This window comes from Kitasatospora sp. NPDC090091, assembly GCF_044747365.1.
GTDB lineage: Bacteria > Actinomycetota > Actinomycetes > Streptomycetales > Streptomycetaceae > Kitasatospora.
Map to the genome: position 1 here is coordinate 57,672 of NZ_JBIVDY010000021.1, position 93,550 is coordinate 151,221.

Genomic DNA, 93,550 nt, shown 5'->3' on the forward strand with positions numbered 1-93,550 from the left:
CCGACGCTGCGCCCGATCAAGGAGGCCGCGGACCTGCTCGCCGCCCGCACCGACTGGGCCGACCTCTACGACCCGGCGCGGCTGGCCGCCAACGAGGTGCCGGTGGTGGCGGCCGTCTACCACGACGACATGTACGTGGACACGGCCGATTCCCTGCAGACCGCCCGCGCGGTGCGCGGCCTGCGGACGTGGATCACCAACGAGTGGGAGCACGACGGCCTGCGGGTGAGCGGGGGCAAGGTGCTCGACCGGCTGATCGCCATGATGCGCGGCGAGGTGTAGCGGGCGGGAGCGCCCCAGGACGTCACCCCGCCCGGATCGGCGGGCCCGCCGATCCGGGCGGGGTGACCGCCCGGCCCGGCCGGCACGGGCACTCCGGCCGGCACCGGCGCCTCGGGGCTCACTGCGCATGCCGGGGTCCGATCGCCGGGCCCCGGACGCCGTGGCAGCGGCCCCGCCGGCCAGTCTGAAGGGTGGGCGCGAGCAGGCCGGCCACCCAGGGCGACGGGCGGCCGAGCCGCAGCCCGCGGCCGGGGTTCGCCGGGGAGGGCGGGCGGCGCCCCGGCAGCGCGCCTCGGCGCGACGGCGGCCCGGCGGCCGGGCCGCCTCCGGCGTGGCCGTGGCTCCTCCCGTGATCGGGCCCCGCCGTACGGCCGAACCCCTGCTCCTGGATCAGCCGCTTCTTCGCGGATCCGCCGTCGGCGGGTGCGCTCCCGGCCGGGCGGCGGGAGGGCGGGAGGCCCGGCCCGGGTGCCGGTCCGGGATCGGGGGCTCCGGGACCCCCGGGGGCGGGCGGTGCCGTCGTCTCCCGCCGGGCACGCCGCCGGCGGGCGCGGGCGGCGCCCGAGCCTCGCGGCCCGTCCGGCCCACGTGCCGGATCGGGCTCCGGCCCGGCCGCAGGCCCTTCGTCCCGTTCCGGCTCGGCCGCCCCGGCCGCCGAACCGGGCCCCGCCGCTCCGGGCCCCGGCCCGTCGGCCGGTACCGGCGCCGCCGCCGGCGCCGGATCCGCGTCCGGCCCACCGCCCTCGGCCACGCCGGCTTCCTCCCCCGCCGCGGCGGCCGCGACCCCGGAGGCTCCCGCCCCGCCCCCGGCCGGGCTGCTCCGGCGACGCCGCTCGGCGTCGGCGCGGGCTAGGAGCGGGGCCGGCGAGAGGCCGGCGTTCAGCGACTCGTAGAGCAGCTGGGCCAGCAGGTACGAGGGGTCGAGGCGCAGCGTGTGGGCGAGCACCACCCGGGCCGTCGCGGTGTCCCCGGCCACCCAGGACACCCAGGCGAGCAGGGTGAGCGGCGGCGAGGCGTAGCCCGTGTACGGGGGCACGCAGCGCCGGGCGAGGAAGCGCCAGAGCCGCTGGGCGGGCGCGAGCTCGGACGGCCTCGCGTACTCGGCGGCGCGGTCCCGCACGCGGCGGTCCTGGAGGGCGACGAGCAGGCGGGCCGCCCGGAGCTCGTCGAGCTCGCCGGCGCCGGTGGCGAACTCGGCGACGGCCTGGTCGAGCAGCGCGGCGCCCCGCTGCTCGGCCCGCGGCCGCCCGCGCCCGGCGCCCATGGCGCGCTCCGCCCGGGCGAGCGCGCGCCGCTGGGCGTCCGCGCCGGGCGGGCCGATCGGCGTCAGCCCGGCGACGATCGACTTGCGGCTGCCGCGCGGCGCCAGGCCGGCGACGGTGGCCGCCACGGCGACCGGGCCGGGGCCGGAAGTGATCCGGACCGGGTGACCGGCCGGATCGCAGCACCCCTGGCGGCGGCAGAGGAAGGACCACCAGCGGCCGGCCGAGACGCAGAGCGACTCCTTCACCGCCACTCCCCTGCTCTCGAAGGCTGTCTGCAGCTCCGCCGCGAGCGGGCCGAGCCGCTCACGGACGGGCGGACCGTGCGTGGCGCCCGGATCGGGGCCGGGATCCTGGCAGAGGTAGAGGAGCACCTGGGCCGGGCGGTGGTCGCGCCGCTCGGACAGGCCGACCAGCAGGGCGGCCGTCTCGGCGGCGGCGGCCGGCCACTCCCCGGGCGAGTCCGGGAGATCGAGCCGGATCACCCCGCCCTGGTGGAGATCCGGCCCCTGGAGGCCGACGGCGACGATGCTGTCGTCGGGGTGGAACCCCAGCAGGTAGGGCAGCAGCTCGGCCATGTCGGCCGGGCCGCGCATGGTGACCGTTCGCGGACCGGCGGGGCCGAAGGGCAGCGGAATGCGTGCGTTGTTCATGGCGGGAAGAGTGCCGCCATTTAGCGAACCGTCCCGAATCTTTCGGATTCCCTGTGGACAACTCCCGCCTGTGGATAAAACCTCCCCCTTTCGAGTCATCCTTCGTCACTCTCCCGAGGGATATCTGACGGCCGTTCAGCTGGAGAGCGGATGAAATGATGCGGCTCTCCGCCCGGTCGCGCGCGGCCGCGAACCCCCGCCGTTCGCCCGTTGTCGGCACCTCGGGGTTACATGGACGGCATGCAGCAGCCGCAGACCCACAGCACCGACAGCGACGCCCCCGCCACGGCCGGTACCGGTCCGACCGGCGCCGGGGGCGCGACGGCCGCCGACCGCGCCGAGGTCCGAGGACGGGCCGAGGCCGTCCTGCGCGAGCTCGCCGGCCCCTCCGCCACGCTCCGCGAGGACCAGTGGACGGCGATCGAGGCCCTGGTCGTCGACCACCGCCGCGCCCTCGTGGTGCAGCGCACCGGGTGGGGGAAGTCCGCCGTCTACTTCATCGCGACCGCCCTGCTGCGCGCCCGCGGGGCCGGGCCGACGGTGATCGTCTCGCCGCTGCTTGCCCTCATGCGCAACCAGGTGGAGTCGGCGGCCCGGGCCGGCATCCACGCCCGCACCATCAACTCGGCCAACACCGACGAGTGGGACGCGATCCAGGCCGAGGTGGCGGCCGGCGCGGTGGACATCCTGCTGGTCAGCCCCGAGCGGCTGAACAACCCCGACTTCCGCGACCAGGTTCTGCCCAAGCTCGCCGCCTCCACCGGCCTGCTGGTGGTCGACGAGGCCCACTGCATCTCGGACTGGGGCCACGACTTCCGCCCCGACTACCGCCGGCTGCGGACCATGCTCGCCGACCTCTCGCCGGGCGTCCCGGTGCTGGCCACCACCGCCACGGCGAACGCCCGGGTCACCGCCGACGTGGCCGAGCAGCTCGGCACGGGCGGCACCGACGAGCGCGCCCTGGTGCTGCGCGGCCCGCTGGACCGGGAGAGCCTCACCCTCGGCGTCCTCGGCCTGCCCGATCCGGCCCACCGGCTGGCCTGGCTGGCCGACCACCTCGACCGGCTGCCCGGCTCCGGCATCGTCTACACCCTGACGGTCGCCGCGGCCGACGAGGTGACGGCCTTCCTGCGCGAGCGCGGCTTCGCGGTGGCCTCCTACTCGGGCCGCACCGAGGACGCCGAGCGCCGGACGGCCGAGGCCGACCTGCTGGCCAACCGGGTCAAGGCGCTGGTCGCGACGTCCGCGCTCGGCATGGGCTTCGACAAGCCCGACCTCGGCTTCGTGGTCCACCTGGGCTCGCCCAGCTCGCCGATCGCCTACTACCAGCAGGTGGGCCGGGCCGGCCGCGGCGTCGACCGGGCCGAGGTCCTGCTGCTCCCCGGCCGGGAGGACGAGGCGATCTGGCGCTACTTCGCCTCGCTGGCCTTCCCCCCGGAGGAGCAGGTGCGCCGCACCATCGACGCGCTCGCCGAGGCCGGCCGGCCGCTCTCCACGGCCGCCCTGGAGCCCCGGGTGGATCTGCGCCGCGCCCGGCTGGAGACCATGCTCAAGGTGCTCGACGTGGACGGGGCGGTCCGCCGGGTGAAGGGCGGCTGGACGGCCACCGGGCAGAGCTGGGAGTACGACACCGCGCGCTACGCCAAGGTCGCCGCCTCCCGCGAGGCGGAGCAGCGCGCCATGCGCGAGTACGCGGCGGCCACCGGCTGCCGGATGGAGTTCCTGCGGCGGCAGCTCGACGACGAGCAGGCCGCGCCCTGCGGCCGCTGCGACAACTGCGCCGGGCCGCTGCACACCCCGGACGTCTCCACCGAGGCCCTGGAGGCGGCCCGGGCGGCGCTCGGCCGGCCGGGGGTGAGCTTCGAGCCGCGCCGGCTCTGGCCCACCGGCATGGACGCGCTCGGGGTGCCGCTCAAGGGCCGCATCCCGGCCGGCGAGCAGGCCGAGACCGGCCGCGCCCTCGGCCGGCTCTCCGACATCGGCTGGGGCAACCGGCTGCGCACCCTGCTGGCCGAGCAGGCCCCCGACGTGCCCGTACCGGGCGAGGCCGTGGACGCGCTGGTGGCCGTGCTGGCCGACTGGGCGCGCGGCCCCGGCGGCTGGGCCGGGTCCGCGACGGCCGAGGGCACCCGGCTGGACCGGCCGGTCGGCGTGGTGACCATGGCCTCGTCCACCCGGCCCCAGCTGGTCGGCAGCCTCGGCGCCCGGATCGCCGAGATCGGCCGCCTGCCGCTGCTCGGGCGGATCGAGTACGCCACCGGGCAGCCCCCGCACGGCGCGCGCAGCAACAGCGCCCAGCGCCTGCACTCGCTGGCCGGCACGCTCGCGCTGCCCCCGGAGCTGGCGGACGCGGTGGCGGCGGCGGGCGGGCCCGTGCTGCTGGTGGACGACCTGGTCGACTCGGGGTGGACGGTCACCGTGGCCGCACGGCTGCTGCGCAAGGCCGGGGCGAGCGCCGTCCTGCCGCTGGTGCTGGCTGTGCAGGGCTGAGGGGCCGGCGCCGAGGGGAAGGCGCCGAGGGGAAGGGCGGGCGGCACGGTCCGGCGGAAAGATCTGAAGGTACCGCCATCACCCGAATGGAGTAATGGCGCCCGGCGCGGAACCGCGGCGGCCACACGGCCGGACGGAACGCACGACGATCCACGAATGGAGGAAGAGTCCGTGCTCCAGGCACTTCGCGGCGCTCTTCGGTTCGCCGAGATCACAATCCCGCGCCACCCGAGTAGCTCCCGCCCGATCGTGGAATATATCCGGCAGAACGACGACTTTCGGGCGGCGTTCATCATTTCATCGTTGCCGCTCCGCCCCATCTGCCCTGAGAATTGGACCGTACCCGCAACCCGGTCCGACGGACCAGGCCTTTGGCGTACGTGCGCATCCGCGCGCCCGTGGGTCGGGAAGGAGGATCGTGATCAACGGTATCGACCGAGGTCAGTATCCCCTCGCCCGGAGCTCGTCGCCCAGACGGGTGCTGGATCTGGAGGCGTGGGCGACCGCGGGGATCCCGTTGCTCCGCGATCCGCGCGAGTTCGTCCTGGAGCTCCACCAGCGGCACCTGCCGCAACCGGGCACGGTCGTGATCGCCGTCCTGGGCGCCTCGCACCGGCTGACCGCCTCGGCCTCGTTCACGCCCTGGCCCCACGACACCGACGGCTGGCAGCACCGCAACGCGCTCCTCGGCCACCTGCGCCAGGTCACCCCGCACGACCTGCGGCAGCCCGCACCGAGCCGGACGGCCGTACTGCTGCGCTGCCGGGAGGGTTCGGCCGGCTGGACGGAGCAGGACGGCGCCTGGATGTGGGCGCTGCAGGACGCGGCCGTCCTGCACGGCCTGCGCTGCGGCTCCTACATCACGCTGACGCCGGCAGGCTGGCAGATCCTCGGCGACGGGCGGAGCGGGCGCAACCCGCACGCGGGCTCCTGGGCGGACGGGCCGGTCCACACCGTGACGGAGCTGGCGCCGCGCTCGGCGCTGCGCCAGACCTCGGAGCGGGCGGCCCAGCACGGGGACCGCTCGCAGCGCTCCCGGCCGGCCGAGCTGCCCTGGGCGCCCGCCCGGGTCGCGGCGATCGAGCCGGCCCGGCGCACCGGCACCCGCTGACCCGACCGGCGGGTACACCCGGCACGGCGCCGCGGTCCGCACGGCAGAGCACCACGACCTCGCCGGCCGCGGCACCGCCCGAGACGGCCGGCCCGCAACCGGGCCGCGCACCGTCCGGGCCCGGTGCCGAGTGGCACCGGGCCCGGACGGCCGGCAGGACGCAGATGGCCGGCAGCACGCAAGCGCTCGACAACCGGTGCTCGGCCGGTCCCCGGCGCCTGCCGTCAGGCGAGCACCGGACGGCCGGCGGACGCGTCGGCGGCAGCCACGGCGGCCGGGCCGGCGTCGCCGCAGACCACCAGGAGGCCGGCGGCGAGGCCGAGCGCCTTCGTGAACGCCTCGGCGGCACGGTCGGCGGTACCGCCGTTGACGGCCAGCACGACCACCTCGCGGCGGGCCGGGCGGGTCAGCGCGGCGTCGGTGTAGAACACGTCAGCGCCCTCGGCGAGCTGCGCCCAGTAGCGCTCCTCACCGAAGGTGAGCTCGTGCTGCTGCCAGGGGTGCACCTCACCCACGGTCAGAACCAGGATGTCCCCCGGCTCGCGGCCGGCGTCCAGCAACTGGTCGACCGTGTCGTCGGCGCGTTCCACGGCCTCGGCCGCGGTGGCGGCCACGAGCTGGACCGCGACCTGCGGAGCGGCGGGCGCCGGACGGCGCGGGCCGGGCCTGGGGATCTGGCCCGGACGCGGCGGCGAAGCGGATCGGGCGGCACGCGGCGGAGCCGGCCGGGGAGCCCCGGGACGGGGGCCCGGCACCGGGACGGGCGCGGCCGCGACGGCCGACGGTACGGAAGTGGTCGAGCTGCCGGCGGCAGCCGTAGGGAGGGCTTGTGCGTCCGACTCTCGGGGGAAGGGAACGCCGGGGCCCGGGAGGCTCTCGTGAATCTCCGGCTCCTCGGGGAAGACAGGCATACCCGGATATCTATCAAATGCCGGTCGGACGCGCACGGGCGCCCCACCTGTTGGGCCCCACGGACCTTCCTCCCCCACCCCGGCAATTCCCGACGGAACGTCAGAAACCGAGCGCCAGCTGCTCGCCCGCCGGAGCCTCCGAACCGGCACCGCCGACCCCCTCGACGACCCGGATCCGCTTCAGGTGGCGCCACTTGGGGAGGCCGTCCATGAAGGCCCAGGAGACCCGGTGCTGCTCGGTGGGCCCGAACTCGTCCAGTGCCGCCCGGTGGACCGGGGACGGGTAGCCGGCGTTGTCGGCGAAGCCGTACTCGGGGTTGGCCTCGCCCAGATCGGCCATCAGGCCGTCGCGGTGCACCTTGGCGAGCACCGAGGCGGCGGAGACGCAGATGCAGGACTGGTCGCCCTTGATCACGGTGCGCACCCGCCAGGGACCGCCCAGGTAGTCGTGCTTACCGTCGAGTATCACCGCGTCGGGCTCGACCGGCAGCGCCTCCAGGGCGCGGACGGCGGCCAGCCGGAGGGCCGCGGTCATCCCCAGCTCGTCGCACTCCAGGGCCGAGGCGTGACCGAGCGCGTACGCGGTGACCCAGTCGGCGAGCACCGGGGCCAGCGCCTCGCGGCGCAGCTCGGTGAGCAGCTTGGAGTCGGTCAGGCCCTCCGGGGGCCGGCGGAGCCCCGTGACGGCCGCCCCGACGGTGACGGGGCCGGCCCAGGCTCCGCGCCCGACCTCGTCCAGGCCGACGACGATCTTGGCGCCGGCCCGGCGGAGCGAGCGTTCGACGGAGTGGGTCGGCGGGACGATGGGCATCTCGGTGTCCGTTCAGCGGGGGGCAACACCAGCCTAAGCCCCGCCCGAGGCCGCCCCGACCGCCCTCCGGCGGCGGAGGCGGCCCGAGCGGCCCGGGCGGCCCGGGTGACCGACAACGCCCGCCCCGCGAACCCCCGGCACCCACCGCCACTCCGCCGGCGCGGCCCCTCAGCCCCCAGGGCCGAAGATCCCCTCAGGCCCGGAAATCCCCTCAGGGCCGGAGATGCCCTCAGGGCCGGAGATGCCCTCAGGGCCGGATCATCGGGACCAGCACGTCGTCCACCAGCTCCACCGCGAACTCCGGGCCGAACTGCCGCCCGCAGGTCTTCACCCGGTACATCAGCATCGCCGGGGCCACGTCGACGGCCATCGAGGTGTCCGCGCCGGCCCGGACCTCCCCGCGTTCGATGCCCCGCCGGAGGATGTCCACGATGGTGCTCCGGGTCGGCACGATCACCCGCTGGATGATGAAGTCCTTGAACAGCTCGGCCTGTTCGTGGTCCAGCTCACCCATCAACGCCTGCATCGCACCGCCCGCCCGGGAGTTGATCGCCCCGGCGAAACCCTCGATGAGCAGCAGCAATTCACGACGGGTGGACCCGAGGTCGGGGGTGTCCGTAGGGCGTGGGAGAGTGGAGTCCAGGGCGTCGATGACCAGTTCGACCTTGGACGCCCAACGCCGGTACAGCGCGGCCTTCCCGGTCCGCGCGGCAGCGGCGACGCCTTCCATCGTCAGCCGTGCAAATCCGCCGGAGGTGAGCTGGTCGAGCGCGGCCTCGAAGATCGCCCGCTCCAACTCCTTCCCCCGGCGGCGCACCGGCCGGGACAGCACCTCGGCGGCCTTCTGCACCGCGCAGCACGCGGCGGGCACGGCGGCAGGTACGGCGGCGGCCGCGGCGGGCTCCGCCCCGGACCCGTCGGCCTTCGGCCCGGGTGCGGACACGGGTCCGGCCGGGGACTCCGCGGCTATCCCCGCGGCCTGCTCCGCCGCCCGGCCACCCGTCCGGATCGCCGCCTGGCGCCGCACCAACTGATCCATGCTCACCAACCTTAAGGAACGCTTGCGTTCACAATCTTGCCCAGGATATCGTCCAGCGTAGTGAACGATCCCGTTCCTTCCTAGCTTGCGGGACGCCGCAGGGACCGCGTCGAACCCCGGGTCCGCAGCACACGAAGCAACCCGGGCCGACGGCATACGCAGCACACGTAGCAATAGCCAGCAGGGGGCATCAACTTGGCTATCTCCGACACACTCAGCAAGAACTCTCCACCGCAGGGCAGCCAGGGCCGGAACAAGGGCATCACCCTGGCCGTCATCGCGGCCACGCAGCTGATGGTGGTGCTCGACGCCACCATCGTGAACATCGCGTTGCCGCAGATCAGGGACGCGCTGGAGTTCTCGACCACCAATCTTTCGTGGGTGATCAACGCCTACACACTGACCTTCGGCGGCCTGCTGCTGCTCGGCGGCCGTGCGGGCGACATCCTCGGCCGCCGCCGGGTCTTCATCGCCGGCACGCTGCTCTTCGGTCTGGCCTCGCTGCTGGGCGGTTTCGCGCAGGACGGCGGCATGCTGCTGGCCGCTCGCGCGCTCCAGGGCATCGGCGGTGCGATCTGCTCGCCCACGGCGTTCGCCCTGATCGCGACCAACTTCGACGAGGGCCCCGAACGCAACAGGGCCTTCGGCGTGTTCTCGGCGGTGGCGGGTTCGGGTGCGGCGATCGGCCTGCTGGCCGGCGGTCTGCTCACCGAGTACCTGGACTGGCGCTGGGTGTTCTTCGTCAACGTGCCGATCGCGATCCTGATCGCCGTGGCCGCGCCGCGCTACATCGCCGAGTCGGAGCGCCACCCGGGCCGCTTCGACCTGCCCGGCGCGCTCACCTCCACGCTCGGCCTGGTCGGGCTGGTCTACGGGTTCATCCGGGCGGCTTCGGACGGCTGGACGGACCCCGTGACGCTCGGCTCCTTCGCGGCCGGCGTCGTGCTGGTGGCCGCGTTCGTGGTGATCGAGAACCGCACCGCGCAGCCGATCACTCCGCTCCACCTCTTCGCCGACCGGAACCGCACCGGCGGCCTGGTGATGATGCTCTGCCTGGCCGCGGCCATGTTCGGCATCTTCTTCTACATCACGCTGTTCGTGCAGGGACCGCTCGACTACAGCCCGCTGAAGGCCGGCTTCGCCTTCCTGCCGATCAGCGTCTCGATCATCATCGCCGCGCAGATCGCGTCGACCCTCCAGGCCAAGTACGGCCCCAAGCCGTTCATGGCCGGCGGCTCGGTGCTGGTCACCATCGGTCTGAGCTGGCTGACCCTGATGGACGCCGACAGCGGCTACCTGGACGGGGTCCTCGGCCCCACGGTGGTGTTCGGCTTCGGCATGGGCCTGGTCTTCGTCCCGGTGATGCTCCTCGCCGTCGCGGGCGTCGCCGGCGAGGACACCGGCGCGGCCTCCGGCCTGCTCAACTCGATGCAGCAGATCGGCGGTTCGCTGGGCCTGTCGATCCTGACCACCGTCTTCGCGCACTACGCGACGGCGGAGGCCAAGGTGCAGCTGCCCGGCTTCCTGGCCACGGCCACGCCGGAGCAGAAGGCCGCGTTCCTGGAGAAGCACGAGTTCCCCAAGGGCACCGGAGCGGCGAACGAGGTACTCGCCCAGGGCATCTCGCACGGCTTCATCGTCGGCGCGGTGCTGGCCGCCCTCGCCGCCGTGATCGCGCTCGTCGTGGTGAAGGCGAAGGCCGACGACCTGGCGTCGAACACCTCGGGCATCGCAATGCACTGACCCCGCGTCCCACCCGCAGTGCAGTGCACTGTCCGACCGCGCGTCCCGACCGGCCCGAGCCGGCGCCGGACGCCGGACCGGGGACGGGGGACGACCGGTGAGGGCCGGCCGGGAGCACACGCTCCCGGCCGGCCCTCACGGCTTCCCCCGGCCGGTACCGGCCGGGCGGTACCGGCCGGGCGGTACCGGTCGACCGCCGGTACCGGTGAACCGCCGGACCGGTCGGCCGTCAGTACCGGTCGAAGAACAAGCTCTCCCGCAGCCCCGCCTTGTCGCAGGCGTTGCGCGCCGCGAGCGAACCGACGGGCAGCGGGCGCCCGGCGACGATGTCCCGGGCCTGCGCGGCGGCGCGGCTGGTCGCGTACCACGGGGTCGAGGCGTCGGCGAGCTCGCCCCGCATCAGGTCCAGCGCGCAGGTGCGGTAGTCCTCGGGCAGCCGGTCCAGGGCCGGAACGGCGTCGAGCGAGAGGTCGCGGACGTTGCGCAGGTCGATCTGGTGGGTGCGCTCGAAGCGGGCCACGTTCTGCTCGGCGACGATCGCGTCCGGGCCCATCAGCCCGTAGACGGCGGCGGTGAGCATCCCGCTGAGGACGACGGCGCGCGGCAGCCAGGCCACCGAGCGGACCAGCCCGGCCGTGATCAGCATCAGGAAGACGACGCCCAGCCAGACCTCGACGACCAGCACCCAGAGCCGCAGCCTGGTCAGCCCGGAAGCGTCGACGTAGAACCACATCCGGCCGAGCGCCGAGGCGACCACGACCAGGGTGAGCAGGCAGAGGACACCGAGCAGGATGCGCGCCAGCCGGCGGTCGGCCTCGGAGCTGCGCGGGGCCCAGCGCTTGGCCACGCCGACCACCACCAGGGTCAGCACGGTGACGGCCATCAGCTGCCAGAAGCCCTGCCGGGCGTACTCGGAGCGGCTCATCCCGGTGTTCGCCATGATCGAGTCCCGGCCGCCGAGCACGACCACGGCCTGGACCAGCGCGAAGGCGCCGAACATCAGGTTGAGCGCGCCCAGCGGCAGCGCCCACTCCAGGCGCCCTCGCTCGCGGCCCGGCCGGACGACGGTGCGGTCCCAGCGGCGCGGACCGGCCGCGATGTGGGCGAAGCCCAGGGCGGTGGCCAGGCCCAGCAGGAAGAGCATGAGGCGCAGCGGGAGTTCACCGGCGTCCAGGCTCGGGGCGAGGCTCGTCATGACGTCCGCCATGGCCGCGTCGGCGCTGGCGAAGAGCCACCCGAAGACGGTCAGCAGCACGGCCGCCACCGCCACCGCCCTGAGCACCGGGACCACATTGCCGCGGCCGGGCAGGCTGAGCCGGCGCATGCCGTCGCGGGCCCAGAGCAGGCCGGGGCCGAGCTGCCAGAGGATGCCCGGCAGGGCGAGCAGCACCCCGGCCCAGCGGCGGCCGCCGTGCAGGGCGAGCGAGGCCAGGCCCAGCGCGCAGACGGTGGCGAGGGCGACCGGCCATCCCGCCTCGAAGAGGGCGGGTACGGCGAGCAGGGCCAGTGCGAGGACGCTCCACACCACCGTCCAGGGGCGCGGCTTCCGGCCCGCCGACCGGGCTGCCAGGCCGGCCCCGACGGAGGCGACCGCGCCGCAGATCAGCAGGTTGACGCCGAGGCCGTCGCCCAGCAGCCAGGCCGTCAGCAGTCCGGTCAGCAGGGCAGCGAGCAGGGCGCGGGGCGCGGCCGGGGCCTTGGCGGGCGGGTCGCTCGGGCGCAGCCACCGGTGGGGCTGCGGCGGTGGTCCGGCCGGTGGCCGGTAGGGGTTGGCGGGAGCGGCCGGACCGCGGTACGGGTCGAAGCCGGCGGCCGCTCCGGGCGCGGCGAACGCGTGGCCGCCGGGCGTGCCGGCGGCTCCGGACGGTACGCCTGCACCTCCGGGCCCGGGCACACCCGCCCCCGGCCCGGGAGCAGCCGCCCCGGACGCCCCGGGCCCGGCCGGCGCGGACACCCCGGGAACACCCGCCCCGGGCGCCCCGGTTGCGGCCGGTTCGGACGGCTCGTCGGCCGGAGCGGGCGTGGAGAGGCCGGACATGGGTTCCCCCTCGGAGGTTGGTGGGCATGCGGAAGCGGCCCTGGGGGCAGTCCGCTGCAGGCGCCTCGGGCACCGCGACTGCAGCAGACTGTAGACCATTCTGAACAAGTTCAAAAACACCGGGGCGCCCCCGTCACACGGCTGTGACAGAGGCGCCCCCGCGTCGCCCGCCCAGGTTCTGAGGGCAGGTCAGCGGCTCAGTAGGAGCCGTAGAGCGAGTACAGCAGCGTGTCCTTCACCGCCGGCCCGAAGTCCGTCGGCCAGGTGCCGAACGGCACCACCGCGTTGCTGTAGGCGCCGGAGCCGGCCGGGCCGGTGGAGTAGTTCATGTTGTTGACCGTGGCACCCGTGCCGTTGCTGTTGTAGACGAACCAGTACACGGTGTTGGCGCTCAGCGTGGTGGTGAGCGGCAGCGAGTTCCAGGCGTTGGGGGTGAGCGTGCCGACCGCCGTGGTCGCCACCAGGGTGCCGGGCGAGCCGCCCGCGTCGGTGTAGACGGCCAGTTGGTACTGGTTGTTGGGCGCCGCGCCGACCGGGCCGACGTGCACGCTCAGCGCCGTGAGCGGCACCGGGCCCGACCCCGTGGTGACCCGGCTGCCGTTGAGGTGGTTGGAGTCGGTGTCGTCGATGAGCGAGCCCACCACCGTGCTGCCGAGCGTCCGCGGCGCCGCTCCCCCGGTGGTGAAGGAGAGCGTGAACGGGCTCGCCAGTGCGTTGCCCGAGGTGTCCCGCACGCCCTGAACGGTCGCGGTGTGCCCGGTGGTCAGGGCGAGCGGGGAGCCGGGCGTGAAGACCACGCCGTTGGCGGCCGCGTCGTACGCCACCGTCCCCGCGACGGCGGCGCCGCCCGCGGTGCGCAGGGTGACGGAGGAGGCGGTGACGCTCGCCGGGTCCAGCGGCTCGCTGAACGAGAAGCGCACCGCCGTGCCGGGGGCCACCCCGGTGGCGCCGGCGGCCGGGGTGGTGCCGGTGACGGTCGGCGCGGTGGCGTCCCGGCCGTAGGAGGCGGTGTAGGCACCCACCGCGCCGTCGAAGAAGGCGTAGGACACCCCCTTCACCGTCTCGATCCGGTACGGCACCGCACGGCCGCCCGAGGTGATGCCGGTCAGCGTGCCGGAGGCGGCGGAGACCGGCACCATCGCGCGGAGCCCGGTGGCCCCGCCGGTGATCTCGAAGGTCAGCGAACTCCCGCTCCAGGCCAGCTTGGAGAAGGCCGAGCCGTTGCGCCCGTCCAGCCAGGTGAGCATCTGCCGCCCGGAGACCACCGGGACGCCGCGCGCCTTGGCCGCCGCGACGACGGCGTCCGAGGCGGCGGAGGCGGCGTAGTCGGTGTGGAGGTTGGCGGTCAGCGCCGCGTAGTAGCCCTTGGCGCCGTAGGCGGCGTCGAGCAGCGTGCCGATGGTGCCGGGGTAGGACTGCCCGGACTCGTCGGTCAGCTGCGTGGTGGCCTGGTACTCGTCGATCACGCTGCCGTCGGTGTCGGCGAAGCGCATGATCTGGGCGGTGCCGTTGAAGTAGCCGGGCCGGTCCTTGGTGAAGGTGGACGGGTAGAAGTAGTAGTCGGTGTCCAGCCGGATCCCGTTGGCCAGCTTGGTCTTCGCCTGGGTCGCCCAGTCGTCCCACTCCACGCAGTGCGTGCGGCTGCTCGAAGGGGCGGGCAGCGCCGGGTACTTGGCCCGCCAGTTCGCCAACTGGTCGCGGTAGTAGCCCTGGAGGGCGGCGGTGGTGCCCCACGGGCGGCAGTTGGTGGTGACGTGCACGCCCACCTCGAAGCCCTGGTCGGTGTAGGCCTTGGCCTGCGCCGGGGTCAGCGGATCGTCGGTGTAGATGTACGAGGAGCCGCGCACGCACTCCCAGTTGGCCACGTTGCAGCCGGGCGGGCTCTGCGCGATGTAGCCGTCCCAGCGGCCGGCGGTGCCGCCGATGCCGTGGTCGTCACCGGTCATCACGACGACCGCCTTGACGTCCCGGGGGAAGTACCAGAACCGCGGCAGCGGCTTGTTGGCGGCGTCGACCAGGGTGATCAGGTTGGCCAGCAGCCGCTGCTGCTCGTCGGCGACCGGGATCAGCGCCTTGTCGAGGTTGTTCCAGTCCGGCTGGCCGCCGGTGCCGAAGAACATCTCGCTGGCCTCGTAGCCGTCGGTGCCGTCCCGCTGCTGGCCGGCCCAGGCGGCGTTGCCCTGCCGGGTCTGCACCACCGACTTCGCCAGGTCGTAGCTGAACGCGGCGGCCCGGCCGCTGCCCGCCGTGCGCAGGGTGACCGCCGGGTTGGCGGTGGCCGTGCCGGCGTCGCTGTAGAGGGTGGCGACGGCGGTGGCGCCGCTGAGCGTGTAGAGGTCGGCGGGGCCGTGGTAGCCCATGGTGTCGCCGGTGATCCCGGTGCCGGGGGCGGCGCCGGTGTCCACCTTGAGGTAGGCGTCGGCGCGGGTGCCGCCGGCCGGGGTGAGGCCGAACAGCGGGGCGAGCTGGCGGTCCGGCCGCATCGCCACGAGCCGGCCCCCGCCGTTGGTCCAGGTGGTGAACATCGAGGCCTGCGCGGCGGTCAGCGGCGTCTCGCCGAGCAGCACCACGTCGGCGGAGGCGAGCAGCGAGCCGGTCACCGCCGAGAGGTCCACCGTGCGGTAGTAGTTGAGGCCCTCCGCCTTCAGGATCTCCCCGAGGTAGCGGGTGTACGGGTTGGCCTGGCTGGTGACCAGCAGGATCGGCCCCTCGCCGCCCGGGCCGGAGCCCGGCGGCGGGGGCGGCGGGGTCTCGTCCGCGGTGTACGTCGCGTAGATCGAGAAGCTGAGGCCGCCGGACGTGGCCGCGCCGAAGTCGGCGGGCCAACTGCCGAACGCCCGGCCGCCGTTGCCGTACACGCTGGTGCCGCCGGGGCTGTACCTCAGGTTGTTGACGGCGGCGCTCCCGCCGTTGCTGTTGTAGGCCAGCCAGTACGCGGTGTTGGCGCTCAGCGCGGCCGTCAGCGGCACCGTGTTCCAGCTGTCGGCGGTGAGCGTCGCGGCGGCGCTGGAGGCCAGCAGGGCGCCCGTGCTGCCCGCGTTGTCCCGGTAGACCGCCACCTGGAACTGGTTGTTCGGCGCCGCGTCCACCGCGCCGACGTAGACGCTGACGCTGCTGACCGTGCCGCCCGCCGCGCCGGTCACGTACCGGGAGGCGTTCAGGTAGTTGGAGTCCGCGGTGTCGGTGGACGGACCGACCGCCGTGTTGCCCAGGGTGGCCGTGGCGGCCGCCGCCGTCGCGGCCCCGGGGCCGGCGGTCAGCGCCGCCGCCGTGCCGAGGGCCGCCAGCAGCGCCCCGATTCTCCTCCGCCACCGGCTGCCCGAGCGTACGCCTGCACCTGCCATGACCGCCCCCTTGCGCTTCGGCAACTGCCTTTAACGGTGTACCGGTTGCGCGTCGGCCCTGTCCACGGAACCGCCACAATGCCCCCGCCGGTCCGCCCTACCCCTTGACGGATCCGGCCAGCAGACCGCGGACGAAGTACCGCTGCAGGCCGAAGAAGACCGCCAGCGGGGCGATGATCGAGAGGAACGCCCCCGCCGTCAGCAGCTCCCAGCGTCCGCCGAAGGAGCCGGAGAGCTGCGCCAGCCGGACCGTCATCGGCGCCACCTCGGGGGTGCCGCCGGCGAAGGTGAGCGCCACCAGCAGGTCGTTCCAGACCCAGAGGAACTGGAAGATGGCGAACGAGGCCAGCGCCGGGGTGCAGAGCGGCAGCACGATCGACCGGAAGATCTTGAAGTGCGATGCGCCGTCCACCACCGCCGCCTCCATCAGGTCGCGCGGCAGCTGGGCGATGAAGTTGTGCAGCAGGAAGATCGCCAACGGCAGCGCGAACATGGTGTGCGCCAGCCAGACCGGTGCGTAGGTGCCCTTGAGGTCCACGGCCGGGACCAGCGTCAGCGGGCCCAGGTGGGCACCGCCGGAGAACAGCTGCAGCAGCGGGATCAGCGCCATCTGGATCGGCACCACCTGGAGGGCGAAGACCACGAAGAAGACCGTGTCACTGCCCCGGAACCGCACCCAGGCCAGCCCGTACGAGGCCATCGCCGCCAGCACCAGCGGGAAGAGGGTGGCCGGGATGCTGATCGCCAGCGAGTTCACCAGGAACGGCATCAGCCCGGTGGAGACGCCGGAGCCGCCCTCGAAGAGCACGGTGTGGTAGTTGGAGAGGCCGAGGTCCGGGTGGAGGAGGACGTTCCACCACCCGTCGGCCGTCACGTCCTGCTTGGGGCGCAGCGAGGTGGCCAGCAGGCCGAGGGTGGGGACGGTCCACAGGACGGTCACCGCGATCACGAAGACCGAGGCGAGCGGGCTGCTGAAGGTCTTCCGGACCGGGCTGCGCCCGGTCCGGACGCCCGTCGGGCGGTGCACGCTCATCGGACCCCGCGCTCCTTCCGCAACTGGACGATGTTGTAGGCCACCAGGGGCAGCACCCCGAGGAAGAGGATCACCGCGAGCGCGCTGCCCCGGCCGGTGTTGAACTGCACGAAGGACTGCGAGTACATCTCGTTGGCCAGCACCTGGGTGCCGAAGTTGCCGCCGGTCATGGTGCGGACGATGTCGAAGGCCTTGAGGGTGGTGATCATGACGGTGGTGAGCACCACGACCACCGTGGTGCGGATCATCGGCACGGTGACGTACCAGAACAGCCGCACCCCGCCCGCGCCGTCCAGCCGGGCCGCCTCGGTGACCTCGTCCGGGATCGCCTTGATCGCCGCCGAGAGGACGACCATCGCGAAGCCGGTTTGCACCCAGACCATCACCGCCATCAGCAGGAAGGTGTTGAGCGGCTGGGAGAGCATCCAGTTCGGCGGGTGCTCCCAGCCCAGGGAGATCGCCAGCTGGCTGAGCAGGCCGATCTGCTGCTGGGAGGCGTCCCGGGACTCGTAGACGAACTTGAAGATGATCGAGGCGCCGACCAGCGAGATCGCCATCGGCATGAAGATCAGCGACTTGTAGACCGCCTGGCCGCGCATCCGGTCCACCAGCAGCGCCAGCACCAGGCCGAGGCCGGTCGCGGCCAGCGGGGCGACCACCAGCCAGAGCAGGGTGGTGACCAGGACCTTCTGCACCGAGTCGGTGGTGAACGCCCAGCCGAAGTTCTCGCCGCCGACGAAGCCGGTGCTGTCGTCGTTCTGCAGGCTCAGGTAGACGGTGCGCACCAGCGGCACGACCAGGCCGACCAGCAGCAGCACCACCGCCGGGCCGAGGAAGACGGCGACGGAGAGCGGGCGGGCGAGCCGTCCGGAGGCGCGGCCGGCGACCAGGAAGACCAGCAGCAGGATGCCGAGGAACCCGGCGACGGCGCCGACGGTGTTGCCGAACTTCACGGCCGCGTCGCCCCAGGCCCCGGCGGCCAGGGCGGTGCCGCCGAAGCCCGGTGCGCTGCCGGCGAGGGCGGTGACGTCGCCGAAGGGCGTGGCGGCGCCGACGGGCATGGCGTCACCCAAGGGCGTGGCGGAGCCGAAGGGGGCCGGCGCGCCGAGCGCGGCGGTGCCGGCTGCGGCGAGTGCGGTGCCGGATAGGGACATGGCGGTGCGTCCTCCCGTCCGGGGGAAAGGGGGGCGGGCGGTGCGGGTGGGTGGTCCCGCACCGCCCTCGGCAGGTGGTCCCTGGCGAACCTCGTCGGCGAGCCTCGCGAAGCCGGCGAACCTCGTCGGCGAGCCTCGCGACCGTGGCGAGCCGCGGCCGCGCCGCCGCTACTGCGGCCAGGCGGCGTCGATGTCGGCGGCCGTCTTCTGGATCGACTGGCCCTCGGCGAACCACGCCGTCAGCGACTTCCACTCCTGCCCCGCGCCGACCGCCGCCGGCATCAGGTCCGAGCCGTCGAAGCGGAAGGTCGCCGCCGGGTCGGTGAGCGCGTCGGCGGAGAGCCGGTCGATCGCGTCGGTGTAGAGGCTCTTGTCGACGCCCTGGTTGGCCGAGACCCAGCCGGTGGCGGTCTTCACCCGGCTGCTCGCCCACTCCGGGCTGGACAGGTAGTTCTGCACCGCCTGCACCTCGGGCCGGCTCGCGAACGCCGTCAGGAACTCGCCGCCGCCCTCGACCGGGTTGGGCACGCCCGGGTTCACCGCCGGCAGCTGGAAGGCGAAGATGTCGCCGTCCGGGCCGACCTTGGTGTCCTTGGGCCACTGCGCCTTGTAGAAGGACGCCTGCTGGAGCATGAAGCACTTGCCGGTGAGGATCGGCGCGCCCGCGTCCTGGAAGGTCGTGGTGGCGATCGACTTCACGTCACCGTAACCGCCGTTGACCCAGGCGGGGTTCTGCATCCAGCCCGCGACCGTCTTCATCGCCGTGGTGATCTTCTCGTCCGAGAACTTCACCTTGTGGCTCACCCACTGGTCGTACACCTCGCCGCCGTACGAGCCCAGCACCACCTCCTCCAGCCAGTCGGTGGCCGGCCAGCCGGTGGCCGTCCCGGAGGCGATGCCGCCGCACCACGGCCTGCCGCCGCCCGCCTTGGCGATCCGGTCGCTGAGCTCCATCAGGGCGGCCCAGCTCTTCGGGACTTCGTAGCCGGCCTGCTTGAACGCCTTCGGCGAGTACCAGACCAGCGACTTCATGTTGGCGCTCATCGGCGCCGCGTAGAAGGTGCCGTTCACCGAGCCGTAGGTCTTCCAGACCGGGCTCCACTTGTCCTGGTTGGCCACCGTCTGCGCGGGCGGCTTCACCACCTTGCCGCTCTTCACCATCTGCGCCAGCAGACCGGGCTGCGGGATGATCGCGAAGTCCGGGGCGTTGCCGCCGGTGACCCGGACCGGCAGCTGGGACTCGAAGTCGTTGGAGCCCTCGTAGCTGATCCTGATGCCGGTGCACGAGCTGAACTCGGACCAGGACTTCTCCAGGTTGTCCGACTCGGGACTGAGGATCGAGGCGAAGACGGTCACCGTGGTGCCCGAATGCCCGGCGTACGGCTGGAACTTGGCGCAGTCGCCGGTCAGGGCCCTGCCCCCGCCGTCACCACCGCCCGAGCCGCCGGAGTCCGAACTGTTTGAGCAGGCCGCGGTCAGCGCCAGTGCCGCCAGCAGGGCGGGCACGGCTGCCGAACGGCGGGAACGGGTGGACGGCACGGTCGGAGTCGGGGTCAATGCGGTCCTCCTCGCCAGGGCGCGAACGCCGGCAGTACGACAGAACGACATTGCGCTGTACCGGAGATCGACATGAACGCGGCGACGGGCCGATTTGACGACGTTAACGCAGCCGGCACCCCGCGCCAAGGTCCGCGTTCGACCTTCGTCGGCATGTGCCACAGTCGTGACCCCGTTCGCCGGCGTGGAACGCCACCGGCCCCGTCCGGGAGCGGGAGCGGACGGGGCCGGTGGGGCGCAGGCACGGGACCGGAACCAGGACCGGGCACCGGGTCCGGGCGCAGGCGCGGGCCCGGGCACAGCGCCCGCCGGGGGCGCGCCGCCGGCGAGCACGTGGCGGCGCGGCCGGTCAGTACAGCCGGACCGGCAGCTCCCGCAGCGAGTTGACCACCAGCGACGGGCTCGGCCGCAGCTCCTCGTCCGGCACCGCCAGCTGCAGCTCGGGGAACCGCTCGAACAGCGCGGGCAGCGCGACCCCCGCCTCCAGCCGGGCCAGCGGCGACCCCGGGCAGACGTGCGGGCCGTGGCCGAACGACAGGTGCCGGATCGGGTCCCGGGTGATGTCGAACAGCTCGGCCGTCACGCCGTGCTGGGCGGGGTCCCGCCCGATCGCGTTGTAGGAGATCAGCACCGGCTCGCCCGCGGGGATGACCGTCTCGCCGACCGCGACGTCCTCGGTGGTGAACCGGAACAGGAAGTTGCTGGTCGGCGGCGTCCAGCGGAGCGACTCCTCGACCACCGCGTCCCAGCCGACCTTCCCCGACCGGACCAGCTCCAGCTGGTCCGGGTGGGCCAGCAGCGCCCGGACGGCGTTGCCGATCAGGTTGACCGTGGTCTCGTGGCCCGCCGCGATGATCACCCGCAGGGTGGCCGCCGCCTCCGCGTCACTCAGCGCCCCGCCCTCGGTGTCCGCCGCCAGCAGCACGCTCGCCAGATCGTCGCCCGGCACCGAACGGCGCTGCGCCACCAGGTCGTTGACGAAGGCGTTCAGCCCGGCGATGGTCGCCTGGATGCCCTCCGGATTCGGGCGGATCCCGAAGAACCTCTCGTAGAGGTCGCGCAGGTGGCCGTGGTCGGACTCCGGCACCCCCAGCAGCGAGCAGATCACCGTCATCGGCAGCGGGAAGGCGAAGACCGACTTGAGGTCCACCACCCGCTCCCCCGCCGCCAGCGCGTCCAGCAGGCCGTGGGTGATCTCCTCGACGCGCGGACGCATCAGCTCCACCCGGCGCGGCGTGAACGCCTGCGCCACCAGGGCCCGCAGCCGGCGGTGCTCGGCGCCGTCGGTGGTCACCATGCTCGGCCCGGGCACCGCCAGGCCGATCAGCGGCCAGGTCTTCGGCACCTCGCCGCGCTGGTAGGCCGCCCAGTGCGCGGCGTCCTTCACCAGCCGGGCGTCCGTCAGCAGGTCGCGGGCGGCCCCGTGCTGCGTCACCGCCCAGGCGGCGACGCCGCCGGGCAGCTCCACCGCCACCGCCGGACCGGCGGCGCGCAGCAGCGCACCCTCGGCGGCGTTGTCTCGGGCCAGCGGGTCGAGGGCTATCGGCGCGGTCATCGGCACAACTCTCCTTGGGTTCCTCGATCTTGAACAGTCATGCCCGGACGCGGACGGCGGCGCCGCCGCGGCGACCGCCCCGGACCGGATCAGCCCTGGTAACCCGGCGTGAAGGACACCGGCAGCGCCACCAGCCCGCGCACCCACGCCGACGGCCGCCACACCAGCGCGTGCTCGGCCACCGCCAGCCGCAGGTCCGGCAGCCGGTCCAGCAGCACCTCGATCGCGGTGGTGGCGATCACCTCGGCCGCCTCCTGCGCCGGGAACGGACAGCCGTGCTCGCCGTACGAGTAGCTCATGTGCGCCCGGTTGCCCTCGGCCGGGCGCCCGTCCGGCTGCCGCACCGACGGGTCCGCGTTTGCCCCGGCGAAACCCAGCAGCACCATGTCGCCGGCCGCGATCCGCTGACCGGCCAGCTGGGTGTCCCGGGTCGCCCACCGGCCGGCGAAGATCTGCGTCGGGGTGTCCTCCCAGAGCGCCTCGTTCAGCGCCTGGCTGATGCTGCGCCGGCCGCCGGAGAGCGAGGCGGCGAACCGCTCGTCGGTGAGCATCAGCCGCATCGCGTTCGAGATCCAGTACGAGGTGGGCTGGTGGCCGGCGATCAGCAGCACCCGAAGGTCGCGCATGACCTCCTCGTGGTCCAGGCCCGCCGGGTGCGCCAGCATCCGCGAGGCGATGTCCTCGGTCGGGTGCTCGGCCTTCTCCCGCACCAGGTCGAGCATCACTCCCAGCAGCCGCTGCGCGCCGGCGGGCGCGTCCGGCCCGCCGTCCAGCATCGCCAGCAGACCGTCGATCAGGACCGGTGCCTGCTCCTCGCTCAGCCCGAGCAGCCGGCAGAGCACCAGCAGCGGCATCCGGTGCGCGTACTCGGCCACCAGGTCGGCCTCGCCGCGCCCCGCGAACTCGTCGATCAGCCGGTCGGCGATCTCCTCGGCGTGCTTGCGCAGCTCGTACGGGTCGACGTCGGCGAGCGCGTCGGTGACCGCCCGGGAGCGGCGGACGTGCTCCTCGCCCTCGGCGTAGAGGATCGACGGCACCGGGGTCATCATCGGCCGCAGCGGCCAGTCCTCGGGGATCGACTCCCAGGCGTTCCAGCGGGTGGAGTCACGGCCGAACAGCTGCGGCTGGCCGGTCACCAGCTGCAGCTCGCGGTAGCCGATCACCAGCCAGGCCGGCACGCCGCCGGCCAGCTCGACCGGGGCGACCGGGCCGTGGGCGGCCCGCAGCTCGCGGTAGAGCTGGGCCGGGTCGGTCTGGAAGCGCGGCCCGTACAGCGGGGTGGCGCCGGCGTGCGCCGGGCAGCCCGGCGGCGGGGTGACGGCGGGCTCGGTCACGGGGTGCTCTCCTCGTACGGGGACGGGTCGGTGGTGCCTTCGGCGGTGAGCAGGGCGGCCGGGGCCGCGGCCTGCGCGGCGGCCTCGAACTGCGCGGCCGTGCCGGACTCCGCAGCCGTCCCGGCCTGCGCGGCGGCCTCGACCCGGGCGGCCAGGTGGCGGACCAGCTCGATCAGCACCTGCTTGCTCGACCCGCGGTCCCGCGCGTCGCAGTCCACCAGCGGGACCTCGGCCGGCAGGTCGAGCGCCTCCCGGACCTGCTCCAGGGTGTGGGTCGGCTCACCGAAGTTGTTCCGGGCGACGATGAACGGCGTGCCGTGGTGCTCCAGCCGGTCGATGGCGTACCAGGACTCCTCCAGCCGCCGGGTGTCGACCAGGACGACCGCGCCGAGCGCGCCGCTGAACAGCCGGTCCCAGAGGAACCAGAACCGCTCCTGCCCCGGCGCGCCGAACAGGTAGAGCACCTGGCGCTCGGAGAGTGTGATCCGGCCGAAGTCGAACGCGACCGTGGTGGAGCGCTTGCCCCAGGCGCCCGAGGGGTCGTCGATCCCCTCGCCCGCCTTGGTCATGGTCTCCTCGGTGTTCAGCGGACGGATCTCGCTGACCGCGCCGACCAGGGTGGTCTTCCCCACGCCGAAGCCGCCGACCACGACGATCTTCAGCGCGTTGTCGGCGGTGCCGCGCAGCGGGGTCCGCCCGGTCGGACGGGTGTCCGGCAGCTCAGAGCCGTTGGAGTCCATGCAGCACCTGCTTCAGCGTGTCGAGGTCGGGCAGCCGGGCCTTGTTGGGCGCGAACCGGGGGTGGCGGGCGGTGACCGCCCCGCTCTCCAGCAGGTCGCCGAGCAGGATCTTCACCACCGAGACCGGCAGCGCCAGCTCGGCGGCGACCTCCACGACGGCGGTCGGCGCCTCGCACATCTGCAGGATGCGGACGTGCTCCGACTGCATGCCCGGGGCCGGCTCCCGCTCCGAGACGATCAGGGTGACCAGGTCGAAGGCGTTCTCCGGGGACCGGCTCCGGCCGCGGGTGATGGTGTAGAGGCGGTCCGGGTCGTCGTCACGGCCCGGCATGACCGGCCGGCCGGTCATGCCCGCGCGTCCTCGCGGGCCACCGCGCCGTCGCCCCCACCGGCCGTCGCACCGTCGCCGTCGGCCACGGCGTCCCGGGCCGGGGCGCTCAGGTGGACACCGATCTGCTCGATCAGCCCGTGCATGTTGTGGCCGACCACGCCGACGTCCGCGTCGTCGTCGGTGACCACGGCGAGGTGCGCGCCCTCGCCGGCCGCCACGATGCAGAGGATGCCGCCGTGGAACTCGGTCATCGACTGCCGCACGCCGCCGGTGCCGTCACCGAACTCGATCGAGGCGCCGTGCGCCAGGCTCTGCATCCCGGAGGCGATCGCGGCCAGCTGGTCCGCCTGGTCGGCGCCGAGGCCGGAGGTGTGGCAGAGCTTCAGGCCGTCGGCGGAGAGCACCAGGGCGTGCCGGGTGCCGGGGGTGGCCGTCAGGAGGTTTTCCAACAGCCAGTCGAGGTCACGATCGGTGGCGCTGCTCATCAGGAGTCCTTCACTCGGTGACGGGGGAGGCGTCGGGGGTGGTGGGGGGTGTGGTGGTGGCAGGGGAGGCATCGGTGGCGGCCGGCGCGGGCACCGGGGTGGCGGCCTCGGCCGGCGGCCCGTCCCCGGCCGGGGTGGCGCCGGTCCTGGCCTGCTGGGCGGCACGCCGGAAGGCGCCGAAACGGGCTGCCGCGGCGGTCGCACTGTCGCTGCGCGCCGGCTTGGCGGCGGGGGCCGCGGCCGGGGTGGTGGCGGCCAGCGTCTGGCCGCGGCGACGCTGCGGCAGGCCGCTGTCGGTGACCCGGACGGGCGCCGGGGCGGCGGCCGCGGGGGCGGCCGGGGCCATCGGGGCGACGGGGGCGGCCGGGGTCACGGGGACGGCCGGGGCCACGGGGACGGCCGGGGTCACGGGGCGAGCGGGAGCCAGGGCGGGAGCGGGTGCGGGTCCGAGCGCCGGGCGTGCGGCGGCCTCGACGGCAGCACGGGCCGGCACGGGCGCCGGAGCGGGCTCCGGCGCGGGGTGCGTCACCAGCTGCTGCGGGATCAGCATCACCACCCCGGTGCCGCCGCGCGCCGACGGCCGGAAGGAGACCTGAAGCCCGTGCTTGCGGGCCAGCGAGCCGACCACCGCAAGGCCGAGCCGCGTCCCCGCGGAGAGCGTGGTGAGGTCCAGCGGCTCGGCGGAGACGGCCCGTTCGGCCCGGCGCAGCCAGCTCTCGCCCAGGCCGAGGCCGCTGTCCTCGACGGCGATCGCCAGACCGGCCGGCACCTCTTCGACGTAGACGTGCACCTCGGCCGGCGGGGCGGAGAAGTTGGTGGCGTTGTCGAGGAGCTCGGCAAGCGCGTGCATGACGCCCTCGGCGGCGTACCCGGCCACCGCGGCCGTGCTGGCGTTGTGCAGCCGGACCCGCTGGTACGCGCCGATCCGGCCGAGCGCACCGCGCAGCACCGACTCCACGGCGATCGGCTTGGCCCAGCGGCGGCCGGAGCGGGCACCGGTGAGCACCGCGATGCTGTCGGCCATCCGGCCGGCCTGCGCGGTGGAGTGGTCCAGCCGCAGCAGATCGCCGAGCACCTCCTCGTCGTGCCGGTGCTGCATCTCGCGCAGTTCCGCGTGCATGCTCGTGGCCAGCGCCTGGACCCGCCCGGCGGCCGTCGCGCAGACCGCGAGGGCCGCGGCCCGCAGCCGCTCGCCACGGCCGATCTCCTCGGCGACGGCGCGCAGCAGCGCGTACTGGGGGTGCTTGCGGTGCGCGGCAAGCGCACTGTCGACGGACGCGCCGTCACGCAGCCGCTTCACCACCTCGGGCAGGACGTCCTCGGCCAGCCGGTCGAGCTGGACGCGCTCGGCCCGCTCGGTCTCGGCCTCGGCCCGCGCCCCGGCCAGCTCGGCCCGGGCGTCCGCGGCGTCCGCCTCGGCGCGGACAGCCACGGCCCGGGCGGCGTCGCGCTCGGCCTCCGCGGCTGCGGCCCGCGCCTTCGCGGCCGCCTCCGCCTGCTTCGCGGCGCCGGCCACGACCAGTGCGGTCATCGCATCTTCCTCGCCCATGCCGAGCTCGCTGTCCAGCCGGCGGGCGCGCTCAGTGGCGGTGGCCGCCGTCCAGACCGCGATGAGCCAGAGCGCGGTGACGGCACAGACCGCGACGGCGGTCAGCGGCTGGTGGGCGTCGACCGCCCGGACGACCGCCACCGGTCCGGCGATCGCCGCCAGCAGACAGGCCGCCGCCGTCAGGGCCGCGGTCCGCGGGGCGATCCGTCGCCACGACGGGGCGGCGGGGCTGGTGCGTTCTCTCATCGGTGCGGTCCTCGGCAACAGCGGCGTCCACGGACGGACACCGACAGCGGGGGCGGGCGAACGCGCCACCGCCCGGCCGACGTGGTGAAACGTCTCCGGGCGGGCTGATCGGTTCACACTTTCGGCCGATCATATCCATTCAGCTGTTTGCCTCAACTGGAGAGTTGACGCTCAGTCTCGTTCAGACACGCTCCGCACACACGACCGCCTCCACTCCCCCACGGGGTTCAGCCGGTCTTCGCCTCGATCGCCCGCCGCAGCGCCGCGGAGTCCAGCCCGTGGTCGGCGATGACCTTCGCACCGAGACCCTCACCCTCCCGGATCACACCGAGCAGCAGGTGCCCGACCGCGATGTGACCCGACTTCAGCCGCAGCGACTCCCGCAGCGAGAGCTCCAGCACCTTCCTCGCCCGGGCCGTGAACGGCACCCGCCCGCCCTTGGCGTCGGAGCGGAACCAGCCCCGCCGCCGCGACTCCGGCTCCTCGGCCGGCGCGTCCAGCGCCCCCGCCCCGAACACCGACTCCACCGCGTCCCGGACGGCGTCCAGGTCCACCCCGATCGAGGCGAGCGCCTGCGCGTCGCCGCCCTCCCCCAGCAGCCGCCGCACGGCCTGCCGGGCGGTCGCGTGGTCCAGCCCGGCCTCGACCAGCACCGCGGCCGCCGGGTCCTCCGGCTGGGCGAGGACCGCCAGCAACAGGTGCTCCGTCCCGATGTGCCCGTGCCCGAGCCCCGCCGCCTCCTCCCGCGCCTGCACCACCGCACGCCGCGCACCCTCGGTGAACCGCTCGAACATCGCTCAGCCTCCGTCCTTGTCCCCACCGGATCCCCCGGCACCGCGCCGGGCGTACTTCTTGTGCACCGCCTGCCTGCTCACCCCGAGACAGACCGCGATGTCCTGCCAGGACCACCCCTGGTCGCGCGCGTTCCCGACCTGCAGCCCCTCCAGCCGGTCCGCCAGATCCCGCAACGCCCGGACCGCACGCAGCCCGACCGCCGGATCCCGACTGCCCGCGGCAGCCGCAAGCTCACCGTTCTCGCTCATGCTGTCAACATAGGTTGACACCCGAAGAGTGTCAACCCCGGTTGACACGGAACGCACGAAAGAGGCGGGGCGAGGACACCCGGTCCTCGCCCCGCCTCGGAGCCCCGCCCCCGTCTCCGGAGAGACGTGCGCGGGGGCACCGGGTGGGTACCCGGTGCCCCCGCGTGCGGTGTCAGGTCAGCTGCAGCCGCTGGTGGAGCCGCAGCCCTCGCAGAGGTAGCAGCTGCCGGCGCGGCGCATCTTGGTGCCGCAGGAGAAGCAGAGCGGCGCGTCGGCGTTGAGGCCGAGCTGGATCTCCAGCAGCTCCGTGGAGTTGTGGGCCTGCGCCGGGGCGGCCTTGGGGGCCTCGACCGCCGGGGCCGCCGGAGCGGCCGGCTTGGTCACCGGGGCGGACTGGGCCAGGGTCTCGGTGTCGAGCTCCTCGGCCTCCAGCGGCTCGTAGGAGCCGGTCTCCAGGTGGCGCTGGCGCTCCTCGACGGAGTGGATGCCGAGCGCCGAGCGGGTCTCGAACGGCAGGAAGTCCAGCGCCAGGCGGCGGAAGATGTAGTCGACGATCGACTGCGCCATCCGCACGTCCGGGTCGTCGGTCAGACCGGCCGGCTCGAAGCGCATGTTGGTGAACTTCGAGACGTAGGTCTCCAGCGGCACGCCGTACTGGAGGCCGACCGAGACGGCGATCGAGAAGGCGTCCATCATGCCCGCGAGGGTCGAACCCTGCTTGGACATCTTCAGGAAGACCTCGCCCAGGCCGTCGTCCGGGTAGGAGTTGGCGGTCATGTAGCCCTCGGCGCCACCGACCGTGAAGGAGGTGGTGATGCCCGGGCGGCCCTTGGGCAGGCGCTTGCGGACCGGGCGGTACTCGACGACCTTCTCGACCGCGGCCGGGGCGGCCTCGGTCTTGGCCTCGTCGGCCGCGGGGGTCTTGGTCTTCGCCGAGAGCGGCTGGCCGACCTTGCAGTTGTCGCGATAGATGGCGAGCGCCTTGACCCCGAGCTTCCACGCCTCGAAGTAGATCTCCTCGACCTCTTCGACGGTGGCGCTCTCCGGCATGTTCACCGTCTTCGAGATGGCGCCCGAGATCCACGGCTGGATCGCGGACATCATCCGGACGTGGCCCATCGGCGAGATGGTGCGCTCGCCCATCGCGCAGTCGAAGACCTCGTAGTGCTCGGCCTTCAGGCCGGGCGCGTCGACCACGTTGCCGTGCTCGGCGATGTGGGCGACGACCGCCTCGATCTGCTCGTCCTGGTAGCCGAGGCGCTTGAGGGCGCGCGGGACGGTGCCGTTGACGATCTGCATCGAGCCGCCGCCGACGAGCTTCTTGAACTTGACCAGGGCCAGGTCGGGCTCGACGCCGGTGGTGTCGCAGTCCATCATCAGGCCGATGGTGCCGGTCGGGGCGAGCACCGAGGCCTGGGCGTTGCGGAAGCCGTTCTCCGCACCGATGCGGAGCACGTCCTGCCAGGTGTCGGTCGCCACGGCCCAGACCGGGGCGTCCAGGTCGTCGACCGGGACGGCGGCGACCGAGGCGTCGGCGTGCTGCTTCATGACCCGCTGGTGCGGGGCGGCGTTGCGGGCGTAGCCGTCGTACGGGCCGACGACGCCGGCGAGTTCGGCGCCGCGGCGGTAGGCGGTGCCGGTCATCAGCGAGGTGATGGCGCCGGCCAGGGCGCGGCCGCCCTCGCTGTCGTACGCGTGGCCGGTGGCCATCAGCAGGGCGCCGAGGTTGGCGTAGCCGATGCCCAGCTGGCGGTAGGCGCGGGTGGTCTCGCCGATCTTCTCGGTCGGGAAGTCGGCGAAGCAGATGGAGATGTCCATCGCGGTGATGACCAGCTCGACGACCTTGGCGAAGGTGGCGGCGTCGAACGAGTCGTCGTCGCGCAGGAACTTCATCAGGTTCAGCGAGGCGAGGTTGCAGCTGGAGTTGTCCAGGTGCATGTACTCGGAGCAGGGGTTGGACGCGTTGATGCGGCCGGACTCCGGGCAGGTGTGCCAGTGGTTGATGGTGGAGTCGTACTGGATGCCGGGGTCGGCGCAGGCCCAGGCGGCCTCGGCCATCTTGCGGAAGAGCTTCTTCGCGTCGACGGTCTCGATGACCTCGCCGGTCATCCGGGCGCGCAGGCCGAATTCGGTGCCGTTCTCGACGGCGGTCATGAATTCGTCGTTGACGCGGACGGAGTTGTTGGCGTTCTGGTACTGGACGGAGGTGATGTCGTCCCCGCCGAGGTCCATGTCGAAGCCCGCGTCGCGCAGGGCGCGGATCTTCTCCTCCTCCTTCACCTTGGTGTCGATGAAGGCCTCGACGTCCGGGTGGTCGACGTCCAGGACGACCATCTTGGCCGCGCGGCGGGTGGCGCCGCCGGACTTGATGGTGCCGGCGGAGGCGTCGGCGCCGCGCATGAAGGAGACCGGGCCGGAGGCGTTGCCGCCGGAGGAGAGCAGCTCCTTGGAGGAGCGGATCCGGGAGAGGTTGAGGCCGGCGCCGGAGCCGCCCTTGAAGATCATGCCCTCTTCCTTGTACCAGTCGAGGATCGACTCCATGGAGTCGTCGACGGCCAGGATGAAGCAGGCGCTGACCTGCTGGGGCTGCTTGGTGCCGACGTTGAACCAGACCGGCGAGTTGAAGCTGAACACCTGGTGGAGGAGGGCGTGGGTCAGCTCGTGCTCGAAGATCTCGGCGTCGCCCGGGGTGGCGAAGTAGCCGTTCTTCTCACCGGCGGCGCGGTAGGTGAGCACCACGCGGTCGATGATCTGCTTGAGGCTCCACTCGCGCTGCGGGGTGCCGACGGCGCCGCGGAAGTACTTGGACGTGACGATGTTGACCGCGTTCACCGACCAGAAGTCGGGGAACTCGACGCCGCGCTGCTCGAAGTTGATCGAGCCGTCGCGCCAGTTGGTCATCACGACGTCGCGCCGCTCCCAGCGGACCTCGTCGTAGGGGTGGACGCCAGGGGTGGTGTAGATGCGCTCGATCCGCAGACCGCCCTTGGGGGCCTTGCCGGCGCCCTTGGCCGCGGTCTTGTCGGACTTCGACCCGCGTGCGGAACCGCTCGTGGTGTCTGTCACTTCTCGCTCCTCCTCCTGGGCAAACGCCCAAAGTGCCCCGAAAAGTCCGGGCACCGCTGGTTCGCTCTTCCGGTGTGCGGACAGGCGAGGACCTGCCTGGTTCCGCACGGTTTGTGGTGTTCCGTGCACCGATTCCGGGCACGCGTCGACCCCGGTAGGGGGCCGGTGTGTCGCCGGCCCCGCCAGGGGGCCGGTTGTGGTGATCGGCCCCGGGGGGCCGTGTGCTTCGCCGGGCCGCTAGGGCGCGGCGGCGGGGACGGGCACGGAGGTGCCGTCCGCCGCGGGGGCGGGCCGTTCGCGGCGGAGTTCCGCGATGGCGGCCTCGAAGTCTTCCAGTCCGTCGTACGCCTGGTACACGCTGGCGAACCGCAGGAAGGCGACCACGTCGAGTTCCTTCAGCGGTCCGAGTATGGCCAGCCCGACGTCGTGGGTGGTGAGCTCGGCGTTGCCGGTGGCCCGCACGCACTCCTCGACCCGCTGGCCGAGCTGGGCGAGGGCGTCCTCGGTGACCGGGCGGCCCTGGCAGGCCTTCCGGACTCCGGAGATGACCTTCTCCCGGGAGAACGGCTCGGTGACGCCGCTGCGCTTGATGACCATCAGCGCGGCCGTCTCCACCGTGGTGAAGCGGCGGCCGCAGTCCGGGCACTGCCGGCGACGGCGGATGCAACTGCCGTCCTCGGTGGTCCGGCTGTCGACGACGCGGCTGTCGGAGTGCCGGCAGAAGGGGCAGTGCACCTGAGGATCCCTCCCTGGCGGAACGTGCGGACTTGTCGAGTCTATGCGATGCCGACCCGTCCTCGGCAAGCTGATCATGCGACGTGACCACTAGTACTGGGCACGATGTGGACTGTAGCCACTACATGTAGGTCTTCGGGGGAAGTGACACCCCTGGCGTGTCGGCGCGGATTAGACTGCCGGAGTCGATCCTGGATCGAACATTTAATCGATGTACAACAAAGCCTTGATCGAGTCAGCCAACTCCCGAATAATTCACTCGAACGTGTGTTTGGCGCAACCTTTCGATAGGACGTGCCGTTGGGCTGGAAAAGGGAGAGGACAGCCGTCGAGAGGGGCCGCCGTGAACACCATCGAAAGCAACACCATCCCGGTGCAGGAACACTCCCAGCTCAAGGTGGGCCAGCGCACCACGAACCAGCAGAGTGTGGACGTCAGCATGGACCGTAGCGAACAGCACCGACTCTCCGGCCCGGCCATTCCTCACACGAGCCGCGTTCCCGACCAGCCCATCGAGCACGCCGCCGCGCTCGACGACGCCCATCAGGTGCCGACGCGTTCGATGCCCGGGCGCCCCCCCGGCATCCGCACCGACGAGGCCGGGCTGACCGAGCGGCAGCGCCGGGTGATCGAGGTCATCCGGGACTCCGTCCAGCGCCGCGGCTACCCGCCGTCCATGCGCGAGATCGGCCAGGCCGTCGGCCTGTCCAGCACCTCCTCGGTCGCCCACCAGCTGATGGCCCTGGAGCGCAAGGGCTTCCTCCGGCGCGACCCGCACCGCCCGCGCGCCTACGAGGTCCGCGGCGTCGAGGTCGCCCGGCCCAACACCGCCGAAACGGCCGGTCGCCCGTCCACCTCGTACGTGCCGCTGGTCGGCCGGATCGCCGCAGGCGGGCCGATCCTGGCCGAGCAGACGGTCGAGGACGTCTTCCCGCTGCCGCGCCAACTGGTCGGCGAGGGCGAGCTGTTCGCGCTCACCGTGCGCGGCGACTCGATGATCGAGGCGGCCATCTGCGACGGCGACTGGGTCACCGTCCGGCGCCAGCCGGTCGCCGAGAACGGCGACATCGTGGCCGCGATGATCGACGGCGAGGCCACCGTGAAGCGCCTCAAGCGCGAGGACGGCCGGATCTGGCTGATGCCGCACAACCCGGCGTACGAGCCGATCAACGGCGACAACGCGACCATCCTGGGCAAGGTCGTCGCGGTCCTGCGCCGCCTCTGAGCGGCCCGCCGGGGCGCACACCGGAAAGAGGGGCTCCGCCGCACACTGCGGGGAGCCCCTCCGGCGTTTCCGGGCCGTGCAGCGGCCCCCTCCTCGGGGAGCCTGCCGACCGCTCCCAGGCCCCGCGTCGGCCTGCCCGGCCGGGCGCGGCCCCGGGGCCGCGCCCTCAGCCCCGCCGGACCACCGGCCGGACCGGCGGCGCCGAGGCGTCGATCGCCGCCAGCGAGCGCCGCACCTGGTTCCGGTCGGTGGTGTACCAGAACTCCGGCATCGACGACCGGAAGAAGCCCCCGTAGCGCTTGGTCTCCACCCGCGGGTCCAGCACCGCGACCACACCGCGGTCGTCCGCCGCCCGGACCAGCCGGCCGGCGCCCTGCGCCATCAGCAGCGCCGCGTGCGTCGCCGCGACGGCCATGAAGCCGTTCCCGCCGCGCTGCTCGACGTCCTTCTGCCGGGCGCTCATCAGCGGGTCGTCCGGGCGCGGGAACGGCACCCGGTCCATCACCACCAGCTGGCAGGCCGAGCCGGGCACGTCCACGCCCTGCCAGAGCGAGAGCGTGCCGAACAGGCAGGTGGTGGCGTCCGAGGCGAACTCCCGGATCAGCTCGCCCAGGGTGTCCTCCCCCTGGAGCAGGATCCGGTTGTCCAGCCGCTCGCGCATCGCCTCCGCGGCCGCCTGGGCGCCGCGCATGGAGGAGAACAGGCCGAGCGTCCGCCCGCCGGCCGCGCCGATCAGCTCCGCCAGCTCGTCCAGCATGTCCGGGCGCTCCGGGTCGCGGCCCGGGTCGGCCAGGTGCCTGGCGACGTAGAGGATGCCCTGCTTCGGGTACTTGAACGGCGAGCCGACGTCGATGCCCCGCCAGAACGGCACCGGGTCGTCCCCGAATCCGCCCGTGTCCGGCTCGTCCCCCGGGGTACGCACGTCCGGCAGCCGGGCGTCGGAGGGCAGCCCGACCGAGGCGGCCACGCCGTTGAAGTCCCCGCCGAGCTTGAGGGTGGCCGAGGTGAGCACCACCGAGCGCTCCTTGTAGAGGCCCTCCCGCAGCAGTCCGGAGACGCTCAGCGGGGCGACCCGCAGCGAGGCGGTGCCCATGCCGAACCGGTCGCTGCGCTCGATCCAGACCACGTCGTACTCGGAGTCGGCCAGCAGCCGGTCCGCCGTCTCGTGCAGCGTCTCGGCGGCGGCCATCGCCTGCTTGCGCACCGCGTCCTCGTCGCTGAGGCCCTTGTCCCTGGTCTCGCCCAGCGAGGTGATCACCTGGCGGCTGGCGTCCCGGATCGCGGTGACGGCGTACGCCAGGTACTCGGGCAGCTCCTCCACCCGGCCGGGCTGGGCGGTCTCCATCAGGCCGTGGTAGTTCTCGGCGGCGGCCTGCAGGGCGTCCACGGCCTTCTCGTTGGCCAGCCGGGCGGCCCGCTTGACCGCCCGGTTGACCGCGCCGACGGTCAGCTCGGCGGTGGCCGCGCCGGTGACCCGGTTGACCAGCTCGTGGGCCTCGTCGACGATCAGCAGCCCGTGCTCGGGCAGCACCGGCGCGCCCTCGATGGCGTCGATCGCCAGCATCGCGTGGTTGGTGACCACGACGTCGGCCAGCTTGGCCCGCTCGCGCGCCTTCTCCGCGAAGCACTCCTGCCCGTACGCGCAGCGGGTCGCGCCCAGGCACTCCTTGGAGGTGACCGAGAGCTGGGCCCAGGCCTTGTCCGAGACGCCCGGGGTCATGTCGTCCCGGTCGCCGGTCTCGGTCTCGTCGGCCCACTCGCGCAGCCGCAGCACCTCCTGGCCGAGCTTGCCGGTGGGCCCGCCCATCGCCTCGACCGGGTCGAACAGGCCCTCGCCCTCGTCGCTCGGGGTGCCCTCGTTGGCGCGGTGCAGGCAGAGGTAGTTGGAGCGGCCCTTGAGCATCGCGAAGAGCGGGCGGCGGCGCAGCACCGGGTGCAGGGCCTCCACCGTGCGCGGCAGGTCCCGCTCGACCAGCTGGCGCTGGAGCGCCAGGGTGGCGGTGGCGACCACCACGCGGTCGCCGTGGGCGAGGGCGGGCACCAGGTAGGCCAGGGACTTGCCGGTGCCGGTGCCGGCCTGCACCAGCAGGTGCTCGCCGTGGTCGACGGCGTCGGCGACGGCCTCGGCCATCCGGGCCTGGCCGGGGCGCTCGACGCCGCCGACGGCCGCGACGGCGGCGTGCAGCAGCTCGGGGAGCTGGGCCCGCGGGACGGCGTCGTGGGCGGCCGAATCGTCGGCGGCGTCCTCGGCGGCGTCGGCGGGGAGCTGGGATTCGGAGTCGTTCGTCATGACCCTCCCACCCTACGGGGCGGGGGTGACAATCCGGTCCCGTTGTCCGGGCAGCGCGGCCGTTCCCTCCGGGGTCAGCGCGTTGGGGACGGTGCCGTGCCGGGCGGCGTGCGGGCGGTGCGGGCGGTCGCCGTAGCCGTCGAGCAGCAGCCGGTTGCGGTTGAGGCAGAGCCGGTCGATCCTCGGGCGGAAGAGGTCGAAGAGCGCGAACCGCTCCTTCAGTTCGGGGAAGCGCTCCTGGTGGCGGAGGATCTCGGCGCGCAGCAGGGCCCAGAACTCCGCCTCGGGCAGGCCGGTCTGGGCCTCCAGCAGCGGGGCGAGGTAGCGGTAGACGCCGATGAAGAGGCCGGAGTGGAGGAACTGGCAGAGGCCCTGCGGGTCCTCGCGCAGCAGCACCTCGGCCACCTCGGCGGGCAGGCCGCGCAGTTCGGGCAGGTCCTGGTCGCTGAGGTTGACGTCGTCGACGAAGTCCTTGACGGCCAGCCGGACGGGGGTGTCGGCGGCGTCGAAGACCACGATGGCGTTCTCGCCGTGCGGGGAGAAGACCAGGCCGTAGCGGTAGAGGAAGTGCAGCAGCGGCGGCAGCATGGCGGCAAACAGCCGGGCGGTCCAGGCCGCCGGGGTGAGCCCGGAGCGGGCGATCAGCTCGGCGGCCAGGGCCCGGCCGTCGGAGCCGGTCTGCAGCAGGGCGGCGAGGGTGCGGCCGCGCTCGCCGCGGTCCAGGGCGGGGCCGAGCGGCTCGCGCCAGATCGCGCCCAGCAGCTCCTTGTACTGGTAGGGCGCCTCGGGCAGCTCGCGGTAGAGCGGGTGGTCGACGGTGACGGAGGCGATCTCGCCGAGCAGGACGACCCGGCACTCGTCGCGCAGGAACGGGTCGGCGTCGCGCAGGCCGTGGATCCAGGCGGTGACGGCGGGCGCGGCCAGCGTGCGCTCGGTCGGGAGGCCGCGCCAGACCAGGGTGTTGAGGACGGCGAGCGGCAGCTTGACCGTGCAGCGGTCCGGGCGGCTCCGGTTGAAGAACGAGCGGATGGACTGCTGGGGCAGCCGCAGGTCGCCGTCGGAGGGCAGCGGGACGATCTCGCCGGAGGCGATCCACGGCGCGAACAGCGGGACGACGGTCTCGTCCCACTGCCAGGGGTGGACGGGCAGCAGCAGGTAGTCGTCGGCGTCCGGGCCGAGCACGGCCCGGAGGGCGTCGGGGTCGTCGAGCTCGCGGGCGTAGAGCAGGTCGGGATCGGCGAGGCCGGGGACGCCGCGGTACTCGGCGAGCCGGCGGTGGACGGCGATCCAGGGCAGCGGCCGCGGGGTGCGTGCCTCGGGGGCCCAGCGGGCGGTGTCGAGGGCGGAGAAGCCGAGCCGGCCCTTGTTGGGGACGATCCAGGGGTGGCCGCCCTGGCGGCCCTCCAGCTCGGTGTGGCCGAGGTCGGCCAGCTCGGCGGCGGTGAGGGCGGTGGCGAGCTGGTGGGCGTCGGAGATCAGCGTGGCGGTGAGCTCGCGGACCAGGTGGCCGGTGGTGTCGCCGCGCAGGCCGAGCGCGCGCCGGGCGTACGGGAGGAAGCGCAGCGGGTCGAGGCCGTCGGGCGCCGAGCAGCGGACCGAGTCCTCGTCGACCTGCCAGCTGTCGTAGGCGCCGCGGCGGGCGAGGAACCGGTACTCGGCGCCGTCCAGCCGGAGCAGGTAGGTGCCCTCGGCGGTGCCGGGCTCGGGGGTGATCAGCTCCTCGTAGGCGAACTCGCCGAGCATCTTGGCCAGGAGCGTGCGCCCGGCCCGCTGCCAGTTCCCGGGGGTGAGCTGCGGGGGCAGGTAGAGCGGCGGTTCAGCGGCCGGCGGTTGCGGCACGGGTCGACTCCTGGGGGCGGGGGACGGCAGGGACGGGTTGGGGCGTGGCCGGTTCGGGGGTGGTGGGGGCCGCGGCGCGCGGTGGGGTCTGCGGCTCGGCCCGCTGCTCGGTGCACGGCGCCGCCGGCCGCCCGGGGTGGGGTGCGGCCGGCGGCTCCGTGCGCGGTGGGGCGAAGCCGGTCCAGGCGGTGCGGGTGGGCAGCCGGTGGAGGGTGCGGCCGGTCACGGCGTTGAGGATGACGGCGGCCCGGTGGGCGCCGAGGCCCAGGTCGGGCGTGCCGACGCCGTGGGTGTGCAGTTCGGCGTTCTGGACGTAGAGCCCGCCGGTGAGCTCGGGCCGGGTGGCCACCCGGTGGTCGAGGTCGACCCGGTAGCGCCCGGACCGGTCCCAGTCGATCAGGTGGGCGAGCGGTTCGAGGGCCGCCGGGCGGGCGGCGCGGTAGCCCGTGGCGAGGACCACCGCGTCGGTGCGCAGCAGGTGCCGGGCGCCGGAGTCGGTGTGCCGGCAGTCCAGTTCGAGGCCGCCGCAGGGCCCGGGCCGGGCCTCGGCGACGGCCGTGCCGGGGGTGATCTCGACCGGTGCGGCGTCGATCGGCCGGCCGATCGTCCGCTCGTACAGGTGGTCGTGGATCTCGGCCAGGGTCTCGGCGCTGGCGGCCTTGTGCAGCTGCCACTGGGCGTCGACCAGGGTGTCCCTGACGGGTTCGGGCAGGCCGTGGAAGTAGCGGGTGTAGTCGGGGGTGAAGTGCTCCAGCCCGAGCTTGGAGTACTCCATGGGCGCCAGCGCCCTGGTCCGGGTGAGCCAGCGCAGCCGGACGCCGTCGTCGCCGTGGCGGCGCAGCAGGTCGAGGAAGACCTCCGCACCGGACTGGCCGCTGCCGACCACGGTGATGTCGCGGGCACCGTCGAGGTCTGCGCGGCGGTCCAGGTAGTCGGCCGAGTGGAAGGCGCGCGGGTGGCCGGCGAGGGCGGCGAAGGCCTCGGGCAGGACCGGCCGGGTGCCGACGCCGAGTGCGAGGTTGCGCGCGTGCACCTCCTCGCGCCGCCCCGTGGCGGTGTCCCGCAGTTCGACGCGGTAGCGGTCGCCGGCCCAGTGCAGGGCCGTGACCTCGGTGCCGAAGCGGCAGTTGGCGAGCCGTTCGGCGGCCCACCGGCAGTAGTGGTCGTACTCCCGTCGGGGCAGGTGGAAGCGCTCGGCGAAGTAGAACGGGAAGAGCCGGTCCTGCTCGCGCAGGTAGTTGAGGAAGGACCAGCGGTTGGCGGGGTCGACCAGGGAGACCAGGTCGGCGAGGAACGGCACCTGCATCCGGGCCCCGTCGACCAGCATGCCGGGGTGCCAGCGGAACTCCGGGCGCTGGTCGCAGAAGAGGGTGCGCAGGCCGGGGACGGGGTCGGCGAGCGCGGCGAGCGAGAGGTTGAAGGGGCCGATGCCGACGCCGAGCAGGTCGTACGGCGCCGGCCGGGATGCTGGGGTGTCCATGGGGTGGGCGGTGTCCTAGGCGGGTCGGTTCGGGTCGGGGCGGCCGGGGTGTTCAGGTCGGTCGGGGCGGTCCGGGCGGTCAGGTCGGTCGGTCGCGGGGCCCGGAACACGGCCGCGGTCACGGCCGCGGTCGCGGACCATCAGGGCGGCGCGCTTGCCGGGCAGGTCGAGTTCGGCGGCCGGGGTGAACCCGGCCCGTTCGAAGGCCCGGACGGAGCGCCGGTTCCGGACGTCGGGCTCGGCCACCACGCGCTCGCAGCCCGGCCGTTCACGCAGGATGCGGTCGGCCAGTGCGCCGATCAGGGTGGCGCCGAGGCCCCGGCCCCGCTGGTCGGCGGGGCCGAGGAGCAGGTGCACCCCGGTGTCCTGGGGGCGGGCCGGGTAGTACCCGGCGAGCGGGTCGAGGTCGGCGCGGTAGACCTCCCAGTAGCTCATCGGGGTGCCGTCGAGCAGGCCGAGGCAGGGGGCGCTGCGGCCGTCTCCGTCGAGCTGGGCGCGGACGTGCCGCTCGGTGGCGGCGGCCGGGCCGGCCAGCTCCCAGAACGCGGCGGTCTCGGGGTCGTTCATCCAGCCGGCGAGCAGCTCCAGGTCGGCGGGGAGCCGGACCGGGCGGAGCCGGAACTCGCCGGCGCCGGTGGGCATGGCGCCCCAGCCGGCGACCTCGCCGGCCAGGGTCGTGGGAGCGCTCACGCGCCGGCCACCGGGTTGGGGATGTCGACGTAGACGGACTGGGTGGCGACCGGCCCGACCAGTTCGTCCATGCCGTTGATCCGGGTCAGCAGGTTGGCCTTGCACGGCAGTGTGGCGGCGTCCAGCAGGAGGCCGGGCAGCGCGGAGCCGGTGGCCGCGGCCCGGGGGCCGGTCAGGAAGCCGCGGAGCGCGGCCAGCAGCACCGCCTCGTCGGCCAGGCCCTGCGAGCCGAGGGCGCCGATCAGGCCGAGCACGTGGTTGATGCCGAGGTAGTAGGCGAAGTGGTGGTCGATCACCTCGTCGGCGAGGAAGGTGTCGCTGCGCGCGCCGAGGCCGGGCAGCCGGGCGGTGAGCCGGTCGGCGGCGCTCTGCCGGTAGTAGAAGCCCTGGTTGTCGCGGTAGCGCCCGCCGGTCGGCCAGCCGTCGGCGTCCAGCAGGACGAGGCTGTTCTGCTGGTGGGCCTCCAGCGCGATGCCGGCGCGGCCGTCGAGCCAGAGGACGGGCAGCACGACGGCGTCCAGGTAGCGCAGGAACCATTCGGCGGCCACGGTGCGCAGCGGGCGCCCGCTGCGGGCGGCGAGGGCGTGCAGGGTGTCGCCGAGCCGGGAGGGGACGGTCTCGCCGGTGCCGAGCGGCTGCTCGGCGACCAGTCCGGCGACGCAGAGCGCGCGGTCGGCGGGGGCGAAGGGCTGGGCGCGCAGCACGGTGTCCAGCCCGCCGGGGTCGCCGAGGGCGGGGTGGTCGACGCCGATCCAGGCCGGGTCGCGTACGACGTCGAAGCCGGGGTGGGCGGCCCGCCACTCGTCGGCGAGGCCGCTCTCCAGCAGAAGGTGCATCTCCAGGCCGCGGTGCAGCTCCTTGCGGAGGTTCTCCCGGCGGGAGTTGGTGATCCGCAGGCCGAGCGAGAGCTTCAGCATCCAGGGGGTGCCGGGCCGGTAGACGGTGCGCACCGAGGAGGTCGGGTACCAGGCCTCGCCCGCCGGGCCGAGGTCGTGCAGCAGGCCGTCGGCCAGCAGATCGGCGACGGCCGGACGCAGCGCCAGTTCGCGGGCCTGCCAGGGGTGAAGTGGCAGGGCGGCGGTGCCGGCGGGCAGCGGCGTGCGACCGCCGAGCAGCTCCGCGGTGATCCGGTCGGCGCTCTCGGCCAGTGCGGAGCCGGCGGCGAGCAGTTCGCGGTCGACGGCGTACCAGTGGAGTTGGAAGGAGCCGTGCAGTTCCGGGGAGTACGCGGCGCTCTGGGCCGGGCCGAGGCCGTCGCGGCTCTTGGGCGTGGGGTGGAGCGGGTGGCCGAGCAGCAGCGACTGCTCGGCGGCGAGGAAGTGCGAGGCCTCCGGCCCGCCGGGGGCGGCGGCGGTTCGGTGGTGGGCGAGGATGTCGGCGGTGCGGACGACCGAGTCGGCAACGCGCGCGGCGAGGTCCGCGACCTGGCCGGGGTCGGGCCGGTCGGCGGCCGCGGCGGCGATCAGGGCGGCGGCGGTGACGGCGTCCACCGGGGCGGCGGCGGTGCCCTCGCCGGCCGAGAGGGTGGCCGGGCCGAAGCGGTGCCAGCCGGCCGGCGACCAGTACCGGACCGGTGCGCAGAGCCGGGCCGCGCCGCCGAGAACGGCGATCCGGAGCCGGCCGTCCGGGCCGGGCACGGCGCCGGTCTCCCGGGCCCAGCACCGCAACAGGGCCTCCAGGCCGGCCTGTTCGGCGGCGACGGCCGGGTCCGGGTGCAGCAGCGGGTCGGGGCCGACGGCGGCGGCCGCGGCGGGTCGGGCCGGGGCGGGACGGCGCGCCGGAACGTCGGGCGGGGCTCCGGTGAGGGCGGTGCTCAAGGCTGCTCCTTGGGGCGCGTGGGTGCGGACGCGCACGGGTGGTGGAGGGGTTGGCGGGCGCTCGCACCGTCGCGTCAGGTAAGGGTTACCTATCCCTGACGGGTGATCACAAGAACGACTCACTCGTCCGGGTGAAGACCGGTGATTGTTCACCCGTGGGGTGATCGCCCCTGCCTGTCGCGGCAACGAGACGGCCCGACCTTCGTCACAGATCGATGACCTCCCGCCGGTTCCGGAACCCGGGGGCCGCCCGGTGCCGTCCTGGTGGCCAGTGGGAGACTCCAAGGCGGCCGGCCGGCGCCGCAGCGGAACGGCCGGGAAACAAGGACTAGCTGGGGGAAGCGACACCATGCCATCGATCCACAGGTCAGCCGTGGCCGCGGCCCTCGCCGCCGGAACGCTGTTCGCCGTGAGCGCCTGCGGCCCGGACGGTCCGTCCGGGGACGCCGGCGGCACGAGCGCCGCGCCGCCGCCGGCCTCGGCGAGCGCCACCGGCTCCGCCGCGGGCGGCGGTGGCGTGATCGGCGGCCTCACCCTGCCGACGGGCATTCCGACCAGCCTGCTGGAGGGCCTGCCGAAGAGCTGGGACGACCTGAAGAAGTGGAAGTTCGAGGACTGGGACAACTGGGCCTCCAAGCACGTCTTCAACAACCCGGTCGTCAAGGACTTCTGGAACCCGGACAAGATGGGCGACTCCAAGCCGGCCGACCCGGCGCCGCCCACCGCCAAGCCGGCCGGCGACGCCGGGGTCACCGACCCCGAGCCGCCGGTGGTCAAGGCCGTCCCGATGGCCCGCCCCTACACCAAGCAGCCGTCCGGGAAGGTGTTCTTCAGCGCCGAGGGCGGCCGGGGCAACTGCTCGGCCACCGTGATCGCGGACCCGGCGCACCCCGGCAAGAGCAACCTGGTCTGGACGGCCGGACACTGCGTGCACCAGGGCAAGGGCGGCAACTTCTTCAAGGACCTCGTCTTCGTCCCCGCCTACAACAACTCCGGTGCCTCCAGCGGCGGCAAGAAGGCCCCGCTCGCGGAGCTGGCGCCACTGGGCACCTGGTGGGCCAAGGACGTGGTGACCTCGCCGCAGTGGACGGTCGAGGGCGGCGGCACCGGTGACTCGGCCAGCCAGTACGACTTCGCGGTCATGCGGGTGCAGAACCAGAACGACACCGGCAAGTCGCTGGAGGAGACGGTCGGTTCGGCCGTCCCGGTCTGGTTCGACGCCCCGCGCGACAAGCTCTCCGTCTCGGCCGTCGGCTACCCGCTCTACAAGCCCTTCGACGGGCAGGAGCTGTACAAGTGCGACGGCGGCAAGCCGGTCCGGCTCTCCTTCGACCCGAAGCGGCCGTCGATGCTCACCATCGGCTGCAACATGACCCAGGGCTCCAGCGGCGGCGGCTGGTTCGCCACGATGCCCGACGGCAAGCTCGCCCTGGTCAGCAACACCTCCATCGGCACGCAGGACCACACCTCGCTGAGCGGCCCGTACCTGGAGACGGTCGCCAAGCAGGCGCTGGAGTACATCTCGCGGAAGCAGAAGTAGCGCCGCCCGCGTCCGAACGACCGAACGACCGACGGGGACCGATCACCATGCGACTGACCATCAGGGCACTGACGACCAGGGCACTGGCCACCGGGACGCCGGACGACCGGCCGCGGGGCCGACGCCGGGCCGCGCCGGCGGCGGCGGCCGTGCTGGCCGCGCTCGCGCTCACCGCGACCGCCTGCGGGCCGGACAACGAGAAGAGCACCGACGCCGGGGGGACGGCGGCCGCGACCACCGCAGCCGCGCCCGGGGGCGGCAAGCCCGCGCTTCCGACCAGCCTTCAGGACGTCGCCGGCTGGAAGCTGGACGACTGGGCGCGGTTCATCGGCGACAACGCCTTCGTCAACGAGGTCGCCCAGGGCTTCTGGTCGATCGCCAAGATGGAGGACGCCAAGGGCCGGGCCACCCCGGAGTACTCGCACAAGTCGGCCGGCAGCTCGGTCCAGCGCGACGAGCCGCCGGCCGCGATCCCGGCCAGGCCGCAGCCGCACCCGTACAGCCCGGCGACGGCCGTGGTCGGCAAGATCTTCATGACCGCGCCCGAGGGCGACTCGATGTGCTCGGGCACCGTGGTCTCCGACCCGGCCAACCCGGGCCGCAGCAACCTCGTCTACACCGCCGCGCACTGCCTGCACGACGGCAAGGGCGGCACCTGGCTGAAGAACATCGTCTTCGTCCCCGGCTACAACCGGGACGGCCAGGCCAGCCGGGGCAAGCGGTACACCGAGCAGCAGGTCTCCCCCTACGGCCGGTGGACGGCGGTCAAGGCGCTGGTCTCGCCGAACTGGGTGAAGGAGAGCGGCGTCGGCGCGAACTCCCAGTACGACTACGGGATCATCCGGGTCCGCAACGAGAACGGCTCCGGCCTCTCGCTGGAGGAGGCGGTCGGCGGCTCCATCCCGATCTGGTTCAACGCCCCGCGCGAGCAGATCACCTCGGCGTTCTCCTACGGCTACCCCGCCGAGCGGCCGTTCGACGGCATGGAGCTCAACCACTGCGACTCGACCATCCGGCCGGCCAAGCTCTCCTTCGACCAGACCCGCCCGCCGATGTACGTGATCGGCTGCACGATGACCGGCGGCTCCAGCGGTGGCGGCTGGTTCATCACCAAGGACGGCAAGCCGAACCTGGTCAGCGTCAACTCGATCGGCAACCGCAACCCGTCCGAGTACATGGCCGGCCCCTCCCTCCAGGAGCAGGCCAAGCAGGCCTTCGACTACTTCTCCAAGAACGCGAAGTAGCGCCGGGCGGCCCACGACGCGCGAACGCCGGCGGCCCCGGACCCCTCGTACGGGGGTCCGGGGCCGCCGGCGTTCGACATGGCCCGGGCGTGCGGCCCGGCCCTACGCGGTCGCGACCGCGAAGTGCTCCAGCTCGGCGGCCAGCTCGGCCGGCACCTTGGCGTGCACCAGGGTGCCCTCGGCGGTGTGCTCGGTGGAGAGCAGCTCGCCCTCGGCGTGCACCCGGGAGACCAGGCCGCCCTGGGTGTACGGCACGAGCGCCTGCACCTCGACGGCGGGCCGCGGGAGCTCGTCGTCGATGAGCTTCAGCAGCTCGTCCATGCCCTGGCCGCTGCGGGCCGACACCACGATGGCGTGCGGCTCGCGGCGCAGCAGCCGCTGCAGCACGAGCGGGTCGGCCGCGTCGGCCTTGTTGATCACCACGATCTCCGGCACGTTCTGTGCGTCGACCGAGACGATGACCTCGCGGACGGCCGCCAGCTGCGTCTCCGGCTCGGGGTGCGAGCCGTCCACCACGTGCAGGATCAGGTCGGCGTCGGCGACCTCCTCCATGGTCGAGCGGAACGCCTCGACCAGGTGGTGCGGCAGGTGCCGGACGAATCCGACGGTGTCGGCCAGCGTGTAGAGCCGGCCGCTCGGGGTCTGCGCCCGGCGCACGGTCGGGTCGAGGGTGGCGAACAGCGCGTTCTCCACCAGCACGCCCGCGCCGGTGAGCCGGTTGAGCAGGGAGGACTTGCCGGCGTTGGTGTAGCCGGCGATGGCCACGGACGGCACCTGGTGGCGCTTGCGCTCCTGGCGCTTGGTGTCGCGGCCCTTCTTCATGTCGGCGATCTCCTTGCGGAGCTTCGCCATCTTCTCGCGGATCCGGCGCCGGTCGGTCTCGATCTTGGTCTCACCGGGGCCACGGGTGGCCATGCCGCCGCCGGACGAGCCGGAGCCACCACCACCCATCTGCCGGGAGAGCGACTGACCCCAGCCGCGCAGGCGCGGCAGCATGTACTGCATCTGCGCGAGCGAGACCTGCGCCTTGCCCTCGCGGGACTTGGCGTGCTGGGCGAAGATGTCGAGGATCAGGGCCGTCCGGTCGACGACCTTGACCTTGACCACGTCCTCCAGGTGGATCAGCTGGCCCGGGGTGAGCTCACCGTCGCAGACCACGGTGTCGGCACCGGTCGCCGCGACGATGTCGCGCAGCTCCTTGGCCTTGCCGGAGCCGATGTAGGTGGCCGCGTCGGGCTTGTCACGGCGCTGGATGACGCCGTCCAGCACCTCGGAGCCGGCGGTCTCGGCGAGCGCGGCGAGCTCGGCGAGCGAGTTCTCCGCCTCCTCGACCGTGCCGTCGGTCCAGACGCCGACGAGCACCACGCGCTCCAGACGGAGCTGGCGGTACTCGACCTCGGTGACGTCCTGGAGTTCGGTGGAGAGTCCGGCGACGCGCCGCAGGGCGGCACGCTCGCTGCGGTCGTACTGGTCGCCGTCGTAGTGGTGGCCGAGGTCCTCGTCGATGGCCGCGAGGTCCTCGTCCATGAGGGCGTCCGCTCGCCGGCCGTCGATGCGGCGCGGGGCGTCGGCGTGGTCGCGGGTGTCGAACGTGGAGGTCATTCTGTCCTTTGGCTGCTGGTCGGAAGGCCTGTCTGCGTGACCGTACCCGACGGTCACACCCGGAGTCTGCCCAGCTGCCGCCCCGTCTACCGCTCGGGCGAGGTGTGAGCTACCCCTCGGGACCGCGGACCCGTGCGGGCAGGTTCTCCCATTGCCCGGTGAACGCCGCGGACCGGCCGTGAATTCCCCATGATGGTCGCACGCCCGGCGCGGGCGGGTCATCCCCATTTCCCGCGGCCGCCGCCGCTGCCCCGGGCTCGGCGCCCTCCCCTGACGGCGCCGGGCCCGCGGTGGGCGCCGGGCCCGCGGCAGGGGCCGGATCCGCCTCGCCGTCCGGCGTGCGCGCGGCGGCGCCGCCCTCGGGGGCGTGCGGCCGGCTGACGTCGTACACCCCGGAGACCCGCAGCATCGCCCGCATCACCGCGGCCAGCACCGCCGGGTCGGGCAGCTCCACGGTGTAGGTGTGCCGCACCCGCAGCTCCTGCGGCGGCTCCACCTCGGCCGAGACGATCCCGACGCCCTCGCCCGAGATCGCCGCGGTGAGGTCGGCCAGCAGCCGGGGCCGGTTGAGCGCCTCGGCCCGCAGGGTGGCCCGGTAGCCGGACGGCGGGGCGCCGCCGGGCTGCCAGTGGATCTCCAGGACGCCGCGCCCGTCCGCCCGCATCCGCTCCCCGGCCGGGCAGCCGGTGCGGTGCACGGCGACCGTGCCGCCGCGGATCGCGAAGCCGCTGACCTCGTCCGGCGGCACCGGGGTGCAGCACCGGGCCAGCCTGACCGGCGCCCCGGGCCGGCCGGCCACCGTCACCGGGGCGGCACCGCGCTCGGCGGCCCGGTGCGCGGGCGGCACGGGCTGACCGGCCGAGGGGCCGGTGCGGACCACCGGGACGCGGGCCGGGTGGTCCGCCAGCCACCGCTCGATGGCCAGCCGGGCGGCCGGGGTCCGGGCGTGCGCCAGCCAGTCGGGCGCCGGGCCGGACGGCCGGGCCGCCGGGTCGCCCTGCTCGGTCAGGATGGCGACCAGGTCGCCGTCCTGGAGCACGGTCGAGAGCGCGGTGAGCCGGCCGTTGACCCGGGCGCCGATACATCGGTGGCCGGTCTCCTCGCCGAGCAGGTAGGCGGCGTCGACGCAGCTGGCACCGGCCCTCAGCTGAAGCGTTTCGCCGGTCTCGGTGACGACGGTGATCTCGCGGTCGCCGGCGAGGTCGGCGGTGAGGGCGGACCAGAAGGCGTCCGGGTCCGGCGTCTCCTGCTGCCACTCCAGCAGCCGGCTGAGCCAGCCGGGCCGGGCCGGGTCGGTGCGGTCCAGCTCGTCGCCGCCCTGGTCGGCGCCGGCCCTCGGCTGCCGCGGGTCGCCCAGGGCGACCACGCCGGTCTCGGCGACCTCGTGCATCCGCCGGGTGCGGACCAGCACCTCCACCACCGCGCCGCCCGCCAGCGCCACCGCGGTGTGCAACGACTGGTACAGGTTGAACTTGGGGGCGGCCACGAAGTCCTTGAACTCGCCCGGCAGCGGTGTCCAGCAGGTGTGCAGCTCGCCGAGGACGGCGTAGCAGTCCGCGTTCTCCTCCACCACCACCAGCAGCCGGCCGAAGTCGGCGGGCTGCGGCTCCTGCGGCCGCCCGTCCGGGCCGGGCGCGGCGTCCCGCTTGAGCAGCACCCGGTGCAGCGAGACGCAGTGCCGGGGGCGGACGGTGACCTCGGCGGCCACCCCGGCCTCGGCCAACTGGCGGGCGAGGGTCCGGGCGAAGGGTTCGAGCAGGGTGTCCGGGCCGTCCTCGTGGCCGGCCAGCAGGGCGCGGGTGCGCCGGCACTCCTCCGGGTGCAGGGTGGCGAAGACGATGTCCTCCAGCTCCGCCTTCAGCACCTGGATGCCGAGCCGCTCGGCGAGCGGGATCAGCACGTCCCGGGTGACCTTGGCGATCCGCACCTGGCTGGCCGGCTTCATGTGCCGGATGGTGCGCATGTTGTGCAGCCGGTCGGCGAGCTTGATCACCATCACCCGGACGTCGTCCCCGGTGGCGACCAGCATCTTGCGGAAGGTCTCGGCCTCGGCGGCGGCACCGAAGTCGACCTTCTCCAGCTTCGTCACCCCGTCGACCAGGTAGGCGACTTCGGGGCCGAACTCCTCGGCCACCTGATCCAGCGTCAGATCGGTGTCCTCCACGGTGTCGTGGAGCAGCGAGGCGACCAAGGTGGTCGTCCCGGCGCCGAGTTGGGCCAGGATCATGGTGACGGCCAGCGGGTGGGTGATGTAGGGCTCGCCGCTCTTGCGCTTCTGCCCGCGGTGACTCGCCTCGGCCAGCCGGTAGGCCCGGCCGAGCAGGCCGAGGTCGGCCTGCGGGTGGTGGCGGCGGTGGACCCGGACGAGCGGCTCGATCGCGTCCGGCACCGGCGGGCGGCCGGTGGCCAGCAGGGCGGCGCGCCCGGCCCGCCCCAGCGCGGCCCGGCCGAGCCCGCCGAGGGGGCGCCTGGCCCCGGCCTGCCGTGCGGACGTCGGCTGCCCCGCCAGGGGCTGCCCTGCTTCGATGGTCATCAGCGCCTCCGGCAGCAGTCACCGGTTGCCTGCTACCCCGACGCGGGGTGATCGACCCGGTGGTCCATGCTACCGAGCAGAGCACGTTCCGCGACGCGCTGCTTCCCGTCCGTGAGCCGGATCACCCGAACGGGGGGATTCGCCGCCGCACGAAATGGGCAAACCGCCCGCGGCTCAGCCCTGAAGGGCCGCCAGCCACCCCGCATCGAGCTCGCCGCGGGCCACGATCACCGCCGGACCGGTCTTCTCCACCCGGCCGTCCGGGTACTCGGTGATCACCAGCCGCCCGCCCAGCACGTCCACGGTGTAGCTGACGGCCTCACCGGTGACGGCGGGGTCGAGGCCGTCCCGGCGGATCGCGGCGACCGCGACGGCGCAGGCGCCGGTGCCGCAGGAGAGGGTCTCGCCGGAGCCGCGCTCGTGCACCCGCATCGCGACGTGCCGCGGCCCGCGGTCCACCACGAACTCGACGTTGACGCCGTCCGGGTAGGCCTCGGCGGGGCTGGTGAGCGGCGCGCTGCGCAGTTCGCCGGCGTGGTCCAGGCTCTCCACGAACGCGACCGCGTGCGGGTTGCCCATGTTGACGTTGCGGGCCGGCCAGCGCCGCTCGCCGACCGCGACCTCGATCCCGTCCGGGCCGGGCAGCCGGGCGCGGCCCATCCCGACGGTGACGTCGCCCGGTGTGCCGTCCTCGGCGTCCTCGGCGATCCGCACCGTGCGCACGCCGGCCCGGGTGGCGACGGCCAGCTCGCCCGGCTCGGCCAGCCCGGCGTCGACCAGGTAGCGGGCGAAGACGCGCACGCCGTTGCCGCACATCTCGGCGATCGAGCCGTCGGCGTTGCGGTAGTCCATGAACCACTCGGCCCGGTCGGCCTGGTCGGCCGCCGCCGGGTCGGCGGCCGAGCGCACCACGCGCAGCAGTCCGTCGGCGCCGATGCCGGCCCGGCGGTCGCAGAGCGCGGCGACGGCCTCGGGGCCGATCACCAGCCGGCCGTCCGGGTCGGGCACGATGACGAAGTCGTTCTGGGTGCCGTGACCCTTGAGGAAGGGCAGGCCGGCGGGCTGCTGGGAGGATTCGCTCACCCTCCCGATGGTACTGAGCGGGCGCCCGCACCGGCCCGGCGGACCACCTGTCGGACCGCACACCGGACTGCGCGCCGGACTGCCCGTCGGGCGGGGTCAGCGCAGGTGGACGACGCGCCAGAGCGCCAGCGCGCAGGCGGCCAGCACGATCAGGGTGTAGATCACGATCGCCTTCCAGCCGGCCCGCTGGCCGGAGCCGCGGCGGGGCAGGCCCGGCCACTTGTACCCGGCGTGCCGGGCGGCCATCGCGCCCCAGCCGACCGAGGCGGCGGTGAGCAGCAGACCGAGCATCCCGACCATCGCCGAGCCCGCCCCGGCGGAGCCGAAGGCGAGCGGGAAGGCGAACATCAGCGAGCCGGCGGTGGCCAGCAGCGCGATCGGCAGCGTCTGCCACCAGCGCAGCCGGCGGCGCGGGCGGATCTCCCGCTCGTGCACGGCACCGGAGGAGGCGCCGTCCAGCACGGGCAGCGCGACGGCGTACGAGCTGGGGGCGTCGAGCCCCGGCAGCACGGGAAGGTCCGGCAGGGTGGACGCGTCGAGGTCGTCGGCCTGCGCGGTGGCCCCGCCACTCGTCGGCCTGGCGCTCTGGCCGGCGTCGGGGCCGGTACCCGTGGACACGCGGCCTCCCCTGACAGTTCGACACGAGTGTGCACTCGCGGCCGGGCACGGTCGGCCCATCCGGACCGACCCTTATGACCTCGATGATGGCATGTCCAGGGGTGCGTTCCGGGCCTGACCGGGGTCGTCGGGTGATCCGTGGCCATCACGTGATCGGGCCGTAACCCCCGGTTCGTCCTGCACGGCCACCTGCGCGCGCAGGTGCACCGCCGAATGGCCGGATCCCGTCTACGACGCGGCGGAATCCTGACGGTCGATCAGCTCCAGGGATCGGGCGAGCAGCTCGGCGGGGTCCGCGCCGGCCGGACGGGAGAGCCAGTGGATCCGGTCGTCGCGGCGGAACCAGGACTCCTGACGGCGGGCGAACCGCTTGGTCGCCCGGACGGTCTCGGCCCGCGCCTCCTCCTCGGTGCACTCCCCGGCGAAGTGGTCCAGGACCTGCTGGTAGCCGAGCGCCCGGGACGCCGTCCGGCCCTCGCGCAGCCCGAGCTCCTCCAGCGCCCGCACCTCGTCCAGCAGTCCGGCCTCCCACATCCGGTCGACCCGCAGGGTGATCCGCTCGTCGAGTTCGGGGCGCGGCACCGCGACCCCGATCTGCACCGCGTCGTAGACGGCGGTGTTGCTCGGCAGGTTGGCGGTGAACGGCTGCCCGGTGATCTCGATGACCTCCAGGGCCCGGACGATCCGCCGCCCGTTGCTCGTCAGGATCGCCTCGGCCGCCGCCGGGTCCAGCTCGGCCAGCCGCCGGTGCAGCGCGTACGGGCCGTGCTCCTCCAGCTCGGCCTCCAGCCGGGCCCGGACCGCCGGGTCGGTGCCGGGGAACTCCATCTCGTCGATCGCCGCCCGGACGTACAGCCCGGAGCCGCCGACCAGGACGGGGGTGCGGCCCGCGGCCAGCAGCCGGTCCATCTCGGCGCGGGCGAGCCGCTGGTACTCGGCGACGCTCGCGGCCTCCGTGACGTCCCAGATGTCCAGCAGGTGGTGCGGGACGCCACCGCGCTCGTCGAGGGTGAGCTTGGCGGTGCCGATGTCCATGCCTCGGTAGAGCTGCATCGAGTCGGTGTTGATCACCTCGCCGCCGAGGCTGCGGGCGATGGCGACGGCCAGGTCGGACTTGCCGGCGGCGGTCGCGCCCACGACGGAGACCACGCGGGGCCGGGCGGGGCGGGACGGGACGGTGGTGCGGGAGGTGCTCACCGGACCAGTCTCGCAAAACCGCCGCCGCGCCGGTGACCTCCCCACCGAGCCGGTCCTACTGGGCGACGATATGACTGATTTCAGCCATTTCCGCAGTTGAGAACGGTTCGGCCACGACGGACGTTGAGCAAGAGACAGAGAGGAACGGTGAGAGCGCCATGGGTCTGATGGACAACCTCAAGGGCAAGGCCGGGGAGCTGAAGGAGAAGGCCAGTGAACTGGCCGGCAAGCACAGCGACCAGATCGAGCACGCGGTGGACAAGGCCGGCGGGGCGATCGACAAGGCCACCAAGGGCAAGTACACCGAGAAGATCGAGCACGGCACCACCAAGGCCAAGGATGCGGTCGACGACTTCGCCCACAAGCCCAAGGAGACCGGTGACCCGGGCACCCCCGGCGGCCCGACCGGCCCGGCCCCCGGCGGCGGCGCGCCCGACGGCGGCCGCGGCCCGAACGCCTGACCCGGCGCGGTGGCGTCAGTTCCAGCTGGCGACGACGTACCCGACGCCGTACGGCGCGTCGCGGTAGCCGAGGCGCGCGGTGAGGCCGGCGCCCTCGGCGGCGCCGGCCAGGACCTGCCAGGGGGCGCGGCCCTCCGCCTTCAGCTCCGCGGCCAGGCCCGGCTCCAGCGCCGCCAGCGCGGACAGGTCCGCCGAGCCCAGCGCCTCGGCGAGGGCCGCGTCGAAGCCCTCGGCCCGCTCGTCCAGGTAGCCCGGCGCCTTGAGCGAGCGGCAGGCGCTGCCGTCGCCCATCACCAACAGGGCGACCCGGTCGGCCAGCTGGGCCAGGCCCTGGCCCAGCCCGAGCATCCGGTCGGTGGGCGCGTCCGCGGGGACGGCGCAGGCGTGCGTGGGCAGCTTCACGCCGGCCCGCTCCAGCAGCCAGGCGCCGACGGTCAGCGAGGGTGCCAGCTCCGGCCCCTCGACCCCGCCGACCGGGAGGCGGACCACCAGCGGCACGCCGTAGCGGTGGAAGGAGCCGGCCCCGCCCTCGGTCCACACCTCGGCCTCCGGCCCGGTGCCGACCACCACCACCAGCTCCGGCCGGGCCGCGACCAGCGCGGCCAGCGCCTCGTCGCAGGCCGCGCGCAGCGTCTCCAGCTCGGCGGCCGCACCGGCGGCGACCTCCGGGACGAGCAGCGGCGGGCAGGGGCAGACGGCAGCGGCAACCAGCATGTGGATCACTCTAGGGCCTGTCTCCGGTGCAGGCCGGATCAGACCGGATCGGGCCTGGACCACCGGACGGGCCCCACCGGGAACGGAAGCGGCCCGGCGGGATGCAGGATCCCGCCGGGCCGCCCGGTGTCCGGAGCCGTCAGTCGCCGCAGCAGCCGCCCGCCGGGGCGGCCGGCGGCAGGGCCGCGGGGGCGCCGACGGTCGGCAGGCCGAGCATCACGCCGGCCGGCTTGGCGACGGGCTTGGCCTGGCGCTTCTCCCAGGCGTCGCCGGCCCGGGTGCGGCGCACCGCGAGCGTGGGGCCCTCGGCCAGCAGGTGGTGCGGGGCGGCGTAGGTGATCTCGACGGTCACCATGTCGCCCGGCCGCACCGGCTCGGCGGGCCGGGTGAAGTGCACCAGCCGGTTGTCGGGGGCGCGGCCGGAGAGCCGGTCGGTCCGGTCGTCCTTCTTGCCCTCGCCCTCGGCGACCAGGACCTCCAGGGTGCGGCCGACCTGCTTCTTGTTCTCCTCCCAGGAGATCTCCTCCTGGAGGGCGATCAGCCGGTCGTAGCGGGCCTGGACGACGGCCTTCGGGACCTGGTCCGCCATCTCCGCGGCCGGGGTGCCGGGGCGCTTGGAGTACTGGAAGGTGAAGGCGTTGGTGAAGCGCGCCTCGCGGACCACGTGCATGGTCTGCTCGAAGTCCTCCTCGGTCTCGCCGGGGAAGCCCACGATGATGTCGGTGGAGATCGCGGCGTCCGGCATCGCCTCGCGCACCTTCCGGATGATCCCCAGGAAGCGGTCCTGCCGGTAGGAGCGGCGCATCGCCTTGAGGACGGTGTCGGAGCCCGACTGCAGCGGCATGTGCAGCTGGTGCATCACGTTCGGGGTCTCGGCCATCGCGGCGATCACGTCGTCGGTGAAGTCGCGCGGGTGCGGCGAGGTGAAGCGGATCCGCTCCAGGCCCTCGATCTGCCCGGCGGCGCGCAGCAGCTTGGAGAAGGCCTCGCGGTCGCCCAGGTCGGAGCCGTAGGCGTTGACGTTCTGGCCGAGCAGGGTGACCTCGATGACGCCCTCGTCCACCAGCGCCTCGATCTCGGCGAGGACGTCGCCGGGACGGCGGTCCTCCTCCTTGCCGCGCAGCGCGGGGACGATGCAGAAGGTGCAGGTGTTGTTGCAGCCGACCGAGATGGAGACCCAGGCGGCATAGGCGGACTCGCGGCGGGTCGGCAGGGTGGAGGGGAAGGTCTCCAGCGACTCCAGGATCTCGACCTGGGCCTTCTTCTCGACCGCGGCCCGCTCCAGCAGCGCCGGCAGGTGGCCGATGTTGTGGGTGCCGAACACCACGTCGACCCAGGGGGCCCGCTGGACGATGCTGTCGCGGTCCTTCTGCGCCAGGCAGCCGCCGACGGCGATCTGCATGCCGCGGTTGCGGCTCTTGGCCGGCGCCAGCTGGCCGAGGTTGCCGTACAGCTTGTTGTCGGCGTTCTCCCGCACGGCGCAGGTGTTGAACACCACCAGGTCCGGGTCGCCCTCGGCGCCGGCCTTGACGTAGCCCGCCTCCTCCAGCAGGCCGGCCAGCCGCTCGGAGTCGTGGACGTTCATCTGGCAGCCGTGCGTGACGACCTTGTAGCTCTTCAATCCGCTCTCACCGCTCACCAGACCAGGGTACGGGCACCCGCGAAGCGGATTTCCCCTGGCTTTCCCCGGGCTCCGCTCCGGCGTGAGTGCGCCGCTCGCCCGCGGCCCGCGCCGTCGGCGTGCCCGCACCGCGCGTCCGTCCTGCGGTTCGCCCCTCCCGTTCGCCCGGCGCGCCTGGCACTATCCCTGCATGGCCCCCAGCTCCCACCTCCGACCCGGCGCCCTCCGCGCAGCGGCCCGCAGCCCGCTGTGGCGGGCGGTGCTGGTCCTGGTGCTGGTGCTGGCGGCGTTCGGCGGCTGGTGGCTGTCGGCCGGCCGCTCGCCCGGCTACCCGCGCGGCGAGACCGGCTTCGCCACCGGCGTGCAGCGGGGCGTCTACGACCGGTACGGGCAGCTGCTGGAGTCCCACATCGGCAAGGCGATGCCCGGGGTGCAGCTGCGGCTGGACAACACCCAGGGCTCGATCGACAACCTGGCCCGGGTGACCAGCGGCCAGGACGACTTCGCGATCGCCACCGCCGACGCGGTGGCGCAGTACTCCGGCCCCGGCAAGGACCGGTTGCGGGCGATCGCCCGGCTCTACGACGACTACCTCCAGCTGATCGTCCCGGTCTCCTCGCCGGTGCACCGCACGGCCGACCTCAAGGGCCTGCGGGTGGGCGTGGGCCTGCCGCAGTCCGGGGTGAACCTGGTGACCCGCCGGCTGCTGGCCTCGGCCGGCCTGGACCCGGACCGCGACATCCGGCCGGTGATGCTGGGCGTCGGCGACGCGGCCGACAAGCTGCGGGCCGGCGAGCTGGACGCCTTCTTCTGGTCCGGCGGGCTGCCGACCAGTGCGCTCACCGACCTCTCCGACCACGTCCGGATCCGGCTCGTCCCGCTCGGCGACCTCGCCGAGGCCGTGCACAAGGTCGAGGGCGGCGGCACCGACGCCTACCGGGCGGCCACCATGCCGAAGGGCACCTACCCCAACGCCGAGCCCAAGGAGCCGGTCGCCACCGTGGCCGTGCCCAACCTGCTGATCACCCGCAGCGACGTGGACACCGCCCTGGTCGAGGGCATGACCCGGGTGGTGATAGACAGCCGCGACCAGATCGGCTCCCAGGTGCACGCCGCCCAGCTGGTGGACCTGCGCACCGCGGTCTACACCGACCCGCTCCCGCTGCACGAGGGCGCCATGCGCTACTACCGCTCGGTGAAGCCCTAGAAGCGGCCCGGTTCAGGCCGGCCCGGGCCCGGCTCAGGCGCGGCCCGGGCGCGGATTCAGGCCCGGCCCGGGCCCTCCGCCCGCGGCACCGCCAGGGTCACGGCGAGGCCGGTCGGCTTCACCGGGGCGAAGGTGAGCGAGCCTCCGGCGGCCTGCAGCAGAGTGCGGGCGATCGAGAGGCCGAGGCCGGAGCCGTCCACGTTCTGGTGGCGCGCACTGCGCCAGAAGCGGTCGCCGGCCCGGGCCAGCTCCTCCTCGGTGAGGCCGGGCCCGCCGTCCGAGACGGTCACCGCGACCTCGGTGCTCCGGACGGCGACCAGCACCCGCACCCGGCTGCCGGACGGCCCGAACTTCAGGGCGTTGTCGACCACCGCGTCCAGGGCGCTGCCGAAGCCGATCGGGTCGGCCATCCCGAGCGCCACCGCCGGCCCCTCCCAGGCGAGCTCGATGCCGCGCTGGAGGGCCACCGGCCGCCAGGCGTCCGCCCGGGCCAGGCTGAGCGCCGCCAGGTCGGTCGGCTCGGGCGCCGGGCGGGCGTGCTCGGCGGTGGCCAGGCCGAGCAGGTCGTCCAGCACCCGCGCCAGCCGGGCGCCCTCCTCGCGCACCCCGCCGAGCTCCTCCTCGTGCCCCTCGGGCAGTTCCAGGCCGAGCACCTCGACCCGCAGCAGCAGTGCCGCGAGCGGGTTGCGCAGCTGGTGCGAGGCGTCCGCGACGAAGGCCTTCTGCTGGTCCAGGGCGAGCACCACGTGATCGGCCATGTCGTTGAACGAGCGGGCCAGGCGCTGCAGTTCGGGCGGTCCGCCGCCGGGCGCGACCCGGGCGTTCATCCGGCCGGTGGCGATGTCGTGGGTGGCCCGGTCCAGCGTCCGGACCGGGCGCAGCACCCACTCGGTGAGCCGGACGGCCAGCAGCACCGCGACGATCATCGCGGCCGCCTCGCCGGCGCCGATCACCAGCCAGCTGTGCAGCATCCGGGTGCGCAGCGCACCGGTCGGGGACTCGCTGAGCACCACCGCGACCACGTCGCCGTCACGGACGACCGGGGTGGCGATGGTGAGCGTGCGGTCCGAGGTCCACGGCCAGACCTGCGGCGGATTGTGGCTGCGCCGCCCGTCCAGCGCCTCCTGGAAGGCCTGCTCGCCCCAGCCGCCGGCGGGCACCCGCCAGTCGGCCGGGGCGGTGGCGATCGGGACGCCGTCGCGCTGGAAGATGCCGAGCCGTACGCCGTACAGCTCGTGGTAGCGGGCCACCTCGGCGTCCAGGGCGTGCCGGCGGCTGAGGTCGCCGGGGGCCGGCTCGGGGTCGCCCTTGAGGGCGGACTCCAGGCCGGAGACGCCGGAGGTGGGCAGGTCCTGGGCGAACCGGGCGGCGTCGTCGAGCCGGTCGACCACCACCCGGCTCTGCTCGGCGGCCGCGACCGCCGCGGCGAGCGGCAGCCCGAGGGCGGCCAGGACGCAGAGCATCAGCGCGAGCAGGATGCCGAGCAGGCGGGTGCGCACGTGCGGTCAGTGCTCCGCGCGGGCCTGGGGGGCGTCCGCGGCGGCCGCCGGGGACTCGGGGATCAGCCGGTAGCCGACGCCCCGGACGGCCTCGACCAGGCCGGGCAGGGCGAGCTTGGTGCGCAGCGAGCCGATGTGCACCTCCAGGGTGCGGCCGTTGCCCTCCCAGCCGCTGCGCCAGACCTCGCTGAAGATCTGCTCGCGGCGGTAGACCACGCCGGGGCTCTGGGCGAGCAGCGCCAGCAGGTCGAACTCCTTGCGGGTGAGCGGGACGTCCCGGCCGTCGACGCTGACCCGGCGGCGCTCGCGGTCGATCGTGATGCCGCGGGACTCCAGCGGGCCCCGCTGCTGCGGGACGGCGTCGGGCGTGGGGACCGAGACGGCGGCGGGGGCGGCGCCGCGGCGGGCGACGGCGTGGATCCGGGCGAGCAGCTCGCCCATGTCGTAGGGCTTGGTGACGTAGTCGTCGGCGCCGAGGTTGAGGCCGTGGATCCGGGAACGGATGTCGGCGCGCGCGGTGACCATGATCACGGGCACGCCACTGCCGGCCCGGATCCGGCTGCACACCTCGAAGCCGTCGCGGTCGGGCAGCCCGAGGTCGAGCAGCACCACCCGGTACGGGTCGTTGCCGTCCGGCACCAGCGCGTCGAGCGCCTCGTGCCCGCTGCGGGCGTGCCTGACCTGGAAGCCGTGCCGTCCCAGCACCGCGACCAGTGCGGCGGCCACGCGTTCGTCGTCCTCGACGAGCAGCAGTCGCATCGTTCCTCCTTTCCCCGACGTTCCCCGGGGCGTTGCGTGGTGTTCGCGATCCCCACCGGGCAGGTCCCGGTCCTGCGCAGTATGGGCCAGTGGAGCGCCGGACGCCAGGCTCGGCCACGTCCCGGGACCGGCCGGGACGGCGTGCGCCGGGGCGGACGCCCGCTGTCACCGCGCGACCCAACGGGTGTCACGTGCCCCTGCGGGGGCGGGGTGAACGGCCCGCGCCCGGCGTGTGGCCGGATCGTGATCCTCAAGTTCCGCTCAGATCGGCTGACGTGCCATCGTCATGGCTCCTATGGTCACCCCACCGGGGGCCGAGGCTCCGCCGGCCGAGGCCCCCGGCTCCACCCACCACCATTGCCGCCCACGGGAGTTCAGCTCTCGGGCCGAACCCAGGGAGCAGGCGCGATGACCGAGAGCCTCGTCAAGGACTCCAGCGCTGCGAATGCCCCCCTGGTGGTGCTGAGCGGCGTGAACAAGCACTTCGGCGCACTGCACGTGCTCCAGGACATCAACCTGGAGATCGCGCAGGGCGAGGTGGTCGTGCTGATCGGCCCCTCCGGCTCCGGCAAGTCCACGCTCTGCCGGACGATCAACCGGCTGGAGACCGTCGACTCCGGCACGATCACCATCGACGGCCGGCCGCTGCCCGCCGAGGGCCGCGAACTGGCCCGACTGCGGGCCGAGGTCGGCATGGTCTTCCAGAGCTTCAACCTCTTCGCGCACAAGACCGTGCTGGAGAACGTGGTGCTCGGCCAGGTCAAGGTCCGCAAGATCGGCCGCGACCGGGCGGTGCGGACCGCCCGCGAGCTGCTGGACCGGGTCGGTGTCGGTGCGCAGGCGGACAAGTTCCCGGCCCAGCTCTCCGGCGGCCAGCAGCAGCGCGTCGCGATCGCCCGGGCCCTGGCGATGAACCCCAAGGTGATGCTCTTCGACGAGCCCACCTCGGCGCTGGACCCGGAGATGATCAACGAGGTGCTGGAGGTCATGCGCCAACTGGCCGCCGACGGCATGACGATGGTCGTCGTCACCCACGAGATGGGCTTCGCCCGCTCCGCCGCCAACCGCGTGCTGTTCATGGCCGACGGCCGGATCGTCGAGCAGAACACCCCCGAGGCCTTCTTCACCGCGCCGCGCAGCGACCGCGCGAAGGACTTCCTCTCCAAGATCCTGCACCACTGACCCCGCCGGACCCATCGGGCCGGCCAACGGGCGACGGCGGCGAGAACGCCGCCGCCACCCCGGCCTGCCCGGCCAACTTCCTGTCGCCAGAGCCCGGTCGTTCCGTGGCTTCGCCCGAGGAGAGCTACCCCCATGAGGACTCGTCGCACCTTCGCCGTCGCGCTCTGTGTCATCGCGCTCACCGCCACCGCCGCCTGCGGCAAGGACGGCTCGCCGAGCAGCACCGCGGCCACCGGCACCGGCGGCACGCCCGCTCCGCAGCTGCCCACCTACACCGTCAAGACCGACGTCAAGGTGGACTCGGCCCGGCTCGCCGAGGCCAAGAAGCGCGGCCAGCTGATCATCGGCGCCAAGGCCGACCAGCCGTTCCTCGGCTTCGAGGACGTCGCCACCGGCGACCGCAGCGGCTTCGACATCGAGATCGCCAAGATGATCGCCGCCGACCTCGGCTTCACCCCGCAGCAGATCAAGTGGCAGACCCTGGTCTCCTCGCAGCGCGAGCCCGCCATCGACAAGGGCCAGATCGACTTCTACGTCGGCACCTACAGCATCAACGACGAGCGCAAGAAGACGGTCTCCTTCGCCGGCCCGTACTACATCGCCGGCCAGGACCTGCTGGTGAAGGCCGACAACACCACGATCACCGGCCCGGAGTCGGTGAACGGCAAGAACGTCTGCACCGCGACCGGCTCGACGTCGATCAAGAACATCCAGCAGTACTCGCCGAAGATCACCCAGTTCGACAGCTACTCGGCCTGCGTCGACAAGCTGCTGGCCGGCGAGGTCGACGCGGTCACCACCGACGACTCGATCCTCAAGGGCTACGCCTCCAAGTTCGCGCCCAAGCTCAAGGTGGTCGGCAAGCCGTTCACCAAGGAGAACTACGGCGTCGGCCTGGGCAAGGACGACGCCGCGCTGCGCGCCGCCATCAGCGACGCCCTGAAGGCCCACCAGGACAACGGCGACTGGAAGAAGGCCTACGACGCCACCCTCGGCCTCTCCGGCTCCCCCGCGCCGCAGCCGCCCGCCCTGGAGCGCTACTGATCCCCCATCAGGCCCGACCCACGTCGGACCTGATCCGTTCCTGACCGATTCTGAGAGGAGGGCCGCCAGATGGGCATACTGTTCGAGGACGACAACTTCGCTCTGTTCCGCGACGGTTTCCTGCAGACGATCGAGCTGAGCGCACTCAGCGCGCTGCTCGCCCTGCTGCTGGGCACCCTGCTGGCGGCCTTCCGGGTCTCCCCCGTGCCGGTGCTTCGCGGCTTCGGCACCGCCTGGGTGACGCTGTTCCGCAACACCCCGCTGACCCTGCTGTTCTTCGCCGTCGCGTTCGGACTCCCCCGGCTCGGCGTGCACTTCAGCCACCTCGTCTTCGCGGTGCTGGCGCTCGGCTGCTACACCGCCTCGTTCGTCTGCGAGGTGCTGCGCTCGGGCATCAACACCGTGCCGCTCGGGCAGGCCGAGGCGGCCCGCAGCCTCGGCCTCACCTTCGGCCAGACCCTCACCTCGGTCGTCCTGCCGCAGGCCGCCCGGACCGTGCTGGCCCCGATGAGCAGCGTGTTCATCGCGCTGCCGAGGAACTCGGCGATCGCCGGCGCGTTCAGCGTCCCCGAGCTCTACAGCGTGCAGCAGACGCTCTCCGAGCGCGGCTACTCGATCTTCGCCATCTTCTTCTGGGTGGCCTGCGCCTATCTGGTGATCAGCGCCACCGTCGCCCTCGCGTTCCGCTTCCTGGAAGACCGCCTGGCGGTGGCCCGATGAGCGAGCGAACCATCGAAAGGTGCGCGCCGGTGACTGCCCCTGCCGAACCGAGCGAGGTGACCGCATGAGCTCCCTCTTCACCCGCGCCTCCACGGCCAGCGTCCTCTACGACGCCCCGGGCCCCCGGGCCCGCGCCCGCAACCGGATCCTCGGCGTGCTGGCACTGGCCGGCATCGCCGGGCTGCTCTGGTACGCCTACACCGCGCTCGACGAGAACGGCCAGTTCGACCCCCAGCTCTGGGACGCGTTCCAGTACAACGCCGTCCAGCAGCGGATCGCCGACGGCCTGCTGGCCACCCTGGAGGCCTTCGGGCTGGCAGCGGTGTTCTCGCTCGTGCTGGGCGCGCTGCTCGCCGCCGGGCAGCTCTCCGACCACAAGCCGGTGCGCTGGGCGGCGGTCTCGGTCGTCCAGTTCTTCCGGGCGATGCCGCTGCTGATCCTGATCGTCGCGCTCTACTACGCGTTCTTCGCCAAGGAGCCGATGTGGGCCCTGGTGCTCGGGCTCACCCTCTACAACGGCTCCGTCCAGGCGGAGATCATCCGCAGCGGCGTCAACGCCGTGCCGCGCGGCCAGGGCGAGGCGGCCTACGCGCTCGGCATGGGCAAGACCCAGGTGATGACCCTCATCCTGGTCCCGCAGGCGATCCGCTCGATGCTGCCCTCGATGATCGGCCAGCTGGTCGTCACCCTCAAGGACACCTCGCTCGGCTTCATCATCACCTACCATGAGCTGCTGTTCGTCGGTAAGGCGATCGCCAGCCAGCCGCTGAACGCCGCGGGCTTCCCCTACATCCCGGTGGTCCTGGTGATCGGCCCGATCTACATCGCGATGTGCCTGCTGCTCACGGCGCTCGCCCGGTGGATCGAAGCACGTGGCCGTCGCGGCGCGAACCGGCGCACATCAGCTTCTGCTTGACGGACACGCAGGTGAACTGTTGCATTGCTCTTCGTGACACCATCCGGGACCATCCTCGCGGCATATGACGCCACCCCGTCGGCCCGGTCGTGCCCGGAGGTACGTGAGCACACCGCCCCGGCCCGGCCGCGTCCGGAGGGCCCGGCATGGACCCGGTGATCGTCGTCGGGGCCGGACCGGTCGGTCTGGCCCTGGCGCTCGCCCTCGCCCGGCACGAGGTGCCGACCGTCGTCCTGGACGAGGGCTCCGGGCTCTGCCCCGAAGGCCCGCGCAGCGTCGTCCTCGGGCCCGACACGGCCGGCTTCCTGACCCGGATCGGCTACTCCCGGGCCGTCTCCGACGCCGCCCAGTGGGACGCCTTCGCCGTCTGGCGCCGCCGCCAGGAGGTGCTGCGGATCGACCTCGCCGACAGCCCCGTCCTGCACCTGCCCCAGCACCGGCTCCAGCGCGGCCTGCGCGACGCCCTGACCGGCACCCCGCTGGTCAGACTGGTCCCGCTGAGCCGGGTCGGCAAGCTCGAACAGGACCGCGACGGCGTCAGCGTCCACACCCGCAACCCGCAGGACGGCACCGAGACCTGGTGGCGCGGCAGCCACCTGGTCGCCTGCGACGGCGCCCGCTCCACCGTCCGCAAGCTGCTGAAGATCCGCTTCCCCGGCCGGCCCGCCGTCGACCGCAACGCCGTCGCCACCGTCCGGGTCGACCTGCCCTTCACCGAGGCCCGGCTGCACCGCGAGCCGCCGTGGCGCGGCGACCGCGAGGCCTCCGCCCGCCCGCTGCCGGACGGCGTGTGGCGGATCGACTGGCGGCTGCCCCCGGGCAGACCGGCGCCCAGCGAACCGGTCGACCCGCACGCCACCTGGCCCGGCATCGTCACCGGCGACACCCTGCTCACCCGCGTCACCGCCACCCTCACCGGCTGGTGCGGCGAACTCCCCCGGTACGAACTGCTCGCCGCCGCCGACCACACCGCCCAGCAGCGGCTCGCCGCCCGCTTCCGCGACGGCCGCTGCTTCCTCGCCGGCGACGCCGCCCACCTGCACGGCGCGCTCGGCATGCAGAACCTCGCCGACGGGCTGCGCGACGCCGACAACCTCGCCTGGCGCCTCGCCCTCGCCTGGCACCTCCACACCGGCGGCCCCCAGCCCGGCGGCACCCTGCTGGACGGGTACGAGGCCGAGCGCCGCGGCGCGGTCGGCGCCCGGCTGCGCGCCGTCGACCAGGCCATGCCGCTGCTGCGCCCGCTGCGCGGCTGGCAGGCCACCCGCCGCTCGCTGCTCACCGGCTCGTTCCGCAAGCACGCACCGCTGCTGGCCGACGGCCAGCTCGGCACCGGCCGGTTCGGCGGTCCCCCGGCCTACCCGGCGGCCCCCTCCGGCGTCCCCGGGCGGGTGCCGGTCCAGCGCGGCGGCCGGAGCACCACCTCGCTCACCGAACTGCTGCCCGCCACCGCGCCCGGCGTCCTGGTGCCGGACCTCCCGGTCCTGGCCACCGACGGCACGCCGGACCGGCTGCACGCGCGGCTCGGTTCGACCTTCCTGCTGCTGCTGGTCGCCCCCGGCACCGCCGTCTGGTCCGCCGAGCACTGGCTGGGCGCCGGGCTGATGCCCCGGCTCGCCGAGGTCGCGGCGGCGCTGCCGGTGCCGGCCGAGGTCCTGGTCACCGAGGAGTACCCGGGCGCCGGGCCGCACACCGTGCTGCTGATCCGGCCGGACGGCCACCTGGTGGGCGTCACCCAGGGCGCGGCGGCCGAGGACCTCCAGGCGCTGGCCGACGGGGCCCGCGGCGGGCCGCAGCCGCTGAGCGGCACGGCCGAGGCGACGGCGGACGGCGGCGGTCCCGGTTCGACGGGTGGCTCGGCGGGCGCGGGTCGGGCCGCAGGCGTCGGCGGGGCCGCCGGCGTGGGACGGGCTTCGGGTGCGGGTCGGGTCGCCGGCGTGGGTCGGGCCGCGGGCGGTGCGCCCGGCGGCGCCGTCGCCGAGCCGGCCGCCCCCGCGGTGGACTCCGCTAGCGGGCCACCTCGGTGACCCGGCTCTCCCGGACCACCGTCACCCGGATCTGGCCCGGGTAGGTCAGCTCCTCCGACACCTGCTTGGCGACCTCCCGGGCGATCACCTGTGCCCCGAGGTCGTCCACCACCTCCGGCCGCACCATCACCCGCACCTCACGGCCGGCCTGCATCGCGTACACCGCGGCCACCCCCTCGTGCGCCCGGGCGATCTCCTCCAACCGCTCCAACCGGCGGACGTAGACCTCCAGCGACTCCTTGCGGGCCCCCGGCCGGCCGCCCGAGCAGGCGTCCGCCGCCTGGACCAGCACCGCCTCGACCGTCTGCGGCTCCACCTCGCCGTGGTGCGCGGCGATGGCGTGCACCACGTCCTCCGACTCGCCGAACCGCCGGGCGAGCTCCGCCCCGATCGCCGCGTGGCTGCCGTCGACCTCGTGCGTCACCGCCTTGCCGATGTCGTGCAGCAGCGCCGCGCGCCGCGCCGGCTCCGGGTCCACCCCGAGTTCGGCGGCCATCATCCCGGCCAGGTGCGCCGACTCCACGAGGTGCCCCAGCACGTTCTGCCCGTACGAGGCCCGGTAGCGCAGGGTGCCGAGGGTGCGGACCAGCTCCGGGTGCATCGCACCGACCCGCACCGCCAGCAGCGCGTCCTCACCGGCGCGGACGCACCGCCGCTCGACCTCCTCGCGGCTGCGCTCATGGACGTGTTCGATCCGCTGCGGATGGATCCGGCCGTCCTCGACCAGCTGTTCCAGGGTGAGCCGGGCGGTCTCCCGGCGGACCGGGTCGAAGCAGGACAGCTGCACCGAGGCCGGGGTGTCGTCGATGATCAGGTTGACGCCGGTGACCGCCTCGAAGCTGCGGATGTTGCGGCCCTCGCGGCCGATGATCCGGCCCTTCATCTCCTCGTTGGGCAACCGGAACACCGACACCGCGGTCTCGGCGGTCTGTGCGGCCGCCAGCCGCTGGACCGCCCCGGCGACGATCGCCCGGGCCCGCCCCTCGCCCTCCTCCTTGGCGGTCCGCTCGATCTCCCGGACCGTGACGGCCGCCTCCCGCCGGGCCTCCGCCTCGGCCTCCCGGACGAGTTGGGCCCGTGCCTGGTCGGCCGAGAGCCCGGCGGTGCGCTCCAGCTCCGCCTCCCGGCGCCGCAGCAGTTCGTCGGCCTCGCCCCGGGCCCGCGCCACGTCGGCGGCCCGCTCGGCGAGTTCGCCCTCGCGGAGCTCCAGCCGGCGCAGCTCCTCGGTCAACCGCTCCTCGCACCGGTCGAGTTCGGCCCGCAACTGGGCGGCCTGGCCCTCGGCCCACCGCCTGGCCCGCTCGGTCTCGGCCACGGCGCGGCGCTGAGCGGCCTGGAGGCGCCGGACCATCAGCCAGGCCGTCGTCACGACGGCGATCAACACCACCGCCGACAGCAGGGAGGTGACCGATCCGGTGCTCAGCGCGATCCTCATCCTGGCCACTCCCCGTCCCTGCACGGCACGCCGTGCGGGGCAACCGCGACCGGGTCCGGGCAGGCCTGCCCGAGGCGTGGCCGAGGAGTGATCGACGCGCTCCCGCACTGAGTGCGAGGCTAAGCGCAGGTTACGAAACGGTCAAGACTGGCCCGGGAGTTGGCGAACCCTCGCACCGAGCCGCCGTCAGTCCCACCCGTGGGCGGATGGTCCGTCCACGTCCTCTCCGTCCGGACCGGCCCCGGTCTCCTCAGCGTCCAGTGCCTCGCGCACCACCCGGAAGGCCAGACCCTCGGAGTAGCCGCGACGGGCCAGCATGCCGACCAGCCGGCGCATCCGGGCCTGCCGCTCCAGGCCCCGGGTCGTCCGGAGCCGGCGTTCGACGAGTTCGCGGGCCGCCTCGGTCTCGTCGTCCTGGTCGAGCTGTGCGAGTGCCTGCTCGGCGAGCTCGCCGGCCACGCCCTTGGTCCGCAGCTCCTGGGCCAGCGCCCGCCGGGAGAGCCCGCGGACGGCGTGCCGGGACTCCACCCAGGCCCGGGCGAAGGCCGCGTCGTCGATCAGCCCGACCTCCTCCAGCCGGGTCAGCACTCCGTCGGCGACGTCCTCCGGGATCTCCCGCTTGCGCAGGGCGTCGGCGAGCTGCTTGCGGGTCTTGGCCGCTCCGGTGAGCAGCCGCAGGCAGAGGTCCCGCGCCCGGGCCTCCGGGTCGGCCGACTCCTCCGCGGCGGCCCGGCGGGGCTGGTCCGAGCGGCGGGACCGCTGGGCCCCGCGCCGCCCCGCACGCCCGCGCGAGCCGGCGCCGCCCGGGGCGTCGCCGTCCGAGGCGTCGCCGTCCAGGGTGTCGTCGTCGGGGAAGGCCTCGCCGGCCGGAAACGCGTTGCCGCGGCCGACCCGGCCCGGAGCGCGCCCCCGGCCGGATCCGTACTCCTCGTCGACCGGCTCGGCCCGCTTGCGGGCACGCCGGCCACCCGGCCCACCGGACGCGGGCGGGGCCGAGGCGGTCGCACCCCCGTGACCGGCCGCCTCACCCCCGGCCCGGTCGTCGGCGGTCGTCTCCTCGGCCAGCGCCGACCGGCGCCGTCGGCGCCCACCGGTCAGCTCGGACGCGGACACCAGCCCGAGCCCGCTGCCCAGCAGGCCGGGGCCGTCCTGGACCTCCGGCACGCCCGAACCGCGCCGCGCCGAAGCCCTCGACCGGCCCGGCGCACGAGCGGACTCGGACCGGGACTCCGGCTCAGGCGCGGCTTCCGGCCCGTGCCCGGACCCGCGCCCGCGCGGGGACTTGGGCTCGAACGCCGGCTCCGGCTCCGGCTCGGCCACCGCGGCGAACCAGTCCGGCGGGCCGTAGTCGTCGTCCTCCTCCGGGCCCGCCGGGCCGCCGCCCGCCGCCATGCTGTGCTGCGTCAACGGCTCAGGCCTTGGCGGCCGCCGCCGTCTTCTTCGCCGCGGCCGTCTTGGCGGCGGTCGCGGTGATCGGCTTGGCAGCGGCGTCGGCGGCCGGCGCCGCCTCGCCCTCGGCGGGCTCCTCCGTCTTCGGGCCGATGCCCAGCTTGCCCTTGATCTTGCGCTCGATCTCGTCGGCCAGCTGCGGGTTGTCGCGCAGGAAGTTGCGGGCGTTCTCCTTGCCCTGGCCGAGCTGGTCGCCCTCGTACGTGTACCAGGCACCCGACTTGCGGATGAACCCGTGCTCGACGCCCATGTCGATCAGACCGCCCTCGCGGCTGATACCCACGCCGTAGAGGATGTCGAACTCGGCCTGCTTGAACGGCGCGGCGACCTTGTTCTTGACGACCTTCACCCGGGTGCGGTTACCGACCGCCTCGGTGCCGTCCTTCAGGGTCTCGATCCGGCGGATGTCCAGCCGGACGGAGGCGTAGAACTTCAGCGCCCGGCCACCGGTCGTGGTCTCCGGCGAGCCGAACATGACGCCGATCTTCTCGCGGAGCTGGTTGATGAACACCGCGGTGGTGTTCGACTGGTTCAGCGCACCGGCGATCTTGCGCAGCGCCTGGCTCATGAGCCGGGCCTGCAGACCGACGTGCGAGTCACCCATCTCGCCCTCGATCTCGGCGCGCGGGACGAGCGCCGCCACCGAGTCGATGATCACCAGGTCGATCGCGCCGGAGCGGATCAGCATGTCGGTGATCTCCAGGGCCTGCTCACCGGTGTCCGGCTGGCTGACCAGCAGGGCGTCGGTGTCCACGCCGAGCTTCTTGGCGTACTCCGGGTCGAGCGCGTGCTCCGCGTCGACGAAGGCGACCGTGCCGCCGGCCCGCTGGGCGTTGGCCGCCAGGTGCAGGGTCAGCGTGGTCTTGCCGGAGGACTCGGGGCCGTAGATCTCGATCACTCGGCCGCGCGGAATGCCGCCGACACCGAGGGCGACGTCCAGGGCGGTGGACCCGGTGGAGATCACGTCGATCGGCTCGTTGGCCTTCTCGCCGAGGCGCATCACCGAGCCCTTGCCGAACTGCCGCTCGATCTGGGCGAGTGCGGTCTCAAGGGCCTTCTCGCGGTCCGTACCTGCCATGGCTTCCACCCTCGGGTTCTGTGCTGTGCGCTTCATCGTCCTCGACGCTAGCGCGTCCCACTGACAAACGGCCCCGACCGGGCTCGGCCTGTGGAAAACTCCTCGCCGGAGAGTACAAAGAACATCTGTTCGATTCAAGCCGGAACACGTTCGACCCGGGCCCGTCCGGTCCGGGCCCGTTCGACCCGCACCGGCCGGCACCGGCCCGCCCTACCGATCCCCGCCCCCGCCCTACCGATCCCCGCCCCCGCCCTTCGGCTCCCGCCCCGCACCGGAATCCGAGCCCGCACCGGAGCCCGAGCCGGAGCCGGCACCGTCACCGGAGCCCGCGCCGGCACCGGGCTCCACGCCCGCCCCGACCATCCGCCGCAGCCGGCGCGCCGCCTCCCGGCGCAGCTCCCGCCGGGCCCGCCGCTGCTCCCCGCGGTCGATCCGAGGGTCGGTCGCCACCTCGTAGCGCCGGACGTAGGTGCCGACGAAGCCCTGCAGGGTGGCCGCCGCCGGGATGGCGATCAGCGCGCCCACCGCGCCCAGCAGCGCCGCGCCCGCGATCACCGAGCCGAACGCCACCGCCGGGTGCACGTCCACCGTCCTCGCGGTGATCCGCGGGTGCAGCAGGTAGTTCTCGACCTGCTGGTAGACCACCACGAACACCAGCACCCAGAGCGCGTCCACCGGCTCGACGGTGAGCGCGACCAGCACCGGGAGCGCCCCGGCCAGGTACGTCCCGATGGTGGGCACGAACTGCGACATGACGCCGACCCAGACCGCCAGCGCGGCCGCGTACGGGAGGTCCAGCAGGGCGAACATCACCCAGTGCGCGGCCGCCGAAGCGACCGCGAGCAGCGCCCTGGAGTAGAGGTAGCCGCCGGTCTTGGCCAGCGCGATCTCCCAGGCGCGCAGCACCTCGCCCTGCCTGGCGGGCGGCAGCAGCGAGCAGACGGTCCGCCGCACCCGGGGGCCGTCGGCCGTGAAGTAGAAGGTGAAGAGGCCGACGGTGAAGGCCTGGAAGAGCCCGCCGATCAGGGTGGAGGAGACGCCCCAGACGTTGTCGGCGGCCTGCTGGGCGTAGGACTCGATCGCGCCGGAGTCCTTGAGCAGCTTCTTCTGCAGCTCGTCCAGCGAGAGGTCCTGGTGGAACGTCCGGTTGATCCAGCCGATCAGGTTGTCGAGCAGGTGCGGGAGGTCGCCGGCGATCTTCGCGACCTGGTCGACCAGCAGCGTGCCGAGCGCGGCCAGGAAGCCCGCCACCGCGATCGCCACCGCGACGAAGACCAGGAAGGTGCCGACGCCCCGGCGCACGCCGCGGGCCGCCATCCGGTCCACCGCCGGCTCCAGCGCCAGCGAGAGGAAGAAGGAGACCAGCAGCATCACGAAGAGGTCGATCAGCTGGTGGAAGGCCCAGTCGGCGAGCTTGAACAGCCCGACCATCACCAGCGCCAGCACCATCGCGCGCGGCAGCCAGCGCGGCATCCCGGCGCCCCAGAGCCCGCCGGCCGAGCCGGGAGCGGCGGCCGAGCCGGGAGCGGCTTCCGGAGCGGGCTGCGGGCCCGCGGCCTCGTCGGCGACCCGCGCCGGCCTGTCCGAATTCTGGGGTTCTGCGCTGCTTGTCACCCGAACAGTCTGGCCCATGCCCGCAACCCGCCCGGGCGCCGGGCACCGGCCGCCTCCGGTACCCGAGGGCCGGCCCGGACGCGTCAGCGCAGCAGCGTCGAGACGCCCTGGGTGTCGCAGACCACGCGCCAGACGTCCTTGGCCTCCCAGCCCGCCTCCAGCGCCTGGCGCACCGTCCGCCCACCCAGCTCGGTCATCACGTGGTCGGTGGCGAAGGACTCCGCGTACGCCTCGCCGAAGTGCGCGTGCATCCGTCGCCAGAACTCGGTCAGCCTCATGCCGACCAGTATCCCGGACCGGTCCCCGGCGCGGGCGGCCGCCAGTCCGCCGCCTCCAGGGCGTACTCGACCTCGCCCAGCTCGGTGCCCGGGATCGGCTCCGGGTAGTCCTCGTGGAAGGTCCGGACGTAGCGGAGCCCGGCCTTCTCCATCACCCGGCGCGAGCCGCTGTTGACCGCCATCGTGTACGCCACCACCCGGCGCACGCCGAGCCGGGCGAAGCCCTGGTCGATCAGTGCCCGCGAGCCCTCGGTGGCGTAGCCGCGCCCCCAGGCCGGCCGGCGCAGCCGGTAGCCGAGCTCGATCTCGCCCGGGTCCTCCGGGTCCGGCGGGCGGAACTCGAACCAGCCGAGGAAGGCCCCGCCGTCCCGCTCCTCGGCCGCCCACCAGCCGAGGTCGCCGTAGCGCTCGTAGTGCGCGAGGTAGAGCGGCAGCAGGGTGTTCTCGACCTGCGCCCGCGGGGTGGCCCGGCCGCCGGTCAGGTAGCGCATCACCGCGGGATCGCCGTCCAGCTCGACCAGCCGGTCGGTGTCGGCGGCGGTGAACCGGCGCAGGACCAGCCGTTCGGTGGTGAGGTGGACGTCCATCCCCCGATCCTCGTCCACGGCCCGCCCGCCCGTCACCGGGTTTTCCGCCGCCGCGCGCCCACCCCCGGCGCCCCGCCCCCGGGGCCCGGTCCGCCAACACCCCCGACGCCGCTCAGTGCGGGAGCACCAGCGTGCCCGCCCCGTAGTACTGGCGGTCCCCGCAGGCCTGCGGCCCCGGCGGACAGGAGGCGGCCGCGGTCGTCGCCAGCAGTTCGGCGAGCCGGTCCGAGCCCCAGTCCGGGTGGAGCGCGGCGGCCACCGCGACCGCGCCCGTCACGTGCGCCGCCGCCATCGAGGTGCCGGCCAGGGCGGCGTACTGCCCGCCGGGCCAGTCGGAGACGATCGCGCCCTGCGTGCCGCCGTCCGGGTCCCCGCCGGGCGCGGCCAGCGAGACCCGGCCGCGCCCGTAGTTGGAGTACGCCGAGGGGTGGCCGTCCCGGTTGAGGGCGGTCACCGTGACCACCCCGGGCAGCTCGCCCGGCAGCCGGACGCACTCGGTGCCGAGGTAGCGGGACTGCGCCGGACCGGAGGTGCGGTCGTTGGGGCTGCGGTCGTCGGTGCGCGGGGCGCCGAGGTCCTGCCCGTCGTTGCCGGCCGAGGCCACGACGACGGCGCCCTGCCTCCGGGCGTAGCCGACCGCGCGGTCCACCGCGGCGGTCAGCGCGGCCTGGTCGCGGTCCTGCGGGCAGTTGTACTTCCACGGGTCGGCGAAGTAGCTGTTGTTGATCGCCTTGGCGCCGTGGTCGGCGGCCCAGAGCATGCCGCAGACGATGTTCTCCGCGTAGTACTGGCCGAGCGGGCCGAGCAGCCGGACGGCGGCGATCCGCACGCCCGGCGCGACCCCGCTGACGCCGTGGCCGTCGCGGGCGGCGCCGACGATCCCGGCGACGTGGGTGCCGTGGCCGCTCTCGCCCACCCCGAGGTCGGGCCGCCAGGCGCCGGTCCGGGCGTCGGGTCGGCCGTCGGCGCAGGAGGCGGAGCTCTTCGGGTCGACGGCGGCCCGCAGGTCCGGGTGGGTGTCGTCGACGCCGGAGTCGAGGACGGCGACCAGCACCCGGCGCAGCGCGTCGGCCGCGGGCGCGCCCGGGCCGGCCGAGGGGGTGCGCAGCACCGTGGGAGAGGTGTCGCCGCCCGGGCCGCCGGCGACGCCCAGCATGGCGAGGTTCCAGGCGTCGCGCTCGGCCGGGTCGGCCACGGTCGCGGTGGTGTCGTCCGCGCCGTCGGCCGTGCGGCTGCCGCCGAAGTCCGCGGCCCCATCGGTGCCGTGTCCGGCGAGGACTCCCGGGGGCCCCGCTGCGCCGCCGTTCCCGGCCCCGCCGTCGGTGCTGCGCCCGCCGTCGGCGCGGTCGGCGCCGATCCCCGCGCGGAAGTCCCCCGCGCCGTCGAGCGGACGGGGCGGGCCGGGCACCGGCGCGGTCCGGGTGGCACCGACCATGGCCACCCCGGGCCGGGCCCGGACCTTGTCGGCGAACCCCCCGGTGGCGTACGCGAGCACGACCCCGATCTGCGGGTACTCCTGGACGACCTGGCCCCCGGCCGCCCGGGCCTCGGCGCCGGCCCGGGCCGCCCCGGCGGCGTCCGCCTGCTCGGCCAGCACCAGGTAGCTGAGGTAGGACCGGCCCGGTCCGGCCACGTACGGGACGGCGCCGCCGACCACCAGCGCGGTGAGCAGCATGGCGAGCAACGCCCGGAGGGGCCCCTGGGCCCGGCCCCGGCGGCGCCGGGCGGGACCACTGCCGGACGGGTGCGCCTGCGCCATCGCACGGTCTCCGCTCGTCGGTCCCGGTGGTCAGGGAGGGTCGGGCCACCGGGGAGGCCCGGCGGCCACGGAAGGATCATGTGCCTGAATCATCACCATATGAGCTGTTTGTCCATTCTGCCTTCCCGACTGCTCTGCCCCACCCCCGGCCGGCTCCGGGCCGCCCCCGGCCCGACTCCGGGCCGTCCCTCACCTGCCTCCCGTCCGGCTCCCGGCCCGCCGCCGCGGCCCGGCCGGCCCCCGATGTCAGTGCCACCCGGCACCATGGGGGCATGGCGCCGCAGAACCACACCCAGCCGCCCGCCGACCCGCTGGCCGGCTTCGCCCCGGCCACCCGGGCCTGGTTCACGGGTGCCTTCCACGCGCCGACCACCGCGCAGGCCGAGGCCTGGCAGGCCATCGGCCGGGGGACGGACGTCCTGGTGGTCGCCCCCACCGGCTCCGGCAAGACGCTCGCGGCCTTCCTCTCCGCGCTCGACCGCCTCAGCAGCACCCCGCCGCCCGCCGAGCCCAAGCGCCGCTGCCGGGTGCTCTACATCTCGCCGCTCAAGGCCCTCGCCGTCGACGTCGAGCGGAACCTGCGCGCCCCGCTGGCCGGCCTGCACCAGGCCGCCGTCCGGCTCGGCCTGCCCGAGCCCGAGGTCGAGGTCGGCATCCGCTCCGGCGACACCCCCGCCGCCGACCGCCGCCGCTTCGCCACCCACCCGCCGGACATCCTGATCACCACCCCCGAGTCGCTGTTCCTGCTGCTCACCTCCGCCTCCCGCGAGGCACTGCGCGGCATCGACACGGTGATCCTGGACGAGGTGCACGCCGTCGCCGGCACCAAGCGCGGCGCCCACCTCGCGCTCTCGCTGGAGCGGCTGGACGAACTGCTGGACCGCCCGGCCCGCCGGATCGGCCTCTCCGCCACCGTCCGCCCGGTCGAGGAGGTGGCCCGCTTCCTCAGCCCGCAGCGCGGCGCCACGGTGGTCCAGCCCGCCGCCGCCAAGGAGTTCGAGCTCTCCGTGGTCGTCCCGGTCCCGGACCTCGACGACCTGCCCGCCGCCCCCGCCGGCACGGGCACCGAGACCGACCCGGCCCGGCAAGCGTCGATCTGGCCGCACGTCGAGGAGCGGATCGTCGACCTGGTCTCGGCCCACCGCTCGACCATCGTCTTCGCCAACTCCCGCCGCCTCGCCGAGCGGCTCTGCAACCGGCTCAACGAGATCGCCCACGAACGGGCCACCGGGGCTGCCGCCCCCGAGGCCCACGCCCCCGCCCAGCTGATGGGCGGCTCCGGCGCCGCCAGGGGCGTCCCGGCAGTGATCGCCCGGGCCCACCACGGCTCGGTCTCCAAGGAGCAGCGCGCGCTGGTCGAGGAAGAGCTCAAGGCCGGCCGGCTGCCCGCGGTCGTCGCCACCTCCAGCCTGGAGCTCGGCATCGACATGGGCGCCGTCGAGCTGGTGGTCCAGGTCGAGTCCCCGCCCTCGGTCGCCTCCGGCCTCCAGCGGGTCGGCCGGGCCGGCCACCAGGTCGGCGCCGTCTCCACCGGCGTCTTCTTCCCCAAGTACCGGGGGGACCTCGTCCAGTCGGCCGTCGTCACCGAGCGGATGCGGTCGGGCCGGATCGAGGCGCTGCGCATCCCGCGCAACCCGCTGGACGTGCTCGCCCAGCAGCTGGTGGCGATGACGGCGCTGGACGCCTGGCCGGTCGACGACCTGCTCGCCGTGGTCCGCCGGGCGGCGCCGTTCGCCACCCTGCCGCAGTCCGCCTTCGACGCCGTGCTCGACATGCTGGCCGGCCGCTACCCCTCGGACGCCTTCGCCGAGCTGCGCCCCCGCCTGGTCTGGGACCGGGTGGCCGGCACCGTCACCGGCCGCCCCGGCGCCCAGCGGCTCGCCGTCACCTCCGGCGGGACGATCCCCGACCGCGGCCTGTTCGGCGTCTTCATCGCCGGAGCGGACCCGAAGAAGGGCGGCGGGCGGGTCGGGGAGCTCGACGAGGAGATGGTCTACGAGTCCCGCGTCGGCGACGTCTTCACCCTGGGCACCACCTCCTGGCGGATCGAGGAGATCACCCACGACAAGGTGCTGGTCACCCCGGCCCCCGGCGTCCCCGGCCGGCTCCCGTTCTGGAAGGGCGACACCCTCGGCCGCCCGCTCGAACTGGGGCGGGCCCTCGGCGCCTTCACCCGCGAGCTGGGCGCCCTCGCCCCCGAGGCCGCCACCGCCCGGCTCAAGCAGGCCGGGCTGGACGACTGGGCCGCCGCCAACCTGCTCGACTACCTCGCCGAGCAGCGCACCGCCTGCGGCCACCTCCCGGACGACCGCACCATCGTGGTGGAGCGCTTCCGCGACGAACTCGGCGACTGGCGGATCGTCATCCACTCCCCCTTCGGCGCCCAGGTGCACGCTCCCTGGGCCCTCGCCCTCGGCGCCCGGCTGCGCGAGAAGCACGGTCTCGACCCGCAGGTCATGCACGCCGACGACGGCATCGTGCTCCGCCTCCCGGACGCCGACCTGCTGGCCCCCGACTTCGACTTCGGCCGCCCCGCCGAGAAGCCGGCCGACGACGACGCCCCGGTCGGCGCCGACGCCGCCCTCTTCGACCCGGGCGAGATCGAACAGCTCGTCACCGACCAGGTCGGCGGCTCGGCACTGTTCGCCTCCCGGTTCCGCGAGTGCGCCGGGCGCGCGCTGCTGCTCCCGCGGCGCAACCCCGGCAGGCGCACCCCGCTCTGGCAGCAGCGCCAGCGCGCCGCCCAGCTCCTCGAAGTCGCCTCCGAGTACGGCTCCTTCCCGATCGTCCTGGAGGCGGTCCGGGAGTGCCTCCAGGACGTGTTCGACGTCCCCGGGCTCGTCGAGCTCATGGGGGACCTCGAATCCCGGGCCGTCCGCCTGGTCGAGGTCACCACCCCCGAGCCCTCCCCGTTCGCCCGCTCCCTGCTCTTCGGCTACGTCGCGCAGTTCCTCTACGAGGGCGACTCCCCGCTGGCCGAGCGCCGCGCCGCCGCCCTCTCGCTCGACTCCCGGCTGCTCTCCGAACTGCTCGGCCAGGCCGAGCTCCGCGAACTGCTCGACCCTCAGGTCCTCGCCGAGCTGGAGGCCGAGCTCCAGCGCCTCACCCCCGACCGCCGGATCAAGGACGCCGAGGGCGTCGCCGACGCCCTGCGGCTGCTCGGTCCGCTCACCGAGGCCGAGCTCACCACCCGCGGCGCCGAGCCGCTCTGGGCCCTGGAGCTGGAGGCCACCCGCCGGGTGATCGCGGTCCGGATCGCCGGCGAGCAGCGCTGGGCCGCCGTCGAGGACGCCGGGCGCCTGCGCGACGCCATCGGCACCCCGCTGCCGGTCGGCGTCCCCGAGGCCTTCACCGAGCCGGTCAAGGACCCGCTCGGCGACCTCCTCGCCCGGTACGCCCGCACCCACGGCCCGTTCACCGCCCCCGAAGCCGCCGCCCGCTTCGGCCTGGGCACCGCCGTGGTCACCGGGACCCTGCACCGGCTCACCGCCTCCGGCCGCCTGGTCCAGGGCGAGTTCCGCCCGCCCGGCGCCCACCTCCCCGCCGGGGAAGCCCCGGCCGCGGCCGCCCTCGACGGCCACGCCGCCACCGTCGAGTGGTGCGACGCCGAGGTGCTGCGCCGGCTGCGCCGCCGTTCGCTGGCGGCGCTGCGCCAGGAGGTCGAGGCCGTCCCGCCGCGCGCCCTGGCCGCCTTCCTCCCCCAGTGGCAGCACCTGGCCGGCCACCGGCTGCGCGGCCCCGACGGGCTGCTCCGGGTGGTCGAGCAACTCCAGGGCACCGCCCTGCCCGCCTCCGCGCTGGAGAAGCTGATCCTCCCGGCCCGGCTCGCCGACTACACCCCCGGCCTGCTGGACGAGCTGATGGCGGCCGGCGAGATCGGCTGGTCGGGCGCCGGCGCCCTGCCCGGCAAGGACGGCTGGATCAGCCTGCACCTCGCCGAGAACGCCCACCTGCTGCGCCCCGATCCGGTGCCGCCCGCCGTCACCCCGGTGCACACCGCGCTGATGGAGGCGCTGGCCGGCGGCTACGGCCTGTTCTTCCGCCAGCTGGTCGCCCACCTCCCGGAGACCCCCGAGCCGGAGCTCGTCGAGGCCCTCTGGGACTTGGTCTGGGCCGGCTACGTCAGCAACGACACGCTGGCCCCGCTGCGCGCCCTGCTCGGCTCGGGCCGGACGGCCGGGTCGACCGCCCACCGGGCGCCCCGGGCCACCCCGCGCGGCCGCTACGGCGGGGCGGGCCGTCCGTTCGGCCGGGCCGGCGGCGGCCTGCGCAGCGGCCCGCCGGCGGCGGCCGGTCGCTGGTCGCTGCTGCCGGCGTTCGCCGCCGACCCGACCGTCCGGGCCACCGCCCAGGCGCAGAACCTGCTGGACCGGCACGGCCTGCTCACCCGGGGCACGGTGGCGGCGGAACGGGTCCCGGGCGGCTTCGCCGGCGTCTACCGGGTGCTGGCCGCGATGGAGGAGCGCGGCCGGGCCCGCCGGGGGTACTTCGTGGAGGGGCTGGGCGGCGCCCAGTTCGCCATGGAGGGCGCCGCGGACCGGCTGCGCTCGGTCAACGGGCGGCTGGAGCGGGCCCGGGGCGCCGAGTGGCCGGCCGGCCCGTCGGCCGAGCCGCCCCAGGTGCTGGTGCTGGCGGCCGCCGACCCGGCCAACGCGTACGGCGCCGCCCTGCCCTGGCCCGATCCGCCCACCGCCCCGGGCGCCAAGGAGGCCAAGGCGCACCGGCCCGGCCGCAAGGCGGGCGCCCTGGTCGTCCTGGTCGACGGCGAGCTGGCCCTCTACGTCGAGCGCGGCGGCAAGTCCCTGCTGGCGTGGGCGGAGGAGGAGGCCACCGTCGCGGCGGCCGCCGCGGCGCTGGCGGCGGCCGTCCGGCAGGGTGCGCTCGGCAGCGTCACGGTCGAGCGGGCCAACGGCGAGCAGGCCCTGGGCTCGGCGCTCGGCGCCGCGCTGGAGGAGGCCGGCTTCCACGCCACCCCGCGCGGGCTGCGCCTGCGCCCCTGAGCCCGGCCCAGGCAAGGGCTCAGGGGCAGGGGCGCGGGCCAACGGCTCCGGACACGGCGGAGGCCGTGAGGCGGGATCCCGCCTCACGGCCTCCGGACGCACGACTGCGCCTCCGTACCGCACAACTCCTGGTCACCCGATCGGAGGGTCCGCCTCCGTCCGGGCCGCCGGCTCACCCGTTCGGCGCCGAACGGGACCAGTGGAGTCCCGGTCCGCATGCACCGGAATGAGTCCCAGCCCCCAACCGCCCGCCGCGAGCAGCCCCAGCGCGGCACCGTCGGCCGGCTGGCCCTGGATCACGAACAGCCAGAGACCGGACCCGGCCGCCGTCAGCGGCAGGACCAGCCTCAGTGGCCGGGGCACCGGCCGCCGCGCCCGTATTCGGGCGCCGGCACACGCTGTCGCAGCTCTCCGCACGACCGCCCTCCTCGGCTCGTCCCAGGCACCGGGCGCCCGGGTGTCGAGGCCGGATCAGGCGGCGACCACGTCCATCGCGGCGGTCTTGGGCGAGAGGTTCGCCCGGTCGGCGCCGGGGGCGGGCAGCGGTACCGGTTCGAGCACCGGCCTCAGCAGTTCACCTTCGGAGAGGGTGGCCATCGCCGCAAGTTCGGCGAGCGAGAGTTCGTCGCTGACCTCGCGCATGACCTCGGACATCCGGACGTCGAGTGCGTCGCAGATCGCGGAGAGCAGCTCCGAGGAGGCCTCCTTCTGTCCCCGCTCGACCTCGGAGAGGTACCCGAGCGAAACCCTGGCGGCCGCCGACACCTCGCGGAGTGTGCGGCCCTGGCGCTGGCGCTGCCGACGCAGTACATCGCCCAGTAGGCGACGGAGCAGGATCATCGGTGCCTCCCTCCTCGGACTGCGGATCGAGATGTCACGCCCCCACCGTACCGCCTTGCCCGCTTCGCGTGCGGGGACCATGGTCGTGTTCACTCTGGGCTGCAAGGCTGTCCCCTCCCCTGTTTCGGTGTCGAATCCGGACCGACGGGCACGTCCCCGCGCCCTCCGCGCAGCACCCGGCCACCGCCAAGCCACTCGTTCGCCACCTGGTTTCTGCCCAACCAGGCCCTTCGATGTAACACGATCCTCCAGTCGCACCATGCCCGGATGCCGGTTCGGCAGGTCTCGGTTCGGTGGAGATCCTCCCCAGCAGGGGGTTTCCTGAGAAGTTCCTGCGAAGCTCCGGCGAAACCGGCGCGGTACCGGGCCCGTTGGCGCAGCGCCGAGGCGTCCTGGTGACGGGTCAGCGTGCGGACGATCCGGACGGGAGCCGCCCGACGAGCAGCTCCAGGGCGGCGGTCACCGCCCCGTGACGGATTGTGGCACGCTCGCCCGACAACCGGGGCGAACTGACCAGACTTCCCCCCGGACCGGCGACCGCGAGGTGTACCGTGCCCACCGGCTGCCCGTCCTGCGGCTCCGGACCGGCCACCCCGGTCGTCGCGAGCCCGTACGTGGCGCCCAGCAGCCGCCGCACGCCCTCCGCCATCTGCCGGGCCACCACCGGGTGGACGGCACCGTGCACGGCCAGCAGGCCCTCGTCGACGCCGAGCACCGAGGCCTTCAGCTCGGTCGCGTACGCGGTGACCGACCCGCGGAAGGTGGCGGACGCCCCGGGGACGTCCACCAGCGCGGCCGCCAGCAGTCCGCCGGTGAGCGACTCGGCCACCGCCACCGTGCTGCCCTCGCCGCGCAGCGCGGCGTGCGCCTTCGCCGCCAGCTCGAAGTCCCCGTCGTCCACCCCGTCCGCCCCTCTCACCGGCCGGCGCGCTCCGCGGCCAGCCCCTCGCGGCGCAGGCGCAGCGCCTGCCCGACGTAGTCCAGCGCGGTGCCGACGGTCAGCAGCACCGCCAGCCCCATCAGTACGGCCCGAGCGGTGGCCAGCCAGCCGGTCAGCTCCAGGACGTACATGCCCACCGCGATCCCCTGGGTGAGCGTCTTCAGCTTGCCGCCCCGGCTGGCCGGGATGACGCCGTAGCGGATCACCCAGAACCGCATCAGGGTGATGCCGAGCTCGCGGGCCAGGATCACCACGGTGACCCACCACGGGAGATCGCCCAGGATCGACAGGCCGATCAGCGCCGAGCCCATGATCGCCTTGTCGGCGATCGGGTCCGCGATCTTGCCGAAGTCGGTGACCAGGCCCTTGCGCCGGGCCAGCTCCCCGTCGAACAGATCGGTGATCATCGCGATGGCGAACGCGGCCCAGGCGACCGAGCGCCACTTCGGGTCGTGCCCGCCGTCGGCGAAGAGCAGCGCCACGAAGACCGGCACCAGCAGCAGCCGGAGCATCGTGAGCATGTTGGCGATGTTCCAGATCCCCGGGGACGGCGGCACCGCGGCCGCCGGTCTGCCCGGGTGGGCCGCGGTCGGGGCGCCTGGCCCCTGGATCATGCCCCGACCCCCGGCGCCTCGGCCCCCGAAGTCCTCGGCAGCCGCACCTGCTCCAGCGCCTCGGCGACCAGGTCGACGCCCTCGCTGGCGACCACGCGGGCCCGGTAGAACCGGCCGACCTCGGGGTGCTCCACGCCGGTCAGCGTGGTCTGGCCGTCCGTCTCCGGCGCCTGGTGGGCGGCGCGGCCCTCGACCAGGTCGCCGTCCACGGACTCGATCAGCACCTCGACCTCGGTGCCGATCCGCTGCTCGGCCCGCTGGGCGGTCATCTCCTCGGCGAGCCTGGAGAGCCGGTTCAGCCGGTCCGCGACCACGTCCTCGGGCAGCTTGCCGTCGTAGGTGGCGGCCTCGGTGCCGTCCTCGTCGGAGTAGCCGAAGACGCCGATCGCGTCCAGGCCGGCGTGCGTGACGAACCGCTCCAGCTCGGCGAAGTCCTCCTCGGTCTCACCGGGGAAGCCGACGATGAAGTTGGACCGGGCGCCGGCCTGCGGGGCCTTGCCGCGGATGGTCCCGAGCAGCTCCAGGAACTGGTCGGTGGAGCCGAAGCGGCGCATCCGGCGCAGCACGGCGGGCGCCGAGTGCTGGAACGAGAGGTCGAAGTAGGGCACCACGTCGGTGGTGCCGGTCATCGCGTCGATCAGCCCCGGCCGCATCTCGGCGGGCTGCAGGTAGGAGACCCGGACCCGCTCGACGCCCTCGATGGCCGAGATCTCGCCGAGCAGCGTCTCCAGCAGCCGGATGTCGCCGAGGTCCTTGCCGTACGAGGTGTTGTTCTCGCTGACCAGGACGACCTCGCGGACGCCCTGCGAGGCCAGCCACTGGGCCTCCTGCAGCACGTCGGAGGGGCGGCGCGAGATGAACGAGCCGCGGAAGGCCGGGATGGCGCAGAAGGAGCATCGGCGGTCACAGCCGGAGGCGAGCTTCACGGAGGCCACCGGGCTGTCGTCCAGCCGCTTGCGCAGGGTGCGCGGGCCGGAGGCGGGGGCGAGGCCGTCCGGGAGGTCGGCGATGGGCTCGGCCTCGGACTGGGCGCCGTGGCCCGGCAGGGCGACCTCGGCGGCGGCCGCCTGGCGCTCGACCGGGCTCAGCGGCAGCAGCTTGCGGCGGTCGCGCGGGATGTGCGGGGCGTGGTGGCCGCCGGAGAGGATGGTCTGCAGGCGGTCGGAGATGTCGGAGTAGTCGTCGAAGCCGAGCACGCCGTCGGCCTCGGGGAGCGCGTCGGCGAGCTCCTTGCCGTAGCGCTCGGCCATGCAGCCCACGGCCACGACGGCCTGGGTGCGGCCGTGGCCCTTGAGGTCGTTGGCCTCCAGCAGGGCGTCCACGGAGTCCTTCTTGGCGGCCTCGACGAAGCCGCAGGTGTTGACGACGGCGACGTCGGCTTCGGCGGCGTCGTCGACCAGCAACCAGCCGTCGGCTTCCAGTCGCCCGGCGAGTTCCTCGGAGTCCACCTCGTTGCGGGCGCATCCGAGCGTGACAAGGGCGACAGTGCGGCGTTCAGGCATAGGGCCAAGATTAACGCGCGGCCGCCGGAGCCGTTTGCCCCGGAGGCCGCGCGCCACCGATTACCGGATCTTCACAGGGCCCACAGGGCCCCTGCGGTCAGCCCGCCTGCGGGTCGCCGGGGGTGTACGTGACGTGCACCACCTGGCCGTTCTTGCCCGCCGGACCGAGGTCCTTGCCGTTGACGTACACGTGCACGGCTCCGGCGTTGCCGATCACCAGCTTGATCTGCTTGGGGTCGGTGAAGGTCTGGTCCTGACCCTCCTCGATGTTGTTCTGGAAGAGCGACTTGCCGTTGCCGTCCAGCGCGGAGACCCAGCTGGTGTCCTTCTCGGCCACCAGCTTCACGGTGACCTTGTCGGCCGGGGCGGCCGCGATCGCCGCGACGCTGGGCGCCGGGGCGGGCGGCTGGACGCTCGGCGACGGCGCCGGGGCGACCGAGCCGGTGCCGGAGCCGCTGGGCAGCGGCGCGCTGGCGGAGCCGGTCGTGGTGCCGCCGGTCTTGCCGCTCACCAGGTTGAAGCCGATCAGGGCGACCACCGCGACGATCGCGGCGACCATCGCGGCGGTCCAGTTCGGCCGGCCGCGGTTGGGCACCTTGATCGGCGCGTTCTCGATCAGCTGGGTCGGGCGCTTGGAGGCCGGGGCGCCGCCGTGCGCGGCGTCGTAGCGCTCCACCAGGGCCTCGCCGTCGACACCCACCGCCCGCGCGATGGAGCGGATGTGGCCACGGGCGTAGAAGTCGCCGCCGCAGCGGGCGAAGTCGTCCTCCTCGATGGCGTGCACGATCGGCACCCGTACCCGGGTGGCGGTACTCACCTGATCCACCGTGAGTCGGGCCTCGATCCGGGCAGCGGAAAGCACCCGGCCGATGCTCACGGCATCGGCCGTCTGCTCCGCGCCGCCGGACGGCTGGGCGGACGACGGGGCGTTCTCGCGGTCGCGGGACTTGCCGATGGTCACGGGGCACGCCTTTCGAGCGGATGGCCACCTGCTGGGGAACAGTCTAGGGGCGTGGGCGGATCGTTTCTCAAGCGGAACAGGACCGAATGCGCGCAGCCGGCCGGGCCGGGCCCCGGCCCGCCACTGAGCGGTCGTCAGGGCGGTGGCCGCGGTTCACGGAACCGTTCCTTCCGCCCTGGGACGCGAGGCCCTTCCGCTCGGTTCCGCACATCATCCCCCCCTCCTCCGTCCGGGTGAAGACCGGCCCGGGGGCACGCCCCGTCAGCCGCGGATGCTCAGGATCACCCCGTCCAGCTCATCCGGCTTCACCAGGACGTCGCGGGCCTTGGAGCCCTCGCTCGGACCGACGATCCCGCGCGACTCCATCAGGTCCATCAGCCGGCCCGCCTTGGCGAAGCCGACCCGCAGCTTGCGCTGGAGCATCGAGGTGGAGCCGAACTGGGTGGACACCACCAGCTCGGCCGCCTGGATGAGCAGGTCCAGGTCGTCGCCGATCTCCTCGTCGATCTCCTTCTTCGGACCGCCGCCGACGGTCACGTCGTCCCGGTAGACCGCAGACAGCTGGTCCTTGCAGTGCTGCACCACCGCGGCGATCTCGGCCTCGGTGACGAACGCGCCCTGCATCCGGATCGGCTTGCTCGCGCCCATCGGCAGGAACAGTGCGTCGCCCTTGCCGATCAGCTTCTCGGCGCCCGGCTGGTCCAGGATGACCCGCGAGTCGGCCATCGCCGAGGTCGCGAACGCCAGCCGGGACGGCACGTTGGCCTTGATCAGACCGGTCACCACGTCGACCGAGGGCCGCTGGGTCGCCAGCACCAGGTGGATGCCGGCGGCCCGGGCCAGCTGGGTGATCCGGACCACCGAGTCCTCGACGTCGCGCGGGGCGACCATCATCAGGTCGGCCAGCTCGTCGACGATGACCAGCAGGTACGGGTACGGCGCCAGCTCGCGCTCGCTGCCCGGCGGCGGGGTGACCTTGCCGGCCCGGACCGCCGCGTTGAAGTCGTCCACGTGCCGGAAGCCGAACGCGGCGAGGTCGTCGTAGCGCAGGTCCATCTCGCGCACCACCCACTGGAGGGCCTCGGCGGCCTTCTTCGGGTTGGTGATGATCGGCGTGATCAGGTGCGGGATGCCCTCGTACGCGGTCAGCTCGACCCGCTTGGGGTCGACCAGCACCATCCGGACCTCGTCCGGGGTGGCCCGGGCCAGCACCGAGGTGATGAGGCAGTTGATGCAGGACGACTTGCCCGCGCCGGTCGCGCCGGCCACCAGGATGTGCGGCATCTTGGCGAGGTTGGCCATCACCGTGTGGCCCTCGACGTCCTTGCCCATCCCGACCACCATCGGGTGGGTGTCCTCGGCGGCCGTGCGCGAGCGCAGCAGGTCGCCCAGGTTGACCATCTCGCGGTCCCGGTTGGGGATCTCGATGCCGACGGCGGACTTGCCCGGGATCGGGCTGATGATCCGCACGTCGGGGCTGGCCACCGCGTACGCGATGTTCTTGGCGAGCGCGGTGATCCGCTCGACCTTGACCGCCGGACCGAGCTCGACCTCGTACCGGGTGACCGTCGGGCCGCGGGTGAAGCCGGTGACTCGCGCGTCCACCTTGAACTCGGCGAAGGTGCCGGTGAGCTGGGCCACCACCTCGTCGTTGAGGGCGCTGCGGGCCTTGGCCGGGCCGCCGCGCTCCAGCAGGTCGAGCGGGGGGAGCCGGTAGGTGGTGTCGCCGGAGAGCTGGAGCTGCTCCATCCGCACCGGGGCCGGGCCGTGCTCCTCCGGGGCCCCCGGACCCGCGCCGCCGCTGCGGGCGGCCGGGACGGCGGGCTCCTCCGGCGGCGCGGTGCGGTCCTGGACCTGGTGCATCATGTCCGCCACCGCCGAGGAGGCGGGCACGCCGTAGACCAACGCGCCGTCCAGGTCGGCGGCGGCGCCCGCGGCGAGGTCCCGGGTGGCGTACGGGTCCTCGGTGTCGGGGGCGAGCGGCTCCTTGGTGAACATGTCGGGGACGGCGGCGTCCGGCTCGGCCTCGGCGGACTGCTTGCGCCGGCGGCGGCGCCGGCGGGCGCCCACCTCGTCCTCCGGGGTGTCACCGCTGTCCACGGTGAACGGCAGCGCCGACGGGTCGGCGTCCTCGGGCGGCTCGGTGGACAACTCACGCTCCGGCGTACGCCCCCCGGGGACCCGGTCCTGCGGGCCGGGCTCGACCACGCCGAGCCGGACCCCGACGGCGCGCAGCCGCTCCGGGATCCGGTTGACCGGGGTGGCGGTGGTGACCAGCAGGCCGAAGAAGGCCAGCAGCAGGAGCAGCGGCACCGCGAGCGGCGGTCCGGCGGCGGCCATCATCGGGGTCGAGACGGCCCAGCCGACGATGCCGCCGGCCGCCCTTATCCGGGTCGCGCCGCTGCCCATCATGGGGGCGCCGCAGCCGATGTGGACCAGGCCGAGCACGCCGACCACCAGCGCGCTCAGGCCGATCATGATCCGCCCGTTGGCCTCCGGCAGCTCCGGGTGGCGCATCAGCCGGACCGCGGTCGCCAGCAGCAGGAACGGCACCAGCACGTCCAGCCGGCCGAACAGGCCGGAGACCACGTTGGTGGCCGCCTCGCCGAGCCAGCCCTGCGGGCTGAACCAGGTGCCGGCGGCGGTGACCAGCGCCAGCGCGAACAGCAGCAGGCCGACGCCGTCCTTGCGGTGCGCCGGATCGAGGTTCTTGGCGCCGTCGCCGAAGCCGCGGAAGACCGCGCCCAGGGCATGCGCCAGGCCCAGCCAGACGGCCCGGACGGCGCGGAAGAGCAGCGGCTGCGGGGGCGGGGGCGGTGCGGCCTTGGCCGCGGCCTTCTTCGCCGGAGCGGCCTTCTTGGCGGCCGCCTTCTTCGCGGGCGGCTTGGCCGGAGCCTTCGCCGCGGCCTTCTTGGACGGTCCCGGGCTCGATGTGCTTGCCGCGCTACCGGGCGAACGTGTGGCCATGGCTCAGCAGCCTACCGGGGTCGCCGGACTGAGCACATGTGACCGACCCCCGCTGCCCGGACGTGTCGCAGACACACCGTCACAGCGGTCGGAATCCACCCGAAGGTGTGAAAGGGGCTGCGCTCACTCGACGCCGGGACGGAGCGCGTCCAGCGCCCGGCGCAGGCCGCCCAGCTTCCGCTCCAGGTGGGCCGCGGTGGCGGCCACCCCGCCGTCCTCGGTGCCGTCCAGCTGCTTGACCAGCGCCTCGGCCTGCTCCTCCACCGAGGCCAGCCGCGCCGACAGCTCCCCCAGCAGCGCGCCGCCGATGGCCGGCTGCCCGCCGCCGGCCTCCAGCTGCAGCCGCAGGAGTGCGGCCTGCTCCTTGAGCTGGCAGTTCTTCATGTAGAGGTCGACGAAGACCGAGACCTTGGCGCGCAGCACCCAGGGGTCGAAGGGCTTCGAGATGTAGTCGACGGCACCGGCCGCGTAGCCGCGGAAGGTGTGGTGCGGCCCGTGGTTGATCGCGGTCAGGAAGATGATCGGGATGTCCCGGGTGCGCTCGCGCCGCTTGATGTGGGCGGCCGTCTCGAAGCCGTCCATGCCGGGCATCTGGACGTCCAGCAGGATCACCGCGAAGTCGTCGGTGAGCAGCGCCTTGAGCGCCTCCTCACCGGACGCGGCGCGCACCAGCGTCTGGTCCAGCGCCGAGAGGATCGCCTCCAGCGCCAGGAGGTTCTCCGGCCGGTCGTCGACCAGGAGGATCTTCGCCTTCTGCATTCCGACCCGCCCTCCTGTCGCCTGCCTGCCTGGGGAAGGCACCCGCGTACTGCCCACCACTACCCCGGTCATGCTAGCCGCACCCCCTCGCCCGGCACACCGCTCCGTCGCGACCCGGTTCGGAGCAGCACGCAGCCAGTGCTCCGGCGCGCGCTCAGCAGTGCGTTGCCGACCGGTCACTGTTCGCAACGATCGGTGACCCTACCGGGTTCCCGGCCCTCCCCGCCAGCAAACCGGCCGCCGAGTGGCGCGAACCCCGGAGCGGGCCCCGGCGTTCGCGCCCCTGCCGGCGTTCAGGGCCGGCCGCCGTTCAGCCAGTCGTGCATCACGGACAGCAGGTGGTCGGTCTCGACCGGCTTGGTGATGTGGTCGGTGGCACCGGCCTCCAGCGACTTCTCCCGGTCGCCCTTCATCGCCTTGGCGGTCAGCGCGATGATCGGCAGACCGGCGAACTGGGGCATCCGGCGGATCGCCTCGGTCGTCGCGTAGCCGTCCATCTCCGGCATCATGATGTCCATCAGGACCAGCGCGACGTTCTCGTGCTGCTCCAGCATCTCGATGCCCTCGCGGCCGTTCTCGGCGTACAGCACGGTCAGCCCGTGCTGCTCCAGGACGCTGGTGAGCGCGAAGACGTTGCGGACGTCGTCGTCCACGATCAGCACCTGCTGGCCGTCGAACCGGGCGTCCACGCGGCCGGCCGGGCGGACCGCCGGCGCGGCGGCCGGGGCACGGACCTCGGCCGGGACGGCCGGCGCGACGGCGCGACGGCGCTCCACGGCACCCCGGCGGCGCTCCTCGGCGAGTTCGCGGACCTCCTGCGCCCAGTGGTCGGCCGGGTTCTCGCCGACCGGGACGGGCGTGCCGGCCGGGGTGACCGCGACCGAGGCCCGCACCGCCGAGGCGTTCGCCGCGGGCTGCGGCGCGGCGGCCGGGCCGGCGTCCGGGGCCTGGGCGTGCAGCGGCAGGTACAGCGTGAACGTGGAGCCCCGGCCCAGCTCGCTCTCGGCGTGGATCTCACCGCCGAGCAGGCGGGCGATCTCCCGGCTGATCGACAGGCCGAGGCCGGTGCCGCCGTACTTGCGGCTAGTGGTGCCGTCGGCCTGCCGGAACGGCTCGAAGATCTCCCGCAGCTTGTTGCCGGGGATCCCGATGCCGGTGTCCGAGACGGCGAAGGCGATCAGCGCGTCGTCCGGGCCCTGGATCGTGCCGGCCTCCAGCAGGCGCTCCCGCACGTGCTGGGGGACGTCCGGACCGCCCGGCCTGATCGAGAAGTCGACCGCGCCGGCGTCGGTGAACTTCACCGCGTTGGAGATCAGGTTGCGCAGCACCTGCTGGAGCCGCTGCTCGTCGGTGTGCAGGGTGACCGGCAGGGCGGGCGAGACCCGGACGGCGAAGTCCAGGTTCTTGTCCAGCGCGACCGGCTGGAAGGTGGCCTCCACGTAGTCGACCAGCTGGACCAGGGCGATCCGGGCCGGGCGGACGTCCATCTTCCCGGCCTCGACCTTGGAGAGGTCCAGGATGTCGTTGATCAGCTGGAGCAGGTCGGAGCCGGCGCCGTGGATGGTGTCGGCGAACTCGACCTGCTTGGGCGAGAGGTTGCCCTCGTTGTTGTCCGAGAGCAGCTTGGCCAGGATCAGCAGCGAGTTGAGCGGGGTGCGCAGCTCGTGCGACATGTTGGCGAGGAACTCGCTCTTGTACCGGGACGCCAGCGCGAGCTGCTCGGCGCGCTCCTCCAGGACCTGCCGCGCCTCCTCGATCTCGCTGTTCTTGATCTCGATGTCGCGGTTCTGCTGGGCGAGTTGCGAGGCCTTCTCCTGCAACTCCTCGTTGGTCCGCTCCAGTTCCTCCTGGCGCGCCTCCAATTCGGCCGACCGCATGGAGAGTTCCGCGGTCAGCCGCTGGGACTCCAGCAGCAGGCCCTCGGTCTTGGTGTTGACGCTGATGGTGTTCACGGTGACGCCGATCAGGTCGGCGATCTGGTTGAGGAAGTCCAGGGCGACGGTGGTGAAGGAGCTGAAGGTGGCCAGCTCGATCACGCCCAGCAGCCGGCCCTCGAACAGCACCGGCAGCACCACGATGTGGGCCGGCGAGGCCTCCCCCAGCCCGGACGCGATCTTGAGGTACCCGGGCGGGGCCTCCTTGAGGATGATCGCCCGCTTCTCCACGGCCGCCTGGCCGATCAGCGACTCGCCGGGCCGGAAGGTGGTCGGCATCGCCCGTCGCTGGTAGCCGTAGCTGCCGATCAGCCGCAGCACGGTGTCGTTCTCGTCGTCGTCCTCGGTGATCAGCTCGGCGGTCCGGCCGGCCGGCTGGGCCAGGAAGAACGCGCCGTGCTGGGCCGAGACCACCGGCGTCAGCTCGGTCATGATCAGTGAGGCGACCGCCTCCAGGTCACGGCGGCCCTGCAGCAGGCCGGAGATCCGGGCCAGGTTGGTCTTGAGCCAGTCCTGCTCCTGGTTGGTGCGAGTGGTCTCGCGCAGGTTGGCGATCATCTGGTTGATGTTGTCCTTGAGCTCGTCGAGCTCCCCGGCGGCGTCCACGTCGATCCGCAGCGACAGGTCGCCCCTGGTCACGGCCGTCGCGACCTGCGCGATCGCCCGCACCTGCCGGGTCAGGTTGTTGGCCAGCTCGTTCACCGACTCGGTGAGGTCCTGCCAGGTGCCGTCCACGCCCGGCACCCGGGCCTGGCCGCCGAGCCGCCCGTCGGTGCCCACCTCGCGGGCCACCCGGGTCACCTCGTCGGCGAACGACCCCAGCTGGTCGACCATCGTGTTGATGCTGGTCTTGAGCTGCAGGATCTCGCCCCGCGCGTCCACGTCGATCTTCTGCGAGAGGTCGCCGCGGGCCACCGCGGTGATCACCAGCGCGATGTTGCGGACCTGGCCGGTGAGGTTGTTGGCCATCAGGTTGACGTTGTCGGTCAGGTCCTTCCAGATGCCGGCCACCCCCGGCACGCTCGCCTGGCCGCCCAGCGTGCCGTCGGTGCCCACCTCGCGGGCCACCCTGGTGACCTCCACCGCGAAGGCGGAGAGCTGGTCGACCATGGTGTTCAGGGTGCCGGCCAGCGCCGCGACCTCGCCCTGAGCCTCGATGTCGATCTTCTTGGAGAGATCACCGCGGGCCACCGCCGTGGCGACCTCGGCGATGTTGCGGACCTGGCTGGTCAGGTTGTTGGCCATCAGGTTGACGTTGTCGGTCAGGTCCTTCCAGATGCCCGACACCCCGCGCACCCGCGCCTGGCCTCCCAGGATGCCCTCGGTGCCCACCTCGCGGGCCACCCGGGTCACCTCGTCGGCGAACGCCGAGAGCTGGTCGACCATCGTGTTGACGGTGGTGACCAGCTCCAGGATCTCGCCCCGGGCGTCGACGGTGATCTTCTTCGACACGTCGCCGCGCGCCACCGCGGTGGTCACCTCGGCGATGTTGCGCACCTGGCTGGTCAGGTTGTTGGCCATCAGGTTGACGCTGTTGGTGAGGTCCTTCCACGTCCCGGACACCCCCGGCACGCTCGCCTGACCGCCGAGGATGCCCTCGGTGCCGACGTCCCGGGCGACCCTGGTCACCTCGTCCGCGAAGGCCCCGAGCTGGTCCACCATCGTGTTGATGGTGTTCTTCAGCTCCAGGATCTCGCCGCGCGCGTCCACCTGGATCTTCTGCGACAGGTCGCCCCGGGCGACCGCCGTCGTCACCTGGGCGATGTTGCGGACCTGGTCGGTGAGGTTGTTCGCCATGAAGTTGACGTTGTCGGTCAGGTCCCGCCAGACCCCGGCCGCGCCCGGCACCTGCGCCTGACCGCCCAGCCGGCCCTCGGTACCGACCTGGCGGGCCACCCGGGTCACCTGCTCGGCGAAGCCCGACAGCTGGTCCACCATCGTGTTGATGGTGTTCTTCAGCTCCAGGATCTCGCCGCGCGCGTCCACCTCGATCTTCTGCGAGAGGTCCCCGCGCGCCACGGCGGTCGTCACCTGGGCGATGTTGCGCACCTGGCCGGTCAGGTTGTCGGCCATGAAGTTCACCGAGTCGGTCAGGTCCCGCCAGACCCCGGCGACGCCCGGCACCTGCGCCTGACCGCCCAGCCGGCCCTCCGTGCCCACGTCCAGAGCCACCCGGGTCACCTGCGCGGCGAAGCCGTTGAGCTGGTCCACCATCGTGTTGACGGTGTTCTTCAGCTCCAGCATCTCGCCGGCCACCTCGACCGTGACCTTGCGCGACAGATCGCCCTTGGCCACCGCGGTCGTCACCTGGGCGATGTTGCGCACCTGCGCGGTCAGCCGGCCGGCCATGGTGTTGACCGAGTCCGCGAGGTCCTTCCAACTGCCCGAGACGCTGCGCACCTTGGCCTGGCCGCCGAGCTTGCCCTCGGTACCGACCTCACGGGCCACCCGGGTCACCTCGTCGGTGAACTCCGACAGCTGGTCCACCAGGCCGTTGACGGTCCGGCCGATCTTCAGGTACTCGCCGCGCAGCGGGTGGCTCACCCCGTTGCCGTGCAGCGAGCGCAGCTCCATCTTCTGGTCCAGGTCGCCCTCGGCGATCGACGCCAGCACCCGGCCGACATCGGCCATCGGCCGGGCCAGGTCGTCGATCAACGCATTGCAGTTGTCGACCGCCGCCATCCAGGCGCCCTCGCCGGCGCCGGTCTCCAGCCGCTCGTTCAACCGGCCCTCGCGGCCCACCGCCCGGCGCACCCGGGCCAGTTCACCCGTCAGGTGCTGGTTGCGCTCGGCGACCTCGTTGAACACCGCGGCGATCTCCGCCAGCGGTCCGTCACCCGGCACCGTCAACCGCCGCCGGAAGTTGCCGTCCCGCATCGCGGTGAGCGCCGCCAGCAGCTTGCGCAGCTCGGCGGGCTCGGCCCCGCGGCTGTGGTTGGCTCGCCGCCCGGCCGCGCTCCGCGGCGCGGCCCCGGACCGCCCGCCACGCTGAGCGGGCGGCGTCGTACCGGTTGCGTCCTTGGTGGCCGAACTCAACGGGCCCCTCCCAGATCGTGAACTGCCCGGCGTCCGACCGCGGCCCGCACGGGCCCCGCACCGGACACCGGCCCGGCGAATCTGCGTCCCGGCGACCGCGCGGCCGACCGGAACCCGCACCGACCGTACTGCTCCGGACGGCCGTCGCGGACCCCCCAGTCTGGCAGCACCTGCGCCGGGTATACGGCCGGTTGCGCTCGGTTGGTACCGCCCCGACCGAAACAGGTGGGCAGAATCACCCTCAGGTGCCTGTTTCGACGCCCCGCCCCCGCGGGGAACCAACCGGAAAGTAGGGTGGAGCGCTGCACCGGGCCACGACCCGACCCCGCGCCGCCGCTCACGCCGCCGGCGCGTCCGGGAAGTCGGCGCCGCACCCGGACAGCCAGGGCCAGAGCAGAGGAGAAGTGGCAACGTGGTCACCGCGCGCGCAGCCGCCACCTTCGAACCCGTCGGTCGGTCCGCCGGCGCCGCACGGGCGTTCGTCCGGGACGCGCTGCTCGGCTGGGGCCTGCCCGAGGTGGTCGACGACGCCGTGGTCCTGGTCAGCGAACTGGTCACCAACGCCGTCGTGCACGCCGGCACCGCAGCCGAGGTCTGTTGCCTGCGCGAGGCGGAGACCGTCCGGATCGAGGTCACCGACCACCACCCCGAACGCGGCCTGCCCGCCTTCGCCGACGTCCCGGTCACCGCCTCCGACCGCTACGCCGACCCCGACGGCGAGGGCGGCCGCGGCCTGCTCATGTGCTCCGCCCTGGCCGAGCGCTGGGGCGTCGAGTACGGCGCAGGCAGCAAGACCGTCTGGTTCCGCCTCCCGCTGCCGGCCCACGTCACCGGCACCCGGTACGCCGTGCCCGCCACCCCCGGCAGCGAACTGCCCAGCAGCACCGGCCCGCTGCACGTCGCCGTGGTCCAACTCGACGACGACGGCCGCGTCCTCGCCTGGAACCCCGACGCCGAGGCGCTCTTCCAGCACCCCGCCGACACCGTCCTCGGCCGGCCCTGGGCCGACCTCGCCGTCTGGCCCCAGGGCCCCGGCAGCGGCCTCGGCCTGGCCGCCACCCTCCGGCTGGCCCGCTGGGAGGGCAGCTTCGGCCTGCGCCGCGGCGACGGCGGCACCGTCGAGGTCTACGGCGTGCAGGTCCGCGTCCGCGACACCGAGGGCATCCCCTCCACTCTCTGCCTGCTCGTCCTCGAACCCGACCGCGCGGTGCTCCGCTCCCCCGCCCGCGCCCTGCCCGGCGACAAGGCCGAACAGGGCGGCGCGCGGCTCGACCTGCTCACCGGCTCGGTCGGCACCGACGACCTCGACACCCTGCTCCAGCGCGCCGTCGAACGCGCCCGCGACCTGCTCGACGCCGACGCCGCCTACGTGCTGCTCACCACCGAGGACGAGACCGAGTTCGAGGTCCGCGCCGCCACCGGCCTGACCACCGGCCACCGCCGCCACGCCCGCTTCCCCGTCGAGACCGGCAACCGCTACGACTCCGCCCGGATGCCGTCCGTCCACGAGGACCTCAGCACCCGCCCCACCGGCCTCGCCCTCCTCACCGACAGCGGACTGCGCTCCCTGCTCACCGTCCCGCTCAAGGTCGAGGGCCGGCTGATCGGCTCGCTCGGCATCGCCGCCGCCGCACCGGGCCGCTACGACAACGAGGACGCGCTGCGGCTGCAGTTCGCCGCCGACCGGGTCGCCCTCGCCATCGAGAGCACCCGGCTCACCGAGCTCGAACGGCTGCGCCGCGGCTCGCTCTCCTTCCTCGTCGAGGCCTCCGACCTACTGGCCGGCACCCTCCAGCACGAGCAGACGCTCGCCCTGATGGCGCAGATGGCCGTCCCCACCCTGGCGTCCTGGTGCGCCGTCTACACCAACGGCGACCACGGCGCCCCAGCCTCGCTCGCCTTCGTCCTGCACGAGGACGAGGACCGGATCGACCCGCTGCGCGCCCTGCTCGACAAGACCGCCGTCCCCGAGTCCGGCCCCACCCACGGCGTCCGCTTCTGGACCGCCCCGAGCGACACCGCCCGCGCCGGCGGACTCGCCGACAGCCCCGAACTCAGCGGCCTGCTCGGCGAGACGGTGGTCCTGCCGCTCACCGCCCGCAACCGCGTCATCGGCCTGCTCGCGCTCGGCTCCCCGGCCGGCATCCGGTTCCGCCAGGAGATCCTGGAGCTGGCCGAGGACCTCTCCCGCCGCGCCGCCCTCGCGCTCGACAACTCCCGCCTCTACTCCGAGCGCACCGCCACCAGCCAGGCCCTCCAGCGCAGTCTGCTGCCGCCGGACCTTCCCGAGATCCCGGGCGTCGAGGTGGACGTCTACTACCAGGCCGCCGGCGAGGGCAACGAGGTCGGCGGCGACTTCTACGACCTCTTCACCATCCGCGAAGGCACCTACGGCTTCGCCATCGGCGACGTCTGCGGCACCGGCCCCGAGGCGGCCTCCGTGACCGGCCTCGCCCGCCACTCGCTGCGCCTGCTCGCCCGCGAGGGCCTGGACGCGCCGCAGGTCCTCAGCCGGCTCAACGCGGCCATCCTGGACGAGGGTTCGCGCAGCCGCTTCCTCACCCTGCTCTACGGCGAGCTGACGCCGCAGCCGGACGGCAGCACCGAGCTCTCGCTGGTCTGCGCCGGCCACCCGCTGCCGCTGCGGCTGCGCACCGACGGCCAGGTCGACCGGGCCGCCACCCCGCAGCCGCTGCTCGGGGTCATGGACGAACTCGACCTCACCGCCGAACGATTGGTGCTCGCCCCCGGCGAGGTCCTGCTCTGCGTCACCGACGGCGTCACCGAACGCCGGGAGGGGCGGCGGATGCTGGGCGACGACGGCCTGGCGGAGGTGCTCACCGGCTGCACCGGGCTGACCGCGGGAGCGGTGGCCCTGCGGGTGCAGCGGGCGGTCGAGCGGTTCGCCCCGGAGCCGCCCTCCGACGACATGGCGATCCTCACCCTGCGGGTGCCCACCCAGCGCACCGGCTGAGAGAGGCCCGGCGCCCTTCTCTCGGCCCTCCGTAGCCCCGTCCGAGCCCTTCGACGTACCACCGATGAGCGATCGTGAGCGTTCCACAGCTGACGGCGTGACAAATTGTACGATTCACAAGGGTACAAGCTTGCCCGGCCGGGTACACCGATCTCACCGGGGAATCCCCCGGCGGGGACACGACCAGCGGTTCTCCGCTGAGCCGTCATTCTGACCGCAGCCGTCGCACGCTCCAGCCGTGCGCCCTCGGCGCGGTCGCGCGCATCCACCTCATCGAACATCCCCCTGTGGTCGATCGCGCCCTGCGCGCGCCCAGAGTGAAAGGAGCCTCCGGTGAGCAACGACGCTACCGGGGCACAGAACGCCCGCTCCACCGGAGCCGACGCGGGTAACCTCGGCTACCTCGCCCTCGGCCTGACTCTCCTCGCCTACGGTCTCCTCTCCACCGGCCTCCTCAGTGGCACCGGGGTAGGGGACTCGGCACACCTCGCCCACCTCGTCGGCGGTCTCACCCTGTTCATCGCCGGCATCTGGCAGCTCCGCGGCGGCGAGGGCTTCACCGGGACGGCCTTCACCAGCCTCGGGGCCTTCTGGGCCACCTGGTCCGCAGCCGGTGGCGCCGGCAAGAACGCCGCCGGGCTCTTCCTGCTCCTGTGGGCCCTGCTCGCCCTCACCCTGACCGCCGCCAGCTGGAACGCGGGCCTGTTCAGCCGCGCCGTCTACGGGCTGCTGACCGTCTCCCTGGTGCTCTCCGCCTTCGCCAGCTTCAACACCTCCGGCGGTCTCGCCAAGTTCGCCGGCTGGGTCGCCGCGGCCTCCGGGCTCGTCGCCTGGTACTGGGCCACCGCGTCGCTGACCAACAGCGCGTGGGGCCGGGCCGTCCTGCCGGTCAAGTAGCCGCAGAAACGCCGGTGGGCCGGTCCTCCCCGCTCGGGGAGGACCGGCCCACCGGTGTGTGTCGCCTCGGCCGCCTCAGCCGCGGGTGTCGGCCCGCTCCGCGGTGGGAGGTGCACCGGCCTCACGGCCGGCCGCGGCCCGGGCCACCGCCCGGCGGGCCTGCCGGCGGGCGAAGCCCGCCTGGGCCGCGTAGGAGAGGAGCAGGATGGCGACGGCGACCAGGCCGTCCGCCCAGAAGTGGTTGGCCGTGACGACCACGACCGCGACCGTCAGCACCGGGTGCAGCACCACCAGCCAGCGCAGTGGACTCGGCGATACCTTGATCACCGCCACCGCCGCCAGCACGCACCAGGCCACGTGGACCGACGGCATCGCCGACAGCTGCGCGGGCACCACCCCGCCGACCGCGCCGCCGTACACCGACTGCCCGTACTCCGCCGCCACGTCGACGAACCCGTCCTGCGGCAGCATCCTGGGCGGCGCCACCGGGATGAACTGCACCAGGAGGCAGACCGCCGTCGTGATCACCACGGTGGTCCGCACCCACGCGTACCGCGCCCGGTGCCGGAGGTACACCCACGCCAGCACGGCCAGCATCACCGTGAAGTGCATGGCGGCGTAGTAGTAGTTCGCCGCCCGCACCAGAACCGGGTACGGCGTCACGGCAGCCTGCCAGGCCGCCTCGTCCGGCAAGCCGACCACCAGCTCCGCCCGGTGGATCCAGCTCGCCCGGTCCAGCGCGTGCTCGGTGCTCATCAGCGAGAGCTTCCCCACCAGCTGCCAGAGCGCGAACAGCGCCAGCAGCGTGCCGGCCTCCCGCAGCAGCGCCGGCAGCGGACCGCGCCGCCACCTCGACGCCGCGTAGGAGCCCCCGTAGAGCGCGGCCGCGGTGCCCCCGGCGGACTGCCAGGTAAGGGTCAGGTTCTGCAACGGTGCGCGCCTCTCCGCCGAGCCGAGGTGTGGTTGGCAGGTTAACGCAAAATGGCCCCCTCCAACATTGGAGGGGGCCATTTCGGAATGATTGTTCGGCGGCGTCCTACTCTCCCACAGGGTCCCCCCTGCAGTACCATCGGCGCTGTGAGGCTTAGCTTCCGGGTTCGGAATGT

General features: G+C 73.9%; 66 protein-coding genes and 1 rRNA gene (1 of these 67 running past the window's edge). 17 read left to right on the top strand and 50 right to left on the bottom strand.

The features are described from left to right. Positions 1-282 carry the 3' portion of an alpha/beta fold hydrolase gene (locus ACIPSC_RS30475; protein WP_400830174.1) on the top strand. The gene continues 1,029 nt to the left of window position 1, outside the view, so the window shows 282 of its 1,311 coding nt (coding positions 1,030-1,311); its start codon lies beyond the left edge, outside the window; its stop codon occupies positions 280-282. Between the two features lie 118 nt (positions 283-400). On the opposite strand, the gene ACIPSC_RS30480 is transcribed toward ACIPSC_RS30475, so the two are convergent. Further along, the gene (locus tag ACIPSC_RS30480; RefSeq protein WP_400830177.1) at positions 401-2,197 is read right to left on the bottom strand and encodes a DUF4192 domain-containing protein; all 1,797 of its coding nucleotides are present in this window, start codon (positions 2,195-2,197) and stop codon (positions 401-403) included. A 240-nt stretch (positions 2,198-2,437) separates the two neighbouring features. On the opposite strand from ACIPSC_RS30480, the gene ACIPSC_RS30485 reads away from it, so the two are divergent. Together ACIPSC_RS30485 and ACIPSC_RS30490 are read left to right on the top strand one after the other, a co-directional pair. Beyond that, complete coding sequence (locus tag ACIPSC_RS30485; protein ID WP_400830180.1) at positions 2,438-4,687, top strand: RecQ family ATP-dependent DNA helicase; 2,250 nt, start codon at positions 2,438-2,440, stop codon at positions 4,685-4,687. Between the two features lie 478 nt (positions 4,688-5,165). After that, a complete protein-coding gene (locus ACIPSC_RS30490; RefSeq protein WP_400830352.1) occupies positions 5,166-5,798 on the top strand; it encodes a hypothetical protein in 633 nt (210 codons plus the stop codon). A 224-nt stretch (positions 5,799-6,022) separates the two neighbouring features. Here ACIPSC_RS30490 and ACIPSC_RS30495 read toward each other — a convergent pair whose 3' ends face one another. The 3 genes from ACIPSC_RS30495 to ACIPSC_RS30505 all read right to left on the bottom strand — a co-directional run bounded on the left by ACIPSC_RS30495 (position 6,023) and on the right by ACIPSC_RS30505 (position 8,559). Next, positions 6,023-6,412 carry a hypothetical protein gene (locus ACIPSC_RS30495; protein ID WP_400830184.1) on the bottom strand — a complete coding sequence of 130 codons (390 nt, stop codon included), beginning with the start codon at positions 6,410-6,412 and terminating at the stop codon, positions 6,023-6,025. Positions 6,413-6,809: 397 nt separating this feature from the next. Then, positions 6,810-7,520 carry a ribonuclease HII gene (locus ACIPSC_RS30500; protein ID WP_400830188.1) on the bottom strand — a complete coding sequence of 237 codons (711 nt, stop codon included), beginning with the start codon at positions 7,518-7,520 and terminating at the stop codon, positions 6,810-6,812. A 247-nt stretch (positions 7,521-7,767) separates the two neighbouring features. Then, positions 7,768-8,559 (bottom strand): TetR-like C-terminal domain-containing protein, encoded by a 792-nt coding sequence (locus ACIPSC_RS30505; RefSeq protein ID WP_400830190.1) that lies wholly within the window; start codon positions 8,557-8,559, stop codon positions 7,768-7,770. 195 nt (positions 8,560-8,754) lie between these two features. Between ACIPSC_RS30505 and ACIPSC_RS30510 the strand changes: the two genes are divergently transcribed. Next, on the top strand, positions 8,755-10,302 hold the full coding sequence (locus tag ACIPSC_RS30510) for an MFS transporter (protein ID WP_400830192.1): 1,548 nt from the start codon (positions 8,755-8,757) through the stop codon (positions 10,300-10,302). A 229-nt stretch (positions 10,303-10,531) separates the two neighbouring features. Here ACIPSC_RS30510 and ACIPSC_RS30515 read toward each other — a convergent pair whose 3' ends face one another. The 15 genes from ACIPSC_RS30515 to nrdR all read right to left on the bottom strand — a co-directional run bounded on the left by ACIPSC_RS30515 (position 10,532) and on the right by nrdR (position 30,512). Then, positions 10,532-12,196: a DUF4153 domain-containing protein gene (locus ACIPSC_RS30515; RefSeq protein ID WP_400830196.1), complete on the bottom strand. Its 1,665-nt coding sequence runs from the start codon at positions 12,194-12,196 to the stop codon at positions 10,532-10,534. Between the two features lie 341 nt (positions 12,197-12,537). Next, a complete protein-coding gene (locus tag ACIPSC_RS30520) occupies positions 12,538-15,684 on the bottom strand; it encodes an Ig-like domain-containing protein (protein WP_400830198.1) in 3,147 nt (1,048 codons plus the stop codon). Positions 15,685-15,781: 97 nt separating this feature from the next. Continuing rightward, entirely contained in the window at positions 15,782-16,717 is a 936-nt protein-coding gene (locus tag ACIPSC_RS30525; protein WP_400830202.1) for a carbohydrate ABC transporter permease, read from the bottom strand. Beyond that, positions 16,714-17,871, bottom strand: a complete 1,158-nt coding sequence (locus ACIPSC_RS30530; protein WP_400830205.1) for a carbohydrate ABC transporter permease — start codon at positions 17,869-17,871, stop codon at positions 16,714-16,716. The genes ACIPSC_RS30525 and ACIPSC_RS30530 overlap by 4 nt, the downstream gene beginning before the upstream one ends. A 168-nt stretch (positions 17,872-18,039) precedes the next feature. Continuing rightward, positions 18,040-19,428 carry an ABC transporter substrate-binding protein gene (locus tag ACIPSC_RS30535; protein ID WP_400830207.1) on the bottom strand — a complete coding sequence of 463 codons (1,389 nt, stop codon included), beginning with the start codon at positions 19,426-19,428 and terminating at the stop codon, positions 18,040-18,042. 349 nt (positions 19,429-19,777) lie between these two features. After that, positions 19,778-20,983: a cytochrome P450 gene (locus ACIPSC_RS30540; protein WP_400830209.1), complete on the bottom strand. Its 1,206-nt coding sequence runs from the start codon at positions 20,981-20,983 to the stop codon at positions 19,778-19,780. 89 nt (positions 20,984-21,072) lie between these two features. Beyond that, the gene (locus ACIPSC_RS30545; protein WP_400830211.1) at positions 21,073-22,317 is read right to left on the bottom strand and encodes a cytochrome P450; all 1,245 of its coding nucleotides are present in this window, start codon (positions 22,315-22,317) and stop codon (positions 21,073-21,075) included. Then, the gene (locus ACIPSC_RS30550) at positions 22,314-23,057 is read right to left on the bottom strand and encodes a GTP-binding protein (protein WP_400830213.1); all 744 of its coding nucleotides are present in this window, start codon (positions 23,055-23,057) and stop codon (positions 22,314-22,316) included. Before ACIPSC_RS30550 ends, ACIPSC_RS30545 begins: the two co-directional genes overlap by 4 nt. Then, a complete protein-coding gene (locus tag ACIPSC_RS30555) occupies positions 23,038-23,406 on the bottom strand; it encodes a DUF742 domain-containing protein (protein ID WP_238863956.1) in 369 nt (122 codons plus the stop codon). Before ACIPSC_RS30555 ends, ACIPSC_RS30550 begins: the two co-directional genes overlap by 20 nt. Continuing rightward, the gene (locus tag ACIPSC_RS30560; RefSeq protein ID WP_400830216.1) at positions 23,403-23,873 is read right to left on the bottom strand and encodes a roadblock/LC7 domain-containing protein; all 471 of its coding nucleotides are present in this window, start codon (positions 23,871-23,873) and stop codon (positions 23,403-23,405) included. Before ACIPSC_RS30560 ends, ACIPSC_RS30555 begins: the two co-directional genes overlap by 4 nt. Positions 23,874-23,883: 10 nt before the next feature. After that, positions 23,884-25,668, bottom strand: coding sequence for a sensor histidine kinase (locus ACIPSC_RS30565; RefSeq protein WP_400830218.1), 1,785 nt, complete (start codon positions 25,666-25,668; stop codon positions 23,884-23,886). A 227-nt stretch (positions 25,669-25,895) separates the two neighbouring features. Beyond that, a complete protein-coding gene (locus ACIPSC_RS30570) occupies positions 25,896-26,462 on the bottom strand; it encodes a Clp protease N-terminal domain-containing protein (protein WP_400830223.1) in 567 nt (188 codons plus the stop codon). A 3-nt stretch (positions 26,463-26,465) separates the two neighbouring features. Continuing rightward, complete coding sequence (locus ACIPSC_RS30575) at positions 26,466-26,711, bottom strand: RNA polymerase subunit sigma-70 (protein WP_400830227.1); 246 nt, start codon at positions 26,709-26,711, stop codon at positions 26,466-26,468. A gap of 177 nt (positions 26,712-26,888) precedes the next feature. After that, complete coding sequence (locus tag ACIPSC_RS30580; RefSeq protein WP_400830231.1) at positions 26,889-29,777, bottom strand: vitamin B12-dependent ribonucleotide reductase; 2,889 nt, start codon at positions 29,775-29,777, stop codon at positions 26,889-26,891. 237 nt (positions 29,778-30,014) lie between these two features. Continuing rightward, positions 30,015-30,512 (bottom strand): transcriptional regulator NrdR, encoded by a 498-nt coding sequence (nrdR, locus tag ACIPSC_RS30585; protein WP_313765749.1) that lies wholly within the window; start codon positions 30,510-30,512, stop codon positions 30,015-30,017. A 562-nt stretch (positions 30,513-31,074) separates the two neighbouring features. On the opposite strand from nrdR, the gene lexA reads away from it, so the two are divergent. Then, the gene (lexA, locus tag ACIPSC_RS30590; protein ID WP_224281048.1) at positions 31,075-31,737 is read left to right on the top strand and encodes a transcriptional repressor LexA; all 663 of its coding nucleotides are present in this window, start codon (positions 31,075-31,077) and stop codon (positions 31,735-31,737) included. Positions 31,738-31,903: 166 nt separating this feature from the next. On the opposite strand, the gene ACIPSC_RS30595 is transcribed toward lexA, so the two are convergent. The 5 genes from ACIPSC_RS30595 to ACIPSC_RS30615 are packed head-to-tail and all read right to left on the bottom strand — an operon-like array spanning position 31,904 to position 39,853. Next, on the bottom strand, positions 31,904-34,027 hold the full coding sequence (locus ACIPSC_RS30595; RefSeq protein WP_400830236.1) for an ATP-dependent DNA helicase: 2,124 nt from the start codon (positions 34,025-34,027) through the stop codon (positions 31,904-31,906). A gap of 12 nt (positions 34,028-34,039) precedes the next feature. Continuing rightward, a complete protein-coding gene (locus ACIPSC_RS30600; protein WP_400830239.1) occupies positions 34,040-35,866 on the bottom strand; it encodes an IucA/IucC family protein in 1,827 nt (608 codons plus the stop codon). Beyond that, positions 35,844-37,346 carry a SidA/IucD/PvdA family monooxygenase gene (locus tag ACIPSC_RS30605; RefSeq protein ID WP_400830243.1) on the bottom strand — a complete coding sequence of 501 codons (1,503 nt, stop codon included), beginning with the start codon at positions 37,344-37,346 and terminating at the stop codon, positions 35,844-35,846. Before ACIPSC_RS30605 ends, ACIPSC_RS30600 begins: the two co-directional genes overlap by 23 nt. A gap of 15 nt (positions 37,347-37,361) precedes the next feature. Then, positions 37,362-38,141 (bottom strand): GNAT family N-acetyltransferase, encoded by a 780-nt coding sequence (locus ACIPSC_RS30610; protein WP_400830246.1) that lies wholly within the window; start codon positions 38,139-38,141, stop codon positions 37,362-37,364. Beyond that, on the bottom strand, positions 38,033-39,853 hold the full coding sequence (locus tag ACIPSC_RS30615; protein ID WP_400830250.1) for an IucA/IucC family protein: 1,821 nt from the start codon (positions 39,851-39,853) through the stop codon (positions 38,033-38,035). The genes ACIPSC_RS30610 and ACIPSC_RS30615 overlap by 109 nt, the downstream gene beginning before the upstream one ends. A gap of 349 nt (positions 39,854-40,202) precedes the next feature. Between ACIPSC_RS30615 and ACIPSC_RS30620 the strand changes: the two genes are divergently transcribed. Beyond that, positions 40,203-41,393: a hypothetical protein gene (locus ACIPSC_RS30620; protein WP_400830252.1), complete on the top strand. Its 1,191-nt coding sequence runs from the start codon at positions 40,203-40,205 to the stop codon at positions 41,391-41,393. Between the two features lie 47 nt (positions 41,394-41,440). Continuing rightward, positions 41,441-42,637, top strand: coding sequence for a trypsin-like serine peptidase (locus ACIPSC_RS30625; RefSeq protein WP_400830255.1), 1,197 nt, complete (start codon positions 41,441-41,443; stop codon positions 42,635-42,637). A 102-nt stretch (positions 42,638-42,739) separates the two neighbouring features. Here ACIPSC_RS30625 and hflX read toward each other — a convergent pair whose 3' ends face one another. The 5 genes from hflX to miaA all read right to left on the bottom strand — a co-directional run bounded on the left by hflX (position 42,740) and on the right by miaA (position 49,670). After that, a complete protein-coding gene (hflX, locus tag ACIPSC_RS30630) occupies positions 42,740-44,239 on the bottom strand; it encodes a GTPase HflX (RefSeq protein WP_400830257.1) in 1,500 nt (499 codons plus the stop codon). Positions 44,240-44,348: 109 nt separating this feature from the next. Then, a complete protein-coding gene (locus ACIPSC_RS30635) occupies positions 44,349-46,772 on the bottom strand; it encodes a RelA/SpoT family protein (RefSeq protein WP_400830260.1) in 2,424 nt (807 codons plus the stop codon). A 174-nt stretch (positions 46,773-46,946) separates the two neighbouring features. After that, positions 46,947-47,855, bottom strand: a complete 909-nt coding sequence (dapF, locus tag ACIPSC_RS30640) for a diaminopimelate epimerase (protein ID WP_400830264.1) — start codon at positions 47,853-47,855, stop codon at positions 46,947-46,949. 96 nt (positions 47,856-47,951) lie between these two features. Further along, a complete protein-coding gene (locus tag ACIPSC_RS30645) occupies positions 47,952-48,473 on the bottom strand; it encodes a hypothetical protein (RefSeq protein ID WP_400830268.1) in 522 nt (173 codons plus the stop codon). Positions 48,474-48,701: 228 nt separating this feature from the next. Next, positions 48,702-49,670, bottom strand: a complete 969-nt coding sequence (gene miaA / locus ACIPSC_RS30650) for a tRNA (adenosine(37)-N6)-dimethylallyltransferase MiaA (protein WP_400830272.1) — start codon at positions 49,668-49,670, stop codon at positions 48,702-48,704. A gap of 158 nt (positions 49,671-49,828) precedes the next feature. On the opposite strand from miaA, the gene ACIPSC_RS30655 reads away from it, so the two are divergent. After that, positions 49,829-50,131: an antitoxin gene (locus ACIPSC_RS30655; protein ID WP_400830275.1), complete on the top strand. Its 303-nt coding sequence runs from the start codon at positions 49,829-49,831 to the stop codon at positions 50,129-50,131. A gap of 15 nt (positions 50,132-50,146) precedes the next feature. Here ACIPSC_RS30655 and ACIPSC_RS30660 read toward each other — a convergent pair whose 3' ends face one another. Both ACIPSC_RS30660 and miaB read right to left on the bottom strand, forming a co-directional pair. Next, positions 50,147-50,845, bottom strand: a complete 699-nt coding sequence (locus tag ACIPSC_RS30660) for a class III extradiol dioxygenase subunit B-like domain-containing protein (RefSeq protein WP_400830279.1) — start codon at positions 50,843-50,845, stop codon at positions 50,147-50,149. Positions 50,846-50,984: 139 nt separating this feature from the next. Next, on the bottom strand, positions 50,985-52,484 hold the full coding sequence (gene miaB, locus ACIPSC_RS30665) for a tRNA (N6-isopentenyl adenosine(37)-C2)-methylthiotransferase MiaB (protein WP_400830283.1): 1,500 nt from the start codon (positions 52,482-52,484) through the stop codon (positions 50,985-50,987). A gap of 172 nt (positions 52,485-52,656) precedes the next feature. Between miaB and ACIPSC_RS30670 the strand changes: the two genes are divergently transcribed. Next, positions 52,657-53,673, top strand: coding sequence for a TAXI family TRAP transporter solute-binding subunit (locus ACIPSC_RS30670; RefSeq protein ID WP_400830286.1), 1,017 nt, complete (start codon positions 52,657-52,659; stop codon positions 53,671-53,673). Positions 53,674-53,729: 56 nt separating this feature from the next. Here ACIPSC_RS30670 and ACIPSC_RS30675 read toward each other — a convergent pair whose 3' ends face one another. Next, positions 53,730-55,172 (bottom strand): sensor histidine kinase, encoded by a 1,443-nt coding sequence (locus tag ACIPSC_RS30675; RefSeq protein WP_400830289.1) that lies wholly within the window; start codon positions 55,170-55,172, stop codon positions 53,730-53,732. A gap of 6 nt (positions 55,173-55,178) precedes the next feature. After that, on the bottom strand, positions 55,179-55,931 hold the full coding sequence (locus ACIPSC_RS30680) for a response regulator transcription factor (protein WP_238863978.1): 753 nt from the start codon (positions 55,929-55,931) through the stop codon (positions 55,179-55,181). 408 nt (positions 55,932-56,339) lie between these two features. Here ACIPSC_RS30680 and ACIPSC_RS30685 point away from each other — a divergent pair, with 408 nt between their 5' ends. The 5 genes from ACIPSC_RS30685 to ACIPSC_RS30705 all read left to right on the top strand — a co-directional run bounded on the left by ACIPSC_RS30685 (position 56,340) and on the right by ACIPSC_RS30705 (position 61,820). Continuing rightward, complete coding sequence (locus tag ACIPSC_RS30685; RefSeq protein WP_400830292.1) at positions 56,340-57,113, top strand: amino acid ABC transporter ATP-binding protein; 774 nt, start codon at positions 56,340-56,342, stop codon at positions 57,111-57,113. A gap of 132 nt (positions 57,114-57,245) precedes the next feature. Continuing rightward, a complete protein-coding gene (locus tag ACIPSC_RS30690; protein ID WP_400830295.1) occupies positions 57,246-58,157 on the top strand; it encodes a glutamate ABC transporter substrate-binding protein in 912 nt (303 codons plus the stop codon). A 69-nt stretch (positions 58,158-58,226) separates the two neighbouring features. Then, positions 58,227-58,877, top strand: coding sequence for an amino acid ABC transporter permease (locus ACIPSC_RS30695; RefSeq protein ID WP_400830298.1), 651 nt, complete (start codon positions 58,227-58,229; stop codon positions 58,875-58,877). A gap of 64 nt (positions 58,878-58,941) precedes the next feature. Beyond that, positions 58,942-59,793, top strand: a complete 852-nt coding sequence (locus ACIPSC_RS30700) for an amino acid ABC transporter permease (RefSeq protein WP_400830301.1) — start codon at positions 58,942-58,944, stop codon at positions 59,791-59,793. Positions 59,794-59,939: 146 nt separating this feature from the next. After that, positions 59,940-61,820: an FAD-dependent monooxygenase gene (locus tag ACIPSC_RS30705; RefSeq protein WP_400830303.1), complete on the top strand. Its 1,881-nt coding sequence runs from the start codon at positions 59,940-59,942 to the stop codon at positions 61,818-61,820. Here the strand turns inward: ACIPSC_RS30705 and rny are convergent. The 7 genes from rny to ACIPSC_RS30740 form a co-directional block, all read right to left on the bottom strand. After that, on the bottom strand, positions 61,801-63,255 hold the full coding sequence (rny, locus tag ACIPSC_RS30710) for a ribonuclease Y (RefSeq protein ID WP_400830306.1): 1,455 nt from the start codon (positions 63,253-63,255) through the stop codon (positions 61,801-61,803). The genes ACIPSC_RS30705 and rny overlap by 20 nt on opposite strands. A 186-nt stretch (positions 63,256-63,441) precedes the next feature. Beyond that, complete coding sequence (locus ACIPSC_RS30715; protein ID WP_400830355.1) at positions 63,442-64,320, bottom strand: regulatory protein RecX; 879 nt, start codon at positions 64,318-64,320, stop codon at positions 63,442-63,444. A 346-nt stretch (positions 64,321-64,666) separates the two neighbouring features. Then, positions 64,667-65,782, bottom strand: coding sequence for a recombinase RecA (gene recA / locus ACIPSC_RS30720; protein ID WP_400830309.1), 1,116 nt, complete (start codon positions 65,780-65,782; stop codon positions 64,667-64,669). A 231-nt stretch (positions 65,783-66,013) separates the two neighbouring features. After that, a complete protein-coding gene (locus tag ACIPSC_RS30725; protein WP_400830311.1) occupies positions 66,014-67,396 on the bottom strand; it encodes an AI-2E family transporter in 1,383 nt (460 codons plus the stop codon). Positions 67,397-67,479: 83 nt separating this feature from the next. Beyond that, positions 67,480-67,674 (bottom strand): DUF3046 domain-containing protein, encoded by a 195-nt coding sequence (locus ACIPSC_RS30730; RefSeq protein WP_313765724.1) that lies wholly within the window; start codon positions 67,672-67,674, stop codon positions 67,480-67,482. Further along, the gene (locus tag ACIPSC_RS30735; RefSeq protein WP_400830314.1) at positions 67,671-68,261 is read right to left on the bottom strand and encodes a GNAT family N-acetyltransferase; all 591 of its coding nucleotides are present in this window, start codon (positions 68,259-68,261) and stop codon (positions 67,671-67,673) included. Before ACIPSC_RS30735 ends, ACIPSC_RS30730 begins: the two co-directional genes overlap by 4 nt. A 112-nt stretch (positions 68,262-68,373) precedes the next feature. Further along, complete coding sequence (locus ACIPSC_RS30740; RefSeq protein ID WP_400830317.1) at positions 68,374-70,020, bottom strand: S8 family serine peptidase; 1,647 nt, start codon at positions 70,018-70,020, stop codon at positions 68,374-68,376. Between the two features lie 272 nt (positions 70,021-70,292). Here ACIPSC_RS30740 and ACIPSC_RS30745 point away from each other — a divergent pair, with 272 nt between their 5' ends. Continuing rightward, positions 70,293-75,020, top strand: coding sequence for an ATP-dependent helicase (locus tag ACIPSC_RS30745; protein WP_400830319.1), 4,728 nt, complete (start codon positions 70,293-70,295; stop codon positions 75,018-75,020). 471 nt (positions 75,021-75,491) lie between these two features. On the opposite strand, the gene ACIPSC_RS30750 is transcribed toward ACIPSC_RS30745, so the two are convergent. The 8 genes from ACIPSC_RS30750 to ACIPSC_RS30785 form a co-directional block, all read right to left on the bottom strand. After that, entirely contained in the window at positions 75,492-75,860 is a 369-nt protein-coding gene (locus ACIPSC_RS30750; RefSeq protein ID WP_313765720.1) for a helix-turn-helix transcriptional regulator, read from the bottom strand. Between the two features lie 403 nt (positions 75,861-76,263). Next, positions 76,264-76,740 carry a CinA family protein gene (locus ACIPSC_RS30755; RefSeq protein ID WP_400830358.1) on the bottom strand — a complete coding sequence of 159 codons (477 nt, stop codon included), beginning with the start codon at positions 76,738-76,740 and terminating at the stop codon, positions 76,264-76,266. A gap of 35 nt (positions 76,741-76,775) precedes the next feature. Next, a complete protein-coding gene (gene pgsA, locus ACIPSC_RS30760; RefSeq protein ID WP_238863990.1) occupies positions 76,776-77,414 on the bottom strand; it encodes a CDP-diacylglycerol--glycerol-3-phosphate 3-phosphatidyltransferase in 639 nt (212 codons plus the stop codon). Further along, positions 77,411-78,916 (bottom strand): 30S ribosomal protein S12 methylthiotransferase RimO, encoded by a 1,506-nt coding sequence (gene rimO, locus ACIPSC_RS30765; RefSeq protein WP_400830330.1) that lies wholly within the window; start codon positions 78,914-78,916, stop codon positions 77,411-77,413. Before rimO ends, pgsA begins: the two co-directional genes overlap by 4 nt. Positions 78,917-79,013: 97 nt before the next feature. Continuing rightward, positions 79,014-79,877: a helix-turn-helix domain-containing protein gene (locus ACIPSC_RS30770; RefSeq protein ID WP_400830334.1), complete on the bottom strand. Its 864-nt coding sequence runs from the start codon at positions 79,875-79,877 to the stop codon at positions 79,014-79,016. A 261-nt stretch (positions 79,878-80,138) separates the two neighbouring features. Next, positions 80,139-82,844 (bottom strand): DNA translocase FtsK, encoded by a 2,706-nt coding sequence (locus tag ACIPSC_RS30775; RefSeq protein ID WP_400830336.1) that lies wholly within the window; start codon positions 82,842-82,844, stop codon positions 80,139-80,141. 123 nt (positions 82,845-82,967) lie between these two features. Further along, positions 82,968-83,603, bottom strand: a complete 636-nt coding sequence (locus ACIPSC_RS30780; protein WP_395294188.1) for a response regulator — start codon at positions 83,601-83,603, stop codon at positions 82,968-82,970. A gap of 293 nt (positions 83,604-83,896) precedes the next feature. Further along, positions 83,897-88,414, bottom strand: coding sequence for a HAMP domain-containing protein (locus ACIPSC_RS30785; RefSeq protein ID WP_400830360.1), 4,518 nt, complete (start codon positions 88,412-88,414; stop codon positions 83,897-83,899). A 571-nt stretch (positions 88,415-88,985) separates the two neighbouring features. On the opposite strand from ACIPSC_RS30785, the gene ACIPSC_RS30790 reads away from it, so the two are divergent. After that, positions 88,986-91,547 carry a SpoIIE family protein phosphatase gene (locus ACIPSC_RS30790; protein WP_400830339.1) on the top strand — a complete coding sequence of 854 codons (2,562 nt, stop codon included), beginning with the start codon at positions 88,986-88,988 and terminating at the stop codon, positions 91,545-91,547. Positions 91,548-91,880: 333 nt separating this feature from the next. After that, positions 91,881-92,444, top strand: coding sequence for an acetate uptake transporter (locus ACIPSC_RS30795; protein ID WP_400830341.1), 564 nt, complete (start codon positions 91,881-91,883; stop codon positions 92,442-92,444). Between the two features lie 75 nt (positions 92,445-92,519). Here the strand turns inward: ACIPSC_RS30795 and ACIPSC_RS30800 are convergent, their stop codons facing one another. Both ACIPSC_RS30800 and rrf read right to left on the bottom strand, forming a co-directional pair. Beyond that, a complete protein-coding gene (locus tag ACIPSC_RS30800; RefSeq protein WP_400830344.1) occupies positions 92,520-93,374 on the bottom strand; it encodes a phosphatase PAP2 family protein in 855 nt (284 codons plus the stop codon). A gap of 93 nt (positions 93,375-93,467) precedes the next feature. Beyond that, positions 93,468-93,550: ribosomal RNA gene (gene rrf, locus ACIPSC_RS30805) — 5S ribosomal RNA — on the bottom strand; the annotation flags it as partial.

Coding starts and splice junctions, on each gene's coding strand:
- lexA (WP_224281048.1), top strand. CDS start 31,075: ATGCCCGGGCGCCCCCCCGGCATCCGCACCGACGAGGCCGGGCTGACC.
- ACIPSC_RS30540 (WP_400830209.1), bottom strand. CDS start 20,983: ATGACCGCGCCGATAGCCCTCGACCCGCTGGCCCGAGACAACGCCGCC.
- ACIPSC_RS30700 (WP_400830301.1), top strand. CDS start 58,942: ATGAGCTCCCTCTTCACCCGCGCCTCCACGGCCAGCGTCCTCTACGAC.
- ACIPSC_RS30670 (WP_400830286.1), top strand. CDS start 52,657: ATGGCCCCCAGCTCCCACCTCCGACCCGGCGCCCTCCGCGCAGCGGCC.
- ACIPSC_RS30620 (WP_400830252.1), top strand. CDS start 40,203: ATGCCATCGATCCACAGGTCAGCCGTGGCCGCGGCCCTCGCCGCCGGA.
- ACIPSC_RS30530 (WP_400830205.1), bottom strand. CDS start 17,871: ATGTCCCTATCCGGCACCGCACTCGCCGCAGCCGGCACCGCCGCGCTC.
- ACIPSC_RS30560 (WP_400830216.1), bottom strand. CDS start 23,873: ATGAGCAGCGCCACCGATCGTGACCTCGACTGGCTGTTGGAAAACCTC.
- rimO (WP_400830330.1), bottom strand. CDS start 78,916: ATGCCTGAACGCCGCACTGTCGCCCTTGTCACGCTCGGATGCGCCCGC.
- ACIPSC_RS30695 (WP_400830298.1), top strand. CDS start 58,227: ATGGGCATACTGTTCGAGGACGACAACTTCGCTCTGTTCCGCGACGGT.
- recA (WP_400830309.1), bottom strand. CDS start 65,782: ATGGCAGGTACGGACCGCGAGAAGGCCCTTGAGACCGCACTCGCCCAG.
- rny (WP_400830306.1), bottom strand. CDS start 63,255: ATGAGGATCGCGCTGAGCACCGGATCGGTCACCTCCCTGCTGTCGGCG.
- ACIPSC_RS30595 (WP_400830236.1), bottom strand. CDS start 34,027: ATGACGAACGACTCCGAATCCCAGCTCCCCGCCGACGCCGCCGAGGAC.
- ACIPSC_RS30775 (WP_400830336.1), bottom strand. CDS start 82,844: ATGGCCACACGTTCGCCCGGTAGCGCGGCAAGCACATCGAGCCCGGGA.
- ACIPSC_RS30655 (WP_400830275.1), top strand. CDS start 49,829: ATGGGTCTGATGGACAACCTCAAGGGCAAGGCCGGGGAGCTGAAGGAG.
- ACIPSC_RS30680 (WP_238863978.1), bottom strand. CDS start 55,931: ATGCGACTGCTGCTCGTCGAGGACGACGAACGCGTGGCCGCCGCACTG.
- ACIPSC_RS30785 (WP_400830360.1), bottom strand. CDS start 88,414: ATGCGGGACGGCAACTTCCGGCGGCGGTTGACGGTGCCGGGTGACGGA.
- ACIPSC_RS30480 (WP_400830177.1), bottom strand. CDS start 2,197: ATGAACAACGCACGCATTCCGCTGCCCTTCGGCCCCGCCGGTCCGCGA.
- ACIPSC_RS30525 (WP_400830202.1), bottom strand. CDS start 16,717: ATGAGCGTGCACCGCCCGACGGGCGTCCGGACCGGGCGCAGCCCGGTC.
- ACIPSC_RS30555 (WP_238863956.1), bottom strand. CDS start 23,406: ATGACCGGCCGGCCGGTCATGCCGGGCCGTGACGACGACCCGGACCGC.
- ACIPSC_RS30780 (WP_395294188.1), bottom strand. CDS start 83,603: ATGCAGAAGGCGAAGATCCTCCTGGTCGACGACCGGCCGGAGAACCTC.
- ACIPSC_RS30605 (WP_400830243.1), bottom strand. CDS start 37,346: ATGGACACCCCAGCATCCCGGCCGGCGCCGTACGACCTGCTCGGCGTC.
- ACIPSC_RS30505 (WP_400830190.1), bottom strand. CDS start 8,559: ATGGATCAGTTGGTGCGGCGCCAGGCGGCGATCCGGACGGGTGGCCGG.
- ACIPSC_RS30550 (WP_400830213.1), bottom strand. CDS start 23,057: ATGGACTCCAACGGCTCTGAGCTGCCGGACACCCGTCCGACCGGGCGG.
- pgsA (WP_238863990.1), bottom strand. CDS start 77,414: ATGATCCAGGGGCCAGGCGCCCCGACCGCGGCCCACCCGGGCAGACCG.
- ACIPSC_RS30575 (WP_400830227.1), bottom strand. CDS start 26,711: ATGAGCGAGAACGGTGAGCTTGCGGCTGCCGCGGGCAGTCGGGATCCG.
- ACIPSC_RS30685 (WP_400830292.1), top strand. CDS start 56,340: ATGACCGAGAGCCTCGTCAAGGACTCCAGCGCTGCGAATGCCCCCCTG.
- ACIPSC_RS30750 (WP_313765720.1), bottom strand. CDS start 75,860: ATGATCCTGCTCCGTCGCCTACTGGGCGATGTACTGCGTCGGCAGCGC.
- ACIPSC_RS30740 (WP_400830317.1), bottom strand. CDS start 70,020: ATGGCGCAGGCGCACCCGTCCGGCAGTGGTCCCGCCCGGCGCCGCCGG.
- ACIPSC_RS30745 (WP_400830319.1), top strand. CDS start 70,293: ATGGCGCCGCAGAACCACACCCAGCCGCCCGCCGACCCGCTGGCCGGC.
- ACIPSC_RS30625 (WP_400830255.1), top strand. CDS start 41,441: ATGCGACTGACCATCAGGGCACTGACGACCAGGGCACTGGCCACCGGG.
- ACIPSC_RS30690 (WP_400830295.1), top strand. CDS start 57,246: ATGAGGACTCGTCGCACCTTCGCCGTCGCGCTCTGTGTCATCGCGCTC.
- hflX (WP_400830257.1), bottom strand. CDS start 44,239: ATGACCTCCACGTTCGACACCCGCGACCACGCCGACGCCCCGCGCCGC.
- ACIPSC_RS30485 (WP_400830180.1), top strand. CDS start 2,438: ATGCAGCAGCCGCAGACCCACAGCACCGACAGCGACGCCCCCGCCACG.
- ACIPSC_RS30500 (WP_400830188.1), bottom strand. CDS start 7,520: ATGCCCATCGTCCCGCCGACCCACTCCGTCGAACGCTCGCTCCGCCGG.
- ACIPSC_RS30730 (WP_313765724.1), bottom strand. CDS start 67,674: ATGAGGCTGACCGAGTTCTGGCGACGGATGCACGCGCACTTCGGCGAG.
- ACIPSC_RS30705 (WP_400830303.1), top strand. CDS start 59,940: ATGGACCCGGTGATCGTCGTCGGGGCCGGACCGGTCGGTCTGGCCCTG.
- ACIPSC_RS30565 (WP_400830218.1), bottom strand. CDS start 25,668: ATGAGAGAACGCACCAGCCCCGCCGCCCCGTCGTGGCGACGGATCGCC.
- ACIPSC_RS30570 (WP_400830223.1), bottom strand. CDS start 26,462: ATGTTCGAGCGGTTCACCGAGGGTGCGCGGCGTGCGGTGGTGCAGGCG.
- ACIPSC_RS30520 (WP_400830198.1), bottom strand. CDS start 15,684: ATGGCAGGTGCAGGCGTACGCTCGGGCAGCCGGTGGCGGAGGAGAATC.
- ACIPSC_RS30735 (WP_400830314.1), bottom strand. CDS start 68,261: ATGGACGTCCACCTCACCACCGAACGGCTGGTCCTGCGCCGGTTCACC.
- ACIPSC_RS30635 (WP_400830260.1), bottom strand. CDS start 46,772: ATGACCATCGAAGCAGGGCAGCCCCTGGCGGGGCAGCCGACGTCCGCA.
- ACIPSC_RS30660 (WP_400830279.1), bottom strand. CDS start 50,845: ATGCTGGTTGCCGCTGCCGTCTGCCCCTGCCCGCCGCTGCTCGTCCCG.